The 115343-nt window shown below is 41.7% G+C and carries 96 protein-coding genes, 1 tRNA gene, 4 pseudogenes, 1 riboswitch and 1 other annotated feature (1 of these 103 running past the window's edge); of the genes and pseudogenes, 14 read left to right on the forward strand and 87 right to left on the reverse strand.

The window, feature by feature from the left end; genetic code table 11:
• The 47 genes and pseudogenes from WKT05_RS01595 to WKT05_RS01820 all read right to left on the reverse strand — a co-directional run.
• A partial coding sequence (locus WKT05_RS01595; protein WP_340412643.1) for an MptD family putative ECF transporter S component occupies nt 1-277 on the reverse strand: 277 nt, incomplete at its 3' end.
• A gap of 364 nt (nt 278-641) precedes the next feature.
• Complete coding sequence (locus tag WKT05_RS01600; RefSeq protein ID WP_340412724.1) at nt 642-1055, reverse strand: TetR/AcrR family transcriptional regulator; 414 nt, start codon at nt 1053-1055, stop codon at nt 642-644.
• Between the two features lie 693 nt (nt 1056-1748).
• Complete coding sequence (locus WKT05_RS01605) at nt 1749-2402, reverse strand: hypothetical protein (RefSeq protein ID WP_101540578.1); 654 nt, start codon at nt 2400-2402, stop codon at nt 1749-1751.
• 24 nt (nt 2403-2426) lie between these two features.
• Nucleotides 2427-4553, reverse strand: coding sequence for a methyltransferase (locus WKT05_RS01610; RefSeq protein WP_285044412.1), 2127 nt, complete (start codon nt 4551-4553; stop codon nt 2427-2429).
• Between the two features lie 19 nt (nt 4554-4572).
• Nucleotides 4573-8481, reverse strand: coding sequence for a condensation domain-containing protein (locus tag WKT05_RS01615; protein ID WP_340412644.1), 3909 nt, complete (start codon nt 8479-8481; stop codon nt 4573-4575).
• Nucleotides 8457-9530, reverse strand: a complete 1074-nt coding sequence (locus WKT05_RS01620) for a Gfo/Idh/MocA family oxidoreductase (protein ID WP_101540575.1) — start codon at nt 9528-9530, stop codon at nt 8457-8459. The genes WKT05_RS01615 and WKT05_RS01620 overlap by 25 nt, the downstream gene beginning before the upstream one ends.
• The gene (locus tag WKT05_RS01625; RefSeq protein WP_110058314.1) at nt 9531-10604 is read right to left on the reverse strand and encodes an NAD(P)H-binding protein; all 1074 of its coding nucleotides are present in this window, start codon (nt 10602-10604) and stop codon (nt 9531-9533) included.
• A complete protein-coding gene (locus WKT05_RS01630; protein ID WP_340412645.1) occupies nt 10601-12028 on the reverse strand; it encodes an acyl carrier protein in 1428 nt (475 codons plus the stop codon). The genes WKT05_RS01625 and WKT05_RS01630 overlap by 4 nt, the downstream gene beginning before the upstream one ends.
• Nucleotides 12021-13490 (reverse strand): condensation domain-containing protein, encoded by a 1470-nt coding sequence (locus WKT05_RS01635; RefSeq protein WP_285044409.1) that lies wholly within the window; start codon nt 13488-13490, stop codon nt 12021-12023. Before WKT05_RS01635 ends, WKT05_RS01630 begins: the two co-directional genes overlap by 8 nt.
• Nucleotides 13477-14550 (reverse strand): Gfo/Idh/MocA family oxidoreductase, encoded by a 1074-nt coding sequence (locus WKT05_RS01640; RefSeq protein WP_101540571.1) that lies wholly within the window; start codon nt 14548-14550, stop codon nt 13477-13479. Before WKT05_RS01640 ends, WKT05_RS01635 begins: the two co-directional genes overlap by 14 nt.
• Before the next feature lie 13 nt (nt 14551-14563).
• Entirely contained in the window at nt 14564-20728 is a 6165-nt protein-coding gene (locus tag WKT05_RS01645; protein WP_340412646.1) for an amino acid adenylation domain-containing protein, read from the reverse strand.
• 12 nt (nt 20729-20740) lie between these two features.
• Nucleotides 20741-22327, reverse strand: a complete 1587-nt coding sequence (locus WKT05_RS01650; RefSeq protein WP_285044407.1) for a (2,3-dihydroxybenzoyl)adenylate synthase — start codon at nt 22325-22327, stop codon at nt 20741-20743.
• Nucleotides 22324-23019, reverse strand: coding sequence for a 4'-phosphopantetheinyl transferase family protein (locus WKT05_RS01655; protein WP_340412647.1), 696 nt, complete (start codon nt 23017-23019; stop codon nt 22324-22326). Before WKT05_RS01655 ends, WKT05_RS01650 begins: the two co-directional genes overlap by 4 nt.
• Nucleotides 23006-23761, reverse strand: coding sequence for a thioesterase II family protein (locus WKT05_RS01660; protein ID WP_340412648.1), 756 nt, complete (start codon nt 23759-23761; stop codon nt 23006-23008). The genes WKT05_RS01655 and WKT05_RS01660 overlap by 14 nt, the downstream gene beginning before the upstream one ends.
• Nucleotides 23762-24170: 409 nt before the next feature.
• Nucleotides 24171-24542, reverse strand: a complete 372-nt coding sequence (locus WKT05_RS01665) for a metal-dependent transcriptional regulator (protein ID WP_340412725.1) — start codon at nt 24540-24542, stop codon at nt 24171-24173.
• Nucleotides 24543-24636: 94 nt separating this feature from the next.
• Nucleotides 24637-25554: a single-stranded DNA-binding protein gene (locus tag WKT05_RS01670; RefSeq protein WP_340412649.1), complete on the reverse strand. Its 918-nt coding sequence runs from the start codon at nt 25552-25554 to the stop codon at nt 24637-24639.
• Nucleotides 25555-25577: 23 nt separating this feature from the next.
• Nucleotides 25578-25835 (reverse strand): hypothetical protein, encoded by a 258-nt coding sequence (locus WKT05_RS01675; RefSeq protein WP_282924724.1) that lies wholly within the window; start codon nt 25833-25835, stop codon nt 25578-25580.
• On the reverse strand, nt 25822-33837 hold the full coding sequence (locus WKT05_RS01680) for a helicase-related protein (RefSeq protein ID WP_445323170.1): 8016 nt from the start codon (nt 33835-33837) through the stop codon (nt 25822-25824). The genes WKT05_RS01675 and WKT05_RS01680 overlap by 14 nt, the downstream gene beginning before the upstream one ends.
• A gap of 278 nt (nt 33838-34115) precedes the next feature.
• Nucleotides 34116-34571, reverse strand: a complete 456-nt coding sequence (locus WKT05_RS10615) for a TnpV protein (RefSeq protein WP_423806772.1) — start codon at nt 34569-34571, stop codon at nt 34116-34118.
• An 875-nt stretch (nt 34572-35446) separates the two neighbouring features.
• Complete coding sequence (locus tag WKT05_RS01685) at nt 35447-37165, reverse strand: DNA topoisomerase 3 (protein ID WP_340412651.1); 1719 nt, start codon at nt 37163-37165, stop codon at nt 35447-35449.
• 215 nt (nt 37166-37380) lie between these two features.
• The gene (locus tag WKT05_RS01690) at nt 37381-37488 is read right to left on the reverse strand and encodes a hypothetical protein (RefSeq protein ID WP_338091499.1); all 108 of its coding nucleotides are present in this window, start codon (nt 37486-37488) and stop codon (nt 37381-37383) included.
• A 229-nt stretch (nt 37489-37717) separates the two neighbouring features.
• Entirely contained in the window at nt 37718-38560 is an 843-nt protein-coding gene (locus WKT05_RS01695) for a nucleotidyl transferase AbiEii/AbiGii toxin family protein (protein WP_110058305.1), read from the reverse strand.
• Complete coding sequence (locus WKT05_RS01700) at nt 38557-39156, reverse strand: type IV toxin-antitoxin system AbiEi family antitoxin domain-containing protein (RefSeq protein ID WP_277261017.1); 600 nt, start codon at nt 39154-39156, stop codon at nt 38557-38559. The genes WKT05_RS01695 and WKT05_RS01700 overlap by 4 nt, the downstream gene beginning before the upstream one ends.
• 84 nt (nt 39157-39240) lie before the next feature.
• Nucleotides 39241-40158 carry a CD1107 family mobile element protein gene (locus WKT05_RS01705; RefSeq protein ID WP_340412652.1) on the reverse strand — a complete coding sequence of 306 codons (918 nt, stop codon included), beginning with the start codon at nt 40156-40158 and terminating at the stop codon, nt 39241-39243.
• Between the two features lie 10 nt (nt 40159-40168).
• Entirely contained in the window at nt 40169-42514 is a 2346-nt protein-coding gene (locus tag WKT05_RS01710; RefSeq protein ID WP_340412653.1) for a leucine-rich repeat protein, read from the reverse strand.
• On the reverse strand, nt 42511-42798 hold the full coding sequence (locus WKT05_RS01715) for a hypothetical protein (RefSeq protein WP_340412654.1): 288 nt from the start codon (nt 42796-42798) through the stop codon (nt 42511-42513). The genes WKT05_RS01710 and WKT05_RS01715 overlap by 4 nt, the downstream gene beginning before the upstream one ends.
• Nucleotides 42799-42812: 14 nt before the next feature.
• The gene (locus WKT05_RS01720; protein ID WP_340412655.1) at nt 42813-45929 is read right to left on the reverse strand and encodes a C40 family peptidase; all 3117 of its coding nucleotides are present in this window, start codon (nt 45927-45929) and stop codon (nt 42813-42815) included.
• A gap of 6 nt (nt 45930-45935) precedes the next feature.
• Nucleotides 45936-46880, reverse strand: coding sequence for a DNA-methyltransferase (locus WKT05_RS01725; RefSeq protein WP_445323172.1), 945 nt, complete (start codon nt 46878-46880; stop codon nt 45936-45938).
• Nucleotides 46865-49354 carry a VirB4-like conjugal transfer ATPase, CD1110 family gene (locus WKT05_RS01730; protein WP_340412656.1) on the reverse strand — a complete coding sequence of 830 codons (2490 nt, stop codon included), beginning with the start codon at nt 49352-49354 and terminating at the stop codon, nt 46865-46867. The genes WKT05_RS01725 and WKT05_RS01730 overlap by 16 nt, the downstream gene beginning before the upstream one ends.
• Entirely contained in the window at nt 49308-49682 is a 375-nt protein-coding gene (locus WKT05_RS01735) for a PrgI family protein (RefSeq protein ID WP_340412657.1), read from the reverse strand. Before WKT05_RS01735 ends, WKT05_RS01730 begins: the two co-directional genes overlap by 47 nt.
• The gene (locus WKT05_RS01740) at nt 49682-49951 is read right to left on the reverse strand and encodes a hypothetical protein (protein ID WP_340412658.1); all 270 of its coding nucleotides are present in this window, start codon (nt 49949-49951) and stop codon (nt 49682-49684) included. Before WKT05_RS01740 ends, WKT05_RS01735 begins: the two co-directional genes overlap by 1 nt.
• A gap of 32 nt (nt 49952-49983) precedes the next feature.
• Complete coding sequence (locus WKT05_RS01745) at nt 49984-50850, reverse strand: VirB6/TrbL-like conjugal transfer protein, CD1112 family (RefSeq protein ID WP_340412659.1); 867 nt, start codon at nt 50848-50850, stop codon at nt 49984-49986.
• Nucleotide 50851: 1 nt separating this feature from the next.
• Nucleotides 50852-50941 (reverse strand): annotated as a pseudogene (locus WKT05_RS01750) (Maff2 family mobile element protein); the annotation flags it as partial.
• A 165-nt stretch (nt 50942-51106) separates the two neighbouring features.
• Complete coding sequence (gene ltrA, locus WKT05_RS01755; RefSeq protein ID WP_340412660.1) at nt 51107-52966, reverse strand: group II intron reverse transcriptase/maturase; 1860 nt, start codon at nt 52964-52966, stop codon at nt 51107-51109.
• A 718-nt stretch (nt 52967-53684) separates the two neighbouring features.
• Nucleotides 53685-53816, reverse strand: a complete 132-nt coding sequence (locus WKT05_RS01760; protein ID WP_000394212.1) for a Maff2 family mobile element protein — start codon at nt 53814-53816, stop codon at nt 53685-53687.
• Nucleotide 53817: 1 nt separating this feature from the next.
• Nucleotides 53818-54138 carry a hypothetical protein gene (locus WKT05_RS01765; RefSeq protein ID WP_026302338.1) on the reverse strand — a complete coding sequence of 107 codons (321 nt, stop codon included), beginning with the start codon at nt 54136-54138 and terminating at the stop codon, nt 53818-53820.
• Between the two features lie 193 nt (nt 54139-54331).
• The gene (locus WKT05_RS01770) at nt 54332-54679 is read right to left on the reverse strand and encodes a type II toxin-antitoxin system RnlB family antitoxin (protein ID WP_019035353.1); all 348 of its coding nucleotides are present in this window, start codon (nt 54677-54679) and stop codon (nt 54332-54334) included.
• A 348-nt stretch (nt 54680-55027) separates the two neighbouring features.
• The gene (locus tag WKT05_RS01775; protein WP_340412727.1) at nt 55028-56815 is read right to left on the reverse strand and encodes a VirD4-like conjugal transfer protein, CD1115 family; all 1788 of its coding nucleotides are present in this window, start codon (nt 56813-56815) and stop codon (nt 55028-55030) included.
• Between the two features lie 37 nt (nt 56816-56852).
• Nucleotides 56853-57347, reverse strand: a complete 495-nt coding sequence (locus WKT05_RS01780; protein WP_019035355.1) for a PcfB family protein — start codon at nt 57345-57347, stop codon at nt 56853-56855.
• Entirely contained in the window at nt 57329-58216 is an 888-nt protein-coding gene (locus tag WKT05_RS01785) for an ATP-binding protein (protein ID WP_019035356.1), read from the reverse strand. The genes WKT05_RS01780 and WKT05_RS01785 overlap by 19 nt, the downstream gene beginning before the upstream one ends.
• A gap of 33 nt (nt 58217-58249) precedes the next feature.
• Nucleotides 58250-59260: a replication initiator protein A gene (locus tag WKT05_RS01790; RefSeq protein WP_019035357.1), complete on the reverse strand. Its 1011-nt coding sequence runs from the start codon at nt 59258-59260 to the stop codon at nt 58250-58252.
• A gap of 191 nt (nt 59261-59451) precedes the next feature.
• Nucleotides 59452-60954, reverse strand: a pseudogene (gene lysS / locus WKT05_RS01795) (lysine--tRNA ligase); the annotation flags it as partial.
• A 12-nt stretch (nt 60955-60966) separates the two neighbouring features.
• On the reverse strand, nt 60967-61452 hold the full coding sequence (gene greA, locus WKT05_RS01800) for a transcription elongation factor GreA (protein WP_340412662.1): 486 nt from the start codon (nt 61450-61452) through the stop codon (nt 60967-60969).
• 100 nt (nt 61453-61552) lie between these two features.
• Entirely contained in the window at nt 61553-62500 is a 948-nt protein-coding gene (locus tag WKT05_RS01805) for a tRNA dihydrouridine synthase (protein WP_340412663.1), read from the reverse strand.
• Nucleotides 62500-63273 (reverse strand): type III pantothenate kinase, encoded by a 774-nt coding sequence (locus WKT05_RS01810; protein WP_215508096.1) that lies wholly within the window; start codon nt 63271-63273, stop codon nt 62500-62502. The genes WKT05_RS01805 and WKT05_RS01810 overlap by 1 nt, the downstream gene beginning before the upstream one ends.
• Nucleotides 63274-63296: 23 nt before the next feature.
• Nucleotides 63297-64052: an ECF transporter S component gene (locus WKT05_RS01815; RefSeq protein ID WP_340412664.1), complete on the reverse strand. Its 756-nt coding sequence runs from the start codon at nt 64050-64052 to the stop codon at nt 63297-63299.
• Between the two features lie 50 nt (nt 64053-64102).
• Nucleotides 64103-65020 carry a P1 family peptidase gene (locus WKT05_RS01820; protein WP_340412665.1) on the reverse strand — a complete coding sequence of 306 codons (918 nt, stop codon included), beginning with the start codon at nt 65018-65020 and terminating at the stop codon, nt 64103-64105.
• A 198-nt stretch (nt 65021-65218) separates the two neighbouring features.
• On the opposite strand from WKT05_RS01820, the gene WKT05_RS01825 reads away from it, so the two are divergent.
• Nucleotides 65219-67618 carry a transglycosylase domain-containing protein gene (locus WKT05_RS01825; RefSeq protein WP_340412666.1) on the forward strand — a complete coding sequence of 800 codons (2400 nt, stop codon included), beginning with the start codon at nt 65219-65221 and terminating at the stop codon, nt 67616-67618.
• A gap of 146 nt (nt 67619-67764) precedes the next feature.
• Here the strand turns inward: WKT05_RS01825 and thiC are convergent, their stop codons facing one another.
• The 10 genes from thiC to thiS form a co-directional block, all read right to left on the reverse strand.
• On the reverse strand, nt 67765-69066 hold the full coding sequence (gene thiC / locus WKT05_RS01830) for a phosphomethylpyrimidine synthase ThiC (RefSeq protein WP_215508100.1): 1302 nt from the start codon (nt 69064-69066) through the stop codon (nt 67765-67767).
• Nucleotides 69066-69836 carry a bifunctional hydroxymethylpyrimidine kinase/phosphomethylpyrimidine kinase gene (gene thiD, locus WKT05_RS01835; protein ID WP_340412728.1) on the reverse strand — a complete coding sequence of 257 codons (771 nt, stop codon included), beginning with the start codon at nt 69834-69836 and terminating at the stop codon, nt 69066-69068. The genes thiC and thiD overlap by 1 nt, the downstream gene beginning before the upstream one ends.
• A gap of 5 nt (nt 69837-69841) precedes the next feature.
• Nucleotides 69842-70528, reverse strand: coding sequence for a thiamine phosphate synthase (locus WKT05_RS01840; protein WP_340412667.1), 687 nt, complete (start codon nt 70526-70528; stop codon nt 69842-69844).
• Nucleotides 70529-71344, reverse strand: a complete 816-nt coding sequence (gene thiM / locus WKT05_RS01845; RefSeq protein WP_340412668.1) for a hydroxyethylthiazole kinase — start codon at nt 71342-71344, stop codon at nt 70529-70531.
• A gap of 68 nt (nt 71345-71412) precedes the next feature.
• Nucleotides 71413-71509, reverse strand: a riboswitch (TPP riboswitch).
• A gap of 157 nt (nt 71510-71666) precedes the next feature.
• Nucleotides 71667-72413, reverse strand: coding sequence for an EFR1 family ferrodoxin (locus tag WKT05_RS01850; RefSeq protein WP_340412669.1), 747 nt, complete (start codon nt 72411-72413; stop codon nt 71667-71669).
• Nucleotides 72414-72443: 30 nt separating this feature from the next.
• Complete coding sequence (gene thiE / locus WKT05_RS01855; protein WP_340412670.1) at nt 72444-73058, reverse strand: thiamine phosphate synthase; 615 nt, start codon at nt 73056-73058, stop codon at nt 72444-72446.
• Nucleotides 73055-74212: a 2-iminoacetate synthase ThiH gene (thiH, locus tag WKT05_RS01860; RefSeq protein ID WP_340412671.1), complete on the reverse strand. Its 1158-nt coding sequence runs from the start codon at nt 74210-74212 to the stop codon at nt 73055-73057. Before thiH ends, thiE begins: the two co-directional genes overlap by 4 nt.
• Nucleotides 74213-74222: 10 nt before the next feature.
• Nucleotides 74223-74987 carry a thiazole synthase gene (locus WKT05_RS01865; RefSeq protein ID WP_340412672.1) on the reverse strand — a complete coding sequence of 255 codons (765 nt, stop codon included), beginning with the start codon at nt 74985-74987 and terminating at the stop codon, nt 74223-74225.
• Nucleotides 74984-75583 carry a sulfur carrier protein ThiS adenylyltransferase ThiF gene (thiF, locus tag WKT05_RS01870; protein ID WP_340412673.1) on the reverse strand — a complete coding sequence of 200 codons (600 nt, stop codon included), beginning with the start codon at nt 75581-75583 and terminating at the stop codon, nt 74984-74986. Before thiF ends, WKT05_RS01865 begins: the two co-directional genes overlap by 4 nt.
• A complete protein-coding gene (gene thiS, locus WKT05_RS01875) occupies nt 75573-75767 on the reverse strand; it encodes a sulfur carrier protein ThiS (RefSeq protein WP_340412674.1) in 195 nt (64 codons plus the stop codon). The genes thiF and thiS overlap by 11 nt, the downstream gene beginning before the upstream one ends.
• Nucleotides 75768-76412: 645 nt before the next feature.
• Here thiS and WKT05_RS01880 point away from each other — a divergent pair.
• Nucleotides 76413-77789, forward strand: a complete 1377-nt coding sequence (locus WKT05_RS01880) for an alanine/glycine:cation symporter family protein (RefSeq protein ID WP_340412675.1) — start codon at nt 76413-76415, stop codon at nt 77787-77789.
• A 147-nt stretch (nt 77790-77936) separates the two neighbouring features.
• On the opposite strand, the gene WKT05_RS01885 is transcribed toward WKT05_RS01880, so the two are convergent.
• Nucleotides 77937-78797 (reverse strand): LysR family transcriptional regulator, encoded by an 861-nt coding sequence (locus WKT05_RS01885; RefSeq protein WP_340412676.1) that lies wholly within the window; start codon nt 78795-78797, stop codon nt 77937-77939.
• A 100-nt stretch (nt 78798-78897) separates the two neighbouring features.
• Here WKT05_RS01885 and WKT05_RS01890 point away from each other — a divergent pair, with 100 nt between their 5' ends.
• Both WKT05_RS01890 and gorA read left to right on the forward strand, forming a co-directional pair.
• Nucleotides 78898-79911 (forward strand): YeiH family protein, encoded by a 1014-nt coding sequence (locus WKT05_RS01890; protein WP_340412677.1) that lies wholly within the window; start codon nt 78898-78900, stop codon nt 79909-79911.
• Nucleotides 79912-79986: 75 nt separating this feature from the next.
• Nucleotides 79987-81336, forward strand: a complete 1350-nt coding sequence (gorA, locus tag WKT05_RS01895; RefSeq protein WP_340412678.1) for a glutathione-disulfide reductase — start codon at nt 79987-79989, stop codon at nt 81334-81336.
• Between the two features lie 105 nt (nt 81337-81441).
• Here the strand turns inward: gorA and WKT05_RS01900 are convergent, their stop codons facing one another.
• Both WKT05_RS01900 and WKT05_RS01905 read right to left on the reverse strand, forming a co-directional pair.
• The gene (locus WKT05_RS01900; protein ID WP_340412679.1) at nt 81442-82221 is read right to left on the reverse strand and encodes a copper amine oxidase N-terminal domain-containing protein; all 780 of its coding nucleotides are present in this window, start codon (nt 82219-82221) and stop codon (nt 81442-81444) included.
• 245 nt (nt 82222-82466) lie between these two features.
• Nucleotides 82467-82670 (reverse strand): hypothetical protein, encoded by a 204-nt coding sequence (locus tag WKT05_RS01905; RefSeq protein ID WP_340412680.1) that lies wholly within the window; start codon nt 82668-82670, stop codon nt 82467-82469.
• Nucleotides 82671-82968: 298 nt separating this feature from the next.
• On the opposite strand from WKT05_RS01905, the gene WKT05_RS01910 reads away from it, so the two are divergent.
• The 3 genes and pseudogenes from WKT05_RS01910 (at nt 82969) to WKT05_RS10625 (ending at nt 83939) form a co-directional block, all read left to right on the forward strand.
• Nucleotides 82969-83421: a transposase family protein gene (locus WKT05_RS01910; RefSeq protein ID WP_340412681.1), complete on the forward strand. Its 453-nt coding sequence runs from the start codon at nt 82969-82971 to the stop codon at nt 83419-83421.
• 36 nt (nt 83422-83457) lie between these two features.
• Nucleotides 83458-83648 (forward strand): annotated as a pseudogene (locus WKT05_RS10620) (hypothetical protein); the annotation flags it as partial.
• 111 nt (nt 83649-83759) lie between these two features.
• Complete coding sequence (locus WKT05_RS10625) at nt 83760-83939, forward strand: transposase (protein ID WP_445323171.1); 180 nt, start codon at nt 83760-83762, stop codon at nt 83937-83939.
• A 119-nt stretch (nt 83940-84058) separates the two neighbouring features.
• Here WKT05_RS10625 and WKT05_RS01920 read toward each other — a convergent pair whose 3' ends face one another.
• From WKT05_RS01920 to WKT05_RS01930, 3 genes are all read right to left on the reverse strand, one after another.
• On the reverse strand, nt 84059-85267 hold the full coding sequence (locus tag WKT05_RS01920; RefSeq protein ID WP_340412683.1) for an FprA family A-type flavoprotein: 1209 nt from the start codon (nt 85265-85267) through the stop codon (nt 84059-84061).
• Between the two features lie 81 nt (nt 85268-85348).
• Nucleotides 85349-86104, reverse strand: coding sequence for an exodeoxyribonuclease III (locus WKT05_RS01925; RefSeq protein ID WP_340412684.1), 756 nt, complete (start codon nt 86102-86104; stop codon nt 85349-85351).
• A gap of 1 nt (nt 86105) precedes the next feature.
• Complete coding sequence (locus WKT05_RS01930) at nt 86106-86924, reverse strand: tRNA 2-thiocytidine biosynthesis TtcA family protein (RefSeq protein WP_340412685.1); 819 nt, start codon at nt 86922-86924, stop codon at nt 86106-86108.
• A 168-nt stretch (nt 86925-87092) separates the two neighbouring features.
• On the opposite strand from WKT05_RS01930, the gene WKT05_RS01935 reads away from it, so the two are divergent.
• Nucleotides 87093-87168, forward strand: a tRNA-Thr gene (locus WKT05_RS01935).
• Nucleotides 87169-87214: 46 nt separating this feature from the next.
• Here WKT05_RS01935 and WKT05_RS01940 read toward each other — a convergent pair.
• From WKT05_RS01940 to tnpA, 24 genes and pseudogenes are all read right to left on the reverse strand, one after another.
• Nucleotides 87215-87877, reverse strand: coding sequence for an ABC-2 transporter permease (locus WKT05_RS01940; protein WP_340412686.1), 663 nt, complete (start codon nt 87875-87877; stop codon nt 87215-87217).
• Entirely contained in the window at nt 87870-88724 is an 855-nt protein-coding gene (locus WKT05_RS01945; RefSeq protein ID WP_340412687.1) for an ABC transporter ATP-binding protein, read from the reverse strand. Before WKT05_RS01945 ends, WKT05_RS01940 begins: the two co-directional genes overlap by 8 nt.
• Nucleotides 88724-89098, reverse strand: a complete 375-nt coding sequence (locus WKT05_RS01950) for a GntR family transcriptional regulator (RefSeq protein WP_340412688.1) — start codon at nt 89096-89098, stop codon at nt 88724-88726. Before WKT05_RS01950 ends, WKT05_RS01945 begins: the two co-directional genes overlap by 1 nt.
• A gap of 104 nt (nt 89099-89202) precedes the next feature.
• Nucleotides 89203-90579, reverse strand: coding sequence for a sensor histidine kinase (locus tag WKT05_RS01955; protein ID WP_340412689.1), 1377 nt, complete (start codon nt 90577-90579; stop codon nt 89203-89205).
• The gene (locus tag WKT05_RS01960) at nt 90570-91229 is read right to left on the reverse strand and encodes a response regulator transcription factor (protein ID WP_340412690.1); all 660 of its coding nucleotides are present in this window, start codon (nt 91227-91229) and stop codon (nt 90570-90572) included. Before WKT05_RS01960 ends, WKT05_RS01955 begins: the two co-directional genes overlap by 10 nt.
• A 59-nt stretch (nt 91230-91288) precedes the next feature.
• On the reverse strand, nt 91289-92029 hold the full coding sequence (locus WKT05_RS01965) for a lantibiotic immunity ABC transporter MutG family permease subunit (RefSeq protein ID WP_340412691.1): 741 nt from the start codon (nt 92027-92029) through the stop codon (nt 91289-91291).
• Nucleotides 92026-92766 carry a lantibiotic immunity ABC transporter MutE/EpiE family permease subunit gene (locus WKT05_RS01970; RefSeq protein WP_340412692.1) on the reverse strand — a complete coding sequence of 247 codons (741 nt, stop codon included), beginning with the start codon at nt 92764-92766 and terminating at the stop codon, nt 92026-92028. Before WKT05_RS01970 ends, WKT05_RS01965 begins: the two co-directional genes overlap by 4 nt.
• On the reverse strand, nt 92763-93470 hold the full coding sequence (locus tag WKT05_RS01975) for a lantibiotic protection ABC transporter ATP-binding protein (RefSeq protein ID WP_340412693.1): 708 nt from the start codon (nt 93468-93470) through the stop codon (nt 92763-92765). The genes WKT05_RS01970 and WKT05_RS01975 overlap by 4 nt, the downstream gene beginning before the upstream one ends.
• A 111-nt stretch (nt 93471-93581) precedes the next feature.
• Entirely contained in the window at nt 93582-94460 is an 879-nt protein-coding gene (rarD, locus tag WKT05_RS01980; RefSeq protein WP_340412694.1) for an EamA family transporter RarD, read from the reverse strand.
• 82 nt (nt 94461-94542) lie between these two features.
• The gene (gene truA / locus WKT05_RS01985) at nt 94543-95286 is read right to left on the reverse strand and encodes a tRNA pseudouridine(38-40) synthase TruA (protein WP_340412695.1); all 744 of its coding nucleotides are present in this window, start codon (nt 95284-95286) and stop codon (nt 94543-94545) included.
• Nucleotides 95283-96095, reverse strand: a complete 813-nt coding sequence (locus tag WKT05_RS01990; protein ID WP_340412696.1) for an energy-coupling factor transporter transmembrane component T family protein — start codon at nt 96093-96095, stop codon at nt 95283-95285. Before WKT05_RS01990 ends, truA begins: the two co-directional genes overlap by 4 nt.
• On the reverse strand, nt 96088-96951 hold the full coding sequence (locus WKT05_RS01995; protein WP_340412697.1) for an energy-coupling factor transporter ATPase: 864 nt from the start codon (nt 96949-96951) through the stop codon (nt 96088-96090). Before WKT05_RS01995 ends, WKT05_RS01990 begins: the two co-directional genes overlap by 8 nt.
• Entirely contained in the window at nt 96924-97757 is an 834-nt protein-coding gene (locus WKT05_RS02000) for an energy-coupling factor transporter ATPase (RefSeq protein WP_340412698.1), read from the reverse strand. Before WKT05_RS02000 ends, WKT05_RS01995 begins: the two co-directional genes overlap by 28 nt.
• Nucleotides 97758-97876: 119 nt before the next feature.
• Entirely contained in the window at nt 97877-98383 is a 507-nt protein-coding gene (locus tag WKT05_RS02005; protein ID WP_215508295.1) for a tryptophan transporter, read from the reverse strand.
• Between the two features lie 39 nt (nt 98384-98422).
• Nucleotides 98423-98653, reverse strand: a binding site (T-box leader).
• Between the two features lie 55 nt (nt 98654-98708).
• Nucleotides 98709-99203, reverse strand: coding sequence for an energy coupling factor transporter S component ThiW (gene thiW / locus WKT05_RS02010; protein WP_340412699.1), 495 nt, complete (start codon nt 99201-99203; stop codon nt 98709-98711).
• On the reverse strand, nt 99196-99438 hold the full coding sequence (locus WKT05_RS02015; protein WP_340412700.1) for a glutaredoxin domain-containing protein: 243 nt from the start codon (nt 99436-99438) through the stop codon (nt 99196-99198). The genes thiW and WKT05_RS02015 overlap by 8 nt, the downstream gene beginning before the upstream one ends.
• A gap of 78 nt (nt 99439-99516) precedes the next feature.
• Nucleotides 99517-102738 (reverse strand): carbamoyl-phosphate synthase large subunit, encoded by a 3222-nt coding sequence (carB, locus tag WKT05_RS02020; protein ID WP_340412701.1) that lies wholly within the window; start codon nt 102736-102738, stop codon nt 99517-99519.
• A 9-nt stretch (nt 102739-102747) separates the two neighbouring features.
• Nucleotides 102748-103788 (reverse strand): carbamoyl phosphate synthase small subunit, encoded by a 1041-nt coding sequence (locus WKT05_RS02025; protein ID WP_340412702.1) that lies wholly within the window; start codon nt 103786-103788, stop codon nt 102748-102750.
• 10 nt (nt 103789-103798) lie between these two features.
• Nucleotides 103799-104695 (reverse strand): dihydroorotate dehydrogenase, encoded by an 897-nt coding sequence (locus WKT05_RS02030; RefSeq protein ID WP_340412703.1) that lies wholly within the window; start codon nt 104693-104695, stop codon nt 103799-103801.
• A complete protein-coding gene (locus WKT05_RS02035; RefSeq protein ID WP_340412704.1) occupies nt 104688-105365 on the reverse strand; it encodes an iron-sulfur cluster-binding protein in 678 nt (225 codons plus the stop codon). Before WKT05_RS02035 ends, WKT05_RS02030 begins: the two co-directional genes overlap by 8 nt.
• Nucleotides 105349-106269, reverse strand: a complete 921-nt coding sequence (gene pyrB / locus WKT05_RS02040) for an aspartate carbamoyltransferase (RefSeq protein ID WP_340412705.1) — start codon at nt 106267-106269, stop codon at nt 105349-105351. Before pyrB ends, WKT05_RS02035 begins: the two co-directional genes overlap by 17 nt.
• Nucleotides 106270-106489: 220 nt before the next feature.
• The gene (locus WKT05_RS02045) at nt 106490-107137 is read right to left on the reverse strand and encodes a hypothetical protein (RefSeq protein WP_340412706.1); all 648 of its coding nucleotides are present in this window, start codon (nt 107135-107137) and stop codon (nt 106490-106492) included.
• 354 nt (nt 107138-107491) lie between these two features.
• Nucleotides 107492-108394 (reverse strand): S-layer homology domain-containing protein, encoded by a 903-nt coding sequence (locus WKT05_RS02050; protein ID WP_340412707.1) that lies wholly within the window; start codon nt 108392-108394, stop codon nt 107492-107494.
• Between the two features lie 350 nt (nt 108395-108744).
• Nucleotides 108745-109203 (reverse strand): annotated as a pseudogene (gene tnpA / locus WKT05_RS02055) (IS200/IS605 family transposase).
• A 250-nt stretch (nt 109204-109453) separates the two neighbouring features.
• Between tnpA and WKT05_RS02060 the strand changes: the two are divergent.
• The 6 genes in view from WKT05_RS02060 to WKT05_RS02085 are tightly spaced (at most 60 nt apart) and all read left to right on the forward strand, a layout consistent with a single transcriptional unit that may run on beyond the window.
• The gene (locus WKT05_RS02060; RefSeq protein ID WP_340412708.1) at nt 109454-110038 is read left to right on the forward strand and encodes a TetR/AcrR family transcriptional regulator; all 585 of its coding nucleotides are present in this window, start codon (nt 109454-109456) and stop codon (nt 110036-110038) included.
• Between the two features lie 60 nt (nt 110039-110098).
• Nucleotides 110099-111856, forward strand: a complete 1758-nt coding sequence (locus WKT05_RS02065) for an ABC transporter ATP-binding protein (protein WP_340412709.1) — start codon at nt 110099-110101, stop codon at nt 111854-111856.
• Complete coding sequence (locus tag WKT05_RS02070) at nt 111840-113558, forward strand: ABC transporter ATP-binding protein (RefSeq protein ID WP_340412710.1); 1719 nt, start codon at nt 111840-111842, stop codon at nt 113556-113558. Before WKT05_RS02065 ends, WKT05_RS02070 begins: the two co-directional genes overlap by 17 nt.
• 8 nt (nt 113559-113566) lie before the next feature.
• Nucleotides 113567-114148, forward strand: a complete 582-nt coding sequence (locus tag WKT05_RS02075) for an MptD family putative ECF transporter S component (protein ID WP_340412711.1) — start codon at nt 113567-113569, stop codon at nt 114146-114148.
• Nucleotides 114148-114837, forward strand: coding sequence for an energy-coupling factor transporter transmembrane component T (locus tag WKT05_RS02080; RefSeq protein WP_340412712.1), 690 nt, complete (start codon nt 114148-114150; stop codon nt 114835-114837). Before WKT05_RS02075 ends, WKT05_RS02080 begins: the two co-directional genes overlap by 1 nt.
• A protein-coding gene (locus WKT05_RS02085) for an ABC transporter ATP-binding protein (protein ID WP_340412713.1) crosses the window boundary here: on the forward strand, nt 114825-115343 show its beginning. Its footprint extends 879 nt past the window's final position; 519 of the gene's 1398 nt are visible here — the first part of the coding sequence; it begins with the start codon at nt 114825-114827; its stop codon lies off the right edge, out of view. The genes WKT05_RS02080 and WKT05_RS02085 overlap by 13 nt, the downstream gene beginning before the upstream one ends.

Genomic DNA, 115343 nt, shown 5'->3' on the forward strand with positions numbered 1-115343 from the left:
ATAAAATCGCAGAGATCAGACAAATTGGAATCATGATCCAGTAACCCATAGCAGCATACAGCAATCCGTAAACTATCCAAAAAAGAAAAGCAGCGCCTTTCTTTCGAACCCTTTTTGCCATAATTACAAAAACTGGTCCAACAACAAAGGCTGCAAATCCCGCTGAAGCATAAAGTGAGATCGTACCTAATGTTCCAGTGAACATTGAAACAACCATTCCAATAGCAAAACCTATAACAGTTAATACTGCAATTTGAACAATATCTTTTAATTTCATAACAACGCTCCTTATTTAATATTTTTGTTTTTCTTTTCTTGTTCTAATTTATTAAGTTTTGTTTATCCACTAAGATTTATTTTCACCATAATTTTCCTCCCCATTATCGTATTCCTAAATTAATTTAATATATTTGATAACGCCGTTATCGTCTGGGTAAAAAAGAGCATTTAGTAACTCTTTATTTTTTTCCAACCTTCTTCGAAGAAAATAGCAATCAGCTTTGAATTTATAATTAACTCCTCTTCACTATCAGAATGTAAAACTATTTCTATCAATGCAGAAAATCTTGCATGGTTCAATGCATGAATTCCTATGCTCGCTCTTTTTTCAACAATAACATTTTTAGATCCTGTTCTATTCTTTATTTTTTTTGACTTTCATCTTGCATTAAGGTTAATTGCTCTATGAAGTTGCTATACTTTGTTTCACCTGAACAATTAATTAGCAGTTCTAAAATCTCTTTATTTTCAAAAAGAAAAAGGCTGACCTCTATCGTTCCCTCTATATTCACTTTTGAATTTAAGTTCTCGTGATTATCTCCTGAATTTTGAAAATTTTTCTCTTCAAATTCTTTATACTTTGTAAATACAGCTTCTACCAGCGGATCTACTAATTCTGAAAAAAGTTCCTCTTTGTCACTAAAATTTCGATAAAAAGCCCCCGTAGTAACACCAGCCATCTTTGATATCTCTCGCAGACTGGCTTGTTCGAATCCCTTTTCTAAAAACAACTCTTTCCCACATCTTAATATTCTTTCACGTGTTCCAAAATTCATCACTTGCATTCCCCCCTAAAAAGATAACGCTGTTATCATAATGTTACCACTGACTAATTCTTTTGTCAATAACCATTATCATAATAGACTTGTAGAAACTACCATGCTAGGTTTTTGATGCTCCTACTGCTATAACCTTTTAAAAGTTATTGGTTATTTATATATAAGGGGTGTGCGTTATTAATTACCACTGTGCAAGTTCATAAAATTATCCCGAAAAATCACACATTGGTTATTGAGCAATTTAAATTGCGCAAAATTGTTCTGAAATAAATTAACATTTTCAAGGGACCTTAATAGAAGCAAGCCTCCTGCAAATATTTTCTTGTTTGCACAAATAATAAATGCCACCAAATACTAGCACCAAATACTAGATGGAAGAAAATACTTAAAATTTGAGAATCCAATACTTCACGCATATGTTAAAGATAAATTTCTAAATAATCAATACTCTTCTCTAGATATTGAACAAATATTCTAACTTGAGGAACCATCAACGACTATCATTTATATGATGATTTATCCAGCTGTATATGCACAAATGTTTGATAAGCCATATATCTTAAGAAGCAATAGAGGGGCTATAGAGAAGAGCTAATAATAAAAAGTCAACTTATTTATTGAAAACTATTGCTGCTGATTAATGAAACACTAAATTCAATTTTATAATATTAATGCTCGGAATTTTAGATATTATATAAATTCAGCTATATCTCCAGCTATAGATTCCCATTCAGAATCTAACATGCTGTCATGGCAAACATTCCTATAAATTATTAATTTTCCATCATAAAGTTTCATTGTATCCAATAGTGAGTTTAATGGGATACACTTATCATTTAATGATCCTATAATCAAGACTGGTATTCCTCTAACGCAGCTTTTATTATATTTGTGACATACTGTAAGAGATTTAATCCCTGAAGGTTCTTCTTTTTTTAATAAATCTATATATTTGTTTACATCTTTCTTTGTATTTGAAAAATATAGCTCTTTATTTTTTAGACAAAAAAATCGTTTAGCTATTCTTACGGCATTTATAAATTTTTTATTCACAGGATACGGATTTAGGATTACTAAAGAAGCTGGTTTTCTATGTCCTTTCATTAAATATTCATTGACAAATAGATTCCCAATTGAATGAGATATTATCGTAAACTCACCTTTGATTTTAGATGTTATCTCTTTAAGTTTTTCAATAGATTCTTCTACATTTTTCGCACCGTCTGAAAGAACATGAATTTTTATTTCATATCCTCTGTTCTTGAAAAATGGTACAAAGTTTTCATTCCAACACCACTCGCCGTGAAAAGCCCCGCATACAAAAATTATAGTTTTATTTTCCATTTTAATTCCTATTTTCTTATTTTCTTATTTCTCGGCAACAAATAACCTTTGGCCGAATTCTTTATATTTATGACTATCGCTCGGAAAGGATTCTATGTTGTTAAAGCCTGTTTTTTTTAGTTTCTCTATCCATAAAACTTCACTTGCAAACAAATTGTTATCATCTTCATCATTTTTCAATATAGATTCCATCATGAATACTTGTGATACAAGCATTTCAATTTGATTTCCAACAGGTTCTGTAATAAGCAACAAACCTTTGGGTTTTATCTTTTTGTATAATAGTTCCAGCGTTATGTCGACATCCTTTACATTATTTAAAACTCCAGCAGCTACGATTATGTCTGCCTGTGGTAATATCTTTAATTGCCTATAATTATTTAAGTCAATTTTTTTGTAATTAATATCACTTACTCCTGTGAATTTCTCTCTACCGATTTGCAAAAAGAAATCCGATATATCCGAATATATATATTCGCATCTTCTTTGTAAATTCATTTTTTCCAACATAGTGAAAATTGCGCTTGTCGTTGCTCCAATTCCTGCACCTACTTCTAATACCGATAATCTATCTCCTTCACAATTGCCCAAGATATATTCGGCTACTTTTAACGCAAGTAGTTCGTTTAACATCTTGTAAATTGTATTTTCCTTGTATAATGCTTCAGCATAATCTATTTTCCCTTGAGGAAACAATATCTCATTGCAATTAATTTCACCGTTAAAGAGTTTGTCCATTTCTTTAATATTTTTCTTTAAATATTTAAGAGAAAGAGGATTTCCCAATTTCCAATTCCAAAGAAAACTCAAATGATCATATATCCTATCTCGTTCGGTTTTTAAAACTACATTTGATGCCCAATAATAATTGTCATAATCAGAATTTATAAATCCTGTGTTAGATAATTGAGAAAGCCATAATTTTATAATACTTTCATTCCTTTTAGTTTTTCGTGAAGTAACTTTGTTCATAATTTCATTGCAATTATATTTCTTGTACGGTTTGTTGAAGATATTTTTAGAATTAAGAAATAGCATAATTTCCATTCCCACATAATTATTCATTGATTGAAAATAGTCATCTAGAAAATCATTTTTATAATATAAATACTTTTTATAAATGTTGGATTTAATAGTCTTAAGGTCCCTATCTATTGCACTCCCTGTATCACTCGAAGTAATTTGATTGTACAGGCTAAGGTGAACACTTGTTTTAATTTTTCCCTTTAATTGTTTTGCATTATTTTTTTTACCCCCTCCACTTAATAGCCCATCTATCTCTTTTATTTTAACAGCATCATTGAGTATTGCTTGCACATCCCTCTGTATAATTCTTTTACTTATAAAATTGTCAAGAACTTTGCTTTCGCAATCACTTATTTCATGATTTTTTAAAATTGTTTTTGATGGTTTTAGATTATTTCCATGCCAACAAATATTTTTGAATGTTAAATCTATTGTTAGGGATCCTTCGTTGGTTATTAAGGTTAATGCATTAATATGTTTTTGGTTATTGTACATGCTTCGATTGTCAATATTATAAATTTTAAATATATAATCATACGAACCTATTTCTCCTGTTATCAAATAATAATAGCTATAAACATCGTTATTCTTTACCTTTATAGTTGTATTTATTTTTAAAGAGTCACATATAATTCTTGAGATTAGAATTAAGTTTTTCTGTTCGAAAGTGGCATCTATTAAAATAATTTCCATTTTTCTTGATAAATCTTTAATTATACCAATCATTCTGTTAAAAAAAACAGTATCAATTATGTGTCTATAAGCGTAATAAAATTCATTTTTTTGATTTGCTTTTCTTAAATTCTCTATTAATAATTCTGAATTGCATGAATTCTCATCTAGAACAGATATTTGCCTTTCTAATAAAGAGATGCTTAATCTGTTATCTTCAGAAGCTATAAATGAAGCTTTTGGAATATATGCTAAATCTATTTTCCCAAAATTCTCCAATATTTCATCTAGGCTGTTAAAGCATGAAACATTATTATTATATGCATTTTTAAGGGCTAATTCATTATACGAATCTAATATCCCTACCAAATTTATTTTATTAGATGTTTCGATTAAATTGTAAAAGTAATGATGTTCTGGTAAATACCCACAAACGATTAAGTTCTTTCTCATTGTTATTCCTCCAACGTAATTAATGCTTGGACATTACTTTTATCTCTAATTTCTTTGCCAAAATCTTGGCATTGTTTAGAGATTGTACTGAACTATAGTGGTTCCCTGGTATGTCATATCTATTTATATCTCCTATTATTATCTCAGAAAGATTGCCCATTAGTTTTTCAAAATGTTTATATATTCCAATATTATCGGATGCTATATAATAATCAATATTTCCAAAGTATGGATCAGGAACAAACTTCTGAATTTCAATAGATTTTTTGAAGATTTTATATAATTCTGAAAAAGACTTTTCCGTAATATGTTTTTCTTGTTTATCCTTAATTAATTTAAAATATTCATGAAACCTTTCGTCTTGTTCTTTATTCTGTAAGGCTTTTAAAATCCTTACATCTTGTTGATCCTTTAAATTTTTTATAACGTCCTTGACTTCTAGGTTTAAAAGATAATTTACATTTTGTTTAATTAAACCATCAATAACATTTCTATCTTTTACTTCAAAGTCACCAAGATCAATATTAAAAGCTCTTAAAAAGATAAATTCTAAAATGATTTCATCATATTTTATGTCGGGCAATATACCACCTTCTATAATAGAGAGATTCTTTATGTTAATACCTGATTCTAACAAACGTCTCGCTACTTCTATAGCCATTGTTCCGCTTGAGCTATATCCTATCAATTGAACGTCTTTATAATCTTGACGTACAATACACTCATAGTATTGACTAATGAGGCGTGAAATTAGTTTATCATTTTGTGTACTTAAATATAAATCCTTGTTTGAAACACCTAAAATTAAAACATCCCCTTTGTTTTGATTTACGAGCTGGATTCCTAATTTTTCGAGATCACTTACATTTCCAAACGCACCATTTATTAAAACTCTTAAAACCTTATCTTTAGTATTGCAATCTGATTCAATTAGCCTTTGTGATACAATTGAATAATCATTTTCATTGGTTTCTACATTTTCTAAATTATTACCTGATTTAATAATTTCTGCTACACCATCAATAGTAGGGTTTTTTATACACTCTCGTAACAAATACTCAAAAGGTAAGTCCGTTATTATATCATCCTTCAATTCTGTTACAAATTTTGCCATCATTAAAGAATCTACACCAATATCATAAAAATTTGTATTCTTTTTAATTTCTTTCACATCAAATGTATTTTTACAAATATTTTTTATTTTTAATTCGAGAGATGTCATTGGTATTTCAAAGTTGTTCTCATCTTGGATATCACTTTTTCCCGATCTTTTTTCATTATTAGAATCTCTATATGATGAGCGTATACTGTTCATATTTGATATCTTTTTTACAAATAATGTAGCACTAAGTCTTTCTCTAATTACGCTATCTTCAGGAAAAATCTTTGTCTGGTACTTCCCATCCATGCTATTTAACATTCTGACCCATTGTTCAACAGTTAGGAAAAAACAATCATTTCTATATTCATCTAGGGGTTCCTCCATTAATAAAGCTTGGGATGCCATTAACCACGGCTCATTTCTTGAAGGCTCTGAGAACAACAAATAACCATCTGGAGCTATTATTTCTGAAATATGTTCCAAAGTTTTAGGTACATCCTTAGTGTTGTCTAATACGTAAGCAGCTATGATAATATCAAAATATTTTTCATCAAATCCTTGATCAACAGGAGATAAGTCTATGTTTAATTTTTTGATTTTAATGTTTTTGTTGTTTCTATAAGTTTTTTTTGCTTCTGGAAAAAAATATTTCTGTGAATCCGTAAAAAAGTATTCATAATTTACATTTTCTAGTTTCTTTAGAATTTCTTTAGTTGTAGCCCCTGTTCCAGCTCCTATCTCTAATATTCTTATTTTATTTTGTCTTTTTTCTTTTATAATTTTTTCAACAACGCTAGAAATACAATCATTTATAACAGATGCACTATAACTATTTTCGTATAATGCTTTTGTGTAAACAGTAGACCCATTAGGGTATAATAAGCTAATTGGATCTATTTCGCCTTTTATTATTTTTTCTAAATTCTCTAAATTTGATTTTATATATTTAAGTACATTTAAATCTCCATGTGTTTCAACCCATCGAGAAAATAATCTTTCCCATGTTATAATATAAAAATGCTCATCGTGTTCTAGTTCCGCCTCATACTCTTTACTCAATGAATTTTTTTCGATAATCCCCATAACATTTAATTGATCAATCCACCTATGTATTACCCAGCTGTATTTTTGATCATCTCTTTGGTTATACTGCTCCGCTAGTTTATATTTATTCTTTTCTGTTTCCTTAAAAACCCCTAAATTTATCAGCGTTTTTAGCATTATACCAAGGCATAGTTCATCTCTCATTGTACAATTTCGAATATATGAGTAATCACTACAATGCAAAACGGTTGAATGTTCTATTTTGTCCAACAATTTAATTGGCGAATATTTATTTAAATTCTCAGCACCATATAAATAATTAATTTCTAATGGAGAAAGGTAATGCCCTGTATTTTTATTCCATTCAGAGGTTTTTTGTGACAATTTAATTAAATTTTTTTCAAAATAATTAAACATGTCTTTTACTAACATCTCGCTTAATTTGTTTTTTCTAACATCCCAATTAATTCTAAGACCTTCTGGTGTATCAATTGTTTGACAATCTATCAGTACTTGAGGCGTTTGAGAAATTCCGTAATCATACTTTCCAATCATGTCTCTATTGTTTAATCCAATTGCGCTAGTAAATACAAAAGGTAATAAAAACTCCTTACTGCCAATACTTTTTGATAAGTCTCTTAAAACTTCAACTCCAGAATAACTACTGTAATCCAAGTTTCTAAATATTTGTTTATTAATGCTTTGTGTTGCGTCTTTAAATGGGCAGTTCGTTGAGGTTGTTGATATAATTGATGTGTTGGTAAAATCTCCTACTATGTTCCCAAACTTTTTTCTTTCTTCTAAGTTAAATGTAGTAAGAATAATGCTAAAATCTTTATTAATGCTAAATCTTTTTAAGGTTTCGTTGTAGATAGATAGTATAGCGGCTGTAGGTGTTAAACCATTTTCTCGTGAAGTTTTATTAAAAAACTCCCAATCTTCTCTCCTCAGCAACAATGAATGCCTGATAAAATCATCAGTATCTGATTTTTCCTCAAGTAAAGGCAAATGCGGAGCTGCTTTTATTTCATTTTTATGATTTTTCCAAAATTCTTTATCCTTGAAATATTTATTGCTTCTACTCTTAATCTGGATACTTTTTATATAGTCCGCATAGGTATATTTACTGTTATCCATTATTTGGATGTCTTCGCAATTAAAGTACATATCCTCAAACTCTTTTAATAAATTCCATATACTCAGCCAATCAGCTATTAAAAAATCCATTGAAAAATGCAAAACGCTGTATTTTCTTTCCTGAGATATACCTATATCAAACATCGGCCATTCACCCAGTATATAATGTTTGTTTTCTAGTTTATTTCTTAGGGTTTTTCTTTTCCCTTCCATAACTCTATACCTCGGAGTTTTTTCAATAACTTTTTGAGTGGAGTTTGGGTTTACTACAGCTCTAAGCATGGGGTTTTTATTTATTATTTTATTCCATATTTTTTCTACTCTATTAACATCCAACTTTTCATAAATAAATTCCTGGTAGATGTGACAAGATACACCTCCTAGAGAATACGAATCACTTCTTCCTAATACGTAAGCTGATTGTACTGGAGTTAGCGGAAAAGACATGTTAATATCTATTTTCCCATCACTCTCTTTTTCTTGCTCTAAATATTCTATAATTTCATTTTTATGTTCTTTTAATTCATTTAATAATTCTTTAGTTATTTTACCTTTTAATGATTTATATCTTAATTTTTTATTTACGACATACAGTTCAATACCATTTGTTCTACAATGATTTACCAGTTTTTTAGTTTTTTGCATTTTATTCTCCTTACATTATTTCTGAAAGTATCTAGTATTACTTCGCATTCTCTATATGTGTTAACTAATTCGGCATAACCAGCGAATTCGGATAAGGTTTCCCAGTTTATAGCTGCAGCTATTTCTCCATTAGCTCTTTGTTGATTTATGCAACCTTGTGCAATGTAATGATACATTTCTTCTAATTCTTTTAAGATTGCAGTAGTCCAGGTTTCCTCAAAACATTCTTCCATATTTAAATCGTTAGAATAAATTATCTGGAAAGGTAATTGATTTTCAACTTCTGAAACACTATCCCTTGATTCTATATATTTTCTGGGTCGCCACGTAACGGGACCAAATATATCCTCTAAAGATAATATTCCGTCTTCATAATAAAACCTAAAGTTATACATAATAGACATGTTCTTGTCTGAATGGTTGGGGTTTATTCTATTATTGAATTCTATTAAAATGGGTAATTCATCAAGTCTGACGCTGATTATGTCAAATGGACCTTCATTTTTTATAACTTTTTTATTCAAAGATAATTTTCCATGCATCCCTAACTTAGAAATGATATCAAAAACCGTATATGAAACTTGAGTTGAAAAAGATAAATTCACGTACTCAAGTTTTGAAAGTGATTTTAATTTTTCATTATATAATTTAAATGTTTCTATCGCTGGCAAATGATTATATAAATTAGAAGTCATATATATTACATCGTTAATTCTTGCTAGTCTGTAACTTTCTTTTAAATATATACTATGAGTCGGCTGTTCTTGAATAACATGTATCCCTCTCTGTATTAATTTGTTACATATTAGTGTCCCTTGACCTCCAGCACCTTCTGATCGAATTATTACACATGCAACATCAGTGTCTTTTGGAAGCGATTCAATATTAGAGTACAAAGGTATGTTATATTTTTCGGATAAACGATGAGATCTTGCGCTACCTTTTGCCAATAAACCTGTTAGGTTAAATTTATCTGTATTTTTTTGTATGGCTCGAACATAGTATTCGCCAAAAGTAGAACCGCATACTATGACATTTAATCTTTTCATTTATATTTCCCCACCAATTGAATTCTTGAACAAAGTATTTTCTCCATTTTCCAAAATAATATTTGCTTTTTTGTCTATATCTAAAATTAAGCTTAAAAATTTACTACTATATTCCAAGTTTGCCATTTCATATATACCTACGTCGTATGTATTTTTCAATATTTTTACTGCAACAGCAACTGAAATAATTGCCGTTAAGTTCGCAGATGATTTTTCTTCAATTAAAAATCTATGAAATACCTCATTGTTTCTTAATTGCCCTTTGGATTCAACTAACATGGCACAGTAGGAATCAAAGATCTGTACATCAAGTCTGGAAGCTATAATCAATTTGCGAATTTTTTCAGATTTGTCAAATTTACGAAAATTTGGGTTCATTAACAGCTTATATGTTTCTCCGTCAGGCATACATATATTAAACTTAGCATTTTTTATCCCTAAATTTCTACAAATAGAAATAGATCTGTTGTCCATATAAGGGATTTGTTTTAGTTTCACTGACAGGTTTTTCAAACTAATAGCTTCACCGTTATAGGAAGTCGCCTGAAGTTTCCAGTCATTTATCTCTGTCATTGGATAGATATTCGAGCTATCCAAATATTCCAAATATGACTTTGCAGACGAATAGGTGAATTTATCTATTGTAACGTAATATAAGTTCAGAGACTCTACTTCATCAAAATGCTTCGTAATTATTTTTGGAAGAGATTCAGTTAAACCAGGAGAAACTCCAACGCCATGACAAATTAATGAATTTTTAACTTTTGGCAATTCAATATTCCTATAATACGTCAGATCAACCAGCTTGGTTTTGCCAAGTTCAACTGCTTCTACTAAATTTTTAATTCCTTCTTTATTAGCTGTGGCACAATTTATAACACAATCACAGTTTTTAGCAAAAGAAATACATGATTCTTTATTTGATAAATCTATGTAATCGTAACTAAAATTAGAATTTTCTTCTAATAAATTTCTATTTCTTATGCCTGCCTTTATATTATTTATCCCGTAATCTTTTAAAAACTTAATACATAGATTTCCTATTTCTCCATTTGCACCAACAATACCAATCATATTTCACCTTCTATGATAGATAAATTATCCTTTTTGTCTTCTATTAACTTCAACATCTCTTGAAAATATGCATTGGAAAAAATATCAGTAAGCGACAATTCGCAGTGAAATTCCTTATTAATAGCCACAACTAGTTTAGTAGCTAATAAGCTATCTCCGCCAAGTTCGAAATAGTTAGACTTCCCAAAATTTTCATCGTCAATTCCTAAATTCTTTTTCCATAAATTTGTCAATTTTTGAATGTTTGCAGTCTTTGAATCTGTTCCCATGCCATACTCATGTTTTAATATATCTAAACCATCATTGAGTTTTTCTATATTTTCTTTTGTTAGAGTATTTTCCTTATCATAGATAAGTTTGATATTACACTTAGATATTTCATTTTCTTTTGCAAATAAATCTATCTCGTCTTTGTAATTAAGATTATTCATAAGGCAAGCCTCAAATACGTTCCCACGTCGAATAATATACGAGTCATGTGGTTTTGTAACTAAAGAGTTGATTACTTTTTCAAGGTAATCATTCTTATAGAAGAATCCATTTTTCTTATCATCATTTATACTTGCCTTTTTATCTTCAAAAAATATAGCTACTAATCTTGACACTGGATCAACGTCTACAAAATCTGTTAAATATAGCATCCCGCTTTTCTTTAAAGTCATACTTAAAAGCTCTAACTCTTTTTGAATGTTTTTAAAATGATGGACAACATTTGGCATAAATAAGTAGTTGAATTTTCCCACATACTCTCCTAGTATATAATTTTCATCCATCTTCCATTTTGTAAACTTTATATTGTTATATTCTTTTCTTAGATCTTTAATAGATAGAGTTGTTTGTCCTATTAAGTCTACCTCCTTTATGTTTTGTATGTTTTTTAATAGGTGATTCAAAAATAAGCCTTGTCCTGGATTTACTATACCAACGCTTATAAAATCACCACTTGTATAATTTTTGATATTAAGTATTATATTCCTATAAGACTTGCAAACATCTTCATCCCTAAAGCTTAATATTTCAGGGGAGATTTTTTTATCCATTAATAAATAATTCTTATTTTCCCTTTTTTCTAATGCATAAATAAATAACTCTTTTTTGTCGTTTAATAAGTTGAATAAATCATCATCTGTTTGTTTGTTCAGCATCGCATCTTCGCTAAAATTTTTTGTGTAGTTTCTCCAGTATGTGATTATATGCATATTTTCTTTATCGACGCTTATATTTCCATTATCTATTTCTGCTAAAATCTTTTTTATAATTTTTTTTACTGTATATGTTCTTTTTTTTATTTCTTTTTCATTAACTTTATTGACAACTTTTGTTTTTAAAAAATGTTTTCTATCATTTTCGATATTCGTTGCGATGAGAACTTTTTCCCTAAACTTTTTGATATCCAGTTTATTATTTTCGACTAATTCACTCATTATCTTTGCTACCTCCCATATTTCCTTTGCATATAGAATCAATCTTTTCTTTGTATGCATATATCAATTCTTGTATTTGATTCTTGTTAAACAACTCCTCGATATAATCAAACGTTATTTTCATGGTTCCATCAATTATTCTTACGTGATGATCTAACGCAACTTGTGGTGTTTGACTTAAGGAATATTCTTCCTTAAATCCATTTATTACAGAATTATAATTTTCACCAATCATACAAGTCATAACGATAGGAAAATATCTTTGTTTTCCTAAACTTGATATTTTCGCTTTGTTCAATATATTTACACCATCATAAGCTCTAAATTCTAACAATTTAAATATTTGTTTCTGAGTACTTTTTACAGCTTCTACAAAATCATCATTCTCATCTTTATATTCTATTAATCCATTATTTGTAAATTCCCCGAGAATTTCATCAACATTTTTGTTTAAAGGCAGTTTCCCAAAAACCGTAATATTTATGGATATGTTTTTTCTTGAGCTAATATTCGATAGTGTAATCATATATATGGTCATTACAATAGATGTTAAAGTAACTTTATGTAATTTTGAATATTTTTCTAATGCTTTTACAACGCCTTTTTCAAAAGAAAATTCTTGTCTACTAAAGGTGGTCGTCTGCAATTCATTAAAACTTTTATTGTATTTTAATTCGGGACTGTCGCTGATAGCTAAAATTCGATTTTCCCAATACTGTTCAGCTTTTTGAATTATTTTTTTATTCTTTTCTTTGTAGCTCTTAAGATCATAGGTATAATCTTTGTAAGTATATTCTGTTTGTTTTGGTTTTTGCCCTGAATAAATTTTAAAAAGATTATTCACCATTTTGCCTGCACACCAAGCATCCAATATAGAGCAATCAAAGCTAAAATGAAAAACATCTTCAAACTTATCGCTTTTGCCAACTACAATAGTAAACATTGGCCAAGAATCATAAAAATAACGTTTGTGGGATAAATTTTCTCTAGTAGATAATCTATCAGTCCCATTAACTAAATTATATGTTTGAATTCTATATCTAGGCATCTCATCTATTATTAATCCATGCCCAGATGATAAAATTATCATTCTCAATGCATCATTTTCCCTTATTAAAATATTTAGCGCATTCTCTAATTTTGATACATCTATATTCTCTTTTGAGTATTCTATATAGTAGTGTGCGTTCACTTTATTTAACACTTGAGTTTTTGACTGCCCTGCCATATATGCCAATTGAAGCGAACTTAAGTCTACATAGTTGTCTTTTGCAAGCATAAGGAATTTTGTAATATCTTCCTTGTTGCTTTTTATATCATTTAAGATTTCTTTTAACAGTACATTGTTTTTCGCCTTATATTTAAGAATTCCTTCTTCCACATACAGATAAATACCTTTTGATTTTAAACTTTTTAGATATTCAAATACTTTTAAGCTATTAAAGTTTTTAACATTTTTCATTTGTATTCCTCAAAGCTTTCAAACCTCTAGTATAATCATTATAATTTTCATGAAATTTAGTCAATCTAGGAAAGCTTATTTCATGAGTTATATCGCTCCATTTTTTTGAAATTAATAGTTCTCTTTGCAATTCTATTCCATTCATGTTTTTATTTCTTATTTCTTCAATAAAATTATCTATTTGCATTTTTATTGAAGAAGGAAATTTTTTTTCTAGTAACCCCGAGTACGTTTCTTCATTTTCATCAGCTAGAATACATTCCATCAAACTCGATGTGTCACTTCGATTATTTTCGTTTCTATATGCAGAAGCATCTGAAACATTCATCCTGCTTCTCCAAATAACCGAACCAAAGGTATCATTAAGTTCTAATCTTCCAGAATTAAAGAAATATATGATCCTGTGTAGTAAATGCATGTGATTGTTGCCATCCTTGTCTGAGATTTCATTGTGAATTTGTAAAAAAACGTCTGATTGTCCATTAGAAATTCTTATATTGCTAAAGGGATATCTCTGAACTGTTTCGCTCTTATTTATCATATAACTACGGGGGTTGTTAAGTGATTTGATTAGTATAGACGAAAGCCCATATAATCCTTGTGAAGATGACATAACACTTCCATATTGAAATGCATCGTGAGAACTCAGATATCGACTTGCATTGCAAAAAATTTGAACATTTTCTAAATAAGGATATAAGTTTCCAACTTTGTAAAAAACATTATTTTCTCTAGCTATTTTGAAACATTCGGAAATTTCACTATGGTTGATAGGATGTTCCTGCATTACATTTATTCCTTTTTTTAAAAGGTGCTTAGATATCTCCGTGCCTTCTCCCCCAAGAACTCCAGATTTAATTATCACAAACGCAATATCAACACTATCAGGAATAGTATCCAAATCGGAAAATAAAGGCACATTATAAATTTTTGAACAATCCATAGAGCGTTTGCTTCCTTTTGCATATATACCAACCAGTTCAAGGCTATCACTCATACTTATTGCTCTCATATAAGATTGTCCAAATGTAGTTCCACACACTATTACTTTTAGTCTCATGCCTTCTCCTTCTTTATATTTTCCTTAAATATTCATCAACTTTTAATAAAGTATAGTATACCGTTGAATTTTCTAAGAATTCACTAAAGTCAAGCTGATAATTATATTTCTCTAACATTTTGTTTGATAGCTGAATCATATTTAGAGAGTTTCCACCTAAAGAGAAAAAGTTATCTTCTATCCCTATCTCTTCTAATTCTAAAACCTCTCTCCATAAATCTTTTATTTCTTCCTCCAGTTCGGCGTTATAAGAATGTTTATCGTTTGTTTTATCTGTATCTATCTTCTCATTAGAGTTTTCTTCTATGTGTCCGAATTCAGTCCTTTTCTCATTCTTGTCATTTTTACGCTCGTTGTTTAATTGTATGTTTCCATTCAATTTAGTAAAATCTTTAATTTGCTTTTCTTTATTAATAGAAAACTCTTTAACCATATTTACATAATCCACAAAACAATTGTTCAATTGTGCCCTATCAAAAAGTTCCTTTACATAATCCCAAACTAATAATAGCTTTCCATCAATTTCTAAAACCTGATGATCTAGCCATATTTGTGGAGTCTGGCTTATTCCGTAATTGTAAGTGGCTAAAAATTCTTTGCTTTCATTTCCCATTATTCCTAATCCGCTTGTAAATACTATTGGAGCAACAATGTCTAGTTGTTTATCATTTCGTAACTCTCTTAAAAATTCTAAAGAGCTATATGAAGAATGTTCCCTATCAGAAATGAGTTGATTTTGTAATTTCTTTGCATTCTCGATAATAGTATTCTTTTTATCCAGCTGCACCTCAAGTAAATTTAATTCTGTAAAATCACCCATTATCTTATGAATTTGTGGATGAATCTCCTCCTTCATGAATTGAGTCACATTAATTGCAAATTTTTCATCATCACTATACTTATTTAAGATAAGTGAGAATAAAGTAAGAAGTAATGAGGTTGGTGTTAAATCATTCTTTATTGCAATACTTTTAACATCTGACCAAACTTCTTCTTCAATTACCGCTTCTTTTCTATTGAACTTTTGAACAATATTACTATTTTCTTTGTTCATAAAAGAAAGGTTTGGAACATGAGGAAATGAGTCTAGTCTATTTAACCAGTACGCTTTGTCTTCTTCATAATTCCTTTTGTTTTCTTGCTTTTTATTTAAGACATAATCTCTGAAAGTAATCTCTATCTTCTCTTCGATAAATCTTCCTTCATATCTAAGCTTAATTTCTCTTAAGAATTCAAACATGCTCCATCCATCAAGTATTGTATTGTCAATGCCTATAAATACTCTAAATTCATTCTCCGTCAGCTTGGCCACTTTGAAGTCAATCGTTGGAAACACGCTCAAGTCTATAACTCTATGTGACAAATTTTCTCTTATTTTAAGCAGAGCATCTTCTCGATCCTTATTTCTTAACTCACTTACATCATTTACGTCTACTAAAACATATGGTGTTTCCTTTAAAATTTGCTGTTCCCCACTCTTTAATATTATTGTTCTTAAAGCAGGATTATATACAATGGATTCATTTAATGACTTTTGGAGTTTTTTGATATTTAAATCAAGACAATTGAACTCGAAATAACAATGAGTCGATACATTGCCTAAATCAAATACACCTTGCCTTCCAATCCAATAAGCCATTTGTACATCCGTTAACGGAAATGGTTTATATAAATTTTCTTTGTCTGGAACTATACTTTGAAAATTGTTACCGTTTCCATCTGTTTTATTTTCATCAATATATTTTGATAGAGAAACTACAGATGAGTTTTCAAAAATATCTTTAATGGAGATTTCTATTCCAAGTTTATTTCTAACTTTTCCAACGATAGTTGTTGCTACTAAGGAATCTCCTCCTAAAGAGAAATAATTATCATTTATGCCTATGTCTTCTTTGTTTAAAGATTCTTTCCATATATTTAAAAGCAATTCCTCTCTATCGCTTCTGGCTTGTGTTTTTGCTTCTGTTCTTGTCTTCAAGCTTTCTTGATCTTTATATAAATTCTTTTTCAATCTTTTTCTATCTGCTTTACCGTTTTTATTTAATGGAATTTCATCTACATGGTAAAAATGAGTTGGGACCATATAGCTTGGAACTTCTTTAAGCAAATAATCTCTAAGATTATCAAAAGAAACAACACTGCTTTGCAATTTTCTAATGAAAAATGTGTTAAAATTTGTTTCAGCTAAGTCTTTTGTAGCACTTTGATATAAAACTTCGCTATTATTAACCTTTATATTAACTTCTTTGTCAGTTTCAAAGTTTTTTTCTAAGATATTCGCTGTAATTAAAGGCAGTAGATTCAATTGATTAATTTCATTGCCAAATAGTAATCCATTGGGCTTTAATAAACCAACTAAAGCTTTTAATTTTTTCTGAGGATTATCACTTCTGTGGATTGAGTTTAATGCTATTACAATATCAAAATAGTCATTTTCTAAAGCTTCTTTTAGATCACCTTTAAAGGTTACGTGCTTGAATTTACTATTTTCTTTAAGACTCAAGAGCTCTTTTTCAAAATAGATGGAATTATCAACATAAACATATTCATCAATAAAATCTTTGCACTCATTAAACAATTCCTCTGTTATTTCCTCGTTCCTTGTGGAATATTCTAAAACTCTTAATTTCTTATTCGAATTCTTCTCTATATAATTTTTTAAAGTTTTTATTATGCTTTTTATGGACTCCTCGTAACCTGTAAGGTTTCTAACTAGTTTTGATAAAGAAAACTTATCATCTTCTCTATAGAAAACCTCTATAGGGTCTTTTTTGCCTTTTAAAATATCCAAAAGCTCAGGTTCTAACTCCTTTGCAAATCGTTCAATTGCTCGTGCATACTCTGAGTTTACAGTCAATTCCGAAACAGATTCGTTCTTTTTGTATCTTCCATTGCTGCTTATTAAATAATTGAGTTTTTCAAGTTCTCTAATCCATTTTTCGATTACAACCTTGTTTGAGTCTGAGCAATCTATTATTCGACATATTTCCTCAATGGAATAACTTCCCTTTGAGAAATCAACATCATATTCTCTGAAAATGTCTATAACAGTCTTAACGACAATTTTGTCTATTTCCTTGTTTTGTAGTTCTGTCTTATTTATTAAAGATGTTTCCGGCTTTACTATGAAAGAGAAATCATTGTTTATAAGATTCGAATAACCAACTGCCTCATATGCACTTAAATCACTTTTTACAAAAGCGACTAGATGCTTACTCCAGCCTCTTTCAACAAAATCAACAATTACCTTGTCGACCCCATCATATTTTCTAATAGCATCCTCAATTTCTCCTAATTCTATACGATGCCCTTTAATCTTGACTTGAGTGTCTTTTCTGCCTAAAAATTCAATTGTACCATCGTTCCAAGTTCTTCCATTATCTCCAGTTCTATACCATCTAATCCCGTCTTCTTCAAAATATTTTTTCTTAGTTAGCTCTTCATCGCCATGGTAGCATTTAGCTACTCCAACTCCGCCAATTAAGAGTTCACCTTTCACATAGTTGGGGCAAATTCTGCCTATCTCATCTACTACTCGATAAACTTGATTTTTAAGTGACTTCCCGTATGGTATGGAAATCCATTCTTTAGGAATTATTCTTGGAACATCTAGGTGATTTGACCAAATAGAGGCTTCTGTTGCACCACCCATGGCCACAACAAAAGAATTTTTATACTCACTTATTTTGTAAAATCTTTCAGGTAGATTTATGGTGATCCAATCGCCTGAAAGCATAACAACTCTAAATGGCAAGTTCATATTTTTGCCTTCTGCCATAGTTACGAGCATGTCAAATAGTATAGGAACAGAATCCCATATTGTCACCTTGTATGCATCAATCAATTTTATCCATTCATCTGGATTTCTATAATTATCTTCACTTGTTGTTACTATAGTGCCACCTGCATGGAGTATGCCGAAAATGTCATAAACTGAAAGATCGAAATCAATGGCTGATACCATAAGCACTGTATCTTTGTCATTTATTTTATATTTTTCATTCAAATCTACACATGTATTTATGGCACTGGTGTGCATTATCTCAACACCTTTAGGGACTCCTGTCGTTCCTGATGTCATGATAATATAAGCACTATCATAAGGACTTATAGTTACTATCTTTTCTAACATTCCTTCATTAGATATTCCTTGGTCAAAATCTAAAACTGTTACGTCTTCTTCTTTTAAGGAGCATTCTTCGCTAGTTCTTAAATCACTAATAATATGTTTAATTCCAATTTGAGAGTAGATTTTACTTCTTCTTTCGTTTGGCTGTGTAATTCCAATAGGGACATAAGCCGCCCCAGCAAAAAGAATCCCAAATATAGCTACAATTTGTCTGCTTCCCCTTGGAAGTGTTATTCCTATATAGTCCCCTTTTTTTACTCCATTTTTAATCAAATAATGCGCTATTTTTAAAGACATCTCGTAAAGATGTTTGTATGTTAGCTCCTCTCCGGTTTCAGAATCTATAACAGCGACTTTATCAGGATTTCTATTTACATTTTTTACAAAACCGTCATATAGAGTTTCATCAGGAAACTTTAGAGGTAAAATGCCTTCTACATCCTGCTTTCTTATTTTTTTCTGATTATCAGGAAGTACATCTACCTTATTGCTCCAACTTGATTCATCTGTTAAAGATTTCAGAAGAGCATTCAATGACTCAAACATATCATCAAGTACTCCTTCTGGGAAAAGCTCATCTACTGAATCCCAACAAAGAATCAAATTACCATCATTTATGTAGCTTTGAAAATCCAGCCATACTCCCGGCGTTTGAGAAATCATGTACTCTATCCTGCCTAAATTGTTTCTCAATATTTCTGTTTCAAGGGGATAGTCAATATTGCACGCAAAAACAACAGGTGCCACATTGGCACTTGATCCTTGGATTTTTGATATATCTCTTTGAACCTGAACGCCATTATATAAACTATGGGAAGCATTTTCTAAAAATGTTTTGTTAGTTCTTTTTAATGTTTCTATGAAAGAATCATCCTTTAATGTTTCATGCTCAACCAATAATAATGTTGTGAAATCCGCAACCATGTTTTTAAGGTTTTCATTTTCAAGATCTCTATTGAATAGAGGAATGTTTATAAAAAATTTATCTTGATTACACCATCTTTCTAAGACTAATGTGTAACAGGTTAAAAGTACCATTGATGGAGTGGTTTTATATGTGGCTGCTATTTCTTTAATTTTCTTCCAATCTTCTCTATCAATAATTCTTTTTCTTCTTGTAAATCTTGTTTCTTTAATTTGTTCAGGTTGTGTTTTGATAGGAAGATTTGGTCTCTCTATTTCAAAGGAATTAATTTTAGCTTCCCAAAACTCTTTATCCTTAGTGTCATCTTCAGCTGTACTTTCTAAACTATAAATATAATCAGCGAAAGTGTATTTGCTTGCCTTTTCTTCTTCAAATCCAGCATAAATCTCAGATAATTCTCTAAGCAAAATACTCATACTCATTACATCAGCAACAAGTAAATCTATATCAAAGAATATCCTATGTTTACCACTAGGGAGTAAAGCCAGTTTGATATCAGCAACCTGCCCTTCTTTGACTTTTAGTTTTCTGTGAGATATATTATTTCTTATGTTTTTGAGTTGAACTTCTACTTCTTTTTTATCTTTTTCTGACAAGTTAAAAATTTCTATGCTATCACTATATGGTTCTTCTAAAATTTCTTGATTTCCATCGTCTATAAATCTAGCTCTAAGCATTGGGTGCCTGTATTGCAAAATGTTCCAAGCTTTATTTAACCTATCGGGATTTATACCTTCCCCATCTATCTCTAAATAGGCGTGGCAACCTATACCCCCTAGGGTTTGATCGTCTTCTCTTCCTATAAAGTAAGAATACTGAACATCAGTAAGAGGAAATGCTTCACTAATCTTCTTGCTATCTTTTTTAACCTGATTAACTTCTTTGATTTTTGCAGTATCTACCAGTGAAAACCATTTTTCCTTAGATGGGTTCTCAATCAATTTAGCAAAGGGTACAATGATTCCATTTTTCTTTAACTTTCCCGAAAGTTGCATTATTTGAATAGAGCTTAGTCCTTTTTCGATTAAATTATCAGAAGCGTCAATTTTAGAGCCATCAATAATATCACTTAACCATCTCTCTATTATTATTTTTGCTTTTCCTTTTATTGTATTAGACTCCACTTCAAACTCCTCTCATATCATTTCTCTTAACTTATTTCTGTCTATTTTACCTAAGGCTGTTAATGGCCAATCATCAATATACCTGACACTGTCCGGCAATTTAAATTCTGCTAAGTTTTTGTCAGATAAAAAGTGTCTGATTTCATCAAGTTTTAATTCTTTTTCATTCGTCTTTAAGACAAAAACTGCTATGGCTTCTCCTAAAAATTCATCAGGAATTCCCACTACTTGGACGCCATCTATGTCTTTATGAGTAAGGAGAATATCTTCAAGCTCTAGCGGTGTTATCTTCTCGCCAGCTCTGTTTATTGTTTCTTTAATTCTACCGACTATTTGATAATTCCCATCTTTAAGCCTTCTAGCCTTATCCCCTGTTCTGAAATAGCAATCTGCCGTCATGCAATTCTTGTTGATTTCAGGTAAATTATAATATCCATAAATCGTGTATGGTCCTCGTACAATAAGTTCGCCAAAGTCTTCATTTAGTGCATCATCGCCATTTTCTTCAACAATTCTTATGTCGTCGTATTTACTTATTGGTTTGCCTTGGGTATGCATTCTAATATCGTAATTGTCTTGTATGTCTGTGACCAATATCAACCCTTCAGCAATGCCAAAAATCTGTTGCAATTTTGCCTTAAATTCTTTTTCAATTTTTTCTGCAAGTGAGGCTTCCAATACCGATCCGCCTATTTGTAAGATTTCTAATGAGGATATATCGTAATCACCATCTTTTAAAAATTCCAGACAAATATTCGCTACAGCAGGCACTAAGCCTGTTATGGTCACTTTTTCTTCTTCTATGAGGGGGAGAATCTCATCTGGACTTGTTACTCTACATAAAACAACCTTTCCGCCCACTGAAAATGTTCCTAAAATACCAGGACAGCATAAAGGAAAGTTATGAGCTATAGGAAGAGCTGCTAAATAAATGCTTTGTTCATCCATCTTGCATTTTAGCGCCGTGCGTTTTGCAACATAAATATAATCGCAATGTCTTCTTGGAATTAACTTCGGAATTCCTGTTGTGCCACCAGATAATAGTAGTAGACCAATGTTTTTATAATCTACTTCAGGCAATTTGTAATTATAATCATTATCAACAAGATCTGAAAAATTTTTATACTCTTGACTATCACCAAGAATATAAACCTCAATGCTATGATGTAATTCTCTTTTTATGTCACGAATCATGTCCGCATAAGAAAACCCTAAATACTTATCCTTCGATATGTAAGCTTTCGCCTCTGATTTTTCAATAATTCCCTTTATTTCATTTTCTCTATGAGCCGGTAAACTTAACGCAGGAATAATTCCAACTTTGAACATAGCAAAAGCTATCACTATAAATTCATAACAATTAGGAAGTTGCAAAACGATTTTATCTCCAGGCTTAAAGCCCGCCTTCAAAAGTCCGTTTGCATATTTAATGGAATCTGCCTCCAGATCTTTGTATGAATATTTCTTTCCATCATCTATAACAGCTATTTTATCTCCATATTTTTTTGCACAGTCACTTATAAATTCGCCCAGTGTCCTATGCTCCCAAACATTTTCATCATAGAATTTTTCTAATTTTTCTTTTAACTCTATATTCATATTTCCTCCGATATGCAAAGTGCACCTACATAATTTTTAGATAATTTAATAGGTTTTAATGTCTTTGCTTTTTTCATGTTTTTATCTCTGATTTTTATCAAACTCTCATCCACATAAAGTATTTCTATTTCTTTTGGGTCTCTTAATAGACCGCTGCCTTCCCATTTTAAGTATGCTTCTTTTGCAGTCCAATACTTAAAAAACAGTGTATGTTTATTTCTAATTAGATTTATTTCTTTTTCTACAAAACACTCTTTTAAAATATCTTGAAAGCTAAATCTTTTATTGATTTTTTCTACATCTACACCTATTTCTCTTTTTGAAAATCCCGCTATCACACATCCATCTGTATGAGATATATTAAATTTAATCCCTTGCGGATTTTCTATGAAAGGCTTGTTGTTACTGTCTCTTTGAAAGTTAAGATTTTCAATGTCGGCTTTAAGAATTTCTTTAAAGGCGATGTTTACAATGACTCTGGATATCACAAAATTTATCTTTGCAATTTCAGATACGTAAGATTTCGATCTTTTTATTTCGCTCTTACTTAGCCATCTCTCAAGATCTCTAATTTTAATTTCATTTGTGTTAGCCACAACTAACATGACGTCATAAAAATAGAATCTTTCATCTAATTTTCCAAACTTATAAAAGTCATCTTTCGTTAAAAGTTCAATCTTATAAACTTTCATCTAAGCCAACAAATTCTTTTATAGCTTCTATTACGTTATTCTCAGAAGTATTAACAAACATATGCTTACCTGGAATATATTTATACGAAAAGCTTTTAGTTGTATATTCCGACCATTTCAATAACTCATCCAACTTCATTTCTTCGTCAATGTCCCCCATCAAACCAAGGATGTTGCTATCAACTTTTTCATATTTTTTATCTTGATAATCCTCATCTATAATAAAATCTGCTCTTAGAGTCGGAAGAAATATGCTAATTAGATCTTTGTTATCTAAAATTTCATCTGGTGTTCCGTCATATCTTCTTAATCCTTCTATAAATCCTTCATCATCAAGGTGATATATAGGGTTTGGCTCCTTGTAACAAGGCGCACGACCAGCAGATATAATTATTCCTTTGGGGTTTGGTAAGTCGCTTTCTTTTATCCTTAATGTCAGTTCATAAACAATCTTTGTACCCATGCTATGACCAAATAGATAGTATGGTGTTTGGGTATCCAGGTTTTCTCTTAAACTGTAAAATAGCTCATACACTAACTCCTCTATATTGTCTATTGCTCTTTCTCCGAATCTAGATTCTCTTCCAGGGTATTGAGCAACATAAACTCCTATATTGTTAAATTGAACTCCCCATTTTCTAAAGACAGAGACACCACCTCCGGCAAAAGGAAAGATAAAAAGATTAGCTTTTTTGTTTTCCTTATATGTATCTTTATTAATGCATTCAAACCACTTTGACATATCACACCTCTTTGCAAAAATTAACTCTCTGTTAAAAGGAGTTTTTGTTTATTTTGTGTTAGCCACACCTAACTCAATCACATTATACTATAATTGATACTTAATATCAATACTTTGTTTTGTTGTACTCTCACTAAAACTTTTTCATTTTCTAAAATTTACAAGTAGAATATCTCATGTTTCAGATTTATATTGAAAGATTATTGGATAAATAATCTTTTGATTAGGTACAGAGGTTTTTTCTACTTTCATTATGTGTAGTAGTTATGAGTAAGTTTGCATACAGTAACTTGCATCAATAGCTTTCGCTTTTTTATGCTTTTATTAATTTTTTATATTTTTTATTTTCTTTCAATAAAAAAACAAGGCACACGTGAAGATTCCCTCACATGTACCTTGTTTTAAAATCTTAAATTTTATTGACAAAATATTTTTTAATTTTTTGAAAGCTATCTTCAGAGATTATATGTTCGATTTGGCACGCTTCTTCCTCCGCTCGTTTTTGCTCGATTCCAATTTCAATTAATAGTTTTGTCAAATAAAGATGCTTTTCGTATATGCCCTTAGCTATCTTTTCTCCTTCTTCTGTAAATCGTACTATTTTATCTTCTTCATAAAGGATATAGCCCTTGTCTACCAGCTTTCTTAACATCTTATGAACAGTTGATCTGGCAACCTCTAGATAGTTTGCAATATCAATGCTTCTAACTTCTCTATGGTTTTTATATAAAATGTAAATTGCCTCTAGATAATTTTCTTCTGCAAATTCCCTGTGTACTATTGAGAACCCCTCCTCTCAAAATTCAAATATACATGATATTATAGTTTTATTTCAATTATTATGATTATATATCTAAGCCATAAGATATATTTTATCAGATTTCATTTTCTTTTACCTTATTTTTTCTTTCCCCTTTATTATTTACCTTGGATTTTTCTTTAAATTTATTCATATTTCCAATCACCGATTCTTTCTTCTTTTCTTTTAAAATTTTCACTCCATAAACTTTAAAGTTTTCATAGCTTTTTCCTTCTTTAGATTGTGACACTTGCATCTTTCCTAAAAGAGAAACAAAGTCTCCCTTCTTAAGATTTTCAACTTTTTCAATTTTATTATCATAAGCATAGCAGTTAGTAAATTTTACATTCCCATCTTTGTCATTACTGGCTATAGAAAAGGAGGCCACTTTAAAGTTTCTCCCGTCTTTACTAGTATGTTCTGAAATTTTGGGATCATCCGTCAAATTACCTGTAATACTTTGGCTTTCTTTTTCTTTTTTTTCCTCTGGCATATTTTCTTTCTCCTTTGAAACTTTATTATCCTCTTTGTTTATAGGACTACTAACCCTTTCTTCTTTTTCTATCTCTTGACTTTGCTCATTTTCTAATGAATAATCATCAAGATATTTTGCAAAATTATCGTCAATTAATCCCATAATGTCATCGTTCATATAATTGTCATAAGCGTTTTGTAGGGCTTCTTTGTTTTCAATCCCGCTTTCAATTGAAACCATGGCCTTTACAAAGTTCTCATAGCTATTGTCCATTAAATCAGAAAGCAAGTCTTTCATTTTTCTAAAGTCGTCAATCTTGATTAAAGGTACTTTATCTATTGAATCGGCATATCTTCCTCCCTGCCATTCAAAGATACCTTTCTTTTCATTAAAGTCTATACCTCCTACCACTACAAACTGATTGCCTGTAAATAGTGTGGCTCGATTGTCTTCAATATCTAAAACAATAGTGTTATCAGATAAACTGGTCCTTATCGTATCGCCTTTCTGTAAGTTCATTATTTCCTCCTCTTTTGATTTCTTTACTGGTTGATTTCATTAATCCTTATTTCTATATCCTTGCAAATTTCATGAATAAGGTTTTTATTTTCTAATTCAATCCAAATATCCTGTATTATTTTAAAACTCTCTTCATTTAAGACCTTAGCTATTACTAGCTTAATGTCCATATCTTTAAAAACCTTCTCATTGCTCCTATCTAATTTTTTAATTTCTTGTTTGAATTTTAGAAATTCTTTTTCTCCTTTATTAATTCCTACATCTTCTTTACAAGGCTCCACGAACGCCCTCCTCTCTGAGTTGGGATTCTAAATTTTGTGATTTTTCTTTCTTATTATCTCTGTGCTCAATTTGTTCTTTATACTCATTATACTCATTAATTTTTTCTAGTATTGAGTTCTTATTCCTATCTTTTTCATTCAAGTCTCCGATTTCCTGTACCTGATTATCTCGAAAATCAGCATCATATCGGTCTATTACTCCATCTAAATCCATGTCCTTAGAAAGGGGGTCATAGAAATTGCCATTATCATCTATTTCAAGACCTAAAACACTTTTAAGATTCTCCTCATCTACATAGACAAGTTCTTGAAAATCCCATAGACCTATATGAGCAGCTATTTGGGCTAATTCCTTAGTGCTACTGGCATCTTCTGGGTCAAAAGTAAAGGCTTGGCTGTAAACTAAAGTGTTGTCTACATATTGATTTAATTTGTAGTTTTTAAGGTCAAGCGTGGTTTGTATCTCATGGTTTTCATCTGGTGTAGTCGTATAGGCTAGGCCAATATTTTCTATGTCAGGAAAGAGCCTATCAAAATCTTCTACTGTGTTTTCCTCTTCATATTCTCTATTAAGAAAGTTTATTATTTCTCCCTTTACTTCATCAAGCAAAGGATCTGCCTGTACCTCTGCCTCCCTTTGACCTAGGTCTAATAATTTATTAACTTCCAAGAGTCTAAGATTTTTCTCCATGAGCAAGTCTCTTTGTGGAAAGTCTTTCTGGATTTCAAGTTTAGCCGTTTCAAGTTGCTTTTCTACTGTATCTAGCTTCGTCTTTGTGTCTTCCAGTCTTTCAGGAAGCTTATCCAAGATATTGTCTAGTCTAGTGATATTTCCTATAGGATCCGTACCAAATTCTCCATAATACTTTCCTTGTCCTTTGACAATCGCTGTATAGGAATTAAAGAAGGAATTGTACTTACCATAGATTTCAAAGTTTCGATAATTCGCCAACTTTTCTTCCTTATCTTCTCCCACTTTTAGAGATTTTATTTTCTGTAAAAGTAACTCCCCAGCTCGTTTCTTGTCCCTTTCTTTGACTCCATCTACCATAATAGAAGTAAACTTATTTTCACCTTCAATTAATTTCTCTGTGTTTGAAATATCTTTATTGGTATCTTCTATTTGCTTTTTTAGTTTTTCTATCTCCTTGGGATAGTCTTTATAGACCTTATCTTCAAGCTTGTATCTATTGGTTTTAAAATTAGATTCCAAAATCTTTAACTTAGATACTTCATTATCTAAGTCCATTTTTTCCCTAATTAGAGGATTGCCTGTAGCAAGGGCTTTGATTTCAGCGTAATTTAGGGTTGCCTCATCTACATCTTCTGCCACTCTAACAGGAGTTTTGCTTGTCATGATTTGAGAAATATATTTTTGTTTATTTTCTAGTGTTTGGAATAGGTAGGCATCAAAAGTATTTTCTGTAACATAACGAAATATATGCACTTCTTTATTTTCATTGCCTTGCCTTACTATTCTTCCTGCCCTTTGCTGAAGATCAGCAGGCCTCCAGGGAATGTCCAGGTCATGAATGGCGATAAGCTTGTTTTGAGCATTGGTTCCTGAACCCATTTTTTGAGTTGAGCCAAGAAGGACTCTTATTTCTCCCTTTCTTACCTTGTCAAAAATAGCGTCCTTTTCTTTGTTGTTTTTTGCAGAGTGGATATATTCTATCTCTCTTTCAGGCACCCCCATATCCATTAGCTTTTTCTTAATATCATCATAGACATTAAACTCATCAGACCTTGGTGTGGACATATCGCAAAAGATAAGCTGAGTTGATCTTTGGTCCTTATATTTATCCCAGATGCTAAAGGTGTTTTTCACACAGGTATTTACTTTTGAATGTTCATCATCTGGTAGTAATGGATTCATAAGCCTTTGGTCTAAGGCTAGTCTTTTCCCATCTCCCGTTATTTTTAACATATTGTCAACAGTTGAATCCACCTGCTTGTTTCTTACCTTGTCAGCCCTTTCAGAAAGGCTTTCCAATATAAGCTTTTGTTCTTGGCTTGGCTCCGTCTTAATGGTTTCATAGTGGGCTTCTGGTACTGGTAAATTTAAAACATCTGAAGTCTTAATATCTGCAAATTCCTTTACCGTATTCATAAGTTCTGGAAGGTTGTAGAACTTGGCGAAACGAGTTTTTGCTCGGTAGCCGTTGCCCTCAGGAGCAAGTTCTATGGCGGTTATAGTTTCCCCAAAAGTAGAGGCCCAAGAGTCAAAATGATTTAAACCCATTTCCTTAAGCCTGTCATATTGCAAATATCTCTGCATGGTATAGAGTTCTGCCATACTATTACTAACTGGCGTTCCTGTAGCAAAGACAATCCCCTTATTGTCGGTGATTTCATCCATATAGCGACATTTCATCAACATATCTGAAGACTTCTTAGCATCGGTATTAGATATGCCCGCTACATTTTGCATTTTTGAAAATAAATAGAGATTTTTATAAGCATGGGCTTCATCTACAAAGAGCTTATCAACACCTAATTCTTCAAAGGTAACTACACTATCTTTTTTGTAGTCATCATTTAATTTCTTAAGTCGGGTTTCTAATTTTTTCTTGGTCTTTTCTAATTGCTTAACGGTAAATCTTTGGTCTCGATCCCTTTTATATTCTTCTATATAGTCCAATATTTCATCAATTTGACTTTGGATTTCATATTCCTGTCTTTCCTTAGACATGGGAATTTTCTCAAATTGGGAATGGCCAATGATGATGGCGTCATAACCGCCAGTCGCTATACGAGCACAAAATCTCTTTCTCTTAGCTGGTTGAAAATCTTCCTGAGTAGCTACAAGGATATTTGCCGTTGGGTAAAGTTGCATAAACTCCCTGCCAAACTGCTCTGTAATATGGTTGGGAACTACGAATAGAGACTTATTATGAAGCCCCAGTCTTTTTCCTTCCATGGCAATACCTATCATTTCAAAGGTCTTTCCTGCTCCCACTTCGTGGGCTAGTAGGGTATTACCTCCGTAAAGACTTCTGGCAATAGCATTTTTCTGATGAACTCTTAACTCAATTTCAGGATTCATTCCCTCCATGATTAAATTGCTTCCATCGTATTCCCTAAGTCTTGTGGAATTAAAAAGTTCATTGTATTTATTAACCAGTCGATTACGCCTATTTGGTTCTTCAAAAATCCAATCCTTAAATTCGTCCTTTATGATTTCTTGCTTCTGTCCGGCTAACATGGTTTCTTCCTTGTTTAGAACAGATACCTTTTTCCCATCTTCTTCAAAGCGATCATAGATCTTTGTCTCTTTTAGATTTAACGTATCTTCTATCAGTCGATAGGCATTAGCCCTACTTGTTCCATAGGTTAGATTGGCAAGGTCGTTGGATTTATCCGAACTTTTACCCTCAACTCTCCATTCTCCCGTTACTTCAGTATATCTCAAGTGGATATTATATCTTTCGTAACCTGGTGTCTTTAAAAGATGAAACATAAACTCTTCATAAACTTCAGGCTCTATCCAAGTAGCCCCTAAACGAACAGAAATTTCCCCCGCTTCCAAGGCCTTAGGCATAACTTCTTTTAGTTTTTCTTTTTGATAGTTTAGCTGGTTGAGTTCCTCTCTTAAGGCTTCTTTTTCCTCTAGACTGTAAATAGTGTAGTCCGAACTTATGGCAACCTTGTTTCTTTCTTCTTGAGAGAGTTCTTTTTCGATATTTTCTATATAGGAATTTAAGACGTCTATCTTTTTTCTAATATTGCCACTCAAATATTCATCTGCCGTTACATAGGCTCTAGCAAAGTCATCATCTTCCAAGGCGGTTTTAAAGGGGTCTAGATCTTTTGGATTGTAGCTGTCAAGGTTTAAAAAGATTTTCCCTCTTAAATCATTTATAAGGGTCTTTCGATCTTTACCTGTCAAATCTCCCATATAGGGGAAGTTAATATTTCCCATATTGCTTACAGATAGGATTAGAGCATCTTGACTATTGTCCACATGGTCAATAACTTGTTGCTTTTTTATCGTCCTCTTTGTAAAGATGTCGGACTTGCCGATAAAGTTTCCCTCTTTATCTAGGTTCTCAATGGAAGATAGGAGGGAGTAATTGCTGTCTTCCCTAAATAGCCTTGAGTTTTCCCTACTGTTTAATCTTCCGTAGTCCTTATTAAACTCATCATAAACCCTATTTAACTTAGCTTGAGATTTTTTTATTTCTTCATCTGTGAAGTCATATTTTTGGCGGTCAATTAACTCTCTTAGAGCATCATTTACAGTTATATAAGCCTTAACCTTATTTTTATCCTTCTCACTTAAGGTTTTTTCAAACATCAAGGATTGCTCTCGAAAATATACCTTGTCATCAATTAGGGTATAGGAAAAATTCTTGACCCTATCATCTGCCGGTAGGGTTTTTGCCTCTTGGAATACTTCTTCCCTTTCCATTTCCTCATAGGTCCCTTCAATGTTTAAAATGGCTTCTTTTAGCTTTTCTTTTAAGTTGTCTTCTGTATCAATACAGGTTAGTGTCTTGCCAAAAGGTCCCGATACTTCCTCCATTTTTCCCATAATCATTTCAGGGTGTTCTACAAAATACTTGTTATAGGTAAGGCCTTGGCTATCAGTTTCTAGCCTTTGCCAGTCTTCGTCTATCTTTAAAAGCCTATCTCTTTTCTTTAAAAAGATAATGTCTGAAGTAACCTCTGTTCCCGCTTCCCCTTTAAAGGTGGTATTAGGGAGTCTTATGGCTCCTAAAAATTCAGCCCTTTCTGAGATATATCTTCTTACATCTTCATTCTTTTTATCCATGGTGCCTGAAGAAGTAATAAAAGCTATGATACCTCCATCTCTTACCTTATCTAAAGTTTTGGCAAAAAAATAATCGTGAATGAGGAAGTTGTTTTTCTCATAGTCACGATCATTTATCTTATATTCGCCAAAGGGAACATTGCCTAGGGCAAGATCAAATAGATTGTTGGAATAATTAGTTTCTTCAAAGCCTTTAATTTCTATATTAGCTTTTGGATATAGAATCTTGGCAATATTCCCTGAGATGGGGTCTAACTCTGTGCCATAGATTTTTGATTTTTCCATACTTTCTGGAAGATTACCTATAAATCTACCTGTGCCCAGGGAGGGCTCTAATATATTTCCTTCTTTAAAGCCCATCTTGGATAGGGTGGAATAAATACTTTCTATAACAAAATTTGGTGTATAAAAAGCGGTAAGGGTGGAAGCTCTGGCATCTTCGTATTCTTTTTCTGTGAGATTTTCCTTTAAGAAGTTCCTTGTCTCTAGCCACTGTCCTTCTTTTTCTTCGTTAAAGACATCTGCCAAGCCACCCCAACCTATATAGCCTGCCAAGATGTTTTTTTCTTCATCACTGGGTATTCGATCTTCTTTTTCCAGCGTCTTTAATAAGCCTATGGCTTTGATGTTGTTTTCTAACCTTTTTGACGGTGGTAAAGGGATTTCATCTTCACTAGAAAGGATCTTGTAGTTTTTCGTATCGGTTACTTCTTCAATACTTTCAGAATCTCGATTTTTATCTGGCTTTTCTTCCCTAGTTTCTTCTTTCTCTACGCTTTTTATTCGTTCCGCAGAATCAAAGCTTTTTGCTTGAACTTCTTGCCCACCAGGTCCGATTAGGTCCTTAAAATCTAACTGACTTATTTCCTTTTCTGGCTCTTTTAAGATTTTAAGCTTTAAATCTTTTTCTCTGCCATAGGGCAAAATAACATTATTTTTAATAAAACCACCAAGATATTCTTCATTATCCTTTAAGGTCATCGTATTGTAGTCTTCATATTTTTTAATATCTGCGATGGTGTATTCTTTGCCGTCATAGCTTACTTCCATGCCTATCTTATAGATAGGCTCTAGATCTTCTTCCATTTCTTTAGCCTTTTCTACTTGTTCATTTAAGTAGCCTTGAAGAAGGACTTGCCTGTGATCATCATCTAATAAATAGGGCAGGTTATCAAGGATCTCCTTGTAGGAGTCATAAGAAATAGCTGTGTTTTCAGAAATAATATAGTCCTTCCATTTAAGGACCTGCTTTAACTTCAATTCTTTCATATCTAGGGCAAGATCTTCTGTATAAGCTCCCTTTTGTTCTTCTTGGGGAAGACTTTTCGGTGGATTGAGTAAGTTTTCTTCCACATCCACATGGTCTAAAGTAAAGACTTCTCCTTGTAGGTCAAAGGAATAGACCTGATGATCGTCTATCTCTTTTTGAATAAGCCTTGAGATAATTTCTTTTTTATCCCTTATGCCTTCAATAGCCTCTTTAATATCCCCTGGAAGCTTAAATCTATAGTTTACTTGATTGTCCTTATTAATATAGGCAATAGACTGATAGGCTCCGTTTATTTCAAGGTTTTTATTGGAAATATAAATATCATTAGAATAGTCTGGAAACTGCTGGTCAAATGATGAGATATAAAAATCTATCCCCTCTATTTCTTTTGTTACTGTATCCATCTCTATTTCCCTTAGGTCATGGTTTTCAATATAAAAAAGATCATTTAAGTCCATAAGATTTGTATCTTTCATTTCTACGGCAAGACGATCAAATAGGGCATCAATCTTTTGGCTGTCTTCAAAGGTCTTTCCCTTATATAGTGGGTAAACTTGGCCTTTAGCATTTTCATCTGGATAAACCCTTCTGCCATCAGCGATAAGCTTAATATCTTTAAGCTCTTCCCTATCTACAAGTCCGTAATATTGACCGACCTTTACGGCTATAGTGTCTATCTGGGTTTCTTCCCCTTGCTCGTGACCCTTATCTTCAAGAAATTCTCTAAATTCATCAAAACCATTTACAATATCATCATCTATAATTTCCCTTGCCTTATTGACAATAAGATTCGGAACGTCCTCGTATTCAGTTTGACTTTCTAAAAGATAGTATTCAACCCCATTTATTATTTCCATATCTTTGATATAGAAGGTATCATTTATTTCTTCTAAGACAATACCGTCCTCTATATAGTCAATAGGATAGGCCTGTTGAATCTCGTGAGCGATTCTTATTAACTCTTCCTTGAACTCGTCGTCTATTTGATCATCATAGAAAACCAGTCGTCCGTTTTCTTCCATATAGGCTAGGGATATTCCATCTACATAGTAGGTCTTGCTTCCATCAAAGCCCTGTTCAATATATAAACGGTCGTCTGTAGCAGGTAGATCTTCTTCACTTTTAACCTTTGTCTCTGCATCTCGTTCTTGGTTTTGACTTTCTATACCAATTTCTTTTTTCGCTTCTAGGTATTGGTCTTTTACTATTAAATTAGTAATCCTTTTTGCTACTTCGTTCCAATTAAGACCAATAGAAGGAGCGAACTCTTTTTCTAATCTAATACCTTTCCCATCATGCCACTGGCTACTATTTCTATCTCCTGAAATCCCGGGAGAACTGCCTCCTATTCCATATTCAGACTTTAGAAAGTCGGCCTTTTCCTGTAGACTATGGTCTTCTATAAAATAGTTATATATTCTTTCCCTGCCTTGGACGAAACCACTTCCTCCCCTTAAAACATCATCTATTTCATCTTGAGTGATAAAGGCATTAGGATTTTGAATATCTCTTAATTGGCTTACATACTGTTTTCTTGTAATATCAAGGTCCTTAAGTTTTTCTAATAAGTCTTCGGTCTTATGATAGTGAAATCTTAGGATTTGTGGGTTTTGCTTATAATCATTTAAAAAGTCTTCATATTCTCGGACAAGTGTATTCCTAAAATCCTTATCCTCTAATTCTTTACTTAGAGCTTCCGTACTATCTGGAAAACTTCCAGTAACCAAAGCTGAAAGAGAGGTGAAGTATTGGCCCTCATAATCTTCAGCTATATCCCTATACATATATAGAACGGCTTCTGATAGACGGTTTCTTTCATAAGATAAGCTTTCGTCTATTTCCACATTACTTACAAAGTAGCTCCTGTCTAAGAGTTCATTTATTCTTGTAGCCATATCTTGCCAAGAAAGAACTTTATCAGGATGGTCTCCAATTTCCCTTCCTTCCGAAAGAGCCATTCCTCTATCTGTAAAGTAGGCTGCAAGCTCTCTGCCATCTATGAGAAGACCATTTCCTCCTTGGTAATTCTCCTTTAGAAAGTCTATTTGACTTTGAATATCCTTTCCCTTGGAAAACTCAGCGATTACAGGGAGTCTGCCTCCTTCAATATTTCCTCCATGGATAAGAAATTGGTCAATCTCTTCTTGACTTATGGGACTGGTAAATCGAATTTGACTTGCTGAATTTTTCTCACTAAAAAAGGAAGCCTGAGCTTCCCTTTTTTGCTGTTCATCTTCTATACTAGGACGATTTCCTTCATCGCTATCTCCTGTAGTTCCATATCCATGTTCTTTTTCAGTTTCAGATATTTCTCCAGATCCTGGCTCTTCATTTCTAAGGTCAGTCCCCAGCTTTCCATCATCTTTCCTTCTTCCTGTCTCAGAAATTCTTCCACTTGATTCTCTATATCCATCAGATGGTCCATGAGTCTTTCTTCCATCATCATAATCTGATAGCTGTTCTCCTTGTGTTCCTTGAGAAATTTCAGTCTTGCCCTGCCAAAGCTGTTCAGTTTCCCTAAGTCTAGCTTTGTCGGCATTTGGATATTGGGAATCATCATCTCGTGTTGGTCTACCATCTCCAGTCGGTAGGTCCCTCCCTCTTTCTCGAAGGGTGTCTCTTTCAAGGCCGGAATGTATTCCTCCCCTTGTTTCTGGTATTTTTTGCCCGCTATGGTTATCATCTCTGCCATCTTCACTACCTCCTATATTTTTAACCTTATTTGGGTCCATTTCATTTTGAGTAATTGTATTATAACGCTCCTTAAGCCCTTTTGTCTGCTCCCTATTTTCATTTTGTAAGTTTCTTTTAATAAATTCTTCTCTCGTAATTGCTCTGCCTATATCTATGAGCAGACTTTTGTTGGTTTGGGAAATGCTTCCTAAAAGTATGTCCATATCTTCTTTGTTGGATAAGCTACCTATTAGTTCTAGATTCTCCATCTTAGGGATATAGTCTATGCCCATCCTGGAACTCGTTGCCACTCTTACAGACTCTGTTAAAAAATTTAGTAGATTTACTTTTGAGTAAGAGGTCAAGATTTCTTCTGATAGACTATCTAAAATCTGATAATAGCTTTCTTTAACATAGGTTTCCACTAGAGCAGAAACTTTTTCCTCTTCCGTTAAATAGTTTAGGCTATTGAGTCCATCTGTATTGTCTATTAGATAATCTAAGGCTTTTCGGTGGTCTTGCCTTTTATATTCCCATACCTTAACCTCTGCAATATGATTTTGACGGCTTACCGTCTGTAGAACATCAAAAAGGTATTTTACCTTGCCTGTTTCAAAGTCTAATATTGGAATGCCTTTTTCCCCTCTTTTTACGCTTCTACCAATACTTTTCCAATAGTCGTACTCTGCACAAGCTGTGGCATTGGGACTTATAGAGTAAATACTTAATTGATGGGCGTAAGTATATTTATAGTTATTGCCCAAGGTTTTTAGAAAATCCGTGTAATAACTTGGATTAGCTATCTCTTTTCTTGTGGCGTTTAATATCTCTGCTACTTCCTTGAAATTGTATCTTGCCATTTTTTCTCCTTTCCTGTGTGTCTTTTATGCTAGCTTATTGCTCATTTACGCATTTATAGAGATCTATCTGCTTAGCAATAAATGCTTCAATCTCTTGTAAGAAATCTTCCTCCCTGCTTTTGCCTTTCGAAATATAGTAAAGGCTGGTTTCCCAATCAGAGGTTAGTTTTGCATTTTTTAGTTCCTTAGCCACTATACTGATAACAGCCAAGCCTAAATGGGTGGGAATAAGGTTTTTACCTTCTCTTTTGATGTATTTCTTATAGATTAAGTTCTCTATAATCCCTGCTCTAGTGGCTGGTGTTCCAAGTCCCACTCTTTCCACTTCAATACCTTTGTCTATCTCCCCTTTTCCTGCTATTTCCATGGCTTTTAAAAGGCTTTCTTCTGTATAGGGCTTAGGAGGCTGGGTGTATTTTTCTTTTATGGTTTTTTCTTTTATGCTAAACTCATCTCCTGGATTGACTATAGGGAGGGGATTGTCTTTCTTATCTTTAGGCTTGTAATCTTCTAGATATTTTGTAAATCCTCCATCTATAACTGTCTTTCCTTTAGTTGTAAATTCAAAACTATCAAATTCAGTTATTATTTTTGTGAGTTTTTCTTTAAGGGGATAGGCGAAGCTGGCATGTAATTTATTTTCAATGAGTTTAAAAACTCTTTTTTCGCTTTCCGGTAAGTTCTCAATCTCTTCAATGCTTGCACTTGCAGTGGGGATAATGGCATGGTGGTCTGTTACTTTCTTGGAATTAAAAATGACCTTGATTCTATCGGTATCAAAGTCATTTTTCCCTAATATATTATTTACAAGGCTTGTAATCATATCCTCCGTTAAATACCTGCTATCCGTCCTTGGATAAGTAATCAATTTTTTCTCATAGAGACTTTGGGCATAGTCAAGGCTTTGTTTGGCAGAGTAGCCAAAATATCTGTTACATTCTCTTTGTAGTGTAGTTAGATCAAATGGCAGATCTGGTTTTGTGATTTTTTCCTTTTCTTCCACATAATCTATTTTTATAGTCTCTGGGACTAAGTTTTTTAACTGTTCAGCAATATCTGGATTATCTATTCTTTCTGTTGCTAGAGAAAAGTCATCTAAGTTAAGTTCTACTGTATAGTATTTTTCTTTTTTAAAGCTTTGGATGTCTCCCTCTCTTTCTACCATTAGGGCAAGGGTTGGTGTTTGGACTCTACCTACCGAGTAATTTTGTTTATATAAAAGGGAGTAAAGTCTACTTAAGTTCATGCCTACCAGCCAATCCGCCTTTGCCCTGGCCGTAGCAGAAGCAAATAAATTATCGTAGTCCTGACCCTCTTTTAGCTTTTCAAAGCCTTCTTTAATTGCTCTGTCTTCCATGGACGAAATCCATAATCTCTTTATGTCTTTTTTGCACTTTGCTTGCTTATATACAAGTCGAAAAATGAGTTCCCCTTCTCTTCCAGCATCGCAGGCATTTATGACTTCATTAATGTCTTTTCTGTTCATTAGTGTTTTTAAGATGGAGAATTGTTTCTTTACTTTGGGAAGGACGTAGTATTTAAACTCTTTAGGAAAAATGGGCAAGTCCTCCATATCCCATTTCTTATATTTTTCATCGTAAAATTCTGGAGAAACTAATCCCACTAAATGGCCTACACACCAACTTATGATGTAGCCATTGCCCTCCATATATCCGTTTTGTCTATTCTTTACACCGAGAACCTTGGCTATGCTCATTGCCACACTCGGTTTCTCTGCTATTACTAGTTGCATATTGCCTCCTTTGCATTAAAAAAGGCGATAGATGAAATTTTTTTCTCTATCGCCTAAGTTATGATATTTTTTAATTGTAAACTATATAGTGCCCTACCACGGATGGTAAGGGCTTGATCCTTTATTAAGATAACACAACCACCCTTATATTTCTATACTATTTTTTAACTACCCAATAGCCATCTTTTGCACTGCCGATATATTCTATTGCTTTTTTATATGCTAAGCTTTTTAAATCTCTCTATGGTACGTTCTGACACAGAGAAAATTTCTGATAAATTTAGAGCCGTGATTTGTGACTTATCTTTGATAATCTTAATAATTTGTTTACGCCTATCGTCAGGCTTTAATTTTTGACCGACATTTTAACCGACACTTTGACCGACATTTTGTCCCTCATTTTGACCTTCACATTAACCCTCACTTTTACCCTCATAATTTAAGTTTTTCAAAACTGTAAAAACGAATTTTCTATTTCTAAATCTTGAACGTCTAAATTTAAAGTTCCATTTTCGTCCTTTTTATTCGTATTATTGTTCTTTGATACGAGTTTTAAAGACTTAGTTTGGTAAGAACTTCATTTATTGTGGCTAATATATCATTCCAATCTATCTCTTTAGAATACTGGTTTTTTCTACTATAATTATCCCATATATCCTTAAGCTCTTTACTTGCCTTAATCTCCTTCAGGTATTTTTGTGAATTTTGTATATATTCCAAACTATTCCTTTCCTCAGCCTTAATTATAAGAGCTTTCCTTAACCCCTCATAGTCTAACTGAGGATTTAGTTTTGTTAAAATATATATATCATAGTAATCTCTCGCTCTAGTGTTTAAAACATTTCTTGATAAAATAGTTTCTATCTTTTCAGCCAAAATTGTGGTCAAGGGGTAAGCTTTAATGTCGATACTTTTATCTGTAAAAAGAAGTTGATAATTATAATCTACCTCTTTAGGAATGATACAATCTCCCGTTGTAATATCAATTTTTATGGGTGTTTGCATATTAAAGAATGTTGCAATAAGAGTTATTCGAAAATCGTCATATTCTCCAGCCTCGTGAATGGAGCGTATTTTTTCAATTGCCCAGGTAATATTATCTTCTAATTCTATTTTTATAACTCCTTCAATTATCTTCCTAATTGACTCTTCATTTACAGGAATTCCTTTTATTGTCGTGTCTATATCCATGGTAGATCTCATGTCTATCCCAATAAGGGAAGAGATTAGAAATCCCCCTTTAATAATAAAGTTATCACTATATTCGCTACTAGAGAGTCTGCAAAGAAAGCGTTCCATCATATAATAATTTAAAAGTGTATTTGCCGGAAGATTATATTTCTGTTCTGCATTTCTAATTTTATCTTTTAATTGTCTGGGACTTGTAAATATCATATAAGAACCTCCAAATAGTTTCTCATTTGTTCTTCACACTTAAAGTATTTAGAATATCTTAATAGTTCAAGTTTATCTAGTTCTGCGTTCTTTAAACCTCTTTTTAATGCTGTAAGAACGAGATCTTTATCTAAGCCGTTAAGCTTACTAATCATTTGCACTAAGGTCATTTCTTTTGTATATACGTAAACCAAATTTCCAAAGGGACTTTTGATTTTTTCTTGTCCTTTTTCCCATAAATCTTCTTTCAAATAGTAGAAAAGATACTTGTCTCTTTCCTTAATCATAGATGTATTATATCCTGATGGAATCGTTGATATAATCTTATGGGGATTTTCATCACTTAATTTGTGAAGATAAAGGGCGGTCTCATGAGAAAAAATAGCTTTAGGTGCTCGATGTTGAAAAATATAATAGGAATCTTCTAAAAATTCCGGATGTAGATAAAGACCTTTGGCAACCCTCTCTAGGCTACCTTGCTTTACCATCCTCTGTAATTTTTTTGGACTAATATTCTTTTCCTCTGCTTCTTTTATGGTAATGGTTCCACCATTACTTTTTATAATTTCTAAAATATTCTCACTTAAAGCTGACATTTTCTCACCGCCTTATAAACAATAGTCTTAATTTATCGCATATATTATATCCTATACGAGATTAAAAGACAACTGTGCTGTGTTTTATTCAAAGTCATCTTCATCTGGAACTAATATTTCGGTATCTTGCTCGTCTTCATCTAAAGGATTTTCGTCGATGAAATCCTCATCTTTTTCTGTCCCGTCGTATTCATATTCATCTTCCCATTCATCATAGATGGTGTCGTCTTCTTCATCTTCCTCTTTCTTATAAACCTTAAAGTAGTAGCCAGCTCCAAGAACTCCTGCTACAATCAAACCTACAAATAAGTATAGTCCTGCTCCTGACTTTTTCTCCTCCTTGACTTCTTCTTTAGCTTCTTCTACTTTTTCAGGTTGAACTTTTTTTACCTCTTCCTTTTTAGGCTTAAAATCCGACTCTCCTTCTATCATGTTCAGAAGATCCTGTTCTCCCACCTCTGTCAATAGCTGAACATTTTCCTCGTGTTCTCCATGGTCTACAATTAAGTGAAAGGTTTTTCCACTCTTTGTTTGAAAGGTTAAAAACTGTCTCATATCTATAGGCTTCTGATTTGAACTTTCATTTGTCTGCTCAGGATTGACGGATGTTGCTTCCTTTTGTTCTTCTACAATATCTTCTTTTTTAGGGGTAATGTCTTTATCTTGTCTGTCAACATTTTCAATAACTGTCCCCCTTGCCTTGTTTTCTTTTGTGGCAAGGGGATTAATGGCTTTTTCATTGCCTCCATTTACTGGTTTTACTTTTTCTTCCTTCCTTTCCGGAACTTTAGGTACATCTTGATAGGGTATTTCTTCATTTGAAGGGCTGTAAAGATCTTCTTTTTGTAAAAGCTGGTCTAAGCCTTCCTTTTGATTTTCAGGTTCATAGATTTCTTGCCCTTTTTCTTTAACTACTCCCTCTGTTCCAGCAAAAACATTCATTGGTAGTATTAATAGGGTAAGGAGCAAGACTAGACTTGCTCCCTTTTTTATTCTTCTCATAAATATCTCCTTACTTTACGTGTTTAAAGACATAGACAGCTTGTTTGTCTTTGTCCCATTCAATGGTTTGATCTTTTCCATCTTTAATATCTCCATGACTTGCTCCAAAAGCTTTAGCAATATTTGAAATTGAAGCATGAATTCTTCCATTTATAATCACTGGCTTAACATCTGAATTGTAGACCTTTCCATCTGAATCTTTCATAACACCAGTATCAATATTTAGTCTTAATGTCTTTTTAGCTAAGATATTATTCTCTTTATTTGAGAAAATAGCTTCACGAGTAGAGTTGTCATACTCAACATTAAAACCTAGAGTATAGGCAATATATCTTACTGGAATCATAGTTCTTCCTTGGTCTACATAAGTTTTTACATCCATATATACTGTTGTCTTACCATCTTTATTGATAATGTTATAAAAGTTTTTGTCTACTTGGAAAACTGCAAATTCTTTTTCATCTTTAACTTGTTTTTTGCCTTGTTGTTCCTCCTGTTTTTTCATCTTGTTAAGATCAAATTGATTTAGGATATTCTTGTCATCAGCTTTCAAAATTTCGTCCCACTTCTTATCTTGAGATTTCTTATCTTCTTTCTTCTCTTTGTTTTCTTTTTGAAGTTTTAGAAGTTCATCTAATTTCTTAGATAAGTCTTGGTTTAGGTTTTTGTCTTTTTCATCTTTAGCTTGTTTTTCAAGTTCTTCTTTCGATTTTTTATTTGCTTCCTCGATTAACTTCTTTGCTTCTTCGATTTTCTTATCTAATTCTTCTTTTAGCTTTTTAATTTCTTCTTCAGAAGCTTTTTGTTTTTCTTCTAGTCCTTTAATCTTATCTTCTAATTCTTTTTTTGTATTTTCAGAAGATTCTTTTAAACTATCAATAGTCTTTTGAAGCTCTTCAATTTTTTTACAGCATTCTGCCTTAGAATTTTCTGTCTCTTTCTTTTTAGACTCAAGGTCTTTTATCTTAGTATCTTTTTCATCAAGTGCTTTTTCCAAACCCTTAATTTTATTATCTTTATCCTCAATTTCTTTAATCTTCTTTGCAAGTTCCCCTTCTAAAGACTCAAGCTTTTCTTGCATTTCTTTGATTTTATTTTCGTTTTTATCGGTCTTTTCTTTCTCAGCTTCTAACTCCCATTTTGTAGATGAATAATCTTCTTTTAGTTTTGCATTTTCATCTTGCATTCTTTTTAATTCATCTTTAAGCTGCGTAATTTCTACTATTAGTTCATCATTGTTAGAATTTTTAAAATCCTCAATTTCTTTATTCAATTGAGCAATCTTATTATCTTTATCTCTAATCTCTTCTTCTAGCTTAGCCTTTTCTTGTTTTAGTTTCTCTCCATTATCTTTACAAGATTCTAACTTTTCTTTTAATTCATCTATCTTTGATTGGTCTTCTTGTTTCTTATCATTTAAGTCTTTGATCTGATTTTCTAAATCCTTAATGTTTTTAGTTAAATCATCAATCTTATTGTCCTTTTCATCAATGTCTTGTCCTGTTAAATCTGTTTGAGTATCAATGGAATATTTATTTGGATTGTATATAGTCATCTTTCCTTGATACATATCATTGTTATAATCAAATTCAAGTTCTACACTATCTACATTCTTATCAAAGACAAACTCTCCATTTTCATAACTTAATCCATTAGGAATAGATTTAAATCCTTGATTTCCGTTGAAACCAAAATGATTTTCGTAAAATGGATTTTGTTTTGGTCTATATTCAACTTCTTGATTATGGAATACTCCCTTACTGTTAATATTTGGATTGCCTAAAACTTTTATAGTGTGCAATTTATTTCTTGAAAAAGCATACTGTTCAATTGTCTTCACAGACTTCGGTATAGTTATTTCTTGGAGGTTATTTCTTTCAAAAGCATTATGTTCAATATTTACCAAAGTATCAGGTAAATCCACTTCACTAAGTTCACAGGAGAAAAAAGCAAGACCGCCGATAGTTTTTAGGTTTTGAGATAGTTTAACCTTTCCTATTTTCCCAGTATAGAAGCTAGCGTAGCCAAGAGAAGTAACGGAGTCTGGAAAAACAACCAGATCATAAACCTTTCCTCGTCCAAATTCTCGATTAAATCTATCCTTGTCTCCCATGTGGTCTAAGGAATAATTTCCTCTTACTGATTTTGTTCCTTCAGGAAACACTAAGGTCTTGGTTTTCTTTTGCTTGGCCATCCCTTGATCACTATAGGCAATGATGTTCCCTGGTGAACTATATAAAAAATCTTCCTCTGTCCAGGCTTCCTCTTGTGCATAAACAATATTTGTCCCTACAAAGCTAAAGACGCTTCCAAATAATATGAGAAGCGCCAATGACATACTTATTAACTTTTTCATTCTATAATCTCTCCTTCGCTATTTTCTATATTTTCTACTAAAGTCCTTCCTTCTTTTAAGTTCTTTATCTCTTCTTTTTCTCTTTTTTCTTCCTCCTTGTTTTTTCTCACAATATCTAAAAATTCATCTAAGGAGATTTCCCTAGACCTAAATTCTTTGATGACCTCTATGTTTTCCATTTCTATTTGTTCTTCTTCAAGAACTTGCAATTCTATTTCTATCTCTTCTTTTTTAGCTCTAAGTTTCTTTTGTTTTTCTATATTTCTTACTAATTTTCTATTCAAATTCTTATCCCTCCTTAACGTGGTCTACCAAAAGCATAAAAATGGTTTTTCCAATACTTGCTGTTTATACTTGTGTATTGAATCGGGTCTCCTGCGTGAATCATCATGCCGTTTCCCGCATAAATGCCGACATGGGATATAGGGGTCCCGCTTTTATAAGTTCCTTGGAAGAAAATAATATCTCCTGCCTTTGCTTCAGATGGACTTATGGGATTGCAATAATTTTTATAGATTAACCAGGCTGTGGTTCTCGGCATATTTCTTACACCAGATTTAGTAAAGGACCAGCAAACAAACCCCGAGCAATCAAAGTTCTTTGGTCCACTTGCTCCAAAAACATATTTTTTCCCTATATGTTTCTCTGCTTCATTAAATAAGGTTTTTACGCTTGCATCATCAAAGGCAATGCCTGGGTTACCAAAATTTGGATTGTCCAGTATTTCTGATAAGTCCCCATTACCAGACCCAAATATTGAAGCCATATTTCCTTGAGCAGATAGCAAGGCTTCGTAATGGGCAAGATTAGTTTCGTAATCCTTAAAAGCTTCCCTTGCCACTTCATCAATGGTCTTTTTAGAAAGGGTTAAGGTAAAGATCCTATAACTATAGGGCTTTCCCTCACTATCATATTTGGTTATAGTCTTTACGGAATAATCTTTTTTATACATCTGATTAAAGAGCCTTTTAAGTTCTCCCTTAATCTTATCTACTGACTTTATCTCTCCAAATCTGGCTGTTAAATAGGAAAATAACTCATGGACATCATGACCTACGGTATCTCCCTTTACTCTATATTCGTCATAGCCCGGATGATAAGAAGATAGGCTATCAATTTCATCTTGGAGGGCATTTTCATAGCTTAAAAATTCATTATTTACATCACTTAGAACGCCCTCATCAGACAAGTAGGTCGTCGTGGTGATATTGCTGGCAAAACCTGCTGTCATTGTGGCCATGTTGCTCCCCATTTGAAAGAGGACAAAGAATAGGCCTATTATCCCTAGAGCAAGAAAGACTTTTTTATATCCTCCATTTTTTATAAAATCCGTTACTTTTTTTGCTCCACTAGAGAAAGACTTCTTTATTCTCTTGGACAAACTTTCCTTTGTCTTTTTCCTAAATCTTCTTTGAAATCTTTTCTTCATAAAGAAGCGGTTTAAAGGATTGGTCTTTTGATAGGTGCTTGTCTTTTTTAAATCTTCAAAGTTTTTTTGAAAAAGAAGTTTCTCTTCTCTTTTGTGGATTTTTTTATCCAGCTTTCCAAGTTTTTTTCTTGTTTTGAAAGGCTTTTTTCTCCTATCCCTTCTAATTTTTCTAAGACTTAATTCACTTCCTCGGGTTAGTTTATAGGCAGCATCTATCCCTGCATTATCCTCTTTTCCACTATAAAGATAATTTGCTGTTATACTTGTGGCTAAAATAGCTGGGCTATCCAGTTTAGAACCTGCCTTTTTCTCGTCTTTTAACAACTTCTTTTCTGTTTTTTCTTTTTTCTTATATAGTTTTGATATTTTCTTTTCATTATTATGAAATTTAGACTCCCCTACTTCTTTTTCAGATTGGAACTTTTTAGACTTTATGTTTTTTGTTAAATCCTTATTTAAATCCTTTTGACCTTTTTCTTCTGCTTTAGATTTTTCGCTATCCTTTGAAGTTTCTATTTCTTCCACATTTGTCTTTTTCTTACGGGTGAGTTTCTCATCTCCTGTAAAGTTTGACCTCGTTTTCTCTAGGCCCTCTTTTTTCTCTTCGCCTACAGGCAGTTTCCTATTAAAATCAGTTTTATTTTTTAGTTTTTCCTGATCTTCCGCCCTATAAAAGTTTTGGCTTCCCCCTTTTAAAAAAGCTTCTTTTCCTTTAGCTTTTCTAAGCTGTGGGCTTTGCTTTTCCACTAAGGTCTTTTTTAATTTTTTGTTCTTTATTGCCTTATTAGTTAAGGGCTTTTCTTTTCCAAGGGGTTTATTTCTATAATTCCTATTTTCTTTTATGACCTGATAATCGGTCCTTTGATTTTCTTTAGGAGCTTTTCTTTCTTTATGGCTATAAGATACATCACTATCTCTAAAATCCACATCATAGCGGTCTATAACACCATCATTGTCCATATCCTTTCCTAGAGGATCATATATCTCGCTAGGGCTTTGGCTGTTGCCTTTCTGTGGACTTGTTGCTTCCTCTTGAAACTTTGTTGTTCTTTTCTTTTTTATCGAGTCCGTCTGTAGAGTGTTCTCCTTTACCCTATCTACTCTTAGCCTTGAAGATTTCTCTCTAAAGTTTCCATGGCTATTTTCTGTTGAGCCATCTTCTAAAACCTCTTTATTCTCTTTACTTTCATTTGGCTGTTTAAAACTTTTTCCTTGAAGGATTTTCGCCCCATCAAAATTATTTGTCAGCTTGATTGGATAATCTTTTTCTTGAATGCATTCTTTATTTTCTTCTTCATAGCTCCTAAAAGTTCTTTCTGCTTGTTTTTTCTGCCTTTGGCTCTTACTCATCTTTTCATTCGGTAAGAAGTCCTTCCTATCATTTATGTGAGGCTCTTGAACTTGTTGATTTGTATCTCTTTTAAAGGTATTTTTGCCTTCTATCCTTTGATCTTCTTTTTTCTTTTTACTCGGTCTTATGCCCAGCCCTAATTTTGGCAAAGAAAAAACAGGAAGACCGTCTTCCTGCTGAACTTGGGGTATATAGGCTTGACTGGAACTTCCAATATATTCTTCAAACTTATCCTCTTCATAAGAAAGAGGGTTTCCCATGGAAAATGACTCCATTTCTTTGCTTTCAATATTTTGATTTGTATCAATTCGGTTCTCTTCAAAGATTCTTTCCGCCATTTTCTTCTGTCTTTTTTCTTGTGGTGTCTTCTCTTTAATATTAAAAGGGTCTGGAATCTTTTTTTCTTCTTCTTCCCCTCTTGAACTTTCCCTATTAAAGGTGTCTTTCAAAAAATCTTTTTGTGGATTCTCTTGTTTTATTTCCTTCTCGTCTGTACTTTGCCTGTCGGTCTTAAACTTTGTTGCTTTTGGTAATTCTTCAGTAGCTTTAGTTCTCTTTTGGCTCTTTAATTTACCTCTCTTATCCTTGGTCTTTGTTGGCATATCCCTTGGATTGATAGGGTCTCTTTTTTTCATAATATATTACCTTCCTTCCTCTATTCTTTTCTTAGCAAGTTGGCAATAGTCCCTGTTAATTTCAATCCCTATATATTGCCTGCTCATTTTCTTTGCCACCATGCCTACTGTTCCGCTTCCCATAAAGGGATCGAGAATAAGTCCATTCTCGGGGCAACCGGCTAATATACAGGTTTTTACTAGCTTTGGCGGAAAAGAAGCATAGTGTTTTCCCCGAAAGGCAGAGGTATTTATCGTCCAAATATCTCTGGCATTTCTCTTTTTAGGAATAGTATCTTCTGTATAGTCATTTCTATTCCTTGGTTCATTTAAACTCTGCCTTTTCATGCCACTTTTTTCATTCATATACTTGTTGTCTTTTCCTACCGCTGATAAATATCTTCGCTTACTGGACTCAGCTAAGGGTTTAGCTAGAGCATCATAGTTGTAATAATAGCTTTTAGACTTTGTCAGTAGGAAGATGTGCTCATAGGACCTGGTCGGTCTATCTCTACAGGATTCAGGCATGGCATTTTCCTTATGCCAAATAATATCGCTTCGTAAATACCAGCCATCTTCCCTAAGTTTTAAGGCTAATTGCCAGGGTAGCCCCATTAAGTCCTTTGGCTTATAGGCTGGCCTTTCTTCCTTACTTTTTGTACTTGCATATAGATCACCTATAACAAGCCATAGACTCCCATCTTCTTTTAAAACTCGTCTAACCTGTCTAAAAACCTCTACCAAATTGTTTAAATAGGCTTCAGGGCTATCTTCTCTTCCTATTTGGCTTTCATGGTGATAATCTCTTAAGCCATAATAGGGTGGTGAAGTTATACAGCTATCAAAAAGATTTTCAGGAAAGTCTTTAAGAGCTGATAGGGCGTCTAAATTAATAATGTAATTGCTCTTTATTGATTCCTTTGTAACTTTTTCTTTTATGGTATTTTCCTCCCCTCTTAATCTTCTTTTAATTCTTCTGGTTTAGTGGTCATTAAGCGGTAAAGTTTTGTATCCTTTGGAAATCTGTCTACAAAGGGAACAATGGTATTACCATAGAAAAGTAGACCTTCCCCTTCATTAGAGTTGGTTACATAGGATAATTGATGAAGGGAGATATTTAACTTCTCTGCCAGTATTTCCCTATCTCCTCCTGCCTGATTCAGCATTAAAATAAAGTCTGTATTGTCAAAAATATTTTCAATTTCAGCGCTAGCCAGAAGGTCCTTCACGTTTTGCGTTAAGCCTGTGGGCATGCCACCCCATTTACGGAATCTCTTCCAAATTTCAACAGAATAACTGGCTGTTTGTTCTTCTCGTAAAAGCAAATGGAATTCATCGCAGTAGTACCTGGTTTCCTTCTTGTTTCTGTTAATGGTAACCCTATTCCAGACTTGATCTTGAACAATCAGCATACCGATTTTTCTAAGTTGTTTTCCCAATTCCTTGATGTCATAACAAAGGATACGGTTTGAAGTATCTACATTGGTTCTATGGTTAAAAACATTTAAACTTCCTTTTACATAGATTTCCATTTCTACCGCTAACTTTGCCCCTACCTTTTCTTTTTGCTCTTTTAACAGGTTGTAGAGGTCTTCTAAAATAGGCATATTTTCGGGAATAGGGTCTTCAAAGTATTTCTCATAGAGAATGGGTAGACACCTATCTATAACCGATGTCTCCTCTGCACTTAATCCCTCTTTTCCAACAACCAACTCAAAAAGAGATAGTATAAAGTCCGACTTTAGGGATAAGGGATTATCTTCATCGGCATAGTCTGCGTTAATATCTAAAGGATTGATATAATCTTTACTGGTAGGAGATATCTTTATTACTTCTCCCCCCAATGCCTTGGTTAAATTTCCATATTCTGACTCTGGGTCACAAATAATAATGTCGTCTCCAGTAATGAGAAAGGCGTTGGTTATTTCACGCTTGGCAGAAAAAGATTTGCCTGACCCCGGTGTTCCCAGAATCAATCCATTAGGGTTTTTTAAGAGCTTCCTATCCGCCATAATAATATTTCTGCTTAAGGCGTTTAAGCCATAATATAGGCTTTCCCCACCTAAACAAAGTTCTTCTGTAGTAAAGGGAATAAACACAGCAGTAGAGCTAGTTGTCAACCCTCTATTTATCTCAATCAAATTATGTCCTAAGGGCAAACTACTCATTAGTCCCTGTTCTTGCCTATAGTTTAAATTTTTAAGGATACAATTGTGTCTTCCTGCTATGGAATTCAGTTGAAAAAGAATATTTTTTAATTTCTTTCTACTCTTTTCCATATTCAAAAATAATATACTAACCACAAACATCCTTTCATTATGGTTTTGTAGTTCCACTAGGAGCTTTTTTGCATCGTTTCCGTAAGTTACAAGGTCTGATGGTAATATGTCCATATCATATCCTGCACGGATTGCCTTCTTGTTTTCTTCTATTTTCATTTTGTCTAAGTCTGTAATTTTTCTTTTAATCATCTTAATGGCTTCCGTTTGGTCAATGGAGTTAATGTGAAAACTAACCACCATGTTTTCTTCAACACTTAAAAACTCTGCCAACATACGGTCGGATAATTCAGGGGCTAAGATTTGAAGAAAATTGACTTCTCCCGTATAGGGTCCAATATTAAATTCGTTGACCTTAGAAAAATTGAAGGAAGGAGGGGCTATATAGTCCTTGGTAGAAAGACCGGAATGTTTTAAGTCATCAAAGCTAAATACAAATTTTTCCTCACTGTTTAAAAGGTCGTGCATAAGCTTTAATCTTTCATAACCGTTTAAGACATAGGCCTTGACCCCCAATTTTTTGAAGTTATTTAGAAGGTCTATTTCCATTTTTTCAAGTCTCAACTTGCCCTCTCTTAAATCGCTTGCTTCTAGCGTAAAGGTAAGGTACATGTTCTTGCTAAGTCCACGATTACCTTTTTGACTTTGTTGTCTAAGCATTTGGGTATATTCCTGTCTGATTTCATTAAAAGCATCTTTTCTTTGGGGAATAAAAATATTCTTTTCTACCTCTTCATTTTTTCCTATGTGATTAATATAGGAGAACTGAATGTCTACATTGGGATCAAAATAGTTTAAAAAGTCTGAAAATTGGTTGAAGATGGCTTCCTTATCCTCTTCCGTTGAAAGCTGGTAATTAATATCATAGAAACGAATGGTCTTATTAAATTTGTTGACATCAATTTGACAGATTCCATCTCTAAGCATTCTTAAATAGGGTAGGGAATCCTGAACCGTCTTTTTCCTCTTCTTTTTAGACGAAAAAAGGGAGAACTTCATTTTCTCGTCTCCCTTTTCCCTTGCTCCATGTTTTAACTTGGTTTTTGATTTTTCTCTATTAAGTTTGTTTTGCGTCTTCCTAATATTTCTTAAGTCTTCTTTTTGTCTTTTTAAAGACTCCTTATTTTGTAAGAGTTTTTTCCTTTGCTTTATTTCGTTTTTGTTCAATTTTTCCTCCTTTCGCTTTAAGGTCATAAATGCAGTCTGTTTGATAGATTCGGATACTGGTATGCCTTTTTTTCTCTAAATAATATTTAATGTACTTTTCTAAATAGAGTCCATCTTTTTCATAAAGAGTGGAAAAGATGATGGGAAAGGCTACTGTAATCATGAGTAGCATGGACAAATCATTGGGAAAGAATTTTCTCGACAGTAAATACACAGGAAAGCCTATAGCTCCTGCTAAGGCAAAGCCGATAAGCTGCCTTTTTGTCAGGTTGAGGGCAACCTTGGTTTTTACTTTGGTTAAATCTTTAGGCACAGATACATAAGCCATTAGATTTCTCCTTCTTCCTCTTCCAAATTAAGACATACAGCAAAATCCAGCTCTTCAGCTGTAGAGTCTTCCAAATCTTCAAATAAGGGTTTTAAGTAGGAGACTTCCTTTTCCCTGCTATCTGCTAGTCTTTTCAATTCCTTGTGTTTCTTTCTTTCAGTATAAAGATAGCCAGCGTAGGCTAAGGGTAAGCTAAAGCAAGCAATAACTTTTGAAATATTGTTATGTCTACATGGGTACTTCTTTCTTTTGTTTTTTAACTTAATCATAAATTTTCCTTTCTTATTTGTTAGTACGCTTTTTAATGGGCGTTTAAAATACTCTTAGCCATGGATCCTGACTTCATCATAGTGATACCTAAGATGAGGGTATAACCTAAGAGTTCAAAAATACTTTTGTGAATATCTGTTATATTAAGAGTTTTTACTAAAACCGCATATATGCCTACACATATTAAAAGAAATAGGCCTTGGAGTCCTAAGGCAAAAAGTCCCTTTATATAGTTAGTCCCAATACTTCCCCATTCTTTATTTCCCATAGTTGCAAAGGGAATAGCACATACGGAGGAGTAGATATAGATTTCTATCATTCTGCCGTAAAGTATAACGGTAATTAAAATAGAAATGGCTTGGATGACTAATTTAACAATAGCAGTCTCAATGGCAATCACTAGCAATTGTCCTATGTTCTGACTTTCCTTTAAAACTTCCACCATTTTATCTATGTCTCCAGGTGATACTTTAGCTGTTATATTGACTACTCCTGCCGCTTTTCCTATTAAGCTCTGGGCCACATCAAAAACAGCCATAGAAAAATCAAAAGCATGAGACACTAACCAAACTGCAATCCACATCTTAATTACATACTTAAAAAAATCAAAGGTATCTACTTCATGCAAGTTGTTCTTGTTCATTACCGTTTGAATCAGTTCAATGCATAAAACCGCCGTTATAATAAGGGCGGCTATGGGAAGTATGACATTTTCTGAAATGGACTTTATAAAGGTAAAAACTTCAGAGTTCCAAGCACTCGGAGTTTTACCTACTTCAGCTCCAATGGTTGCTACTTTATCATTGATGTCTAAAAGCATTCCACTTAAATTTTCTTTTATCACATCAATGAGCATTTCGGAGAAAAACTCTTTGATTTTATCAAAGATATTAAACATTTTATTTCAAGACGTTAGCTAACAGTGGAATGAGTTTAAGACCAATTAGCACAATCCCTCCGCCTGCCATAAGTTGTTTGATACCTTGAGATTTTGCACCAGATTGCGATAGGTAAGCCTACAGTTTCAGTGTTTCCAGCTTTTCCCTCGCTTAGCACCGTGCATGCGACTTTCACCGCACACGGCGCCCCATCGCAAGAAAGATTTTCACGTTTTAATTAAGATTTACACACTTCTCAACAACTAGTTATTTCTTTTAAATGGTTGGCAATCCTACCATTTCTCTGAGTTTATTACATTTCTCAATTTGCTTACCTGTTAAGGCAAGTTCTTTTACATATTTTAGGATTGTATCTTCTTTTATTGCATGGACTAGTATATGCACTTTTTCTGTTACAAGAATTAGATTGCTGTACTTGTCTGTACCACCTTTTTCAAGTGGTAGTTTATGGTGGCAATGTATATCACTTGGTGTTAATTTATTCCCTGTTACAAAACATCTTCCATATTGAGCTGCAAAGAGAGAAATCCTATTGTCTGCATACTCTATACTCTTATCAAGTACAGGGTGTCTCATTAACCAAACAAGAGTGTCTATATCAATTTGTAGATTTTTATGAATTAAAGATCTACCCTCTACAGTGTACTTGTTTATATCTTTTTTCTTGTGTTTTGCGTCCTTCGTTTGGATATACCCCACTGGAATTAATGGGTGTCCGTTAAGGAAGCGAAGTTGTTTACTTTTTCCATACTTATCTTTGATAAATCCTTTATTTAATGTCCCATTGGTCTTTAAGTCAAGCCTGTTGTTCATTTGCTTTTTAATGTGAAAGGCTATTTTAGCAAAGTCTAAACTCACATTTGTTGCTATTTGGTAATAATTATGCAAGCCTGAAACAGTAGCATTATACCTAGCTATTGCTTTGTACTGCTCTTTTTCATTTGCAGGTCTTTTTATATCCGCAACACATTTAGAAATATTTTCTTTTGCATTTTTCAGTGCCTTATAACTTATATGCGACTGTACTACAAACTTTTTACCTTTTGGTTTAACCTTCAGCTTGAAGCCTAAAAACTCTGAATACCTTTGTTTTAGGTTCGTGATCGTTGATTTTTCTTCATTTATTGTTAATTTAAGCCTATCTTCAAGCCACTGTTTCACTGCTTGATATGTCCTTTTTGCATCATAGTAATTACTGCAAAATATTTTAAAATCATCAGCATATCTTACAATGTAAATTTCCTTGAGCTTACTTGACCTTAAGGCTCTATAGGTATGGCTTTTTATTTCCGTTCCTTTGCTATTAGTCTTTTGCTTATATGGATAATGCGTTGGCATTGTTGCCCATTGGGATGAAACCCACCAGTCCAACTCATTTAGTACTATATTAGATAGCAATGGGGATAAAATACCTCCTTGAGGTGTACCCTTTGTAGGTATAATTGTTTCACCTTTTGGCATTACAATATTAGCCTTTAACATTTCCTTGATAATGCAAATTAGCTTTTTATCTCTTATTCCTAAGTGCCATATTTGTTTTATGAGTTTTGAATGACATACATTATCGAAAAATCCTTGTATATCAATATCAACTACATAGTGTAAATGCTGTCTTTGCATTAGCCTTGCACATTCTGCAATAGCGTGTTCTGTATTCCTATTAGGTCTAAACCCATAAGAACTGTCGTGAAATTTCGCTTCACATATTGGCTCTAAAATTTGTAAAATACATTGTTGTACAATTCTATCAACAATCGTTGGTATTCCAAGCGGTCTTGTTTTTCCATTAGGTTTTGGTATTTCCACTCTTTTTACAGGGCGGGACTTATACCAATGAAACTGTTTTTGTATTAGAGAAATGTATTCTTCCTCATTTAGTTTTGATAGATGGTTTATTGTTCTTCCATCTACTCCTGCTGTGTGACTGCCTTTATTTCCTTTTATACTTCGATAGGCTAGTTTTATATTTTCTCTTGAAGTTATTAACCCCATTAAATTTGAAAATACTTTATTCTCACTGCTATCTTTATATAGATTATCAAGGACCTCTTGCAAGTCATAATATTCCGTATAACGGATTTTATTTTGTTTTAATCTTTGTTTCGAAGTGGACACAGGCACCATCTCCTTTCGGATTTGATTTTCTTTGTCATACTCGAAGCTGTGTTTATCTTAATTTCAGTTCTTGTTCTTTCTTGTGACTAGTGGCTATCCCTCCACGAGCTTATTATTCTCGCTTCATAGGTACTATGCCACCACTTTCACCAAGATAAAAAATAGTTATATGATTTTTTTTCTTATCATTTTCCCATTTAACACTTCATTAGCATTAGTCTGCCTCCATGTTCTTGGTTTACCACGTTCCAACAATCCTATCATTGAATACGTTTAGGTTCTTCCTCTAAGCCTGTGTTTAGCTCTCGCCTTATCGCCTGTAACGATATATGGACTTTCATAACAACCATTCTTACTAATCCACAAACACACCATCTTTGATGGTAATTGCCGTTAGACAAATTCAAACGTCTAGACTTGTACATTCGGAAGTGCGTCAGTGTTTTGGTATACACATTCTCACCATGCGTATTCGACACCCGGCATATAGGTAGCACCATTTACCTCTAAACAGGTTTCGTATAACTATATAGCTATTTACGGCTACTCTCTGCCGACTTCACCGAGCTTTTGACAATAAATTAGTCTAATATTTATTGCCAATCGGAGTATCAGTGTAGGCATTTCAGGGCGTTACTCCATCATTCTACCTATTAGATTGTTAGTTCTCCTAAGTTTCGGACTTTATGTCCTTAAACTTAGTGCATAAGCTTTTCACTTATGAACGTGTCGCACGGTTGTCATTACCATACCCCTCCATCAAGTTGATAACGCCCCAAGCTCCTAATCCCGCACCGATGGCGGTAACTAATATTTTTAAAACATTAACTGCCTGTGTAAAAAATTCCATATTATTCCTCCTGATTATCTTCTATTTTTTCTTTTTCAATTTTGTTAACATGCTTTACAATAAAGTTTTTGAAAATCTTTTCTTCTTTTTTCACTTCTTTAAAATAGCCAAAGACATGAATATACTCTCCGCTTTCAAAATCTCTAACAAGATCTGTCTTATCTCCATATAAATTGCAATAAATATATTCCTTTTTCTTATCTTTGTTCTTACGTACAATGGTGAAATTGGCAAAGGGAACTTCTCCTTCTTTGCTTTCAATGACACCAAATTTAATTTCTCCAACTACATTTCCATTAATATTGAGCATTTCTTTTTCCATAACTTCTCCTTTTTCTATTTTTTCTTCTTTTGACAATGAAAAAAGGACACCTATTTATTAGATGTCCTGATACTATAACTATTTACTTTTTTAAGGAGAGTCTCGTTCGTGGTATATTTTCATACGATCCTCCTATTTTGGGCAAAAAAATTCACCTAAAATTTTTATTTTCTTTAGGTGTACTTCTTGTTATTTAATATGTTGCTAATAATTCTTTTTGAGAGTTTGCCAAAATTGAATTTTTTAACCATACTGGTTCTTTTTTTATTATAGAGTTTGCAATTTTTAATATATCTTTATTAACCTCAGAGTAGGAATAATTATTTAAATTTAAGCTTCCATCTTTATTAACCTCTATCTCTATAAATCTGTAGCTATTTATTCCTGAAACTAAGGCAGTGTCAACTAAAATTTTGCCTCTAAATGTAGAAAGAAGTTTTATTTCTTTTAAGCAGGCAGAAATTTTTTCTCTATAATCTAATAAAGTTATGATTTTTTTATAGCCTGAAATATTTAAGTCATTTATTAAATATTTTTCCATAAAAACCTCCTCTCCAAATTATTTGTAGTTTCAATCCATTATTCATTCTCTATTAGGATGTAAAGTTAATCTAAAACATACATTTATCATGCCTTATTTTAGATTAACTATCCTATTTTTTTATTTAGCAACATGTATTTTAAATTTAAATTTTAAATATTTCTTACACACTTCTTGATTCTTTATAATTTTTTCACTTTTACTACTAAAAATCAAATGACCCGACTTGGTCCGCATTGTTAAGAGGCGTGTCGGGTGCTGTCGATATTATCGACAGGATAGAGCATTTTTTGTCAAGGCTTATCCTTTAGTTTTTTGTTATTTTATTAGTTCTGATACTATTATAGTTTAAGCCTCTAAAAGTTCAACAACCATATCGCTTCTAAGTCTTACCTCGTCTTTTCTCTTAAGATATTTTTCTACGTCAAATGCATTTCTTTTGTCATGGTCTTCTAACAACTTATAGTTTTTATGTTTTGTAATATCAAACTTGTCTGAAAGAAAAGGCCTTACTCCTCTTAATTGTAATATACATTTTCCACCATCCATTACTGTTATTTCATCTTGACTCATTAAATCTTTGCCTGTCTTCTGATAGTTTAATCCATAGGAGTTTTGGTTAGATCTTGTTTCTGATGTGTTGTATAAGTCTATGGTCTCTTTTCCTAGGGTTTCAGAGAGTTCCTTTAAGGTAGTCTTTTCTTTTCCTCCAAGAAATAAGGTGGAATCACAATTGCCTGATATGGTATCCGCATGGTCTCTATAATTCGCTTTAAGCTGAGATTGGGCTTGAAGTACAATACAAGCTGAGATTTCCCTACTTCTGATGGTGGCTATGAGCTTTTCAAATTTTGGTATTTGACCTATATTGGAAAATTCGTCCAACAGGCACCTGACATGAATGGGTAGTCTGCCACCATATACATCATCTGCTCTATCGCATAGAAGGTTAAATAACTGAGAATACATCATGGCTACGACAAAGTTAAAAGTGTCATCGGTGTCGGATATGATAACAAAGAGTGCTGTTTTTCGATCTCCTAGCATATCTAACTCTAATTCATCTTCACTCATTAGGTTTCTTAATTCCTCTATATCAAAGGGAGCAAGTCTTGCACCACAGCTAATAAGGATGGATTTTGCAGTTTTTCCAGCTGCTAGCTTATATTTCTTATATTGCTTAACTGCAAAGTGGTTGGGCTTCTCTTTTTCCAAGGCTTCAAACATATAGTCTACAGCATTTTTAAAATTTTCATCCTCTTCCCTAACTTCACTGGCATCAATCATGGCAAGAAGGGTAGTAAAGTTTTGTTCTTCCTTAGGCGCTTCGTAATAAATATAGCCAATAAGGGCTGTATAATAGAGTTTCTCGGCTTTCACCCAAAAATCCTCAGTAGACTTTTCCCCTTCTCCCTTAGTATTTGCAATGATTGTCTGAACTAATTTTAATATATCTTTTTCAGACCTTAGATAGGCAAAGGGATTATATTTCATGGACTTTTTGAAGTTTATGGTGTTAAGAACTTTTATTGAATAGTTATTTCGCTCTAGCATCTTACCACATTCTATGATTAAGGTTCCCTTTGGATCAGTAACAACATAGCTACTATGCATCTGCATTAAGTTTGGTTTGATAAAAAACCTCGTCTTACCAGAACCTGACCCTCCTATAACAAGGACGTTTTTATTTCTAGCATATTTTGGATTTTTTGGTCTGCTATTCATAGTCAAAGTTTCTGTCTGTGTCAATATTATATTATTTTTAAAGTCTTTATCTATATAGGGTTCTATGTCCTTTGCCGTTCCCCATCTTGCAGATCCATATTCTTTTCCTTCTCTAAACTTTTTGACATTCTTTTTCTTTTGCCATAGGATAAGCTTAATAGTCAAACTTAACCCTAAACCGACTGTTAAGTCCCTTAATTTAAGTGAAGGCAATAAGCTTATCGTATCTATTTCAGAAATAGCCATCATTATTCTATCTAGAACGTCTCCTCCAATGTAGGAGTTAATATGATGTGAAAAAATATTGCCAAAATAGAAGAATACGAGATAAGGTAGGTTTTCTAATACAAACTTCTTCTTGTCTCGTATTTTAAAAATATTTTTCAAATCTTTTATTATATTTTCCAGTATTTTCGTAAGATTACCTGCCTTTCTTTTTTCTCTCAAGCTATAAGGAGTGTTCTTGGTGTTTATGTTTTACCTTATCCTTATCAAGACTAGCTTTGACTTTTTCTTTGAAGTTATTAAGCTTTTCTATGACTGATTCCCTTCCCTTATCCTTATTCATAAATTTGTTTACCGTACTTTTAAAGGCTTGCTCCATGACTTTTTCGTCCTTGGCTTGAAAAAAGATGATGTTGTTGCCTGAGAATAAATCTTTCTTTATGCTAAATTTTACGCCATAATGATTTAATTCTTTTTTTAAATTCTTTAAGTCAATATCATTTAATTCTAAGGTTTCAACCTTTCCTTTTTTCACTAAGTCTTTAACTTTGACTTTTTTAAATTTACTTAATAAACCTTCTTTTTCTTGTGTGGATTTTGATTTACCCTTTCTTCCTTCTAACAGTTTTTTCATTAGTTTGATTAATTGTTCGGCTGTAATTTTGCCGCCTTGCTTTACTATGGCTATCACTCTTGAATTTACTTCTTCATTTTGCATATCTCACCTTCCTTTAAAAGTTCATAGATGAGGTTTGATTTGTCTTTCATCTTTTTGATTCGTCTGTTTTTTCCTGTAAAGATAATGGGACTTGCCATTTCCAATATTCTTGAATAAATTCTTTTTTCTCTTACTCCTATAGGATTAGTTAATTGAGAGATATTTAAGTTTGTCGTTATAATTAGAGGTTTCCCTACCCTATACCTCGCGTCAATAATATTGAAGATATGTTCATAAGCAAAGTCTGTGGTCCTCTCCATGCCAAAATCATCAATGATGAGGAGTTTTTTCTCATTTAAGCTATTGATATATTTGCCCTTATTTATATCGAAATTGGTCATATCGTTTAGAATACTTGTGAAATTTGTCATTTTAACAGATATACACTGGTCTATAAGTCCGTTGGCTATGGTTGCCGCTAAATGCGTCTTTCCACAGCCTACATCCCCTGTTAATATTAGACCTAAATTATTTTTATAGACTTCCTCAAATTTATCCACATAGTTTTCTGCTATATCTCTGTGTTCAGAATCCCTATCCATGTTTTCAAATCTCGCTTTAAGGAAAATACTGTCTTCGAAGCAAGATCGCCTTAGTTCATTAATTCTCAACATCTGCTGATATTTTCTTCTAGCTTCTTTTTCTTCTCTTTCTTTTTCTTGCATACACTTGCAGGATATATGAACTTTTTTCTTGTCTCCCATAAAGTCAATAAGTTTTTCTTTTGCAGTATGACAATGACCACAGGTTAAAAGATTGGTTTTCTCATCTACATAGTCTAAGGATTCTTCCATATCTTTTTCTTTGCTTATATTGTCTTTGCCTCTTTTAGTTATTACTTCGCCTAATAAAGCGCTTATATTTTCCATAAAAACCTCCTTCCTAGCTTTTTTTAATCGTTTTTAAGACTTATTTAAAAACTCCTTCCAAATTCTTGCGTCTTGGTCATATGTGATGTCATCTTGGCTGTCTGGTCTTTTTGAAACCCCCTCTAATTTTAGATTTTCATCTGCATTAAAGAGAATGGTTAACAGGTAGGCCTTTAGGCTCTTAATCTGCTTTTTAGGGACTTTATTGAGGTAATCTAGAACATAGACTATATGCTTAAATTCTAAGTCTAAAAACTTTTCCTTTACTGTTTCATGGTTCACATAGATCCCATTTATTTTTAAAGGATTTTTATTTATCAATAAATCTGTTACAAGAGAGAGAATTAAATCAATTCTTCCTTCTTCATTGGGATAGGTGGTTATTAATTTCTCATAAGAAATATTATCTTTGATTTTTTCTTTTAAATCCTCCTCCCTATTTCTTTTTAACTCTTCTATAGGTTTATCTTTCGAGAAGATGGAGGTGGTATTATTAAAATCAGTATTACTATAATCAGTCTTATTAATATTAGTATTATTACCTTGTGATTTTAACAATTCTTGTTTTGTGTTATTCATCATTCCTGAATTGTGATTTTCACTATTCTTGAATTGTGATTTTAATAAGTCTGGTTTTGTGATTTTTTCTGGTGAACTTTCAGTTGTTTTTTCTATTCCATTAATTATGAAGTTTTTTACATAGAGAATATTAGGCTTACCCAATCCTAGTCTTTTCTTTTCCACTAGACCAATTCCTTTTTTCTCATCTAACTCTTGAAGTATTTTTGTGGCTTTTTGCGTTCCACAGCCAAAAGTTTCTGCAATTTCCTCAATAGGATAAACGATATATACTCTATTTTTTTCATCAAGCCATTTATTTTTCATAGATAGATTCATTCGGTCTAAAAGTATGCCATAAAGAACTTTTGCATCTACAGATAATTTTTTAAATACCTTGTCAGTAAATAGAATTTTGGGAATCCTAAAAAAAGTAAATTGGTCAGCTTCTTTGCCATAGTAGTAATCAAAGCTTATCTTTTCCACCACTTCCCTCCCTTCTTTTTGTAAATGAAAAAGAGATAGCTATTACACTATCTCTTTCGTCCCTTTCTCGAAATATGCAGTTTTTTATTCATGCATGAAATCTTCAAATATTCTCTTTTAAAGTATTATTGACTATTATCAAGTACTGTTGATGTCAATTTTGTTGTCTTTTTGTTGTCTTTTTATTCTTCATCATCCAAAGATGGTTGAATTTTCTGGTTTTCAGCACCTATGGGCTTCATGTGGGGAAAGAAGAGCACGTCGCGAATGCTGGATTGGTTGGTAAGAAGCATAATCATGCGGTCTACGCCGATGCCCAAACCGCCGGTGGGGGGCAGGCCCACTTCAATGGCGTTAATGAAGTCGTAATCCATGGGATGGGCTTCGTCGTCGCCTTTTTCCTGATCTGCCACTTGCTCTTCGAAACGGGCCCGTTGATCGATGGGGTCGTTCAACTCGCTGAAGGCATTGGCAAATTCCCAGGTGTTGATGAAAGCTTCGAAGCGGCGCGTCTTTCTGGGATCCTTGGGATCGCGCTTGGCCAGGGGGCTCACTTCCACCGGGTGGCCGGTGACGAAGGTGGGCTGAACCAGCTTTTCTTCGCAGAATTCTTCAAAGAGCTCGCTGATAACGTGGCCGCGGGTCCAGAAGGGTTGCACTTCCAGGCCCTTTTCCTTGGCGATGGCCAAAGCTTCTTCGTCGGTTTTTATAGCGGAGAAGTCTACGCCGGCGTATTCTTTTACCGCATCTTCCATGTCCACGCGGTTCCACGGCGGCGTCAGGTCGATTTCCGTGCCTTGGTAATTAATGACAGCCGAGCCCAATACTTTTTCCGCCGCATAGGCAAACATGTGCTCCGTAATGTGCATCATTTCGTCCATGTCCACATAGGCTTGGTACAATTCGATGTTGGTAAATTCCGGATTGTGACGGGTATCCATGCCTTCGTTTCGGAACATCTTGCCCATTTCGTACACTTTGTCGAAGCCTCCGACGATGAGGCGCTTCAGGAAAAGTTCGTTGGCAATGCGCATTTGTAAATCGATGTCCAGGGCGTTGTGGTGGGTCAGGAAGGGGCGGGCGTTGGCGCCGCCGGCTACATTGCCTAAAATCGGCGTTTCCACTTCCAAAAAGCCCTTGTTGTCTAAAAATTCCCGAATGGACTTAATAATGGCGGAACGCTTGAAGAAAACGTCTTTTACATCCGGGTTCACGATAAGATCCACATAGCGTTGGCGATACCTGAGGTCCATGTCTTTGAGGCCGTGGTATTTTTCCGGCAACACCTGAATGCTCTTGGATAAGAGAGCCACTTCTTGTGCTTCCACGGAAATGGCGCCGGCTTCGGTTTTAATGACCTTGCCCTTGACTCCGAAAAAGTCGCCCACATCGGCGGCCTTTACCACTTCATAGGCCTCTTCCAAAATGTTTTTCTTGGCGAAAATTTGGATTTGACCGTAGGTGTCCTGTACATCTAAAAAGGCGATTTTTCCGTGACGGCGCTTGGAAATAATGCGGCCTGCTACGGAGACGATCTTGCCTTCCATGGCATCGAAGTTTTCGACGATGTCTTTGGTGTAGGTGTCCACGTCATACTTTTCGACGATGTAGGGGCTGTTGCCTTCGTCGATTAAATTTTGGACTTTCTTCAGTTTTTGATCTCTTACTTCACTGCTCTTTTGGCCCTTCGCCATGGTCTACCTCCCTTATGCGATGGAAATCTTTAACACCTTGAGTTTGACTTTGCCTTGAGGCACGTCGATATCGGCCACTTCGCCGATGCTCATGCCCATGAGCCCGGCACCGATGGGGCTTTCGTTGGAAATTTTACCTTCCAAAGGATCGGCCTCGGCGCTGCCCACGATGTGGTAGGTATCTTCTTCCTGTGTGTCTTCGTCTAAAACCGTCACCGCACTGCCTACATTGACGATTTGATCGTTCAGGTCGTTGCCCTTGACCACTTTGGCGTTTCTCGCCATGTATTCCAGCTTGGCGATGCGCTCTTCCACTTGGGCCTGTTCGTTTTTCGCCTCGTCGTACTCGGAGTTTTCCGACAAGTCGCCGTAGCCCAGAGCCACTTTAATTCGCTCAGCCACTTCCTTGCGTCGTACGGTTTTTAAGTAGTCGATTTCGCTTTCGATTTTCTCTAAGCCTTCTTCTGTAATTAACACTTCATTATTATTTTCTGCCATAGTATCACTCCACTTCGTTTCTCGTCGTTTATGAAGAAAGGACCCGACGCCGGGTCCATGTAATCAAGTCGCCCTATTATATAAGAAATTACTCCATCTGTCAATTACAGGCTTCCTTCGCCAACCGATCCAAGTAATCGTCGATGGCGTCTTTCTCCGACAGGGACAAGATTTCGTTGCGCCGCCTCTTCGCTTCGCTGAAGCCTTTTAAGTACCCGATGAAGTGCTTGCGCATTTCGATGACGCCGAGGTGCTCGCCTTTTTCCGCCACGCTCAGCTCCAGATGATGCTTGGCCACGGCGATGATCTCCCTTTGGCTCGGCGCGTCGATGGCCTCACCTGAAAGGGCTCTTCGAATTTCCCGAAAGAGAAAGGGATGGCCCACGGCGCCACGCCCGATGGCCACGCCGGCCAACGGTGCATCCATATGGCGTAGCACATCTTCCGCCCGGTAAATGTCGCCGTTTCCCACGACGGGAACCTTCACCGCCTTCGCAAGACGCGTGATAAAGTCCCAATCCGCCACGCCGCTGTAGTAGGCTTCCCGGCTTCTGCCGTGAACGGTAATTTCCCTTACCCCCGCAGCTTCGGCGATTTTTGCGATTTCCATGCCCTCTTCGTCCCCTTCGTTAAATCCCTTTCGGATCTTGACGGAGACGGGAATGGGTGAGCTTTCCACGCAGGCTTTTAAAATGGCGGCGGCTTTTTCCGGCGTCTTTAACAGGGCGCTTCCCGCCCCGGTCTTTACGATTTTCGGTGCGGGACAGCCCATGTTGATGTCCAAGCTGCGATAATTTTTCAATTCGTCGCCGAGCGCTTCGAGGACGGCGCGAAAAATCTCCGCCTCGTCGCCGAAAAGCTGCAAACTCACCGGCGCCTCGTCTGCGGCCACAGCCATGAGCCGGCGAGTCTTTTTGTCCTTATAATAGAGGGCCTTGGCGCTTACCATTTCCGTGGTGGCATAATCCATGCCGTAGGCCGTGCAAATGCGACGAAAACTTTGATCCGTGTAGCCCGCCATAGGGGCTAGGGCAATGGTGAAGGCCATTAGCTGTTCATCTCGTAAAGGATTCTGAGACCGTCCATGGTTAAATCCCGGTCGATAATAATATCGAAGCGGCTGTCGGAGACCAGGAGGTTGGAAAAACCGCCGGTGGCGATGATTTTAATGGCTTCGCTTTCCATGCCCAGCTCGTCGCAAATATGGCCGAGAATGCCGTCGATCATGGTGGAGAAGCCGAAGTAAAGGCCGTTTTGCATGCTGCTCACCGTGTTTTTCCCGATGACTTTCTCCGGCCGAATGATTTCGATTTTCGGCAGCTTCGACGTGCGGGAGACCAAGGCGTCGGCGGAAATGGAAATCCCCGGCAAGATCAAGCCGCCCAGGTAGTTTTTCTTTCCGTCGACGACGCAGAAGGTAATGGCCGTGCCCAAGTCGATGATGATGCAAGGCCCGCCGTATTTTTCCACGGCGGCCACGGCATTGACGATGCGATCGGCGCCCACTTCCTTGGGATTGTCGTAGCGAATATTGATCCCCGTCTTTACGCCGGCGCCGACGATAATCGGGTAGCGATGAAAATAGCGCACGATCATGTTTTGCAAGGTATGCATAATATTCGGCACCACCGACGACATAATGACCGCTTCGATGTTCACCGGCTTTAACTGCACATTGTCCAACATTTCCGTGACCAACATACCGAACTCGTCGCTGGTCTTGTTTTGATCCGAAGAAATGCGCCAGTCGTGGATCAGTTCTTTTCCCTTGTACGCCCCGAAGACGATATTTGTATTTCCGACATCAATTGCTAATAACATAATGCACCTACTTGATTCTAACTTTATTTACTTGCCTTCCACGCCGTGACGACGCCGGTGGAGACGATGCCCGCGAGGATTCCTTCGGGCACACCCGATGTAATAATCGTACCGAATATAACTGAATTCACCAGCGCCTCCGACGCCCCGACGGCCCGTACAAAGTCTTGGGCAAAGAAGATATAGATGCCGCCCATGACCATGACGGAGTGGAGGATGGTGGAGACGAAGGCCGAAAGCACCACGGCGCTTGCCTTGTTTTCCGAACGGAGAACCCAAATAAACAGGGCCACGGATAGGATGAGGAAGCCGCCGTTTAAAAGGGCGCCTGCGCCAAAGGCTTTCGCAGCCATGTTTTTGGAAAGGCCCACGGCTAAAAAGACGATGACCCCGAGCCATGCCGCCATGCCCATTTTCTTCAAGCCCTTGCCGTCGAAGGATTTAAAGAAGCGGAAAATATAGGCGGAAATCACACCTAAAAGGACGCGCGGCAGAATGGATATAAGGGGATTGTAAAAGACAAAGGAGATGGGGGTGGGGCGGGTAATGGCGTTAAAGAGGGAGCTGAGCCCGAAAATGAGCCCAACGAAACCGCCCACCACCGGCCCTTCGATAAAGGCGGCGATTAAGACGGGGATGTGCATGGTGGTGGCGTTTAAGGGGCCGATAGGCACAAAGCCCAAGGGCGTCATGCCCAAGACCACGGTAATGGCACCGAGAATACCGATAATGACAATGTCCCGTGTGGTGAGAAAGGGCTTCTTCAATTTGTTATTCATAAAAACCTCCGATCCGGCTCGCGAGGATGCCGGTCTGTTTCATGGAAAAATTATACGCTGTATAAACTGTTAGCCACGGCCCGCGCCATCACTTTCGGCAGGTAATGCTCCGCCAATTGCATGGAGCAGTCCACTTCATTGGTGGCCAGAGAGAAAATCGTGTCCCCGTCCAGGCCCGTGTGCACCGGGGTAATGGTTTTTGCGTAGCCGTTGTGGGCGACGGAGGCCAATTTACAAAGTTGTGTCTTCGTAAAGCGTCCGTTGGTAGCTACCACGCCCAAGGTGGTGTTTTGATGCTTGCCTTTTTCGAAATCCACGGCGCCTTTCGACAGGGCCTCTTCCACGGAATAGGTGATCCCGTCGACTTCCGGTGCCGCCAAGATTTCGCTGGTTTCTGCATCTTGAATGTGGCCGAAGGCATTCACCACGACCAAAGCGGAAAACACCACGTCCCCCACGGTAATGGAGGCGCTTCCCACGCCGGATTTTTTCGCGTAGGTGGGGCCCATGGTCTTCGCCACCGTGGCGCCACATCCGGCACCGATTGCGCCTTGGCGCCTGTCCCCCGGGCTTGCGGCTTCGTAAGCCGCCCTGCCCATGGCTTTATCGGGCCAGACGTCGGCTCTTTTGTACGTCAAGTCGAACAACACGGCGGCGGGCACAATAGGCACCACGCCCACGCCCACATCGAAGCCGATTCCGTCGTCTCTTAAAGCTTCCATGACGCCGGTGGCGCTGTCGAGTCCAAAGGCCGATCCGCCGCTTAATACGAAGGCGTGCACTTCGCTTACGGCATAGGTGGGGCCCAAAAGCACACACTCGCGGGTGCCCGGGGCGCCGCCTCGTACATCCACGCCGGCTGTGGAGCCTTTCGGAGCGAGTATTACCGTCACGCCGGTGCCGGCTTCTGCATCTTCCTTATGGCCGACGGCGATGTTCGCCACGTCGGTTAAATGTCCCGAATACATAATCCCTCCTTTTTTAACGAAACGATTATACCATATCTTCGCCTGCCTCACGGCAGGAAATGGCAATAGGGCGCCTTTCTTTCCCCGGAAAAGAAAATAAAAATCCATCTTTTTGTTAAGATGGTGAAATTCACGGAATTCCTGTCAATATGTGAGATCCTTTTGATATAATAATAGACAATTATGAAGGAGGTTTCTATGGGTAAACGATCCGGCCGGAATCAACATGAGGGCAATTCCCTTCGTTGGAGCTCGGCCTTTAAAATCCTATTCTTATTAATCGTCATCGCAGGCATTACCCTGGTGGGCATCGCCATGGCCTATGCCGTGACGGCGATCAGCCAGTCGCCGGCTATCGATCCGAAAAATATCCGCTCGGCTATTTCCGAGACCTCGGTGGTACGCGATAAAAACGGCGACAATGTGGAGCAATTGGTACAAAATGAATTCAGCGAGTGGGTGCCCATTAAGCGCATGCCCGATTACTTGCTGGATGCCGCCGTGGCCATTGAAGACCAACGGTTTTACGAACACCACGGCGTGGATTTCCGCCGCCTGGTTTCGGCCACTTTGCGCAATCTCCAAAGCATGGACTTCAGCCAAGGGGGCTCCACCATTACCATGCAGGTGGCAAAGAATCTTTACACCTCGCCGGTAAAAAGCTATGCCAGAAAATTTCAAGACATTTACTACGCCTTCCAATTGGAAAGCAATTTAAGTAAAAAACAAATTTTGGAGGCCTATTTAAATTCCGCCGCCTTCTCCAAAGGCACCAAGGGCGTGGAAGCCGCATCGAAGACGTTCTTCGACAAAGATGTCAGCGACCTCACCTTGGCCGAAGCGGCGATGATCGTAGGCATTACCAATCGTCCTTCGGAGTACACGCCTTTTAACGCCGTGCCCATCGAAGAAAGCGACGATTTAGATACCATCGAATTCAGCCTTGTTCCCGCCGAAAGCATCGGCGCGGAAGCCACGGAACGAGACAAGGAATTAGGCGATGCCCTAGCAGAAAAGGAATTAATCGATCCCTTCGAGCACAGCCAAATCGCATCCGGTGTTCTGGTGGCGAGAAAAGCCGTGGCCAACCCCGCCAGTAAAAAACGCCAGGAATTAATTCTTCACAAAATGAATTCCTTGGGCATGATCGACGAATCCACTATGAAGGAAGCCATTAACGAAGACATCCATCTGGACTTAGGCAGCCACACCACCAAAGGCATTTCGTCCTACTACGTGGATGCGGTGAAAGACGAAGTCCTCGATATTCTCAAAGAAAAGGGCTACAAAAAAGACGAAGCGCAAAAAATTCTCTACAACGGCGGCTTGGTCATCGACACGCCCTTGGATTTAAATGTTCAGAAAATTTTGGAAGAGAAAGTATCCCAAAATAGCTTCTTCCCCGGTCGCCACACCAACAAAAAAGGCATTATTCAACCCCAAGTCGGCATTACCATTATGGATCACCACACCGGTGAAGTGGTGGCCATCGTCGGTGGCCGCGGCATCGGCGGCAACAATATTTTGAACCGGGCGAAAAATCCCCGTCAACCGGGTTCGTCCATTAAGCCCATCGGTCCCTACCTCGCCCTCTTAAACAAGGGCGGCACTGCCGGCGACGTCTACCGCGATCTTCCCCGACCCGGCGGCTGGCCCAAAAACTCCACGGGCTACCAAGGTTGGGCCACGGTGCGCAATTTGATTCGCAATTCTTCCAATGTCGGCGCTTACCTCGTCGGCAAGGGCCTGGCCCCGGGAGAAGACGAGGCGGCTCAAATGATGATCGACAATCTGGAAAAAATGCAAATCTCCAGTTTGGTTCTTCCCGACGATCAAAAGAAGTACCCCAACATCGATACGATGAAATACAACGACGTGAATTTGGCCTCCCTCACCCTGGGCGGCATGACCGTGGGGATCAGCCCCCTGGAAATGGCCGGGGCGTTCAGCACCTTCCCCAACGGCGGGAAATTCATTAAGCCCACCTTTATCGATAAAATTACCGATAAGAGCGGCAAGGTTATTTACGAAAATCCCAAAGAAGAAGTGGAAATCACATCCCCGCAAAATGCCTACATTATGACCTCCATGCTGGAATCCGTCGTAAAAAGCGGCACGGGGACCTACGCCAACTTCTCCGGCATGCACATCGCCGGCAAGACCGGTACCACCAACCGCAAAAGAGACAGTTGGTTTGTCGGCTTCACGCCCTACTACACCGGCGCCGTTTGGATCGGCAACGACGACAACACGCCCCTGTGGGACTACTCCCGTATGGCAGCCAATTTGTGGCGCTCCATTATGCGCGACGTCCACAAGGACTTGGACGACAAGAATTTCGACGAACCGGAAGACGGCCTGTACAAGAAGTACATCCCCGTTTCGGGTTACACGGAAATCTTCGCCGAAGGCACTTCGCCTAAGGGCCTGAAAAATCTTTATCGCAACGTTCCTCCGAAACCGAAGGAAGAAGATAAGGATAAAGACAAGGACAAGGACAAAGACAAAGATAAAGACAAACAAAACGGCAATTCCAATTCCCAATCCTCGAAAGGCGGCAACAAAGGCGGCCAACAGGGCGGAAATAACGGAAACTAATTGCCTAAAGAAAAGAGCAAGACTTCGGCCTTGCTCTTTTTTCATGGGATTTGAAATTTTTCAGCTCTTTCCACAATTTATTCATAATAAAAACACCCTTCTTTTTTAGCACAGAGTAGAGTGCAAGAAAGGTGTTTTTGTTGTTCTTACAGAATGTCGACTTCTTCGCCGGCCAGGGCTTTGTTCATGCTTCTGACGGCGCAGAATTTACCGCACATGGAGCAGGTTTCTTCCACTTCCGGGGAGCGGTCGTCGCGAACGGCTTTGGCGTGTTCCGGATCCATGGCTTCTTTAAACATGGCGTCCCAATCCAATTCCCGACGGGCTTTGCCCATGCGGTCGTCGGCGTCTCGTGCGCCGGGAATGCCTTTGGCGATGTCGGCGGCGTGGGCGGCGATTTTCGATGCCATAATCCCCTCTTTCACGTCGTCGGCATTGGGCAGAGCCAAGTGTTCCGCCGGGGTGACGTAGCAGAGGAAGGCGGCGCCGCTCATGGCTGCCACGGCCCCGCCGATGGCGGCGGTAATGTGGTCGTAGCCCGGGGCGATGTCGGTAACCAGGGGCCCTAAAACATAGAAGGGCGCGCCTTTACAGAGGCTTTGTTGGATTTCCATATTGGCCTTCACTTGATTCAAGGGCACGTGACCCGGGCCTTCGACCATGACTTGAACGTCTTTGTCCCATGCCCGTTGGGTCAATTCCCCTAAGCGAACCAATTCTTCGATTTGAAGCAAGTCGCCGGCATCGGCCAAGCAGCCGGGGCGGGCGCCGTCGCCGAGGGAAATGGTCATGTCGTATTCACGGCAAATATCCAAAATGTCGTCGTAGTATTCGTAGAAGGGGTTTTCGTTGCCGGTCATGCTCATCCAGGCGAAGACCAAGGAGCCGCCGCGGCTTACGATATTGGTGGTGCGACCGAAGCGCTTTAATTGTTCCACGGTGCGGCGAGTGAGGCCGCAGTGCAGGGTCACGAAGTCCACGCCGTCTTCCCCGTGGGCGCGAATGACTTCGAGAAAATCTTGTGCCGTCAATTGACCCAGGTCTTTTTTATGATAGATGACCGAGTCGTAAATAGGCACGGTGCCGATCATGGCCGGGCATTCCGAGGTAAGTTTCCGTCTGAAAATCTTCGTGTCGCCGTGGGTGGATAAGTCCATAATGGCATCGCCGCCCAGTTTAACCGCGTGGTTCACTTTTTCCAGCTCTTCGTCTAAATTTTCAACGTCTTTGGATACGCCTAAATTGACATTGATCTTGGTCTTTAACATGGAGCCGATGCCTGTGGGATCCAGGCATTTGTGATTAATATTGGCGGGAATGGCGACTTTACCTTCCGCCACCCATTGTCGGATTTCTTCCGCCGTGCGGTTTTCCTTTTCGGCGACGATTTTCATCTCGTCGGTAATGATGCCTTGTCGTGCAGCGTCCATTTGTGTTGCATATGCCATTATTTTCTTCTCCTAACCATGTGATTGATCGGCCCTCGTCCTCGTCCCAGGTCGAGACCGTCAGCGATTGCATCGTACACGTAATTTTTTGCTTCTTCCACGGCCCGCACTTCCTCAAGGCCCAGGGCCAAGTAGGAGGCAATGGCGGAAGACAGGGTGCAGCCTGTGCCGTGGGTGTTGGGATTGTCGAGCATGGGCTTTTCGAAGTGGTGAATCCCTCCGTCGTAAAAGACGTCCACCGCCCGACCGGTGCCGTGGCCGCCTTTCACCAAAACCGACGTACCGTAGGCGTCGCGAAGGGCCTTGGCCGCTTTCTCCTGATCCGCCACCTTCTCGATGGCCATGCCCGTCAAAAGTTCCGCCTCGGGAATGTTCGGCGTAAGCAAGGTGGCGCAGGGAAAGAGGATGGTCTTTAAACTTTCCATGGCCGCCGCTTTCAACAGGGGCGATCCGGAAGTGGCCACCATGACCGGATCGAGGACCACGGGCCCTTCATAGCCCGCCAGTTCTTCGCCGATGGTTTTTATTATTTCAGGGGATGAGACCATGCCGATTTTCACGGCATCCGGCGGAATGTCTGTGAGGACGGAGCGGATCTCTTGTGCCACAATGGAAACGTCCAAATCGACAATTGCCTGCACCCCGGTGGTGTTTTGTGCCGTAATGGATGTAATGGCCGAGGTGGCGAAGACCCCCAGGGCCGTGGCGGTTTTAATGTCCGCCTGGATCCCCGCGCCGCCGGAAGAATCGCTTCCGGCGATGGTCAGCATCGTCTTCACTTCGCCGCCTCCCACTTTTGTGCCAGTTCCACGGCCGCGGCCTTGGGATCTTCCGCCGAGGCGATGGCGGAAACGACGAAGAAGCCGTCGACGCCGGTTTCGGCCAAGGCCTTCATGTCCTCGGCCTTGACGCCGCCGCCGATGGTAATGGGCAGAGGCGATATGGCCACCAGGGCTTTAATTTCATCCAAGGTACGGTAGATGATGTTGCCCTCTTCATCCATGCCGCAGTCTTTTTTCGTGTCCGTTTCGTGTAGGGGCCCGGCGCCGAAGTAATCCACGTCTTTAAAATTGCCCTCTTGCACGTAGCGGGTCAAATCCCCTGTGGGCGCGGAAAGGCCGATGACCGCATCGGAGCCTAAGTATTTTCGACACACGGACACGGGAATGTCCGATTGGCCCACGTGGATGCCGTCTACTTTTGCCCCCGCATCCCTCGCCGCCAGCGCCACGTCCAAGCGGTCGTTGATGAGCAGGGTCACTTCATTTTCTTTGTTCATGGATGCGATAAGATCCGACGTGCCGCAGGCCAGGGCGATCATTTCCCGTGCCGATGCGGTTTTGGAGCGAAGCTGAATGCAGGTGAATCCCGCTTCGATGGCGTCCCGAATAATGGGAAGCACCGGGCGGTTCCAGGTGTTTTCCGGGCCGACGACGAAATATTTTTCAATGCTGAATGCCATTTAAATCACCTCCATGGGGCAGGCGGCCAAATCGTCGCCGGTGAGATTGGACAGGGCGTCTAAAAAAGCCACCTTGAAGCTCGCCGTGCCTTCCGCCTTCTTTTCTGCCACGGCACCTGCCACATTGTAGGCATTGGTCGCCGCCACAGCCGCCGTAAAGGGATCGGTGACCGAATGATAAACGGCGCAGACGCCGCCTAAGGAGCAGCCGCTTCCCGTAATGCGGGCGAAGTATTCGCTGCCGCCGAAGGAGAGGATGGTGCGGTTGCCGTCGGTGATTAAATCCTTTTTCCCCGAGACGCACACGGCGCCTTTAATGAAACGGGCCAAAATTTCAGCCGCTTCTCTCGCCGATTCCACGCTTTCCGTGGAATCCACGCCGCGAACCTTGCCCTCGTCGGTGTCGATTAGATCCCACATTTTCGCCAGGGTAATCACTTCCGATGCGTTGCCGCGAACGATGGCCGGAGGATAGTTTTTCATCCCCTTCAAAAGGGTGGTTCTCAGCTCGCCCATGCCCGCCGCCACTGGATCCAACACATAGGCACACAACTCGTGTGCAGCCCTTGCCGCATTGGGAATGGTTTCGGCGTGAACGGGAATCAAGGTGCCCACGTTAATGTAGAGGCATTTGGCGATCTGTGCCATGGTCTTTCCCTCATCGGGCATATAGACCATGGCTGCGGAGCCGCCGACAGCGATTTGCGCGTTTGCGACAAAATCGATGGTGACGAAATTGGTAATGGAAGGTGCCATGGGGCAATTCTTCCGTACGTCGTCTTGTGCTTTTTTCAAGGCATTTTTTAAATCGTTCATTTTGTCCTTCCTTTCGAGACAAAAAAAGGTATCTTCCCGTGAGAAGATACCTAAAAAAAGGCCGCCCGAAAAGGCGGGCCATGCATTCCTACGCGAGTATTAACTCACAGGTTCAAAGGGTCAGGTTTTACCTTCTCAACTTACAAAGTTCCCCTTGCGCTATTCATTTAAAAAGACCTTACCATTCAGCAAGGTCTTTGTCAAATAGTCAACACGACAAATAAGCCGTCCCCTTCTTCCGAAAAGTCGAAAGGCGGCTTATTTACGCCCGAAGGCGCAGGTCGATTTTTTTGTCTTTTGTGGCGACGAAATCATCGGTCACTTACTTCTCAAGGACTTTTTCCAGCGTATAGCGGAATTTTCCCGCAGATTTCTTTCCGTACTCGATGGCCTCCACGGGGCAGTAATTCATGCAGGCCATGCAGTGGGTGCAGCGGTCGTACCACACGGGCCGCCCCGCTTCAAGCTTTACATTGGCCAAAATGCAGCGCTTTTCGCATTCGCCGCAGCCGATGCAGTTCTCCTTGGCGTAAAAGGGCCGGGCCTTTACAAACAGGGCGTAGTAGGCGCCGTTAATGGCGGTGAGCAGCCGGCCGAGAAGGCCCGCATTTTTCTGCCCTGCTTTTTTCGTTGCGATTCTTTCTGCGATTCTTTCGATTGTTTTATCGGCCTCGGCAATGATCCCCCGCGCCTCGGCTGCCTTCGGCGCATCGAACATGGCGATGTAGTTTTCCGGCATGATGACTTCAAAGGCGCCGCCGTAGACCAGGTTTTTCTCCCGTGCCATTTTTTCTTCATAGACCGGGGCACCGCCGATGCCGGAGCCGCAGGTCATGACCAGGTAAAGAGTCTTTCCCTCCACCTCGATTTGATGCCAATAGTCTTCCACGATGCGGGGCAGACGCCAGCAATAGGTAGGCGTCACCAAAATCACGGTGTCGTCATGGATAGCGTCCATAACCCCGTTTTTTATGCGCTCCCCTATGTCCACGGCGTCCATACCTAATTTGTCGGCCAGTTTCCGCGCCACGTAGGCGCTGTTTCCCGTGCCGCTGTAGTAATAAATCATAAACCCCTCCTATGGGAGCAGTATAACATATTACAAGGCCTTCATTAGGCTGCGGAGGCTTTTTACCGCCGCTTCGGGATCTTCGGCGTATTGAATGGCGGAGACCACGCAGATGCCGTCGAAGTCTTCTCCCTTAAGCTCGGGGAGCGTCTTCTCGTTGATGCCGCCGATGGCGTAGACGGGCACCTTCGCACATTTTTTTATGGCGCGGAAGGTCTCCATGGAAGTGTGGCGGGTAATGACTTTGGTCTGCGTGGGAAAGAGGGCGCCGGTGCCGAAGTAGCTTGCCCCTTCTTCTTCCGCTTCTTTTGCCCGCGCCACGGTTTTCACGGAAGCGCCGATGAGGGCATTGGCCCCTAAAATGGCCCGGGCCTCTTTAATGCTCATATCGTCGTCGCCCAAGTGGAGGCCGACACCTAATTTCTTCGCCACCTCCACCCGGTCGTCGATAATGAGGGGCGTGTTGTATTTATCCGCTTCTTTTTTTATGCGAAGGGCCCGAGCGTAGACTGCCTCGTCGGAAAGCTCTTTTTCCCTGAGCTGGATCAAATCCACGCCGCCTTTTAAGGCCGCGAAGACGTCTGCAAAAAAAGCCTCTTCGTCGTCGTATTTTGTGGAATCCGTAATGAAATAAAGGGTCTTCATAGGCGAATGTAGTCGTTTCTCAGGACGTAGAGGCCTTCTTCTTTCAAATCCTTTTCGATTTCATCCAAGGTGCGGGTATCGGCGATGACGAATTGTTCTTCCCCTTCGTCTTCATCGGGCTCTTCGCCGCGGCGACCGATGCCCGTGTCCACGGAAGCGGAAATCTTCGTGGCGGCATAGAGCATGGCCTGATCTCTGAATTCTTTTCTTTCCCGCGTGGAAATGGTAATGGATGCGAAGGGCAGGAAGATGCGCATGGCCGTAATAAATTGCATGAGCTTCTTTTCGCCGATGCGATTGGTATTGTCTACATCTTCCGCACCGTGGGTGGGGCGAATCCGCGGGAAGGACACGGCGATTTCCACATGGGGGTATTTCCGTTGCACCAAGTAGGCGTGAAGGCCCAGGCGGAAGCAATCGGCTACGGGATCGGCAAGGCCGAATAAGACGCCGAAGCCCACGCCCCGCATACCGCCCATGGCGGCACGCTCTTGGGTGCCCATGCGGTAGATAATGCTCCGCTTGTTTCCCCGAGGGTGATAGTAATCGTAAACTTCCGGATCGTAGCTTTCTTGGAACACGGTGACAAAGTCGGCGCCGGCCTTTTGCAGCCGTTCGTAATCGGCGACATTGGCGGGATAAATTTCAAGGCCTACGACGCGGAAGTATTTTCTCGCCAGTTTCACGGCTTCTTCGATGTATCCCACCGGCGAGTAGTGATTGCTTTCGCCGGTTAAGATCAGCACGTCTTCGATGCCGTCTTTGGCCAAAGCCCGCATTTCCACTTCGATTTCATCGGAATTCAGCGCCGCCCGCTTAATGTCGCTCTTGGCGTTAAATCCGCAGTAGCGACAGCCGTTTTCGCAGTAATTAGCGATGTAAAGGGGTGAGAAGGAATACACATTGTCCCCGAAGTATTGCCGACGAAGGCCGCGGGATTTTTCCATCATAAGTTCGAGATAGGGTTCCGCTGCAGGTGAAAGCAGGGTGTAGAAATCGTCGGGAGTAAGGCGATCTTTTCTGAGTACTTCCGCCACTTCCGCGCAGGTTACCGTCCTTTGGCTTTCCCGTTCGTAGGTGGAGGCAATTTCTTTGGGAATGGCTTCGGAGATTTGATCCATGCCCGGGGCGTAATCGAATACTGTTTTAATCATCGTGCCCTCCTCAATCAAAGAAGTCTCTTAACGGAGACGAGGGATCGGCGCCTTTGTCCAGGATGCGGCCCGGACCGGATAAATGACCCATGCGGCCCGCTTCAATGGCGAGCTTAAAAGCCTTGGCCATCATGGGAATGTCGTTGGCCGTGGCGATGCCCGTGTTGGCCATAATGGCGGCGGCGCCCATTTCCATGGCTTCGGCAGCTTGGGACGGGCGGCCGATGCCGGCATCGACGATAATGGGCAGGTCGATTTCGTCGATTAAAATTTGGATAAATGCCTTCGTGGCCAAGCCGCGATTGCTACCGATGGGAGACGCCAAAGGCATAATGGCGGCGGCACCGGCATCACGCATATCCCGGGCATAGTTCAAATCGGGATACATATAGGGCATGACGACGAAGCCTTCCTTGGCCAAAATGTCCGTGGCCTTTAATGTTTGTTCGTTGTCGGGGAGTAAGTACTTGGAGTCCCGCATGATTTCGATTTTGACGAAATTGCCGCAGCCCATTTCCTTTGCCAGGCGGGCGATTCGAATGGCTTCATCGGCATTGCGGGCACCGCTGGTGTTGGGAATCAAGGTGACGTGTTTCGGAATAAATTCCAAAATATTCGTCACATCCGCCGTGTTTGCCCGGCGAAGGGCCACGGTAATCATTTCCGCCCCGGCGTGGGTAATGGCGGCGTCGATTAATTCCGGCGCATACTTGCCCGATCCTAAAATAAAGCGAGACTCAAAGGTCTTGTCCCCTAATTTCCACGTATCTTTCATGCTAATCCTCCTATCATCAGTTCGAATACAACTTGACACTCCATGGCGGCGATGGTCATGACCTTGGGCAGGTAACAATCCCTGCGGTCCTCGCCGTTAAAATCCCCCACCATATGAATGTGACCGAAATCCTTGCGCTTCACAGCCCCTGAGGGCCCCGCTACGCCGGTGGTACAGACATAAGGTGTATTGTGGTCTTGAAAAAAATCAAAGGCCTCTATTTTCGACTGAACGCCGTCATAGGCCTCCACAACAATATCCGCCTCGGCTTCGATGGCCTTCAGCACTTCGGCGTCCACAAATTCATCCCGCGCCTCCACACATACGTGGGGCAGCCAATCGGTGATCTTCTCCGCCGTGGCCAGTACCTTTTTCTTTCCTATATCTGAAACGCTGTAGTTTTGGCGATTTAAATTCGACACCTCCACCACATCGAAATCGTACAAAATAAGTTTTCCTACGCCCAGGCGGGCCAAAATCCACGCCACTTGGGATCCTAAGCCGCCGCAACCTAATACGGCGACGGTAAAATCCTTCACGGCATCGTTGATCTCGGGCCTTTGACGCGCCAAGACGTCTTCTCGTTTAACCTCCACCGGTAAAAGAAAACACCTCCAACACATCATCGTCATCGACCATTGTCTTCGCCATGTCCGCCCGCTTCACCAGCTGCCCGTTCATTTCCAGGGCCACGCCACAAGCGTCGTAGCCTGCGCGAATCAACACGTCGATTAAAGGCGCGGGGCCGTCTAATGCCACGACCTTCCCGTTAATCTTCACGGTCACCTCCTCACAAAACAAAAAAAGCACGAAGGAACTACACCCGCGGTGGTGTACCCCTTCGTGCCTTGCACTCTTTTTCGAGTATAACACGGTCGCCTTTCCCTGACAAGTCATATAGGTGTAAAAAAATCATTCTTACCACCTTCTTTCATTCCTCGGCTTTTGCTTCGGCTCACGCCGCGCCCAGCGGCATACCATTTTTAACAGCCCTCCCCGCACTTTCTTTACAGGACGTCGAAAGAAAAAGCGGATCCCCTCGCATTTTTTCATCCGCTCCACTAAAACTAGATCCCCTACTGAAAAAAGCAAAATTTTCGGCGAAAGCCCACCCTCTCCCACGGTCAATTAACTTATAGATCATTCATTATTTTGATATTTGATCTTATGTGGAGATGGCCTCCCCGATTTTAACGCCATCCGTCCGCTCCCCCTTTTTGCCTTAAATAATTTTCTCACAGCCTCTGTCGTTATAAATTTTATTTTTAACAACCTGCATTTCTTGATATTTTTATGACCGATGGCTTTCTGCGAAAAAACATTTTTAAAAAACGTCCGTTTTTTTGTAAAAAGAGGTTTAATTTTTTAAAAAGAGGTGTATAATGTATTCACAAGCAGTTATTCATACTTATTCGGAGGTGACTTATGAGTTTAGCAGATGTACTAGGTAAAATTGATGCGTTCCTATGGGGTGTTCCTCTAATCGTATTACTCGTCGGCGCAGGCATTATCCTATCCGTCCGCACCGGCTTCGTCCAAGCCCGTCGTTTCGGCTATATTTTGAAAAATACGATGGGCAAAATGTTCGAAAAGCACGAAGTTGAAGAAGGCGCCATCTCGCCTTTCCAAGCCTTATCTACGGCACTGGCCGCTACGGTCGGTACCGGTAACATCGTCGGCGTATCGGTCGCCATCTTAGGCGGCGGTCCCGGCGCCGTATTCTGGATGTGGGTTGCCGCATTCTTCGGTATGTGTACGAAGTTCTCTGAAGTAAACTTGGCAGTCGCCTATCGCGTGAAAACCGAAGACGGCTATGCCGGCGGCCCCATGTACTACTTAGACCGCGGTTTAAAGAAACCCTGGTTAGGCAAGTGCTTCGCCTTCCTGGCAGGTGTTGCCTGCTTCGGTATCGGTTGTTCCGTACAATCCAACGCCATCGCCGGTACGTTGAAATCATCCTTTAACGTTCCGCCCATGATCACTGCCGTGGTCATTACCGTCGCCGCATCCGTCGTTATTATCGGCGGGATCCAATCCATCTCCAAAGTTACAGAAAAGCTCGTTCCCTTTATGGCAGCTTTCTATATCGCAGGTGGTTTAATCATCATTATCTCTAACGCCCACATGCTTCCCTTCGCCATTCGCGCCATCTTCGTCGGTGCCTTCAATCCGTCGGCAGTCGGCGGCGGTGTTATCGGCTACACCATTATGTTGGCTATGCGCAACGGCGTCAGCCGCGGTGTCTTCACCAATGAAGCCGGCTTAGGTTCTTCGCCTATCGCCCACGCCACGGCATCTACCGACCACCCGACCCGTCAAGGGATGTGGGGTGTAACGGAAGTCTTCTTGGATACCTTCGTTGTCTGCTCCATTACCGCACTGGTAATCATTACATCCGGCGTTTTGGATAAAGGCATAACCGATGCATCGGCCCTCGTATCCACGGCATTCGATATGCACTTGGCCATCGGTCGTTACATCGTATCCTTAGGCTTATTGCTCTTCGCATTCTCCACCATTCTCGGTTGGGAATACTACGGCGAAACCTCCGCCCGCTACCTCTTGGGCGCAGGCATCGGCAAACCCTACAAGCTCGTTTATATCATCATGATCTTTGTCGGTTGCGTTATGAACTTAGACCTTGCATGGACTGTCGCTAACATTCTCAATGCTTTAATGGCTGTCCCGAACTTAATCGGCTTGATCGGACTTTCCGGCGTCGTCGTCGCTTTGGAAAAAGACTTCTTCAAAGACGATCGCAAACGGACGTCCCCTGCTGAATACGAACACTTATTGAAATAAAATAACTCATACTGCTAAAGAGCCCTCGGCAATTGCCGGGGGTTTTCTTTTTGCCGACTTTTGAAATGCAAACGCGACGCTTGCGAAACAGACATAAAAAGCCCTCTCCCCTAAGCTCGGGGAAAGGACTTTTCACTTTTCTTGTGTTTACAGGGATTCGTCCCCTTCCACTAATCGTCGATACAATTCGATGCCGCCGGTGCCTTTTAATGCCACCAGGGTATATTCGTGGCGGTCCGTAATGCCTTCCACATGAAAGGTGGCGAGGCGGGGATTGTTTTTCGCAATGCTTTCGTAGCCGAAGGAGATGCCTACATCCGCCGCCACCAATTGCGAAATCAACGCCAAGCTCGATGTGGTGACGAGGCGCTTAAAGTCCCGCACTTCGTAGCCTTTGTAGCGCAGTTTATCTTCGAGGATTTCCCGTGAACCGCTCCCCGACTCTCGCACGACCAAACAGCCCCCGGTTACCTCTTCCATGGCAAGGGTGCGGTTCTTGTAAGAGTGATCGACGCTGCAGATGCCCGTAAAGGTTTCTTCTTTTAACACATCGAAATCAAATTCATTTTTCGCAAACTGCCCTTCCACCATGAGAAAATCCAAGCGGGCGTTTCGCAGCCGCTCCAAAAGGGCTTCCGTATTGTCCACGGTCAAGACGAAATCGTTGGGGCGATCCTTCACCAAGGCGGCGAGCTTTTGGGCATAGGCGTATTCCCCCAGGGTTTTCGTAAGGCCGATGCGAATGGTGCGGGCCTTTTCTTTTTTGAAATGATCCAGGGTGTCCCGGTAATTTTTCTGCTGACTGCGGGCGTAATTTTCCAGGACCCGGGCATCGTCGGTGGGCACCATTTTCTTGCCGTCGTAGCGAAAAAACACGGCGCCGAATTCCTCTTCCAAGGAACGCATGTGCTTGGTCACTGCCGGTTGGGTAATGTGTAAATTTTCCGCCGCCCGGGTATAATTGCCCGTGGCCAGCACTTCCAAAAAGGTACTTAATCGAATGTCCACAATGCCTCCATATCGTTTCGTTATCGCTCCATAATGAATTATAATTTTATTTTATCTCAGTTTTATGAGATGATCAATGCACAAAGAAAGGAGCATACCGTTGAAATCCATCCAAGCAATTATTCCCGGGGTCCTGTTGACTGTCGTCATCGCCGCGACCTCAAGATTTATCGAAAGCATACTGCCTAAGCCCTTAATCAGCGCCTCGGTGATCGCACTGTTTATAGGCATGATCATCAATCATTTTTTAGCCTCCGACCATCCCGTCCACAAAGGCGCCACCTTCGCTTCGAAAAAATTATTGAAGCTGGGGATTATTTTACTGGGGGCATCCTTAAACATGGCCACGGTGTTCCAAGTGGGCCGCCTGTCCCTTTCTGTCATGATCTTTACCCTGCTCACCTGCTTCGGCCTGGGCCACTTCTCCGGTAAATTCTTCGGACTGAACTGGAAAATGTCCAATCTGATTTCCGCCGGCACGGGCATTTGCGGCGGCAGCGCCATCGCTTCCATCGCCCCGGTCATCGAAGCCGACGATTTGGACATCGCCTACGCCATGAGCGCCACCTTTATTTTCGACATGGTCATGATCGTCGCCTTCCCCCTTATGGGCCACGCTCTGGGCCTTTCCGACATGGCCTACGGCCTCTGGGCAGGCACGGCGGTGAACGACACCTCGTCGGTTGTGGCCGCAGGCTACGCCTTCTCCGACGGCGCCGGGGACTTCGCCACCATGGTAAAACTGACCAGAACCTTGGTCATCATTCCTACCGTCGTCATCTTCGCTTTGATCAGCGCCCACTTAAAATCCAAAGAGGAACACAAACACGAAAAGGCAAAATTCTCCCTGACCCACGTGGTTCCCTGGTTCATTCTGGGCTTCCTGGCACTTACGGTCATTAACACCGCCGGCTTCATTCCCGCCGCAGTTAGCCAAAATTTCAAGGTCATCAGCAAATTCCTTATGGTAATGGCCCTGGCAGGCATCGGCCTGAAGACGTCGTTAAAAGATATGAAGAGCGCCGGCACCGGCCCCATGCTTCACGGCTTCGTCATTTCCGCCCTCGTGGTTATCGTCGCCATCGGCGTCGAATATTTGATGGATCTCGTATAAAAATGGGTATATTAAAAAGAGGATCATGGAATCCTCTTTTTTTATTACGCTATTTTATCTGTGAAAGGAGTTCTTATGTCTCATAGATTTGATTATATCGTTATCGGCGGCGGCAGCGGCGGCATTGCCACGGCCAATCGGGCAGCCCAATACGGCGCCAAGGTGGCCGTCGTCGAACAAAACCAATTAGGCGGCACCTGCGTGAACCGGGGCTGTGTGCCGAAAAAAATCCTTTGGTACGCCTCGGGCATTCGCCGCACACTGGAAACGGAAACATCGCCCTACGGCTACGACCTCGGCCCGTGGTCTTTCGACTACAAGAAGCTGCGAGAGTCCCAAATGGCCTATGTGGATCGGGCTCGAAGCGCCTACGAAAAAAACATGAAGAACAACGGCATTACCCACATTCAGGGCCAAGCACGCTTTGTGGACGCCAACACCGTGGAAGTGGGCGGCGAAGAATACACCGCCGAGCACATTACCATCGCATCCGGTGCCTCCCCCACGCCCTGCCCCATTGAGGGCGGCGAGTTGGTGGATTATTCCAACGACTTTTTCCGCTGGGAAGAACTGCCGAAATCCGCGGCCGTCGTCGGCGGCGGCTACATCGGCACGGAACTTTCCTCCTTCCTCGCCGGCATGGGCGTGGAGGTCCACTACCTGGTGCGCGGGGATCGGATCTTAAAAAAATTCGACGAAGCCATTACCGATGAAGTCACGAAAATGATTCAGGCAGGCGGCGTGAACATTCACTTCGACACGGAATCCAAGCGCTTCGAAAAGGTCGATGGCGGCATAAAAGTCACCTTTAAAGACGGCACCGCCGCCGTCTACGACCGCATCCTTTGGGCCGGCGGCGTCACCCCCAACACGAAGGATCTGAATTTAGACAAGGCCGGCGTCGATGTGGACGACAAGGGCCGCATCGTCACCGACACCTACGAAAATACGAGCCAAAAGGGCATTTATGCCGTCGGCGATGTCACGGGAAAATTGGATCTTACTCCCGTGGCCATCGCAGCCGGACGCCGCCTCTCCGATCGCCTCTTCGGCGGCAAGAAAGACGCCCACTTGGTCTACGAAGACATTCCCACGGTGGTCTTCTCCCACCCGCCCATGGGCTCCGTGGGCCTCACGAAAAAAGCCGCTGTAAAAGCCTACGGCGAAGAAAACATCAAGGTCTACGACACTTCCTTTACAGACATGCGCTCCAGCGTGGCGGCCGACGGGCTCACCAATAAAATGCTTCTCGTCTGCGCCGGCGAGGAGGAGAAAATCGTGGGCATTCACGCCGTCGGCGAAGGCGTGGACGAAATGATGCAGGGCTTTGCCGTGGCCGTGAAAATGGGCGCCACCAAAGCCGACTTCGATTCCACCGTGGCCATTCATCCCACCGGGGCGGAAGAAATGGTTACCATGAGATAATGAATAAAAAACAAAACGCTTCTACCGAGCTTGGTAGAGGCGTTTTTTGTTTCCGGGATAAAATTCCGAGGCATTTTCGCCGACAGGATTTCGTCCATCTCTTTATTATTTTCCTACGCGGACCGTCATCAAGATGTCGTCGATGCGGTCGTGGGCTTTCTCAAATTTTGCCTTCAGCGTCTTGTCTTGAATCATCGCCGGATCGCCCCTGAAGTCCGCGCCGTAATAAACGCCGTCTTTGTAGGCGAGGATGACGGGCCAATTTTCCCACTCCGTCCGCGGATTTTCCACACGGGAAAGGGAGAAGAGGAAGCCGTCGCTGCCCGCATCGTCATTGGATTTTTCGTAGAAGTCGAGGCTTTTGCCTTCGAGCTTGTAGGAGATCGCCACATCCTTGGGCAGCACAAAGGACATGTCCACTTCCTTAACGTAGATGCGCTCATTCGCCGGCGCATCCTTTTGGGGATAGCTGCCCACGGTGACGACGCGCTCCTTCGGCATCCACTTGACGGGAAGCCCCGTGGCTTCGCCTAAGTAGCGTGCCGGAATAAAGGTGCGGTCCTTTTCAAGATAAGGGGCCACGTCCATGGCCGCGTCTTTTTTGCCGCGGCGATAGGATTTCTTTCCGATGGTCATGACCACGGAAGCGTCGCCCTTCGTCAAGGTGACTTCTTTTTTATCGCCGTCCCACGCCACGGTGTAGCCCAGCTCTTCGGTGACGGCACGCAGTGGCAGAAAGGTGCGGTCGTGGCGAATGACGGGCGTCGTTTCTTCGGCTATCAGCTCCCGGCCGTTAACGTAAATCGCGATGGGAGCGGCTCCCTTCGCCAGGGCCGTCGAGGGAAGGAGCAGCAAGCAGATTAATAATGTGGCCAACTTTTTCATAAAAAACCTCCTTCGATCATCCGTAGATGATTGCATTTTATCTTACACTTCACGTCATCTCTTGCTTCCACGGTGAATTTACAAAAAATCACCCATAATCAATGGATCGTAGCAGAAGAGTTTGTGCTTTCCTACTTTTATTATACCCCCCCCCGACAGTTTTTCAATGCTTTATGGGCCACAGACGACTGTAAGCTGATGAAATTTTTTCCTTCCAAGTAAAAACAACTTGTACCGTAAATGGACTAAACATTTAGCCCATTCTTATCTTTATTTTTATCACGTAAATTTTTAACACCATTTGTTATGCCCAATATCATCGTCATTAATGATATTATTATCATCTCTATACTTCCGCCATTAATAATACTCTTAACAAAAACCACAGCAGCGAGTACTCCTGCTATTATTTGCAGTATAGATAAAAATAGCTTTGATTTATTACTCATTTTTACTACCCTTTTAATATCTTCTCACCGACAAACTAGTTGGAGACCATCCATATACATAGTAACCATCTTTATGAAAATAAGTCCTAGTATATTTTAATCCCACAGTTATTGATATTCCAATCTTCTTCCCCAGTCTGTATTGAGATAACCCTAACGGTTTTCTATATTCTTCAATTCATTTTTCATTATTTAGCCTTCTTTCATTTGGTTAAGTATAGTTTGCCATACATTTCCACAAAAAAACAGGCTTTATAATATCCATTGGGGTAGAGTGACCTCCTCAATGGATATTTTTATGCAAAAAGATAGCACTTGTTTTCCCTATCGCCTAAAATTAAATCACCACAATAAAATAAAGGGGGTCAAACGACTGCAAAACAATATTACCACATTACTTTTAGGAATACAAAATGCCGAGGTTACCGGTGTGTCAGAAGAAAGACGTCTGATTACCATTGATTGTAAACCCGTTCATGATCGGGTTTGTCCTCACTGTGGATCGACCCATGCCTGGGTTCACGATCACCGGGAGCAATTGCTTCGAGACGCACCGATGCGGCGTAAGCACGTGGTTTTTCGCGTTAGGAAGACGCGCTATGATTGCAAGGATTGCGGGGCGCGCTTTGAAGCTCCCCTTTCCTTTGCCGCCAAGGGTAAACAGATGATAAAGCGTTTAATCGCTTATGTGGTGGATGCTTTTCGAGATATCCGTTCGGTGTCGGAGCTGGCACGGGAAGTGGGCATTTGATCGACGAGCATTTTCCGCATCGTGGCTTGTTTGTTTGTGCCCCGTCAACGGCTGCCCCGCGTCTTTTGTATCGACGAGTTTAAGGGAGACAGCGGCGGAAGCAAGTACCAAACCACCTTGGCCGATGGGGAAGCGAAGGAAATCATCGACATTCTTCCCACGTGCTACGGCGAGGATTTAGCTAGGTATTTCCCCTCCATCGATCGCACGGAAAGGCGCGGCGTTGAAATCTTTGTCAGCGATATGTGCGGTACCTTTAAAAGCGTAAAAGAAGCCTTCTTTCCACAAACCGGACGAAAGAGGCTAAGAAAAGCGGGCGAAAGGAGTGGCGCAACTGCTTGCGCGCTTACAACAACTGGTTCGAGGAGATCACCAGCAGCTTTGATTACCCTTGGAGTAACGGCGACGTGGAAGGAACGCACAACAAGATCAAGACCGTGAAGCGTGTCACCTTTGTGAAGCAAAACTTTCATCATTTTCGAACGAAACTGCTTTTCGTTTGTTCAAAAGATCGGTAATGAATGGCTTTTAGGAAAATAAAAAGGAGCCTAGTTTTCACTAGACTCCCCAATGATTAACATAGAACCAGAATTTTTTCCTTCCATACAAAAAAGCGCCGGTTTCCCGACGCTTCTCATTACTTGCTTGCCTTTAAGGCTTCGGCCATTTCCTTGGCCAATTGTGCACATTTGTCTAAGTCTTCTTGTTTCGGGGCGCCCATAACATCCACGGTGGTGGGGAGCACTTCCCATTTGCTTTCTTCGGCGAAGGCGGCGAATACTTTTTCCGCGCCGCCGCCCCAGCTGGCGTTGGTGAAGGTGCCTAAGATGTGATTTTTCATCTTTTGTTTCTTCAACACCTCGACCAAATTGGCCATGGGCGGGAACAGGCCTACATTGTAGGTGGGGCAGCCCAAGATAATGCCCTTGTAGTTCCAGGTTTCGCTGATTAAATAGCTGATATGGGTCTTGGATGCGTCGCGAATGCGAATGTTGCGCACGCCTTCTTGGGTTAAGGAGCGGGCGATGGCTTCAGCGACTTGTTCGGAGTTGCCGTACATGGAGCCGTAGACGATGAGGACGCCGTCTTCGGTTTTTTGTTCGCTTAAATCGCTATAAAGGCTCACGATGCGGCCGATGTTGTCGCGCCATACGGGGCCGTGGTCCGGGCAAATCATCTTAATGTCCAAGCCGCCTAATTTCTTCAGGGCACGGATGACTTGAACGCTGTACTTGCCGACGATGTTGGTGTAGTAGCGAATGGTTTCTTCGCGGTATTTTTCCCAATCCACTTGGTCGTCGAAAATAGCGCCGTCTAAGGTGCCGAAGCCGCCGAACGCGTCTTGGCTGAAGAGAATGCCCGTTTCTTCTTCGAAGCAGACCATGGATTCGGGCCAGTGTACCATGGGCGTGGTGTAGAAGGTGAGCTTCCGTTCGCCGATGTCCACGGATTCGCCGTCTGCTACGAGAATGGCGCGGTCTTCGCCGACGGAGTAGAAGTTTTCCATCATGGTGACAGCTTTTTTGTTGGTAATGATCTTACATTCCGGGTAGCGTTCCAACACGCTCTTTAAGGAAGAGGTGTGGTCCGGTTCCATGTGGTTGACCACGACGAAATCGAGCTCTCTGCCGGCGAGGGCGTCGTCTAATTTTTCGAAAAATTCCGACACGGAGTCGATGCGGACACAGTCTAAAAGACAGGTCTTGCTACCGCCGTCGAAGAGATAGGAGTTGTAGCTGATGCCGTCGGGCAGGGGCCACATGCCTTCAAATAAATGGGTGTAGCGGTCGTTTACACCGATGTAGTGGACGTGTTCATTGATTTTTACAAATCGCGTTGCTGCCATTGTATCACCTTTCTTTTAAATATTTATTTCATATACCACAATAGATTTTACCCTGTTACCCGCCATTTTTCAATGGATTCTCTAAAGATCCAATTCTAAATACACCGGGCAGTGGTCGCTGCCGAAAATGTCGTCGCGAATGTCCGCCTCCACAATAGCATCGGCCAAACGGTCGCTCACCACAAAGTAATCGATGCGCCAACCGGCGTTCCTTTCCCGGGCCTTGGTGATGTAGCTCCACCAGCTGTAGCGATCCGCCGCATCGGGGTAGAGGTGGCGGAAGGTGTCCGTGTAGCCGGCGTCCAAGAGATTTTGAAATTGGCTGCGTTCTTCGTCGGAAAAGCCCGCGTTTTTACGATTGGCCGCGGGATTTTTCAGGTCGATTTCCTTGTGGGCCACGTTTAAATCCCCGCAGAGCACCACGGGCTTCACCTGATCCAACATATTCAGATACTTGCGAAAATCCTCTTCCCATTCCATGCGGTAATCCAAGCGGGCCAGGCCCCGTTGGGAATTGGGGGTGTAGCAGGTCACCAGGAAGAAATCCTCGTATTCGCAGGTAATGACCCGCCCTTCCTTGTCGTGTTCTTCCATGTCGATGCCGTAGGACACGTGGATGGGCTCTTCCTTCGTGAAAACCGCCGTGCCGCTGTAGCCTTTTTTCTCCGCGTAGTTCCAGTATTGGTGGTAGCCTTCAAGCTCCATATCCAGCTGGCCCGCGGAAAGCTTGGTTTCCTGCAAGCAGAAAATGTCCGCATCCACGTCGTTGAAAAAATCCATAAAGCCCTTTTTTATGGCGGCGCGAATGCCGTTCACATTCCATGAAATCAGTCGCATACTACTCGCTCCTTTCGTAATGTTCCAAAAAGCTGTGCTTCTCTCCCTCACTGTCTTTATAACCTAAAATCGCCCCGAGCTCCACATTTTCCGCCGAGCGATAAATGGACATGGCCACGTTTGGATTTTCCTCCGCAATGGACTCGATGAGGTTTTTCACATAGGCACGGGCGCCGAAATTTTCCTTTGCCGTCACCGTGCAGGCGCAATCGATGGGGGTGAGGTCATTGTATTTCACCCACTGACGAATGTCCGATTCCCGAATAAAAATCATGGGGCGAATCAGCTCCATGCCCTCGAAATTCGTGGAATGAAGCTTCGGCATCATGGTCTTGTAGCTGCCCCCGAAAAGCACATTCATCATCACCGTCTCGATGACATCGTCGAAGTGGTGGCCTAAAGCCAGCTTGTTCGCCCCAAGCGACTTCGCCTTGTCGTAAAGGCTCCCACGCCTCATGCGGGCGCACATGTAGCAGGGCTTTTCCCCGCCCATGTCCTCCGCCACCTCAAAGACATTGCTGTCGTAGATCTGAAGGGGAATCCCCATGGCCTTCGCCGTGTCCTCCACCTGCGTTCGAATGGCGGGCAAGTAGCCCGGATCCATGGTTAAAAACAAAAGCTCAAACTGCTTCTTGCCGTGGCGCTTCAATTCCTGCAAGAGCTTCGCGAGAAGCAAAGAATCCTTGCCGCCGCTAATGGCCACGGCGATGACATCCCCGTCTTCGATTAAGTCGTAGTCGTTGATGCCCTTAATAAAACGGCGCCAAATGGTCTTCCGATATTTTTTTATAATGCTTCGTTCAATTTCTGCTATGGACACGTGCTCGTCCTCTCTATTTAAAAAATCCCGGCTCCCCGGGATCATACCATACCACTCTCATGGTACTATAAAAGGCGGGCCGTTTCAATCGCCGCCCGCCTCGTTGAAATAAATTTTACAGGACACTTGCATTTTTCTCCCCTATAGCCTAGAATAATAGGAGTATTCGCTAACGTGGCTCAGATGGTAGAGCAGCTGATTCGTAATCAGCAGGTCAGGGGTTCAAATCCCCTCGTTAGCTCCAAATGACGCCTACGGGCGTCTTTTTTTATTCCTTTTTTCGAAATGTGCTATAAATCTCTCCTCTTGAATTTTTTTAAGGCGACGGCATAAGAAAGCATGGTCATGAGCACCATGAACACGATGCCGAAAAGCGCGATGAGCGCCACGTGATTCGTCGCCCACAGGTACAGGGCCTTGACTTCCTTTGGGAATGCCGAGGCGGCAAAGCCGGATATGCCGACGACAACTAATGTCGCGGCGATGAGGGCTGCCCCGGCCACTGCCTTGGCTTTTTTGTGACCCACGGCAAAGAAAATCGGCACATTGATGTCCATAAAAAGGATGTACATGACGAGATAACCCCCGCCGACGGCCAAGCTTTCGCCGATAATAAGCGCGCCGCTTTTCGCCAGATTCACGCCGTTCATAATGACGAGGGCGACAAGCGTCGTGACGAGAAATACCACGAAAGAATAAAGGTAGCGCCCCCGCACCGTGTCCTCATCTTCCATGCCGATCATGCGGTAGAGCCGTTCCGTCCCGGAATCTTCTCCCGTGACGAAGGGATAGGTCATGATCATCAAAGACATGGTCATGGCGAAGACCATGGGGAAAAAAGAAAGATCCGTAAAATAAGTAAAGCCCACGGAAAACAGGATGAAAAAAGCGATGGGTTTCCAAGTGATATAAGGGCGAATGCCCAAAAAATCCATTTTGCAGGTTTTAAACATCGTCATCACCTCGATGGTAAAACGTCATAATGCGGTCGATGGAAGGCTTCTCCACCACGGTATTTTCGTCGAAAGCCTTCGCTGCCTCCGCCGCCACCAACACTTCCACATGGGTGGAGGTTTTTTTCTTGCCGAGAATTTTTTTCGGATCCACACCGCTTAGCTTGGTTTCGCTGCATTTGACGATGCGGTAAGCTTCCAAAAAATCGTCTTTCGTGCCGTAAAAAATCATCTCGCCGTCCATAATGAAAGCGATGTAATCGGCGATGGCTTCCAAATCTTCCGTAATGTGGGTGGAAAAGAGCACGGTGTGCTCCTCATCCTCCGCCATGTAGCGTTGAATGGTGTCGCGGAATTCGTCGCGAGAGCGGGGATCCAGCCCGCTGGTGGGCTCGTCCAAGACCAAGGTCTTGGCGCCGTGAGACAGAGCGGCAGCGAGCATAAGCTTCGTCGTCATGCCCCGGGAAAGGCTCTTCACATTTAGTTTTTCGTCGATGCCGTATCCCGCCACCCGCTTCGAAAATTCCGCAACCTTCCAATTTTTATAGCCCACGGACAAGACATTGTTCACGTCTTCCACGGACCAATCTTTCGGAAAATAAGACTCGTCGAGGACGATGCCCATATCCTGCAGGTAGTCGTTGTCTTCCGGCGGCGCGCCGCGGTAAAGCACCTCTCCTCCGTTTAAATGATTGAGATTTAAAATAGCGCGAATGGTGGTCGTCTTGCCCGAGCCGTTGGGACCGATAAAGCCCGTAATAAATCCCTCTTTCACGGGAAAACTGACCCCGTCCAGGGTAAAGGCGCTGTATTCCTTCCGAATATTTTTTAAAGCGACTCGATCCATTATTCACCTCCGAAGAAAATATCCAGCATGGCGACAATCTCTTTCTTGTCGATACCATAATCCTGTGCAATGGCGACGACGGCTTCCATATGTGCTTCGATTTCTTTTTGCAAGATTTCCCGCGCCACATTCTCGTTTTTCTCGGCGACAAAAGATCCCTTCCCCTGCCGCGTCACGATAAAGCCTTCCGTCTCCAGCGCATCGTAGGCTTTTTTTACCGTCATAATGCTGATGGAAAGATCCTTGGCGAGGACGCGAATGGAAGGAAGCTGCTCGTCGTATGCCAGCACGTCGTTTATAATTTGATCGCGAATTTGATTCCGCAGCTGCTCATAGATGGGCAGAGAGGCGGAATTGTCAATGATGATGTCCATGGCTATCCCTCATTTCTATAACAGTGTATAACAGCAGTGAACACTTGTCAATAAAAAAAGCTCTGTCTAAACCTAAAAAAGATCAGACAGAGCCTTCTATAAATTTATAAAGAATTTTCCAGAGGCAGCATCAAAGTAACCATCGCTCCCTGCCCCGATGAGCGATTCGTCAGTCGCAAGCTGCCGTGATGCAAGTCGGCGACGGTTTTCGCCGTGTAAAGCCCCAAGCCGTAATGGGTCGAGCTGTGTCGACTCTTATCTCCGCGATAAAAGGGTTCCGAGGCACGGATTAAATCCTCGTCGGAAAACCCCGGACCGCGATCTCCTACGGTGATCTCGAGGAAGTTTTCCCGAGTCGTAATAAGCAGTTCTACCGCCGATGCCTCGGGCGCATATTGAACGGCATTCATCAATAGATTTTGCACGCCGCGCTCGAGTTGTTTATAATCCACCGACACAAAGCCATCTCCGGTATGAGTGGATTCATCGATAGGTCGCCCATGAGCTACCGCTATTTCCCGCGCAAGAGCTCTTATTTTTTCCACGACAATAGGGACGTGCACTCTTTTTAAATCCAACTCCTTGATAGCGCTCGATTGGTTTACCTGTACGAGGGCGTGGGCATAGGCCGAAATCCGCGAAGAATTTTTTGCAATGAAATCAACATAGCCTCTTTGCTCATCAGATAATTTCGTCTCTTTCAATAATTCCGCATTTCCCTGAATAATAGCGACGGGCGTCTTTAGGTCGTGAGCAAGAGAGGAAATTTGATTTTTCCGCTTCGCTTCTTCCGACCAATTTTCTCTTAAGGATTGATCCAAGGCGATTTTCATCTTTTCCAACGCATTTAACACGCCGTTAAATTCTTTAATGGTGGACGTTCCGATTTCAATATCTAAATTTTGTTTCGCAATTTCTTCCGACGCCTCGATCATGGGCGTCAATTGCTTCGTCAATCGCCTCGCCCAAATCACGGTAATGGCCATGGCGCTTATGAAGCATAAACTTACCATGAGAACGGCAAAGAAATAGTTCACGGGCGGGAAATGATCCTCCATCCACGGATCGGTGTAGCGAGGTTTCAGTGTGTAGTGAGTTACCACCACGCCTTCCGGGCGCTTGATCTCCATAAAAGAGGAAGACGGCGTAGACATAACCTCTCCCCGGAGAAAGGCCACGGCTTTTTTCCTCTCCACCGCCGACATATTGGAGGAAATCAGGTGTCCGTCGTCTGCGAAATATGCGTAACCGACATTCTCAGGAATCAGAGAGGAATCGAAAGGCTCTGTTTCGGCGATCTTCGTCTTGTTTTGAAGAATCGATTGTTCCGTCGCATCAGCTGGTACGATTCCGTTATGGCGATACGCCATCGTAAAAAGAAGGAGTGCAAGACCCGCGGATACCGCAAGCCCAAAGGCGACACTGAGTAAATATTTGAAAAATATGAGCTGAAGGGACTGCCCTTTTCTGTTTAGTTCCATTTATATCCGATCCCCCAAACAGTCGCAATGGGATTTTCGCCGACCCGTTGAAACTTGGCGCGAATATTTTTTATATGCTCAGAAACAGCGGAGGCATCGCCTGCACTCTCGTAGCCGAAGGTCTGTTCATAAATCTGTTCTTTGGAGAACACCTGCCCTTTTCTCTTGGCCAGAAGCACACAAATCCGGTACTCGGATTTCGTCAAGGGTACTTTTTCTTCTGCGACAAAAACAGTCTTGGAAGACAGATCGAATCGAATCGATCCGAGGTTGAATCCGGCGTGCTTTTCTCTCTGCTCGCGCCTTAAGTGAGCCTCCACCCGCGCGAGCAATTCCTGTACACCGAAAGGCTTCGTAATATAGTCGTCTCCACCGCTTAAAAGCCCTTCCACAATGTCTGCCTCTATGGACTTTGCCGTTAAAAAGAGAATGGGGCAGTCTACTTTACTACGGATTTTTTTACAAAATGCCATGCCGTCGATTGACGGCATCATAACGTCCAGCAAAATTAAATCGTATTTTCGTAAATTGTTTTCGTCTAATGACAAAGGATTTTTAACCGCATGAACGCAATGGCCATTCTTCTTTAAAATATTTTCGATTAACACGAGCATATCCTCTTCGTCGTCGACGGCAAGTATCGTCGCCACAAAATCACCTCCGCTATGCATCTAGCGCTTTTTCTTCTTAATTGATTATTTATAGGTTTTCAATCGCCCCATTGTCCTCCGTCCCACCGATTAAACCAAATGACGGAGCCGATAAAGATCACTGCCGTCATGGGAAGGGCCGAAAATCCCCACTTCGCCATCTCTGCTGCTAGAAAGGAATGGTTTTGATACGAACTGGCTAAAATATAGGTCCCCGGCAAGCGTGCGGGCCAGGTGCAGGGGATAAAATACCAAATCTTATCGCCTAATCCGGTGATGGCGAGAAGGGCGATGAGTGTTTCTGCAACACCAAGACCCATGGACGGAACCGAACCCAGTGCCAATGCCACCCACAAGTGAATCAAGTAGACGGCAACGGATGCGGCTAAAAGAAGCAACAGCGCCGCAAACCAAACAGCACGTGTTTGGTGACCGAAAAGCCCTCCAAAGACGCCGACGGCTACGGACGTCGCCCAAATGAATCCAAGAAACAGGGCCCCCGCTTTTCCCAAATAAGCCCTCGTCCTTGACGGCGCCGAAAGCAACAGTTGAAAATGGCCTGCGCCGCTTTCCATATCCGCCACTTTGGATATCAAAACACCGACTACGATGGGCACTGCCGCGCCTAAAAGCGTGAAATAGTTCTGAATCGTCTCATCGGGCATAAAATTTTTTATGCCTGTAAATTGACATGCCGCATAGAAGGCTAGGGCGTAGAGTACCGGTAAAATACCATGGATCCAAAGAATCCACGTGTGTTTAATTTTATAAAGCTCTGCTTTTAAAACTCTACCCATCATTTTACCTCCTGGGTCGCAAACCATCGAGCCGTTATCCCGGACAATAAGATAAAAATCCCAAGAGATAGCGCGCAGGGAATGATGATCGACGTGTTTTCGATCATGGGTTCGGCAACTTCCGCCACAAGACCGTTGGGCAGGAGGTGCAGAACCGGTACCATTAAACGCGCACCCCACGCGTAGGGACAAAGGAGCCACATGGACGTATCAGCGAACATAACCCCCAATGCCGCGCCCAACAAGATGTTGATGGACACGGCGGCCGATAAGCCGAACTTCTTCGCCAGAAACAGGCACAAAGGCACTTGCCACAGGTTTACAAAAAATAATACACCACTGGCAAAAAGTAGGGTGTCCCACCCCAGATTCGGCGTCAGTTGACTACCCAGAAAAGATTGTAGGATTCCGACACCCGTCATGTGGATGGCAGAGGCGAATAAAAGATACACTGAAACCACAAGTACTTTTGCAAGCCACACTTTTTTTAGATCGATGTGAAGAGAAAAAATGGCGCGGTAATCCAATTTTCGATCATCTCTTCGATGTACCATGGCTGGCACCAAAGCAAAGGTCGCCGGCAATAGAATCACATACCACCAGTTGTATGCATCGACAGAAAAGTAGGGCGGCATAAGTACGAAAGCCATAACGAGGGGCATTAGGGACATGATAACAACGAATGTTTTTAAAAAGGTATGCTTCTGCTTTAAATGCTCAGCGAGAATATATTTTTTCATTTGCGCCACCCCTCGCTTCCATTGACGACCGTCATGTAGCGCGACTCTAAATCGTCGTTTTCTGCAATTTTTTCTTGGTACTTTAATTCACCGCCGACGATAATTCCCACGTGGTCGGCCGATTGCGCCACTTCTCCTAAAATGTGACTGGATAAAATGACTGTCATGCCTTTTTTCGGGAAACTCCGAATTAAATCACGCAAATCCCGAATGCCCTCAGGATCCAGACCATTGGTCGGCTCGTCTAAAATTAATAGCTTTGGTCGGTTCACCAAGGCGATGGCAATGCCCAGCCGTTGCTTCATTCCCATGGAAAATTGTCCCGCCTTCTTTTTCCCCGTATCCTTTAAATCGACGATTTCCAAAACTTCCTCGATTCGTTCGTCGCCCAATCCCAATAACAGGGTTCTCACTTTCAGATTTTCTTCAGCGCTTAAATTATCGTACAAAGGCGGCGTTTCGATAAGGGCACCGATCGCCGCTAAATCGTTGCGGCTCCAAGGATGTCCATCAAATAAAATATCTCCCGATGTCTTGTGAAGCATTCCCGCAATCATCTTTAATGTCGTCGATTTTCCCGCGCCATTTGGTCCGAGAAGCCCGTAAACAGAATTTTTTTTCACCTTCAAATCCAGGTGATTCACCGCGGTTTGCTCTTTAAATACCTTGGTTAATCCCTTCGTCTCTAAAATGTATTTTTCCACTGCCTGTTCCTCCTCTTTTTCTAAGAAGAGTATACGGAACAAATTTAAGGATTTTATAAGGATTCAACAAAAAACCGGCGATAGCCGATGCCGTGAATCGCCGGTTCTGTTTTATTCCGCCTGTTCTTCTTTTAACTCGCCACTTCGCTTTCTCTCCCTGAATCCGTCCGCCAGAAACAGTTCCACGCCGGCCCACACGAAGACGAACATCCAGGCGTGGATGGTGGTGAAGTCTTCTCCCATGATAAAGACGCCGAGGAGGAGCTGGATCGTGGGGTTAATGTACATGAGTACGCCTGCCACGGAAAGGCTCGTATCTTTCATGCCCACGGCAAAAAGCAAAAGGGGCACCGTGGTGGCGATGCCCATGGTGGGGATGAGCAGATAGTCTCGCACGCCGAGGCCCTCGAGGTGGCTGAAGGCCATGAGATAAATGAGGGCGATTGGCAGGACCATCAGGGTTTCCATGAAAATGCTCAGCATCCCCGAGGCGGTGATTTGTTTTTTTATGGCGCCGTAGACGGCGAAGCTGGTGCCGATGATGATGGCAAAGACGGGCACTTGGCCGTAGGCGATAATGGGCACGGTGACACCGATGATGGCCAGAACAAAGGCTACCCACTGCATGGGCCTCAGCCGTTCGTTGTAAATGAAAAAGCCCAACACGATGCTGAAGATCGGGGACATATAGTAGGCCAGGGAGGCGTCGATGACGCGGCCGGTCATGACGGCGATAATGTAGCTGCCCCAGTTAATTGTAATGGTGATGCCGGCGAAAAAAAGAAAGAGCATCTGCTTTTTGTCTTTCATGAGGGCAAGGATGGCGGGGCCTTCTCCCATAATGAGCATGACGATCAGGCAAAAGAGCATGGAAAAGACGATCCGAAAGGACAGGACGGCCAAGGGATCCATGGCGCCGAAAAGGGGCCAATACAAAACGAGGAAGGCCCACATTAGGTAACAGGCCAATACTTTTAAACTACCGGGCATCGTACACCTCTTTCTATTTATTGTCTTTCATCATATCATGTTCGGGCTGAATTTTAAGCAAAAAAATAGCACGTTTTCCGTGCTATTCGTAGTCGATGGACATCAGGATGAGTCCGTTGGCCGCAGCCGTCGGGCCCAAATCCTTTCGGTCCAGGGTTTCCGTGGCCTTGAGCAATTGATCTTCCGGCATGAGGCCGCGGCCGATTTCCATGGCACAGCCCATAATGATGCGGATCTGGTTTTTTAAAAAGCTTTTGCCGAAAAAATCCACCTCGATAATCTCTCCCGCCCGGGTGACGGTGATTTCGTCGATGGCCCGCTTGGGATTGGCCGGGGATGCGTAGCGGCCGATGAAGGCGGAAAAGTCGTGAAAGCCTTCGATTTTTTTCAGGGCTCGGGCCATGCGATGCTCGTCCAGAGGAAAGGGCGCGTGGACGGCGTAGCGGTCCAGCATGCCGTTTCTGTGCTTGGCATTGTAGATGCGGTATTTGTAATGCTTTCTTTTGGCGCCGTAGCGGGCGTGAAAATCCCGAGGCACCTCCACGGCCTCGACGATGCTTAAATCCTGAGGCAGGTGGTAGTTCACCACGCGGGGAAAGTTGCCCAGATCGATGGCGGTGTCCGATAGGAAGTTCGCCTTCTGCCCCAGGGCGTGAACGCCTTTGTCTGTGCGGCCCGCCGACTGCAGGGCCACGGGATGGTGCACGGTCTTTTCCAGAGCCGCCTTTAAGAGGGTCTCCACGGTGCGGAGCTTCTTCGGCCCCTGATCCTGGTAGCCGTGAAAGTGCGTGCCGTCGTAGGCGATGGTGATTAAAATGTTTCTCATGGCAAGGGCACGGGCATCCACCGCGTGGCGGAAACGAGGATGAAGAAGATCATATTTGCGGCAAACAGTAGATGGTCTTTTCCTGTCAGTTGAAGGGGATTTAATTTCGTGCGATGTTCGTCGCCGCGGTAGCACCGGCTTTCCATGGCGGTAGCCAGCTCTTCCGCCCGGCGAAGGGCGTTTAGAATCAAGGGCACCAAAAGGGGCACGAGGTTTTTCGCCCGATTCAACACATTGCCCGATTCGAAATCGGCGCCCCGTGCCATTTGCGCTTTCATGATTTTGTCCGCCTCGTCGATTAAGGTGGGGATGAAGCGCAAGGCGATGGTAATCATCATGGCGATGGCGTGGGCGGGAAAGCCGACGCGTTTTAAGGGGCTCATGAGCTTTTCGATGCCTTCGGTAAGGGCCAAGGGCGAGGTGGTCAAGGTAAGCAGGCTCGTGCCCATAACGAGGAGCACCAGGCGAATGGCCATAAAGATTGCTTGTGTAAGGCCTTCTCTTGAGATGGTTAAAAAGCCCAGTTTGAAAATCACCTCACCGGGAATGAAGAACACATTCATAATGAAGGTGAAGATTAAAATGAGCCGGAGGGGCTTTAGGCCCTTCACCACCATGCCCACGGGAATTTTCGCCGCGGCGATGGTGAAAAAGAGCCAGGCGAAAATAAAGATGTAGGGCCAAAAATGATTGATGAAGAACAGACTGACGATGAAAATCGTCATAATAATGATCTTGTAGCGGGGGTCCAGGGAATGAACCGGCGATTTGGCGGGGAAATACTGCCCGATGGTAATGTCTTTAAGCATGTCTTCCCTCCCACCATGTCTTTAATTCGTCGAATGCTTCATCGACGGTGATGCAGTCTTCCTTGATGGCGATGCCCTTCTCCGCCAAATCGGTCATGGTGCGGCGCACTTGGGGCACGCCCAGGCCGATGGCGCGGAGTTCTTTTTCTCTTGCAAAAATTTCCCGAGGCGTGCCGTCCATTGAGACGCGGCCGCGGTCCATAACGATCATGCGGCTCGCCAGTCGCGCCACTTCTTCCATGCTGTGGGAGACGAGGACGATGGTGGTGCCGGTGGATTCAAAGATGCCGCGAATCTCTTCTAAAATTTCGCGGCTGCCTCGGGGATCCAAGCCCGCCGTGGGCTCGTCCAAGACCAAGACCTCCGGCTCCATGGCGAGAATGCCCGCAATGGCCACCCGCCGCTTTTGTCCGCCGGAAAGAGCGAAGGGGCTTTGCTCCCCTTTTTGGTCGTAGTCCAGGCCCACTTTTTCCATGGCCCGGCGCACCCTATCTTCCACTTCTTCGTCGGAAAGGCCTAAATTCTTCGGGCCGTAGGCGATATCTTTTGCGATGGTTTCTTCAAAGAGCTGATACTCCGGATATTGAAACACCAGGCCCACTTTTTGGCGCAAGACGGCGATGCTGTTTCCCTTTTCCCGGTAATTGACGCCGTCGTAAAGAATTTCCCCTTCCGTGGGCTCCATCAGGCCGTTTAAATGTTGAACCAAGGTGGACTTGCCGCTGCCTGTGTGACCTACCAGGGCGATAAACTCGCCTTCGCCGATGTCCAGGCTCACGTCGTCCAGGGCGCGTTTTTCAAAGGGCAGGCCTTTATTATAAATGTAGCTTACATTTCGGATGCTGATACTCGGCATAAGGCGCTGACAAACTCCTCTCTGTCTAAGATCCCGTCGGGCAAAGGTACGCCCACGGCTTTTAATCGGGCGGCGAGCTCCGTCACCTGGGGCACGTCCAGACCCAATGATTTCATGGTGTCTACTTGATTAAACACGTCCCGCGGCGGCCCCTCGAGAATGAGCTTGCCCTCTTCCATCACCGCCACCCGATCCGCCTGCACGGCTTCGTTCATAAAATGGGTGATGAGAATAATGGTCTTGCCCTCTTCTTTGTTTAGGCGCAGGATGGTTTTCATGACTTCCTGACGCCCCACGGGATCCAGCATGGCCGTGGGTTCGTCTAAAATAATGTAATCGGGATTCATGGCGAGAATGCCCGCAATGGCCACCCGCTGTTTCTGTCCGCCGGAAAGCTTGTGGGGCTGATCGTCTTTGTATTCTGTCATTTCCACCGCCGCCAGCGCCTCGTCGACCCGCCGACGAAGATCCGATTGCTCTACGGCCAAATTTTCCGCGCCGAAGGCCACGTCTTCTTCCACCACCGTGGCGACGATTTGATTGTCGGGGTTTTGAAAGACCATGCCCGCCCGGGCGCGAATCTTCCAAATATCCGCCTCATCTTTCGTGTTCATCTCATCGACGATGACATCGCCGGAGGTGGGCCGATAGAGGCCGTTTAAACACTTGGCCATGGTGGATTTGCCGCTGCCGTTGTGGCCCAGGACGGCGACGAATTCCCCTTTTTCGATGGTGAGGCTCACGCCGTCCACCGCACATTTCACGCCGTCCTCGTATTGATAGACTAGATTTTTGATCTCGATCATACGCGCTCCTTCGCTTCTACTGTTGCGTTAACTTATGTATTATACCACAGGCCAAAGGCCCCGCTCAATTTCAATGACATAGAAAAAGAGCGAGGGTGAGATCGCCTCGCTCTCAGTGCCTAGGCGCGATTGCGTTTGTAATTCACGGCGATGACTCTTTCGAAGATCACGCCTAAAACCGCTGTCATCACTGCCGTCGGTAGAACCACGGCGACAAACATGGCCGTAAAGGCTGCATCGCCGGGCAGACCCACGAAGATCAGGGCCGTTCCCAAAAATACGGCGCCGCTGATGACGGTGGCGATAAAATAAATAATAGCTTTTGTAATATTGCCGTCACCGGGGAAGGCGCGCACCATAAAAAGGACAGCGAATGCGGCGATGATTTTATCAAACATGCTGGGCAATTGACCGCCGGGGAATTGGGTGGTTAATGCCGCCATAACGCCGGTGGCTACGCCCATGGCCAAGGTAGGCAGGGGCTTCGGATTCAGAATAATATAAGCGATTAAGCAAAAAAGCATAAAGTCCGGCTTCATGCCGTTAAAAAATCCGGGGACGACGGCGTGTAAAATCGTGCCCAATGCGATAAAAATTGCGCCCTGTACCAGTGTTTTCGTGTTCATAATAACTCCTTTTCTCGGCACAAAAAAACCATTTGCTCGTATAGGAGCAAATGGTGAATTCGCGGTGCCATCCTAGTTGCGCCCAAAAGGACGCATCTTATTTTAGATACTAACATATCCTATCTCGGTAACGGGAGAACCGGCTCGGCTACTTTTCTTCACCTCGCACTCACAGACCCATTCACAACAGGGAACTTCATCGGTTCACACCAACCACCGACTCTCTGAGAAGGGCACCTGAAGCTACTTGCTTCTGCTCGACGTTTTCATATTTGTTAGGATTACTAACAGTATAGCAGAAAAAAATGAAATTGCAATTGCTTTTTTACTTTTTCCACAGTTCCAGATCGGAGAGTTTGCCCGCCCGCTTCAGAGACAAGAGCACCAAGATGCCGATGGATGCGCCCACCACGGTGGAGGGCACGAAAAAGGGAATGTAGTAAAAGGGACTGCCCAAATCCAATCCGTAGAGGTATTTCATAAAGGGATAGGACAGGATGGCGCTTAAAATCCCCGTGCCAAACACTTCGCCTAACCACGTGGCGGGAAGGGATGCGGTTTTTTTGTAGGCGAGGCCCGAGAGCAGGGCGCCCACCACGGCGCCGATGACGGAGGTAATGGGCCTGCCCGTGCCCATGCGAATGAGCCCGGTTAACAGGGCACAGAGGAAATTGTACCAAGGCCCTAAGATCACGGCGCCGATGACATTGATGGCGTGTTGAAAGGGCGCCATATTGGGGAAGACCACCAAGGTGGACAAGGTGACGGAGAGGGCGCATAGAATGGCTGTAGCCGTTAAGAGGCGGGTCTTTTTATTCATATGCTTCCACCTCGAAGGTAATGGCGCCGTCTTCCGAAATAAAGGCGGGCACGCCGATGTTTCCCGCTTTTTTCACCTCGTCGAAGGCGGGGGATGTGTCTCTCAGCCGCAGAAAGGCCTTTAAGTCGGCGATGTTTTTCGTCACGTCCACGTAGTCGTAGGGAATGTTCTTTTCGTCTAAAATTTTCTTTGCCGCTAAACAATCGGGGCAAAGGTCCGTTCCGTAAATTTTCATTGCTCCTCCTACAAAAAACCGGCATTTCTGCCGGCTTTCTTTTATTTTGTTCTTAACCCTTGTGAATCCTTTAAGGCATTACTTTGCGTTGTAGTCGCCGATTTCGTAAAGATTCAGGGCGTCTTTTAAGGGATTGTTCTTTAAGGTTTGGGCAAAGACCTTGGCCTTGTCCAAGTTGGTAAAAAGTTCCACGTCGCATTCGATGGCGTTTCGGCGGATCAGGAAGCCGTCGCGCTTGGAATCATTGCCCTTGGTTGGGGTGTTGAACACCAGATCGATTTCGCCACCTTGAATCAAGTCGATCATGGTGGGGGCTTCTTCGCCGATGCGGCGCACTTCTTCGGCCTCGATGCCGTGTTGATTTAAGAAGGCCTTGGTGCCCTTGGTGGCGTAGAAGGTAACGCCGTCTTCCGCCAGGGATTTGGCGATGGGCAGAAATTCCTCTTTGTCGCGGTCGCGAATGGTGCACAGGGCGCGGCGACTCTTCGCGGCAATGTCCGTGCCGGCGGCCAAAAAGCCCTTGGCCATGGCTTCTTCTTCCGTGCGGCCCACGCCTAAGACTTCGCCGGTGGAGCGCATTTCAGGCCCTAAAGAGGCTTCGACCCGGTGGAGTTTTTCCGTACTGAAGACGGGGATCTTCACGCAGGTCGTGGGGGATACGGGGCCGATGCCCGTGGTGTAGCCCATGGATTTTAAGCTGTCGCCCAACATGACTTTCGTCGCGATTTCCGTAATGTTCATGCCCGTAACCTTCGAGAGATAGGGTACGGTGCGGGAGCTTCTCGGGTTCACTTCAATCATGTAGAGGGTGTCGTCTTTAATGATGAACTGAATATTGATCATGCCGATAACGCCCAGCTCCAGTGCCACTTTTTTCGTGGCATCTAAGATGGCTTCGTCCATTTTTTTCGAAATGTGGCGGCTGGGATAGATGCTGATGGAGTCGCCGCTGTGGACGCCGGCCCGTTCCAAGTGTTCCATGATCCCGGGCAGGAACACGTCGGTGCCGTCGCAAATGGCATCCACTTCACATTCCATGCCTTGAATGTATTGGTCGATTAACACGGTGCGCTTGGGATCCATGGCGAAGGATTCTTCCAGATAGTAGCGCAGATCTTCATCGGCGGTGCAAATTTCCATGCCTTGGCCGCCCAAGACATAAGAGGGGCGTACGAGGACGGGATAGCCCAGGCTTTCCGCTTTTTCCATGCCTTCTTCCACGCCGTGGACGCCGACGCCTTTCGGGCGAACGAGGTTCAACTCTTCCAACATGGCGTCGAATTTTTCACGGTCTTCCGCCCGGTCGATGGCCGTGGGATCCGTGCCTAAAATGGGGATGCCTTCTTCTTTAAAGACACCGGCGAGCTTAATGGCCGTTTGGCCGCCGAATTGGAGAATGACCCCTTCGGGTTTTTCTTTTTCGATGATGTTTAATGTATCTTCCGCCGTAAGGGGCTCGAAGTAGAGTTTGTCGGAAATGTCGAAGTCCGTGGAGACGGTTTCGGGATTGTTGTTAATGATGATGGTTTCGTAGCCTTCTTTGCGCAAGGTTTTCACGCAGTGGACGGAGGCGTAGTCGAATTCCACCCCTTGACCGATACGAATGGGGCCGCTGCCGATAACGATGATGCGGCGCTTGTCTTCGTGAACCGGGGATTCGTCTTCGCCCTCGTAATTGGAGTAGAGGTAATTGGCCTTGGCATCGGCGAGGCCCCCTTGGGTGTCCACTTTTCTGTACTTGGCTTCGATGCCGAAGAGCTTTCTCAGCTCGCGAATGAATTTTTCGCTGACGTTTAAGCGATTGGCGATGATTTCGTCGCTGAAGCCCAGCCGTTTCATTTCGCGGAGCTTGTCTTCCGTCAAGTCTTCCTTCTTCATGGCTTCCAGTTCCGCTTCCACGCCGACGATGCGCTTAATGATCCGCAGGAAGTAAGCGTCCATGCCCGTTTCTCTGGAGAGGCGGTTAATGTCGTAGCCCGTGTTTAAAAGGGCCGCCAAATAGAAGAGGCGTTCGTCGTTGGGCCGCTTCACATTTTCCTTTAATGTGGCGATGTCCATGGTTTTGAAGCGGGGGTGAAGGAGGCTGAAGGCGCCGATTTCCAAGGAGCGCAAGCCTTTTAACAGAGCCACTTCAAAGGTAGGGCCGATGGCCATGACTTCGCCGGTGGCCATCATTTTCGTGCCGAGGTTCCTGTCGGCGTTAAAGAATTTGTCGAAGGGCCATTTGGGAATCTTCACGACCACGTAGTCGATGGACGGTTCGAAGGCCATGGAGCGGGTGCCGGTGATTTTGTTTTCGATTTCGTCGAGACCCAAGCCCAAGGCGATTTTTGCCGCCACGCGGGCGATGGGATAGCCCGTGGCTTTCGATGCCAGGGCCGAAGAGCGGCTCACACGGGGATTGATTTCGATGACGGCGTATTGCAAACTGTTGGGTTCCACGGCGAACTGCACATTGCAGCCCCCTTCGATGCCTACGCCTTCGATGATGCGGAAGGCCGCTTCACGAAGCATGCCGTGTTCGATATCCGTCAAAGTTTGGGTCGGTGCCACCACCATGGAGTCGCCGGTGTGGACGCCGACGGGATCGATGTTTTCCATATTGCAGACGCAGATGCAGCTGCCCTTGGAATCGCGAATCACTTCGTATTCGATTTCTTTCCAGCCGGTGATGCACTTTTCGATGAGTACCTGACCGACGCGAGAAAGGTGAATCCCGGCGTGGGCGATGGTCCTGAGTTCCGCTTCCGTGTCGCAAATGCCGCCGCCGGTGCCGCCTAAGGTAAAGGCCGGGCGCACCACCACGGGGTAACCGATGATTTTTGCATAGGCTACGGCATCTTCCACGGTTTCCACGGTTTTCGATTCGATAATGGGCTCGCCGATTTCTTCCATGAGTTGACGGAATTCTTCCCGGTCTTCACCCTTCTTGATGGAGGGAATGGAGGTGCCGATAATGTCCACGCCGTATTTTTCCAAGACGCCGGAATCGTAGAGCTCGATGGAAAGGTTCAGGCCCGTTTGCCCGCCCATGCCGGCGATCAAAGCGTCGGGGCGTTCTTTTTCGATGATTTTTTCGATGACTTCCGTGGTCAAGGGCTCGATGTAGACCTTGTCCGCCACTTCCCTGTCGGTCATAATGGTGGCCGGATTGGAGTTGACGAGGACCACTTCCACCCCTTCTTCCCGAAGGGATTCACAGGCTTGGGTGCCGGAGTAGTCGAATTCCGCCGCCTGACCGATGACGATGGGGCCGCTGCCGATGACGAGTACTTTTTTAATATCTTTGTTGCGGGACATGATTTCCTCCTAGGCTAATTCACTGATAAGGGCTAATTGTGTACTTAACAAATCCCGTGCGCCGGGCAGACCGAAGGGATCGAAGAGCACGCCGACGGCTTTGTTTTCTTTGTCCGTAAATCCTTCCACGGATCCGTCGGCGACGTTTCTGTAGTCGATGGCCACGGATTCCGGCAAGTGCTCGATGCCGTACTCTCTGTTTTGACTCGTCATATACACCCGCTCCCCTTCACCTTTCACGGCGATGGAGGCGCCGGCGTGGGGCGAGGCAAGTTTCACCAAATCGCCGCCTAAAGCCAGGCCCAGGAACTGAGCCCCGAGGCCCATGCCGTAAATGGGCAGCTTGCCGATCATTTGCCCGATGTCGTGAACCAGATCCAGGTAGTGGGCGGCGACGCCGGGGCCGGAGCTTAGGAACAAGAGATCCGGCTTCTCTGCCAAAATGGCTTCGTAATTGGTCATGGCGGGATAGACGATGAGGCGGTAGCCTGCGTCGTTTAATGCTTCTAAAATGCCGTCTTTGACGCCGAAGTCCCAAAGGGCGATGGTGGGGCCTTCCCCTTCGATTTCCGTGACCTCGATGGTGCTCACTTCTTCGATGGTGTTGGGGTTTTGTTCGGCGAAGTATTCGTCCATTTCAGAGGGCGTCATGAGGCGGTCGGTAATGACGCCCCGTTGCATCCCCGTTTCCTTTAAGTGGCGTATGAGCCCGCGGGTGTCCACATCTTCGATGCCCACCACGTCGTAGTAATTTAAGTATTCTTTCAGATCCATTTCGCTGCGGAAATTCGTGGCATTTTCCATGGCACGGCGGCAGATAAAGGCCGCGATCGTCGGGCCGTCGGATTGATTGTCCTCGAAATTCATGCCGTAGCCGCCCACCAAGGGATAGGTGAAAAGCAGGATGCGATCTAAATTGGCCGGATCCGTCATCACTTCTTCGTGGCCGATCATGGTGCTGTGTACCGTAAAGCGACCGCCTACTCTGCGCTTTTTGCCGCTAAACTCTTTGCCCGTAAAGACGGTGCCGTCTTCTAATTGAATATACATAGTCGCTCCTTTAAATGATCTTGCGAATCTCGTCGAAGGATCCGATGTTTTCTTCTTTCATATATGTTTCTAAATCGGCGATGAGGCGCGGCACGATGTGGGGATCCACTAAATTCATGGTGCCGATTTCCACCGCTTGCGCCCCCACCATAATCATGGCGATGACATCGTCCGCCGACTGAATCCCCCCCATGCCGACGACGGGAATCTTTACCGCTCGGGCCACGTCCCGCACCATTCTCAGTGCGATGGGGAATATCCCCGGGCCCGACAGGCCGGCGTAGACATTGTCGAAAACGGCGCGGCGATTATTTACATCCACGGCCATGGCCTGGAAGGTATTCACCAAGCTTATGCCGTCGGCCCCCGCCGCTTCACAGGCTTTCGCAAGCTCCGCCGGATTGTCGCCATTGGGAGAAAGCTTCACCACGATTTTGTGGCGGCTCACTTCCTTTACCTTGGCCGTAATGGCCGCCGCGTCCTGACAGTGCAGGCCGAAGGCCATGCCGCCGGAGGCCACATTGGGGCAGGAGATGTTGAGCTCGATCATGTCGATCTCCGCTTCGTTTAACATTTCCGCGGCAATTAAGTAATCTTCCACGCTGTGGCCGCCGAGATTGGCGAGAATCACCGTGTCGATTTTCCGCATCTCGGGCAAAATCACCTCGATGAAATGTTTCACCCCGGGGTTTTCCAGGCCGATGGAGTTCATAATCCCCGAAGGCGTTTCATAGACCCGCTGTCCCGTGTTGCCCGGGCGGGGATTTAATGTGAGCCCCTTCGATGAAATACCGCCGATGATGGCGGGATCGTAAAAGGGGGCGTATTCCTCGCCGAAGCCGTAGGTGCCCGAGGCGCCGATAAGGGGATTTTTCATGGTGCATCCCAAAAGTTCCGTCTTAAGCATAGATCGCCCTCCCTTCGAAGACCGGGCCGTCTTTGCAGACCCGTACCCGCTCGTTCCCCTTTTCGCAGGTGCAGGCCAAGCAGACGCCGAAGCCGCAGCCCATGTGCTTTTCCATGGACACGTAGATTTTATTTTTCGCCCGCTTCACCGCTTCTCGCATCATGGGATCCGGGCCGCAGGTGTAAATCACTTCATCTGCAATGGTAAGTTCGTCGAAAATATTGGCGCCGATGTGAAATTTCACCCGATCGCCGTAGGGGGCGTAAATGGCCTGAAGGGCTTCGTTTTCTTCCCGAAGGCCGATGGCCACGGAAAGCTTCCCTTCCGCGTCCCCTTCCAGCAAGTGGAGGGAGGGGGCGATGCCCGTGCCGCCGCCGATAAAAAGGGTCTTTTCTTTTATTTCTGGAAAGCCCCGGCCGAAGGGCCCTTCCACCGCAATCTCCTCGCCGACGAGGAGCTGCGCCAAATCCTCGGTGCCGCCGCCGACTTTTTTTATGAGAAAGGACAGGGCGCCGTCTTTTATTGAAAAGATGGAAATAGGCCGGCCCAACAGCTTCGCCCGATTCCGAGGCTTCACCATGAAAAACTGCCCCGGCGACGCGCTGCCCTCGTAGGCCAAGGTGAGGACGAAGAGCCCCTCGCCTAACGGCCGATTACCGATGACCTTCATTTTTCGCCTCCAGCAAAGTCAGGATCAGGGCCATGCGCATGTACATGCCGTTTTGTGCCTGCTCGAAGTAAAGGGCCCGAGGGTCGCTGTCGATTTCCGCGTCGATTTCGTCTACCCGCGGCAGAGGATGGAGCACGATTAAATCATCGGATGCCGCATTCAGCACATCGGCGTTCAGCAAATAGGAGCCTTCGTAGCGCTTGGCCTCCTCTTCGCTGATGAAGCGCTCTTTTTGCACCCGGGTCATGTAAAGCACGTCCAAATCGCCGATGACGCCCTTGAGGTCGTCCACCTCCGCGTAGGGGCAGCGGGCCGTGTCCAAGTACTCTTCCGGCATATTCAGCCCTTCCGGAGATATGAAGACGAATTCGTTGTCGTAGTGGTTTAAAAACTGAAACAGGGAGTGAACGGCGCGGCCGTAGCGTAAGTCGCCGCAAAAACCGATCTTTAAGCCGGACCAAGCCTTTTTGTGCTTGCGAATGGTAAAAATGTCCGCCAAGGTCTGCGTCGGATGGGCGTGGTCCCCGTCGCCGGCATTAATGAGGGGCATGTTTTTCAGCACGTCCACGGCCTTGTGTTGGGTGTAAGCGTGGGGATGGCGCATGGCGCAAATGTCTGCGTACTGATCCACAATGTGCAAGGTGTCCCGCACCGTTTCCCCCTTGGCCATGCTGGAGACTTTCACGTCGCCTAAGTGAAGCACTTGGCCCCCTAAGCGGTACATGGCCGCGTCAAAAGACATGCGGGTACGGGTGGAAGGTTCAAAAAAAAGACTGGCCAGGATCTTTCCGTCACACGCGTGGGCGTATTTTGCGGGATCCGATGCAATTGCTTGCGCCAGTCTAAATAAATCGTCGTACTCTCTTTCTGTCATATCGTCCGGTTCTATGAAGTGTTTCAGCATATGGCCTCCTATAAAAAAAGCTTTTACAAAGGTAAAAGGCACAAAGAGAGACCCGTCCCTCGGGACAGGTGTATTCTGTTTTGCGACCTTTTTAGTGTCTCGCACTAAATTAAAGTATCTTCGCTACAAATAGTCTACGCTCCCCGAGGCCGTTCGTCAAGAAAAAATAACGGAAGAAATAAAAAAGCCCGAAGGCATTTGATGTCCTTCGAGCATTGTTTCAAACTTCCTCTTTACCTCCCGGCCACGGCGTCGCAACGTGATCGGCTTTCAGTTCTTTTCTCGACTTTTCTAAATCGTAAGGCACGTTCTTCTTTCCCGGAAGCTGCCAACTGTAATCCATTTTGTCGGTGGTGTTGCCATAAGCCCCGTCGATTAACCAAGAGGCTCCCGAGTCGCCGGCCATGGCCGCCAAAACCTTGGGCACGCCTTCTTCGATGACGAGATGAACCTTGTAGGGGTAGTTCACGGAGGCGTGTTCCTTGCCGTCGTAGAAGGAAAAATCCACGGACATGGTAACGTCGTAGGTGCCGTCGCCGTTATCGATGAATTTTTCGTCCTCGAAGATCGCCTTTTCAAGGACGTATTTTCGCCCCACCACCTCACAACGATAGGAATTCATGGCTCGTTTGTCTTTTATGAACTGTTGAAGCTTCTTCGAGCCTTTGCTCAGATTGGTCGTGCTCAATTCCTTATCCTCAGCGAAATCACAAAAGTCGTTTAAAACAAAATTCCGCGCCGTCTTTAAGCAGGGCTCTTTCCACTGGCTTTTCTCGCTTTTCGCAAAGGACATGTAGGGCACGATGCAAAAAGCCGCCGCAAGGGCCACGAGGGCCAATCCGCCGCCGATTAAAAGTAACTTCTTCATCTTCATCCTCCTTCTGTGCTTTTTCTTTCTATGTACGGTGCCGACCGCTTTCATCTCCGGCACATTTTTAGATACCTATACTTATTCTTACTATACGCCTTCACCCGTCACGGGGAGTTACAAAAAGATGAGCGGAAAACAATGTTTTGTCAAAGATAAGAAGTCAAAATCATTTTAAGGCTTGAATTTACAATCTAAGTGCAACAAAAATATCCATTGAGGAGGCTACTCCCAATGGATATTTTAGAACCAATCTTTCATATCTCAAGTTCATTTTTGGGTCAAAAGGCATAAGTTGCTATATCTTTTGTATCATTTGACTTCCGTTTGTTAAGCCCCTTGTGCAGGATCCGGTCACTTAACGATGGTGGAAAAATGAGAGTCATTCGATAGGTACCGGGTCCGGTTAAGGGTCACGCTGTCGACAGATAAGGTAAAGTCTGTCTCCAAGCCGGATGAGGAATATAATTTCATTCGGCAAGTCCAGCCGTCGCAGTCTGAAAATTCTGCCTTATGAAACCGGAAGCTGTTAAGGAGCTTTACCAGCTTGGCGACTTGATCCCTTTCCCTGATGACCTTAACATCTCCGGTAATTCCATCTTGGATTTCAATATAATCTACCTGGGTCGGGTCCAATAAAAAGAGCTTGTCTAGCCTAATATCTGAAAAAAGCTCTCGCCCATTGTAGAGAATTTGGACCAGCTGGCAGACAAGCAAGGGCTCATTTCCTCCAAAGTGTCCGTCAGCATGACCCTTCATCAGTCCATTAGCCTTTACAAAGAGGACAGCTTCCCGGTCGACCTGGGGAATGTCGGAAAAACCCGAAAGGCCGGTGCTACTCAAAGGGGCTTGGCTTTTGGCACAGGATTTCTTTAGGAAAGTGGCAAGCGCCCTAGCTCCATCAAGTCGGGTGACTACATCATCCCCTCCTAAATCTCGGTCCATTATGGCAAGGTCCTTGGCCCAAGCCACCGGACTTGAAGATAAGTCAGTTTGGTAGTTGGCATCAGAATAATTCTTGTCGAGCTTGGACAAGGTCCCGGCCAGGTCAGACCAGGTCACCTGTTTTTGCAAGTTGTTTAGGTCCTCAACCCCCTCCTCTCCCAAGCAGCCCTTATGAGACCAGTAATTCACTGCAGGGGTATACCATGGCTCTTTCATAGGGTCACGGCCTCCCCTATAAGCCCATACAGGATCTGATAGAATAAGACATAGTGCGGCAACAAATAGGGCTAAGCTAATCATTTTGCTTTTCATGTCTTCTCTCCTTATCTGATTTGAATTGCTCGTAACTCAGCTTGGTGAGGTTCATTCAATGATGTGATACCCAAATATCGACCATAATTTGCCCATCCATCAGCAATCTTTACAAAACTTAGATAATCGCCAGTCGTTTTGCTTTGGAGCCGTGTGTAGGCATAGCCTGCAACGCCATGGTTTCCATACCCAGGATGGGCTCTTAGTGTCAAATAAAAAGGCCGATGATTTTTTAATTCCATCTTTATGTTATTAACTGTATAATCAGCTATTGTGTTTGTCAAGTAAGGCTGATAGAGCCAAATGAAGGTTCTAAGTTGACCATTGGAGAGTCTAGTGAAAACTTAGAGTTACCCCTTAAAGGGGTTCGTCGTGTCAAAGGTTAGTTGCTCACTTATTAGATCCTCTTTCAACTAGTTTTGTATATACACTTGAATCTTTTTAGCGTTTTTTCCCGCTGTATCAACGTAATAGCCACGGCACCAAAACTGCCTTCCCCTATATTTAAATTTCATGTCTCCCCATCGTTCATAGATCATGATGCTGCTCTTCCCTTTTAGAAAGCCCATGAATGAAGATACAGATAGTTTGGGTGGGATCTCTAGTAACATATGAACGTGATCCGAACATACTTCCGCCTCGATTATGTTCACGCCTTTCCAACTACATAACTCCCGTAGAATCGCTCCAATTTCTAAGCGCTTCGATCCATAAAATACTTTTCGCCTGTATTTCGGAGCAAACACTACGTGATACTTACAATTCCATTTTGTGTGTGATAAACTATGGGTGTGATTTAGTGATGTCATTATTCCCTCCTGATTGTGATTGGTTGGCAGACCTTTCTTATCATACCATTCTGGGAATATCAGGTGATTATCGCAAAGCTAAACGGAACCCCCGGTCTAACCACGGGTTTTCTAATGCAAAAAAGCGGCTCTTCGGAGCTGCTTTTTTTGTGGGCGAAAAAGCGCGGAAAAAGATTGACGAAAAATGAAAACCGTTGTACATTATTATTACCGACGGATCCGTCGGTAACAGGAACAGGGAGGAGAAGTTATGGTTAAAAAGCGTTTACGTCCGGAGGCGCGAAAGAAAGAAATTTTAGCTGCGGCGGCAAAACTCATAACGGAAAAAGGCTACAGCCACGTCACCATGGAAGATGTTGTAGAGGCGACGGGGCTTTCCAAGGGCGGCCTGTACCATTACTACAAAAGCGTCGACGACATTCTCTACGATTTAATGGTAGAAGGCATTCGCTACCGGAACGACATCATCAAGGATGCCATGGCAACCTATGACGGCCCGATCGATCCGAAATTTGTGGCGGAGAGCATCGTGGACAAAATGCTCGATGACAACCCCCATATGCCGGTGTATGTGCAGTTTTTACTCGCCAAACGTCGCAATGAAAAATTGGAAAAGCTGTTTTTAAAATTAAAGGAGCAAACCCTGGAAGAATTAAACGCATTTTTATTTTCCAAAGTGCGCGTGCAGATGAATGAGGACATGCTGGATTTGCTCACGGATTTCATCAACACGATGATCCTCGGCAGCGAACTTTTAGATGCACGAGAAAATTTTAAAAAGCATCGCCAACTTCTTCTCGCTGCCACCCAAAACATACTTAAATCGACAGTCTAAGTCGGTTTAAGTTTTTTTACAAGATGTCGTGATAATTATTATCACGAGAAAGGAGGTCTTATGGCCATTTACAAAAAAATATTCGCATATGTACCCGAGGCGAAGGGTTACGGTTACTTATCTCTTCTCTTATCCGTTGCAAGCGCCGCAGGTCTCGTGGCGGGCTATTATTTCGTCTACTGCGTTATGGTGGCGTTGATTCAAGAAGGCAACGTCGCCCACGCCATGGCGCTCTCTATTCGCACCATGATAACCTTGACGGTAGGCAGCTTGCTTTATTTTGCATCGGGCCTCGCATCCCATAAATTAGGATTTCACGTGGAAACCAATCTTCGCAAAAAAGGCATCGACGGCGTGACAAAAGCCAGTTTCCGCTTTTTCGATCTAAATCCCAGCGGCGTCGTTCGCAAAACCATCGACGACAACGCCGGGTTAACGCACCGATCGGTGGCACACATGATTCCCGATTTAGGACAAGCCTTCGTCGTACCCATTCTAAGTTTGATCTTAGGTTTTTACGTGAGCATTCGTTTGGGTATCGTCCTCGTCGTCCTTATCGTCATCGGCGGTTTGCTCTTTAAATCCATGATGGGCGGGGAAACGAAATTTATGCAAATTTACCAAGACGCCTTAAAGCGTATGAGTGCCGAAACAGTGGAATACATTCGGGGCATTCAAGTTGTCAAAATTTTCGGCGCCGACGTTCAATCCTTTAAAGCACTTCACGACGCCATTCACGATTACGCAAAATACGCCTATGCTTATTCCAAATCCTGCAAATTGCCTTACACGGCGATTCAATGGCTCTTAATCGGCGTCACCGCCATCGTTATGGTTCCCCTGTCATTATACTTACACCGGGTAGGCGATATGCGTTCTTTCTACGTGGAACTGATCATGCTCCTCTTTATTTCGGGGGTCACCTTTTCATCCCTCATGCGGATCATGTATTCAAGTATGTATATTTTTAACGCCAACTACGCCCTCTCCAATTTAGAAAAAATGTACGACGACATGCTGAAAGATAAAATCGCCTTCGGAACGAAGGAAACATTTGACGGGGAGGACATCGCCTTTTCCCACGTGGATTTCGGTTACGGGGACAAGCCCGTCTTTAAGGATTTCAACCTGAACCTGGACGGGGGAAAAACCTACGCCCTCATCGGCGCGTCGGGATCGGGGAAATCCACCCTCGCCAAATTGCTTTCCGGATTTTATAAAATCGACGGCGGCGACATTTTAATCGGCGGAACACCTTTATCCGAGTATTCGGAAAAAGCCGTGGCGGAAAACATCGCCTTTATTTTCCAAGATCCGAAACTCTTTAACGGCTCCATATTCGACAACATCGCCGTCGCCAAAAAAGGCGCCACGGAAGACGAGGTGTTGAAGGCGCTGAAAGATGCCGCCTCCATGGACATTATCGAAAATCTGCCCGACGGCATGCACACTTTAATCGGCGCCAAGGGCGTGTACCTTTCCGGCGGAGAAAAACAACGAATCGCCATTGCCCGCGCCATGTTGAAAGATGCGAAAATCGTCGTGATGGACGAAGCAAGCGCCGCCATCGACGCCGACAACGAGTACAAATTACAGGCATCTTTTAAAAAGCTCATGGAGGGCAAAACCGTTATTATGATCGCCCACCGCTTGACGAGCGTGCGGAATGTAGATGAAATCCTCGTCATGGAAAAGGGGAAAGTTGTGGAGCGAGGAAGCCACGACGTGCTGATGGCAAAAGACAGCTACTACAAGCGAGAACTTTTGCGCTATAACATGGCCAATGATTGGAGGATCAACGATGAAAGAGCACTTTAAAAAGAAGTTCCATGTAACCGAAGAAGGTGCACAGGGATTGGTGCGTGCCGTGTGGGCGAGCTTTATCGTCAACGTCATCGCCATGTTTCCCGTCATGATTCTTATGCTGCTGGGTCAGCAGATTTTAGAAGGCACATTCCATTCGCAAACACTTTATTTCGCAATATCTCTCGGCATTTGCGTGATCTTATTTATTGCCCTTCTCGTCGAATACGAGCGCATGTATAACGCCACCTACAAAGAATCGGCGAACTTGCGAGAAAATTTGGGGAAGACTTTGGCAAAATTACCCCTGGCCTTTTTCTCAAAACGCAATTTAAGCGACTTGGCACAATCCATTATGTCCGATGTAGATGCCATCGAACACGCCATGAGCCACGCTATTCCGAAAATTTACGGGCTCTACCTCTTTATTCCCATTCTCGGCGTCATGCTATTGGTAGGGAATGTTAAGCTGGGCCTTGCGGTCATTCTTCCCATGACGCTGCGCCTCTTAATCCTCGTCGCGTTTAAAGGAGAGGGCATTAAGAGTAATCAAAAATTCTTCGATCAGCTGCGGGCCAATGCGGAAGATTTTCAAGAGGCCATCGAGCTGCATCAGGAAATCCGGAGCTACCATTTAACGGATGACGTTCAAAAGGATCTTTACACCAAAATGGACGAAAGCGAAAAGATCCAGATGAAGACCGAATGCGTCGTCATCAGTGTTCTGGCTCTGTCAAATTTATTTTCCTTTATCAGTCTCGGGATCGTCCTTTACGTCGGCGTCGGGCTTCTAGCCAAAGGAGAAGTGAGCTTACTTTATGTCGTAGGCTACGTCCTCGCCGCCATGAAGCTTAAAGATTTAATTGATCTTTCCAGCGAAACGGCTCTGGAAATTCGCTACATTACGCCTCGCGTCGGAAATATAGCCTCTATTCAAGATGCGCCCCTCCAAAAGGGAAAAGACGTGGATCTTCGTCGCGTAAGCATTGATGTAGAAGATGTTCACTTCGGCTACGGCGAAAAGAACGTGCTGGACGGCGTGAACTTCACCGCTCGCCAAGGGGACGTTACCGCCCTCGTAGGGCCCAGCGGCTGCGGTAAGAGTACCCTCTTAAAACTCATGAGCCGCCTTTACGATTACGATTCCGGCGCCATTCGCGTCGACGACTACGATATTCAAAATGTTTCCACCGACTCCCTCTTTAAAAAGACATCCATCGTCTTCCAAGACGTGATGCTCTTTAATACGAGCGTCATGGAAAATATTCGCATCGGACGTTTGGATGCCACCGACGAGGAAGTAAAAGAAGCGGCGCGTATGGCCAATTGTATGGATTTCATCGACGAAATGCCCGAAGGATTCCATACGGCCATCGGGGAAAACGGACAGGAACTTTCCGGCGGTCAACGGCAACGGCTTTCCATCGCCCGCGCGTTCTTAAAAAATGCGCCCATATTAATTCTCGACGAAATCGCATCCAGCTTGGATGTGGAAAATGAACGGATCATTCAACAATCGCTGAACCATTTGATTCAAAATAAGACGGTGGTCATCATTTCCCACCGCTTAAAGAGCGTGGAAAAAGCGGATAAAATCGTCGTCTTAAACAAGGGAAAAGTCGAAGGGGAAGGCAGGCACGACGAACTGCTGAAGACCTCGCCGACCTACCGAAACCTTATGGAAAAATCTGAAATGGCGGAAGCCTTTGTCTATTAGGAGGAAGTATGAAGAATGAAAAATTAAAGGTCAAAGATCTCGTCACCATCGGGATCTTTGCCGTTATCTATTTTATTGTAATGTTCGGCGTCGGAATGATGGGCATGATCCCTATTTTATTTTTAATCTATCCGACCATTCTCGGCATCGTTAGCGGCGTCATCGTCATGTTGTTTATGGCGAAAGAGCAAAAACCCTGGGCGCTTTTTATCTTCGGAATGTTGACGCCCCTCGGAATGTTTGTCATGGGACATACTTACGTGTTGCCTGTACACGCATTAGTGGTAATGTTGATCGCCGAATGTATTCGCCGAGGCGGAAATTATCGTTCCTTTAAATATAACGCCATCGCCTTTGGTATTTTTAACATGTGGATTTGCGGATCCCTTATGCAAATGCTCTTAGTAAAGGAAAAATACATGGAAATGTGTGCCATGATGGGATCGGATTATGTTCAAGCGCTTGAAAAACTTATCACCTACCCCCATATGGCCATCGTCTACGTAGGAGCCTTTATGGGCGGCATCGTCGGTGCGTGGATCGGCCGCGCCATGCTTAAAAAACACTTCATTAAGGCGGGCATTGCATAATGAATGGAGCGCCAAGTGTTTCATTTAATCCAAACCCCATTACGAAATTCATTGTTACCATGCTCGTAAGCTTTACCGTATTACACCCCATTGGGTTCTTTGCTTGGGGTGTGATGGTGTGGATCAGTTTGTTCTTTTGGTTAAGAGGATTTAAAAAAGAAGCATTGCGAAGTTTTTTGGTTTTCGCTCTTCTTTATTTCCTGCCGAATTTTGAAGGCGCTATGGCCCTTCCCGGATTTTTAAAAATGTTTGTCGCCCTTTTAGTCGTGGTTAAAATGTTTTACTTGCCTTTTATGGCGGGGAAATACTTGATTCAAACATCTGACGTAGGCGATATTATCACCTCTATGGATACCGTCCATGTGCCACGAGCCATTGCCATCCCCGTCGCCGTTATGTTTCGTTTTTTTCCTTCCTTTAAGGAAGAACATCATCACATTCAACAGGCGATGAAAATACGAGGGATTACGTGGAAAAATCCTTTGCGCTACGGGGAATATGTAAGCGTTCCGTTGCTCATTTTATCGTCGACTATTGCCGATGATATTGCTATGGCGGCGGAAACACGGGGAATCGGCATCGAGGGAGAGAAAACGCGCTTTCGGGAAGTGAAACGCGGCGTCGTCGACTTCGTGTATTTTCTCGGTGTATTCGGTTTTGTATTGGGAGGCTGGTTATGCTTGAGATAAAACATCTGTCCTTAAAATATGGCGAGGCCGAAAAAAGCTTACACGACATTACCTTTTCTGTGGCGGACGGCGAATGCGTCTTGCTCGCGGGAAAGAGCGGATCCGGCAAATCTTCCATTTTACGCGCCATCAACGGCATCGCCCCTTCTTACGACGGGGCATCGCTCGAAGGGGAGATACTGATCGACGGTCGTGCAGTTGAAAAAATGAGCATGGCCGATCTGTCCCAAATGATAGCCAGCGTGTTTCAAAACCCAAAGACCCATTTTTTCAATTTGGATACGACCTTGGAACTCGTTTTTTATTTGGAGAACATAGGCCTTTGTCGCGAAAAAATGAAGGAGCGATTGGAGAAAATGCTCGCTCTTTTCCATATCGAACATTTAATGGATCGTGATATTTTCAAATTATCCGGCGGCGAAAAACAAGTCTTGAGTATCGCCGCAGCCTATATAAGCGGTGCACCCATCATCCTCCTCGACGAACCGTCGTCAAATTTAGATGAA

The organism is Peptoniphilus sp. HCN-40583, from assembly GCF_037892835.1.
In the GTDB taxonomy this organism is placed as follows: Bacteria; Bacillota; Clostridia; order Tissierellales; family Peptoniphilaceae; genus Aedoeadaptatus; species Aedoeadaptatus rachelemmaiella.

Excerpts from the sequence above, each read along its gene's own strand:
- WKT05_RS01600 (WP_340412724.1), bottom strand. The coding sequence starts at position 1,055 with ATGAATTTTGGAACACGTGAAAGAATATTAAGATGTGGGAAAGAGTTG.
- WKT05_RS01605 (WP_101540578.1), bottom strand. The coding sequence starts at position 2,402 with ATGGAAAATAAAACTATAATTTTTGTATGCGGGGCTTTTCACGGCGAG.
- WKT05_RS01610 (WP_285044412.1), bottom strand. The coding sequence starts at position 4,553 with ATGAGAAAGAACTTAATCGTTTGTGGGTATTTACCAGAACATCATTAC.
- WKT05_RS01615 (WP_340412644.1), bottom strand. The coding sequence starts at position 8,481 with ATGCAAAAAACTAAAAAACTGGTAAATCATTGTAGAACAAATGGTATT.
- WKT05_RS01620 (WP_101540575.1), bottom strand. The coding sequence starts at position 9,530 with ATGAAAAGATTAAATGTCATAGTATGCGGTTCTACTTTTGGCGAATAC.
- WKT05_RS01625 (WP_110058314.1), bottom strand. The coding sequence starts at position 10,604 with ATGATTGGTATTGTTGGTGCAAATGGAGAAATAGGAAATCTATGTATT.
- WKT05_RS01630 (WP_340412645.1), bottom strand. The coding sequence starts at position 12,028 with ATGAGTGAATTAGTCGAAAATAATAAACTGGATATCAAAAAGTTTAGG.
- WKT05_RS01635 (WP_285044409.1), bottom strand. The coding sequence starts at position 13,490 with ATGAAAAATGTTAAAAACTTTAATAGCTTAAAAGTATTTGAATATCTA.
- WKT05_RS01640 (WP_101540571.1), bottom strand. The coding sequence starts at position 14,550 with ATGAGACTAAAAGTAATAGTGTGTGGAACTACATTTGGACAATCTTAT.
- WKT05_RS01650 (WP_285044407.1), bottom strand. The coding sequence starts at position 22,327 with ATGAATATAGAGTTAAAAGAAAAATTAGAAAAATTCTATGATGAAAAT.
- WKT05_RS01655 (WP_340412647.1), bottom strand. The coding sequence starts at position 23,019 with ATGAAAGTTTATAAGATTGAACTTTTAACGAAAGATGACTTTTATAAG.
- WKT05_RS01660 (WP_340412648.1), bottom strand. The coding sequence starts at position 23,761 with ATGTCAAAGTGGTTTGAATGCATTAATAAAGATACATATAAGGAAAAC.
- WKT05_RS01670 (WP_340412649.1), bottom strand. The coding sequence starts at position 25,554 with ATGAACTTACAGAAAGGCGATACGATAAGGACCAGTTTATCTGATAAC.
- WKT05_RS01680 (WP_445323170.1), bottom strand. The coding sequence starts at position 33,837 with ATGGCTCTTTCGGAAGGAAGGGAAATTGGAGACCATCCTGATAAAGTT.
- WKT05_RS10615 (WP_423806772.1), bottom strand. The coding sequence starts at position 34,571 with ATGGCAGAGATGATAACCATAGCGGGCAAAAAATACCAGAAACAAGGG.
- WKT05_RS01685 (WP_340412651.1), bottom strand. The coding sequence starts at position 37,165 with ATGCAACTAGTAATAGCAGAGAAACCGAGTGTGGCAATGAGCATAGCC.
- WKT05_RS01695 (WP_110058305.1), bottom strand. The coding sequence starts at position 38,560 with ATGATATTTACAAGTCCCAGACAATTAAAAGATAAAATTAGAAATGCA.
- WKT05_RS01700 (WP_277261017.1), bottom strand. The coding sequence starts at position 39,156 with ATGTCAGCTTTAAGTGAGAATATTTTAGAAATTATAAAAAGTAATGGT.
- WKT05_RS01705 (WP_340412652.1), bottom strand. The coding sequence starts at position 40,158 with ATGAGAAGAATAAAAAAGGGAGCAAGTCTAGTCTTGCTCCTTACCCTA.
- WKT05_RS01710 (WP_340412653.1), bottom strand. The coding sequence starts at position 42,514 with ATGAAAAAGTTAATAAGTATGTCATTGGCGCTTCTCATATTATTTGGA.
- WKT05_RS01720 (WP_340412655.1), bottom strand. The coding sequence starts at position 45,929 with ATGAAAAAAAGAGACCCTATCAATCCAAGGGATATGCCAACAAAGACC.
- WKT05_RS01735 (WP_340412657.1), bottom strand. The coding sequence starts at position 49,682 with ATGGCTTATGTATCTGTGCCTAAAGATTTAACCAAAGTAAAAACCAAG.
- WKT05_RS01740 (WP_340412658.1), bottom strand. The coding sequence starts at position 49,951 with ATGATTAAGTTAAAAAACAAAAGAAAGAAGTACCCATGTAGACATAAC.
- WKT05_RS01745 (WP_340412659.1), bottom strand. The coding sequence starts at position 50,850 with ATGTTTAATATCTTTGATAAAATCAAAGAGTTTTTCTCCGAAATGCTC.
- WKT05_RS01760 (WP_000394212.1), bottom strand. The coding sequence starts at position 53,816 with ATGGAATTTTTTACACAGGCAGTTAATGTTTTAAAAATATTAGTTACC.
- WKT05_RS01765 (WP_026302338.1), bottom strand. The coding sequence starts at position 54,138 with ATGGAAAAAGAAATGCTCAATATTAATGGAAATGTAGTTGGAGAAATT.
- WKT05_RS01770 (WP_019035353.1), bottom strand. The coding sequence starts at position 54,679 with ATGGAAAAATATTTAATAAATGACTTAAATATTTCAGGCTATAAAAAA.
- WKT05_RS01780 (WP_019035355.1), bottom strand. The coding sequence starts at position 57,347 with ATGCAAAATGAAGAAGTAAATTCAAGAGTGATAGCCATAGTAAAGCAA.
- WKT05_RS01785 (WP_019035356.1), bottom strand. The coding sequence starts at position 58,216 with ATGGAAAATATAAGCGCTTTATTAGGCGAAGTAATAACTAAAAGAGGC.
- greA (WP_340412662.1), bottom strand. The coding sequence starts at position 61,452 with ATGGCAGAAAATAATAATGAAGTGTTAATTACAGAAGAAGGCTTAGAG.
- WKT05_RS01805 (WP_340412663.1), bottom strand. The coding sequence starts at position 62,500 with ATGGCCTTCACCATTGCCCTAGCCCCTATGGCGGGCTACACGGATCAA.
- WKT05_RS01810 (WP_215508096.1), bottom strand. The coding sequence starts at position 63,273 with ATGTTATTAGCAATTGATGTCGGAAATACAAATATCGTCTTCGGGGCG.
- WKT05_RS01815 (WP_340412664.1), bottom strand. The coding sequence starts at position 64,052 with ATGAATAACAAATTGAAGAAGCCCTTTCTCACCACACGGGACATTGTC.
- WKT05_RS01820 (WP_340412665.1), bottom strand. The coding sequence starts at position 65,020 with ATGTATTCGGGACATTTAACCGACGTGGCGAACATCGCCGTCGGCCAT.
- WKT05_RS01825 (WP_340412666.1), top strand. The coding sequence starts at position 65,219 with ATGGGTAAACGATCCGGCCGGAATCAACATGAGGGCAATTCCCTTCGT.
- thiC (WP_215508100.1), bottom strand. The coding sequence starts at position 69,066 with ATGGCATATGCAACACAAATGGACGCTGCACGACAAGGCATCATTACC.
- thiD (WP_340412728.1), bottom strand. The coding sequence starts at position 69,836 with ATGCTGACCATCGCCGGAAGCGATTCTTCCGGCGGCGCGGGGATCCAG.
- WKT05_RS01840 (WP_340412667.1), bottom strand. The coding sequence starts at position 70,528 with ATGGCATTCAGCATTGAAAAATATTTCGTCGTCGGCCCGGAAAACACC.
- thiM (WP_340412668.1), bottom strand. The coding sequence starts at position 71,344 with ATGAACGATTTAAAAAATGCCTTGAAAAAAGCACAAGACGACGTACGG.
- WKT05_RS01850 (WP_340412669.1), bottom strand. The coding sequence starts at position 72,413 with ATGATTTATTACTACAGCGGCACGGGAAACAGCGCCTACGTGGCGCGG.
- thiE (WP_340412670.1), bottom strand. The coding sequence starts at position 73,058 with ATGAAGACCCTTTATTTCATTACGGATTCCACAAAATACGACGACGAA.
- thiH (WP_340412671.1), bottom strand. The coding sequence starts at position 74,212 with ATGATTAAAACAGTATTCGATTACGCCCCGGGCATGGATCAAATCTCC.
- WKT05_RS01865 (WP_340412672.1), bottom strand. The coding sequence starts at position 74,987 with ATGAAAGATACGTGGAAATTAGGGGACAAGACCTTTGAGTCTCGCTTT.
- WKT05_RS01880 (WP_340412675.1), top strand. The coding sequence starts at position 76,413 with ATGAGTTTAGCAGATGTACTAGGTAAAATTGATGCGTTCCTATGGGGT.
- gorA (WP_340412678.1), top strand. The coding sequence starts at position 79,987 with ATGTCTCATAGATTTGATTATATCGTTATCGGCGGCGGCAGCGGCGGC.
- WKT05_RS01900 (WP_340412679.1), bottom strand. The coding sequence starts at position 82,221 with ATGAAAAAGTTGGCCACATTATTAATCTGCTTGCTGCTCCTTCCCTCG.
- WKT05_RS01905 (WP_340412680.1), bottom strand. The coding sequence starts at position 82,670 with ATGAGTAATAAATCAAAGCTATTTTTATCTATACTGCAAATAATAGCA.
- WKT05_RS01910 (WP_340412681.1), top strand. The coding sequence starts at position 82,969 with ATGCAAAAAGATAGCACTTGTTTTCCCTATCGCCTAAAATTAAATCAC.
- WKT05_RS01920 (WP_340412683.1), bottom strand. The coding sequence starts at position 85,267 with ATGGCAGCAACGCGATTTGTAAAAATCAATGAACACGTCCACTACATC.
- WKT05_RS01925 (WP_340412684.1), bottom strand. The coding sequence starts at position 86,104 with ATGCGACTGATTTCATGGAATGTGAACGGCATTCGCGCCGCCATAAAA.
- WKT05_RS01940 (WP_340412686.1), bottom strand. The coding sequence starts at position 87,877 with ATGTTTAAAACCTGCAAAATGGATTTTTTGGGCATTCGCCCTTATATC.
- WKT05_RS01945 (WP_340412687.1), bottom strand. The coding sequence starts at position 88,724 with ATGGATCGAGTCGCTTTAAAAAATATTCGGAAGGAATACAGCGCCTTT.
- WKT05_RS01950 (WP_340412688.1), bottom strand. The coding sequence starts at position 89,098 with ATGGACATCATCATTGACAATTCCGCCTCTCTGCCCATCTATGAGCAG.
- WKT05_RS01955 (WP_340412689.1), bottom strand. The coding sequence starts at position 90,579 with ATGGAACTAAACAGAAAAGGGCAGTCCCTTCAGCTCATATTTTTCAAA.
- WKT05_RS01965 (WP_340412691.1), bottom strand. The coding sequence starts at position 92,029 with ATGATGGGTAGAGTTTTAAAAGCAGAGCTTTATAAAATTAAACACACG.
- WKT05_RS01970 (WP_340412692.1), bottom strand. The coding sequence starts at position 92,766 with ATGAAAAAATATATTCTCGCTGAGCATTTAAAGCAGAAGCATACCTTT.
- rarD (WP_340412694.1), bottom strand. The coding sequence starts at position 94,460 with ATGCCCGGTAGTTTAAAAGTATTGGCCTGTTACCTAATGTGGGCCTTC.
- truA (WP_340412695.1), bottom strand. The coding sequence starts at position 95,286 with ATGAGAAACATTTTAATCACCATCGCCTACGACGGCACGCACTTTCAC.
- WKT05_RS01990 (WP_340412696.1), bottom strand. The coding sequence starts at position 96,095 with ATGCTTAAAGACATTACCATCGGGCAGTATTTCCCCGCCAAATCGCCG.
- WKT05_RS01995 (WP_340412697.1), bottom strand. The coding sequence starts at position 96,951 with ATGCCGAGTATCAGCATCCGAAATGTAAGCTACATTTATAATAAAGGC.
- WKT05_RS02000 (WP_340412698.1), bottom strand. The coding sequence starts at position 97,757 with ATGATCGAGATCAAAAATCTAGTCTATCAATACGAGGACGGCGTGAAA.
- WKT05_RS02005 (WP_215508295.1), bottom strand. The coding sequence starts at position 98,383 with ATGAACACGAAAACACTGGTACAGGGCGCAATTTTTATCGCATTGGGC.
- thiW (WP_340412699.1), bottom strand. The coding sequence starts at position 99,203 with ATGAATAAAAAGACCCGCCTCTTAACGGCTACAGCCATTCTATGCGCC.
- WKT05_RS02015 (WP_340412700.1), bottom strand. The coding sequence starts at position 99,438 with ATGAAAATTTACGGAACGGACCTTTGCCCCGATTGTTTAGCGGCAAAG.
- carB (WP_340412701.1), bottom strand. The coding sequence starts at position 102,738 with ATGTCCCGCAACAAAGATATTAAAAAAGTACTCGTCATCGGCAGCGGC.
- WKT05_RS02025 (WP_340412702.1), bottom strand. The coding sequence starts at position 103,788 with ATGTATATTCAATTAGAAGACGGCACCGTCTTTACGGGCAAAGAGTTT.
- WKT05_RS02030 (WP_340412703.1), bottom strand. The coding sequence starts at position 104,695 with ATGCTTAAGACGGAACTTTTGGGATGCACCATGAAAAATCCCCTTATC.
- WKT05_RS02035 (WP_340412704.1), bottom strand. The coding sequence starts at position 105,365 with ATGAAGGTCATCGGTAATCGGCCGTTAGGCGAGGGGCTCTTCGTCCTC.
- pyrB (WP_340412705.1), bottom strand. The coding sequence starts at position 106,269 with ATGCTGAAACACTTCATAGAACCGGACGATATGACAGAAAGAGAGTAC.
- WKT05_RS02045 (WP_340412706.1), bottom strand. The coding sequence starts at position 107,137 with ATGAAGAAGTTACTTTTAATCGGCGGCGGATTGGCCCTCGTGGCCCTT.
- WKT05_RS02050 (WP_340412707.1), bottom strand. The coding sequence starts at position 108,394 with ATGAAAAGCAAAATGATTAGCTTAGCCCTATTTGTTGCCGCACTATGT.
- WKT05_RS02060 (WP_340412708.1), top strand. The coding sequence starts at position 109,454 with ATGGTTAAAAAGCGTTTACGTCCGGAGGCGCGAAAGAAAGAAATTTTA.
- WKT05_RS02065 (WP_340412709.1), top strand. The coding sequence starts at position 110,099 with ATGGCCATTTACAAAAAAATATTCGCATATGTACCCGAGGCGAAGGGT.
- WKT05_RS02070 (WP_340412710.1), top strand. The coding sequence starts at position 111,840 with ATGAAAGAGCACTTTAAAAAGAAGTTCCATGTAACCGAAGAAGGTGCA.
- WKT05_RS02075 (WP_340412711.1), top strand. The coding sequence starts at position 113,567 with ATGAAGAATGAAAAATTAAAGGTCAAAGATCTCGTCACCATCGGGATC.
- WKT05_RS02080 (WP_340412712.1), top strand. The coding sequence starts at position 114,148 with ATGAATGGAGCGCCAAGTGTTTCATTTAATCCAAACCCCATTACGAAA.